Genomic DNA, 115,343 nt, shown 5'->3' with positions numbered 1-115,343 from the left:
TACCCTGCTCGTCCAGCAGGACAAGTGGGGCATAGGCTGCCGGCTTTTCACCGCCATGACCATCCTCTAGGTAGACCATACCTTCGATTTCACCAGTGGTGACCACAGGTATATCCAGGGTCTCCACCAACCCCGGTCTGGGTGTAATCGAGATTCCGGGGCGACTGGGCATCCAGTAGGGGTCCTCCAGACTTCCTATCTCTAGTTCAATATCCGTGGTGCGATAAGCGGGCAGCCCACGCAAAAAAGCAATCCCCTTGTCATTAGTAGAAGCTCTGCGGTATACCTGGGTGCCTTTTACCTTGGCACCCACCACTGGCGGCTCATCTTGATCGTAGCGGCCGTTTAGGTTCAAGTCCTGAAATACGCGCACACTGATGGCACCGTTTTGCGCCAGGCGGCGGCGGTCTATATAAAGGTCACTTTCCTGAGGATCCCAGCCCAGGCTAAGTAGGGTGTTCAGGCCCAGAAACCATTCGCCGCGATCATCGTAGGAGAGGGTAGAGCTCAGATAAAACGTATCGGCTTTCCAGTTCAACCTCATATCCGCTTTATACCTTTCGGTTTGGGGCCAGTAGTTAATGCCAAACTCGCTGTTAAGGGAGGAGCTGAGGGCGCGACTGAACTCGGTATCCAGCTGGGTTAGCTCGGCTTCGGGCGATAGGCTATAGTCAGCCCCCAGCTCCCAGGTGAATGCTGAAAAGCGCTTACGCAACAAAGCGCTGCCGCTTTGCCAGTCCTCTGCCTCACCCACCTCAGGCTCGGTTCTTTGATAAGTAAAGCTGTTGCTCAGGTAAAAGGACGGCCGGTAGAGGCTGAGACGGTTTTGTAGCGAAAAGCTCGGTTGGTCGATATCGCCATAGCGGCGGCTAAATCCCTGCTCATAGTTGAGCGCAGTCTGCCGGCCCTGGAAAAGCGAGCCTGCCAGCGTCACATTGTCATTAAACTGACCATCATCAGCATTGTGCGAGAAATTCAGTGCATGTTTGCCCAAAAAGGTTTTCCCCCCCATCCGGTAGGCACCGTTGTTGTCAACTCCGGCCTGCATCAGCAGGCGGTCAAACAGGGAAAAACTAGCGTCTAAAGAGTAAGCTGCGTTATGTCTTTCCACCTTGGAAAAGGTTGCATCTAACAACAATTTGTCGCTAAGGCTTTTGCTATACTTGCCTGCCAGATGCCAGTCAGCAGTATTGGCGGCTGGCTCGTTGAGAAACAGACTGCCGGGCTGGGTAAGGGAGAGATCGAAATAGTGCTGCTTTTCTACCGTGCGGCTGTCTACTAGCACCTGCTTGGTCTTTTCCCGGATCTGGCCTTGCGGGCCGTAAAAGATCAGTCTAAGGGTGTTGTTGCCGTAGAGCAGCTCTATATCGTTAAACACATAGCGACCATCTGGCCCGGCGGTCAGCGCATTTATCAGTACATCATTACGGTAAAGCTCTACATCCCAGCCGGGCTGAATATCTCCCTGCAAATCCAGAGTGTCTAACTCGGTATTGCCCGTCAGTGGCCTGTTGCTAAAACTCATTCCCCGTTCCTGGCCGCTGGCACCGGCTACTGGTACAACATCGCCAAAGCGGTATTGGGTAGCGTTTACGGGACCCAATAGGCCGCCCTCAAGCGAGGTTTTTCCCAACGTCAGGCGCGCATAGTCCAGTTCATTTTCCGAGCCGCCGCCAAGGTAATACTGACTGCTAAAAAAGCCCAAATCATGGCGACCCAAGGCAGAATAGCCGAAGTTGACATCTTTTCCTGAATAGGTGGCGTTGGTGCTGATATCCAACAGGGGCGCGGACAACAGTTCGTGACCGCTTTTGCGTAGTGGTAAAGCCGGCTTGGTGCTGGTTGTTTTTGTCCTGCTTTTTTGTCTCTGTTTGCGCGTCAGAGCTGCCTGGATCGGCAGGGGTTGCTCTGGCTTAAGCACCAACATCATAGCACCGAAGTCAAATGTCATTTTGATATTAAACCAGCGGTCGAGATCGTCGGCATGAATATAGAGGTCGTCCGGCAGGATCTGAAAGTGTGAGGCCGGCAGATGGTAGGTAACCCCGTTTGCCTCGGCTTTAGCCTGACTGTCGGCGGCAGTTTGCTCACCATCCTTTTCGGGCAGGTTCAGGCTAAAGCTCTGGTCCTCATTGATATACCAGCCAGCGGCCGCCGATGTTTCGTTGTCCAGCTCAATGGCGAAATCTAAAAGATCGACAAATTGGCCAAAGGCGATAAGGGCGCTATCTTTATGCTTGATGGCAAACAGATCGCCGATCACCAGATCGTCGATGCGCACCTCCAGTATCAGCTCTTCACCATCGGCGATGCCCCGACCATCATCTGTCGTTGGAGCGTCGGCAGGCATCAGTCCAAAATCTGGTTCCTGATATTTGTGGTTGATCGTTCGGATCAACTCAAACAGTTCTGACTGGGCAATAGCGGGCGTGCAGACAGGCCAAAGCAAGCCCAGCAGCAGCCACTTACACGGATGGTACAGGGACATAAAGTTAAGGTGCTAATTGGTAGTCGCTGATGGTCAGTTGTTGCTCTGCCAGAACTCGGCCTCCGAACTCGTCGTCTCCCTCATAAATCAGACGCAGCGTGCCGTCCTGCGCAATGGGATCGTGAAAGGGCAGACTAATCACGCGTTGTTTGTTTTCATGGAAAACTGCAACGTTGTTAAGGGTAGCCACATGGCGCTCTTCGACACCGTCATACGAGCGCCAGAAGGCTTTCAGGCTACCGAAGGTGCTGTGCAGACCGGAGCGGTTAAGGGCAAAGGTTAACCCATCTGGCTTGGCACTACCGGCATCCCGGTAGAGCGCCACCGTGCCAAACTCCGCAGTGGCGTCCAAGCCGCCGGCACGTATGATCACCGGAATGGAAAAGCTCAGCCGTAGGTTTAACTGAATACCCACGCCCTCGGTTTGCTTGCGTTCCTTATTGCCGGGCAGAGCGGCAAGCAGCAGGTGGGAGCGATACTCCCCGGGTGCAAGATCCTTAGGTCGGCGCACCGCGATGCGAACTTGCTGGCGCTCGCCTGGGCCGAGCGTTACCTGTCTGGGGCTAAATCTCAGCATGCTGCTGGCAATATTAAAGCTGGCTAACTCTTCCTCGCTTAGCGCCTGGTAGCGGCCGTCGGGTAATTGCTTTTGCTGCTGAAACTCCAGTCGGTAGGTCTTGGTCTCGCTGCTGGTATTCATCAAAAAGACCTTAGAACTGCGTTCTCTCTCGGCAAAGCTTAATCGGGTCGGCGAGATCAAAAGGCTGGCGCTGGCGTTGCTGGCAAGTAAAACTGGCAGCAGCAAGGTGGCGAGCAGGGACAGGGTTTTTCTGCTAATTATCAACAGCATGGAATTCCTAAACTTTATTAATGGGTGATATGTAGAGTTATATGGGGATTAGTGTATTTGGCGTCCAGGTAGTAGCCTGTACCTGAGGTGGCCAGGGTAGCGCCAACCCATACCCGCGCCTCGCCCTTAGTGTTTGTTCTGACCCAGGGCTTGACGTTTAATTGCTTAATGGTGAAGCGGCTACCAGCGTTGCCGCCGTGGCTCAGGCTTTTGGCACCCTCCGGCAGACTGGTCGTGATATGGAGGTAACTGCCTGCCTGAAAACCGGAAAGCAGAAACTCGGCCGGGTGACCTTGCTCAATAACCACGATATTGGTGTCATACTTTCGTGAGCCGTCCGGGTTAATCTGGTAGTTATAGATATTGTCGTTGTTGCGCAGTGCAATAACCCCGAAGTCAAGCGGCTTAACCTGAGTGATCTCCCCAGCCCAGGCTCCCCCGGCGAGCAGACATATTGCCAGCGCCGATAACAAGCGGTTACACATGACTTTTCCAATAAACTATTGAACTGGTTAATTTAACAGAGGCAAGCCGGTAAGCCGGCTCGCTCCTTTGCTTTAGTATTTAATGGTCAAGTCATATGTACCGCTGTATACAGCATCGTCATAAGAAGCATCTCCCGCTTTTTGGGTGTTCAAGGTTGCACCTACCAGTAATACCAGGTTGCCGTTCTCATCTGTTCTGGCTTTTCCTGCACCAGTAGCACTATCTAACTCAACCGCTTGATCATTGGCATAAGCTGTAAATTTACCTAGGGTAAACTTCAGTGATTCCGGCGCTGCGTTTTCCATTTTCAACTCGATAGTATCAGCATCTTTCGGCAACGTGATATTCAGGTTGGTATACCTAGCCGCGTTGCTCACCGTAAAGGTACCTGGCGATACATTGGTTTTGTCAATTGGGGTGATGCTGCCGGAATCAGCAGCAGCTGTTGCTGTCACCTCACCAGTGCTGGGATCTAATACCAGTGTGGCGACATTTGTATTATCGCTACCAGCTACTGCCGCGATGGTGCCGAAGTTAAGCGAAGCCGTTTCGACGATATCCAGAGTATTTCTGACCTCGACCGATGCTGTTCCCTTGCCGTTAAACTCAGGTGCTACGCCCTCAGCGTAGGCAGAGCTGGCAAATACGGCCAGTGCGGCATAAGCCAGTTTTTTGTTATTTTTCAATGTTAACTCCTTTTGTTTCCAAGATAAGCGGGCGGCTCAGTGCCACCGTTAGATTATTCAATCAAGAGAACTTACTAAACCAATAGACGTGGGCGTATCGTTTAAGCACGGCCAATAAGCGTAGGGGCAGGGTTAACCAATCAGCTATCCTTTAACCTTACTGTCAGCACATACTTACGCCGGTTGATTTACTTCATATACGCGATATTTTGTTCATCAGACAAAGGCTTGCCGGTCAGCGGCCTCACCATACAGTCCAGCCCGTCGGTCTTAAGTTGCCGACACAATGCTTGTGCTGTCACCTTGTCCTTTACAGGGCCGGCAAGTAGACGATAAAGCCTCTCCTTTTTTGGCCCGATATAAACGGGTGTTAGATAAAAGCGTTTGTCTGACAGAAGTTCAGGCGACTTCTTCACCAGTTTCCTTTTATTTGACTCGATATATTGAAGCCATCTATAGGTGCCAACTTGTAATGCATATTGTTGGGTTTTAGGCTGAGCGTCTTTCTCTTTCTTAGCTGAAGCCTTGATTGCTTTATCGCCTGCATCGGCCATTGCCATCAACTTATGATCTTTTACTTCAGGGAGGATCTTATTTGGCGCTGGCTTAGGAGTAGAGGAAGCCATTTTATCCAACTGGCCAATCAGATTTTTAAAGTCCGACTCCAACGCGGCCAACCGGTTAATGCCTGGGCGGTATTGCTCCCACTCCGTATTTTGTTGATCAAGACGATCTCTCAATTCTTCGACTTGTGCTTGAATAGCCTGGTACTCAGATGTGTTTGTGGGTTTACTGGTTGCACAGGAAGCCAGTAATAGACAACAGCCAACGATTAACAACTTTGATATCGCTGTGCTTGTATATGGACCTTGAACGGTATTCGACCGACAACCTTGCCTTGTAAGCTTATTATTGGATGCCTTAATTATTTGCACGCATTATACCTAGAAGACAACTTATTGATATTTATAATATGATGCGGAGTTTAATCAAGGGGGTAAAACTAATCAATAGCTAAGAACAAGATTACGCGATGGGGTTAAAATAACATTCAAGCAACTTATGGCTGTTTCCCTACAACGCTATCTTCTATGAGGAAAGTGTGATATTTGCTCTCCGGTGGGTAGAAAACAACAGTACATTAAATGGCTAGCTGGAATAGCACGTGCAATACCTTTTCTGGGACAGGCTAGGCATGCTCACATTAAGAAACTTGGCAATTTGGGGGCGTGAGTGTCGCTCGTTGAAATGAGCAAGGGCAGGCTAGTCGCATGAGTGAACTTGCTATTAAGCACAGTTGGGGAGGGGCATTGAATGGCCAACATAAATAGCATGATGGCTTTGCAAGAGTTGAGTCTTTATTTTTAAGCACTCGTTATCGAGAGCTTATGTATCTCGAGGCTATCCACGCCTGAGAGGCTAATGTGAAATGTTTCTATCTGGCAGATAAAGAAAAGCCGCGACCCAAAAAGGTAGCGGCTTGTTCTATAACAATTTTTAATTACGGTCTTAGTTCATGCCGTATTTTTTAAGTTTCTTGCGAAGAGTACCGCGGTTGATACCCATCATAGTTGCTGCGCGAGTTTGGTTACCGCGAGTGTATTGCATGATGGTATCTAGTAGTGGCTGTTCAACTTCAGCTAGAACTAATTCGTATAGCTCTGTTACTTCCTGGCCGTTTAGTTGAGCAAGGTAGTTTTTAAGAGATGCTTTAACAGAGTCACGTAAAGGCTTTTGAGTAATCTGGTCTTGTGACGTTACTGTAGTTACTGTTAATGCTTCTGAAGTCAGATTTTGTTCGAACATATTCGGTCTAGCTCTTCTCTTAATTATGATGCAACGTTATCAAAATAACCTTCTAACGCCTCTATTTGCAGCGGGGCTGCATCGATAGCGTTGAAGGTACGGCGAAACTCACTCGCTTGCTCATGCTCTTTTAGGTACCAACCAACGTGCTTACGCGCGATACGTGGGCCTAAGTACTCTCCATAAAATTCATGCAGAGCATTCACATGGCCAAGCATAATGGTTTTCACTTCCTCTACAGGAAGCTCATCCATCGTGGTGCCGTTTTCCAAATAGTGATGGATTTCCTGGAAAATCCAAGGACGACCTTGGGCAGGGCGTCCAATCATTAAAGCGTCCGCACCGGTGTACTCCAGTACAAATTTGGCTTTCTCCGGGCTATCGATATCACCGTTCGCGATAACCGGAATTGAAATAGCCTCTTTTACCGCTTTAATGCTGTCGTATTCGGCCTCACCTTTGTACATACATGCTTTTGTTCTACCGTGTAGTGCAAGAGCCTGTATGCCGCAGTCTTCGGCTAATTTAGCGATTTGGAGACAGTTTTTGTTTTCTGTATCCCAGCCAGTTCGGGTCTTCAACGTTACAGGAACGTCAACAGCATTCACTACCGCTTTCAAAATCTCTTCGATAATGTTTGGGTACTGAAGCAGTGCAGAGCCCGCTAGCTTCTTATTCACTTTCTTTGCTGGGCAACCCATGTTGATGTCGATGATTTGCGCACCGTTTTCAACACTAAATTGAGCTGCATCCGCCATAAGCTGTGGATCGGAACCGGCAATCTGTACAGAGCGAATGCCCGATTCGCCTTCATGCACCATGCGCTGTTTCGACTTCGACGTTTTCCATAGCTTTGGGTTGGCAGACATCATTTCACTGACGGCCATTCCCGCACCATAACGAAGACACAACTCGCGAAACGGTCTATCCGTTACACCAGCCATAGGGGCTACGATTAGATTGTTCTTAAGTTGATAGTTTCCGATTCTCAAAACGTCATCACAGTTCTGTACCAGCAAGGGCGCGCATTTTACGCATTTTTTTACTGCGTGAAAAGACTAATATTTGAGCATTTACAAATTGTTTTTGTAAATTGTATGAATTTCAAACAATTAGCCGTCAAATCCTTGTCTAGCCTTGCTTACGACCAGAGATGCGACACCACTCTTTTTGCTCAACGATAGGATCTATGTGAAGCTCATCACGGTAGTAGTTAGCCACATCTTCTGCTTGGGTATCTAAAACGCCCGACATCGCAAGGTCACCATTTGGCTTCACCAGACCTTTAATGACAGGAGCAAGTTCACGTAAAGGACCGGCTAGAATATTGGCAACGACCACATCAGCGAGCAGGCCTTCAGGTTGATTTTGTGGTAAGTAAACTTCAAGTTGATCGGCAACGCCGTTACGCTCTGCGTTGTCGCGAGAGGCTTGTAGAGCTTGAGGATCAATGTCGATCCCGATGACTTTCTCTGCGCCTAGTTTGATCGCAGCGATCGCCAGAATGCCAGAGCCACAGCCGAAGTCGATAACTGTCTTACCCGTCAGGTCCAGACCTTCTAGCCATTCCAGACAAAGTGCTGTCGTTGGGTGAGTACCTGTACCGAATGCGAGGCCAGGATCAAGCATAACGTTTACTGCGTCTGGCTCAGGAACGTCACGCCAGCTAGGACAAATCCATAGGCGCTCACCAAATTTCATTGGGTGGAAGTTTTCCATCCACTCACGTTCCCAGTCTTTGTCTTCCAGCTGTTCTACTTTATAAGCAAAATTGTCTGCAAGCATGTTACTTGCTTTGATTTGGTCGATGATGAAGTTGGTATCGGCTTCTGCATCGTACAGTGCCAGAATGTCAGTATCGCCCCATAAGCGAGTTTCGCCAGGAAGAGGTTCGAATACAGGCGTATCTTGCGCGTCTAGGAAAGTTACAGACAGCGCTCCAGTCTCTTCCATTAGCATGTCGCCGATTTGCTCAGCGTTTTCATTGGTCGCGTTGAGTTTGATTTGAATCCAAGGCATTGGTTTTTGCTCTTACAGTAAATGAAGTGGCGCAGAGTTTACCAGAACTCTGCGATTTGTTTGAGTATATACCCAAATGACTTCAAGATGCAGGATTCAGAGCGTTGTCACTGATACTAGTTCAAGGAAAATAATGCAGCGGAATAGCAAGCACTTTCCAAGTTATTTGACGCAGAAATTGTGTCAGTGACACGCTCCCGAAGGGCGAGTTGTCTTGACTCACAGCCTTTGTTAACGATTTTTGATTTAGTACCACTAGATCTTCAAATCGTTGCCGCGTCTGAGAGCCAAGTCATTCTCGCTGAACCAAGCATCTCGAGGTTATTTGGGTATAGACTTTGTACAAAACAAAAATGCCCACAGATGTGGGCATTTTTCAGGAGTTCAACTAAGGCTTATTGCAGACCTAGTTTCTTCTCTAGGTAATGAATGTTGGCACCACCGTGCTGGAAGTTCTCATCATTCATGATTGAAACTTGCAGAGGCACGTTAGTTTTGATGCCTTCGATGATCATCTCACCAAGTGCGTTCTTCATACGTGCAATCGCTACATCACGGTTCTCACCGTAAGTGATCAGTTTACCAATCATTGAATCATAATGAGGTGGTACTGAGTAACCGGTGTAGATGTGCGATTCCCAACGTACGCCCATGCCACCTGGAGAGTGGAAACGCTCAATCTTACCTGGAGATGGTAGGAAGCGCTCTGGGTCTTCTGCGTTGATACGACACTCAATCGCATGGCCGCGGATCTTAATATCATCCTGAGTGAATGACAGAGGCTGGCCAGCTGCAACACGTAGCTGCTCTTTGATTAGGTCGATACCTGTAACCATTTCTGTTACTGGGTGCTCTACCTGAATACGAGTGTTCATTTCGATGAAGTAGAACTCACCGTTTTCGTATAGGAATTCGAACGTACCTGCACCGCGGTAACCGATTTCGATACATGCACGAGTACAACGCTCACCGATGTACTTACGCATTTCTTCAGTGATACCTGGTGCTGGTGCTTCTTCCACAACTTTCTGGTGACGACGCTGCATTGAACAGTCACGCTCACCTAGGTGGATTGCGCCGCCTTGGCCGTCAGCAATAACCTGAACTTCAACGTGACGAGGGTTTTCCAGGAATTTCTCCATGTAAACCATGTCGTTGTTGAACGCTGCTTTCGCTTCTGCACGTGTCATAGCAATAGCTTGTACTAGTTCTTTTTCAGAACGTACAACACGCATACCACGACCGCCGCCGCCGCCTGACGCTTTGATGATGACTGGGTAACCAATGCGTTTAGCAAACGCTTTGTTTTTATCTTCATCATTGTCTAATGGACCGTCAGAACCTGGTACACAAGGAACGCCAGCTTTCTTCATTGCGTTGATCGCTGATACTTTGTCGCCCATCAAGCGGATAGTTTCTGCTTTTGGACCAACAAAGATGAAGCCGCTGCGCTCAACTTGCTCTGCGAAGTCTGCGTTTTCTGACAAGAAGCCGTAACCAGGGTGGATAGCTACTGCACCCGTTACTTCTGCTGCAGAAATGATACGTGGGATGTTTAGGTAGCTGTCGATACCACGAGCAGGACCGATACATACGGTTTCATCTGCAAGTAGTACGTGCTTAAGATCGCGGTCAGCTGTTGAGTGAACAGCAACGGTCTTAATACCTAACTCTTTACAAGCGCGAAGAATACGAAGTGCGATTTCACCTCGGTTCGCGATGACTACTTTGTCTAGCATAAGGCAAGCCTCGCTTATTCGATTACAACTAGAGGTTGGTCGAATTCAACTGGTTGGCCGTCTTCAACAAGGATAGCTGTAACAACGCCAGATTTGTCCGCTTCGATTTGGTTCATCATCTTCATTGCTTCAACGATACATAGAGTATCGCCAGCGCTAACTTTTTGGCCTACTTCTACGAATGCTTTCGAGTCAGGGCTTGGAGAACGGTAGAAAGTACCAACCATTGGAGAAAGAACTTGGTGACCCGCAGGTACTGCTGGAGCTTCAGCTGCTGGTGCTTCTGCTACTGGAGCCGCTGCTACTGGCGCAGGTGCTGCTACTGGAGCTGCTGCGTAGTGAACTGGTGCTGGCGCAGCTGCAGTGCCGTGACGACTGATGCGTACTGATTCTTCACCTTCTGAAATTTCTAGCTCAGCAATGCCAGACTCTTCAACTAACTCGATTAGCTTTTTGATTTTACGAATATCCATCTTTTCTTTCTCTTTTATCTTGTGATTAAGACAACCCCGTAGGATTGCAGAGTGTAAGGGTTACTTTGTCTGAAGTTTGTTAATTACAGCAGACAGAGCAAATTCATAACCTTGTGCGCCTAGACCGCAAATCACCCCTTCTGCCTTATCTGACAGGTATGAGTGATGGCGAAACGGCTCACGTGCGTGCACGTTTGATAGGTGCACTTCGATAAATGGGATGGCGACGCCAAGTAATGCATCTCGCAGTGCTACACTGGTATGAGTGAAAGCAGCTGGATTGATGATGATGAAGTCAATCTTGCCATGCGCGGCATGAATGGCTTCAATCAGTTCGTACTCACGATTTGATTGTAGGTGTTCTAATTCCACCCCTGCGTTGTGAGCTTGCTCCGTTAGCGTGTTCACAATCTGTGCTAAGGTGTTATTACCATAGTGTGTCGGTTCGCGCAGACCTAACAGGTTAAGGTTTGGTCCGTTTAGAACAAGAATCCGTGACTTTGCAGACATTATGTTGCTATCTTCCCTTATCGTGAGTGGAACGTTTATTTTCCCAAATATACGATAATTCAACACGATTTTTTTGTTAAAACCGAGCAAAATTTAAAAAATCGACCAAGATTATAGCTAATTCATAGCAATTAGCAGCAATTTACTGGTCTAATCTCCCAATAGCTCATGTTCTTTCTGCAACCAAGTTAACAAAAATAACCTAATGACCACATCAAGGGTGTGGCTAACTTGCGTCCCAAAGCAAAAAAACCGCCATCAAAGTGGCGGTTTTTTGTTATTTGTTTAAAACTGGCTAGTTAGCTTACGCCAGCTCAGCTTTTTCAGCGATAAGTTTGTCTACGACGCTAGGGTCTGCAAGCGTTGACGTGTCACCCAGGTTGCTCGTATCACCAGTTGCAATCTTACGCAGAATTCGACGCATGATCTTACCAGAGCGAGTCTTCGGTAGGGAATCCGTCCAGTGCAGTACATCTGGTGTTGCAATTGGACCGATCTCTTTACGCACCCAGTCTTTAACTTCTTTGTGCAGTTCCGCTGAAGGGAATTCACCATCGTTTAGCGTGATGTAAGCATAGATAGCCTGACCTTTGATGTCGTGCGGGATACCTACGATGGCTGCTTCTGCAATCTTGTGGTGCGCGACTAGGGCAGATTCAATCTCTGCGGTACCCATACGGTGTCCAGATACGTTCAATACGTCATCCACACGGCCTGTGATCCAGTAGTAACCATCTTCGTCACGACGAGCGCCATCACTGGTGAAGTACATGCCCTTGAAGGTTGAGAAGTAAGTTTGTTCGAAGCGTTCATGGTCACCATAGACCGTACGCATCTGACCTGGCCACGAATCAAGAATCACAAGGTTGCCTTCAGCTGCACCTTCAATAATGTTACCCATGTTATCGACAAGCGCAGGTTGTACGCCGAAGAATGGACGGGTCGCGGAACCTGGTTTTAGATCTGTAGCGCCTGGTAGTGGAGCAATCAAGATGCCGCCTGTTTCAGTTTGCCACCAAGTATCGACAATCGGTGAATTTTCGTTACCGATGGTCTTGTAGTACCACTCCCATGCTTCTGGGTTGATTGGCTCACCTACCGAACCCATGATGCGAAGGCTTGAACGAGACGTGCCTTCAACCGCTTCATTACCTTTTGCCATTAGCGCACGAATCGCAGTTGGCGCAGTGTAAAGGATGTTCACTTGATGCTTATCAACCACTTCGCTCATACGGCTTGTGCTTGGGTAATTTGGCACACCTTCAAACAAGATGGTTTTAGCGCCGTTCGCTAATGGACCGTAGATAAGGTACGTGTGACCAGTAATCCAACCCACGTCAGCAGTACACCAGAAGGTTTCGCCTGGCTGGTAGTCGAAGACGTATTTAAATGTCATTGCGGCATAAACAAGGTATCCACCAGTGGTATGCAGTACGCCTTTAGGTTTACCCGTAGAGCCTGAGGTGTAAAGGATGAAAAGTGGATCTTCGGCTTTCATCTCTTCTGGAGGGCAAACGTCAGAAACACTTGCGGTTGCTTCATGCCACCAAACATCACGGTGATCATGCCATTCAACATCGCCACCCGTACGTTTAAGAACCAACACTTTGCTGATGGTTTTCACGTCTGGGTTAGTCAGTGCTTCATCAACATTCTTTTTAAGTGGAACCGCACGTCCGCCACGAACGCCTTCGTCAGCGGTGATGACAACTTTAGCGTCTGAGTCAATGATACGGCCAGAAAGTGCTTCTGGTGAGAAACCGCCGAATACCACAGTGTGGACTGCGCCGATGCGGGTACAAGCCAGCATCGCGATTGCAGCTTCAGGTACCATTGGCATGTAGAGACAAACTACGTCGCCTTTACGTACGCCTTGATCTTTCAGTGCGTTTGAGAATTTACATACTTCTTTGTGTAGTTCATTGAACGTCAGCGTTTTATCGTCTGCAGGGTCATCGCCTTCCCAGATGATTGCTACGTCGTCGCCGTGTTCTGCTAGATGGCGGTCAATACAGTTTGCTGATACGTTAAGTGTGCCGTCTTCAAACCAGCGGATGTCGACGTGACCCGTGTCGAAAGAGGTGCTTTTTACTTGGGTGAAAGGTTTAATCCAATCAACGATTTTGCCGTGCTCGTTCCAGAAGCCCTCTGGGTCGGTTACCGACTGCTGATACATGGCTAGGTAGGTTTCATTATCCGCGTGTGTATGAGTTTTAATGTTTTCTTTTACCGGATAAACGTGGGCTTCGCTCATGGCTTCTCTCCTTGTGCCTTTATTTCTCGGCCTTACAACAATCTACATAAGACTTTGAATCTTTACTTTGTCGGGCTGTTGTATTTACCCGCTCTATCAACATTATGATTTTCTAAAACATAAAGAATAGAACGGATATTTGTTTTAAACAGTTGGTCGTCGCAAGACTGACCTTGTGCTAATAACTTTCAGTCACAGCGCGTATTTCCACAATTAGACTTTAGGATGATAGAGAGGGATCTACCGAAAAAGGGTTGAAATAAAAGTAATTATGGGAGCCAGGTCAACAGGAATTATGTGTATGGCACGCTGAGACTCGGTAAATCGCCTTTGGTTAAACGAACAAATACCAATGCTGCGGATATCGCATCTTGCAAAGCGTCGTGCTTATCTTGAATTGGCAGCTCAAGGTGCTTGCAAATCGCCTCCAGACTTAAGTCGAAATAGGCGTTCGGTAAATGTCGCTCCAGCTTGTCGTGGTAAATCTGGCTTACTTCAATAAGAGGGTTGGGCAGCGGGAAGCCCAGTTGTCTTTGGCAGGCGAGGTCTAAGATTTTTTTGTCGTAACGGATGTGGTAGCCGACGAGCGGACGATTGCCGATAAAGTCTATTAATTTCAGTAGCGCATCCTTTTCGCTGATGCCGTCGACTAAATCCTGATGGCGAATTTTGTGGATTTTTACCGAGCCGGAATCGAGAGATTGTGGCGCTCGCAAATGCACTTCGAATGGTTGGCTGGTGATAATGCGGTTATCAATGATTTTAGTGGCTGCGATGGTCACCAGCTCTGCTCTATTCGGGTCTAGGCTGGTGGTTTCGCAGTCGAGAGAAACCAGCTCGGTTTTATCTGGTGCACAAAATAACGACTGATAAGGCGAGCCTTTCAGTTTATAGTGCCAATATTTTCGTTGTAGCCAATTCATCCCAGATACCTCTTTTACAACTTACCGGGCTTAATCACGGATCTGATAGTGGAAACCTAAAAACTGCTTAAACTTTTTCACGACATGCAGGCTATGACGCAGCAAGTCGCGCTCTGTTCTGTCGAGTTGTTTGAGGTCGATATTATTCTGTGCCTCTTGTTGGTTAAGTTGCTGATTGAGCCGAAGCTTAAAGAACAATTTAAGTGCTTCGTTTAAGTTATCCGCCGTTTCTGGCTCTAAAATTCGTTTGTTTCTTAAAGCTTCTATGCGGGCAAAGGTATTTTTCTCTTCAATGGCATATTCGAGAGACAGAGTTCGGATGCCGTGCACTATCGGGAAAATACCGCCGCGTTTGATATCTAAGCCATCTTTGGCACTTTTTACGTTACCAAACAGAGTTAGAGGCACAGAAAACTGCAACGCTGGACGGGTAAAGTCGGACAGGATCAACATGCGATCTTTCATTGTGTCTCTGAGATGGTTGGCGACGGGAGTGAGTAATTCTCGATTGCCGGCAATGGCTTGCGCATCACTGAAGATGGCTAAGTCCATGATTTGTTCTGGCTGCGCTTTTGAAATCCAATTATCAAGGGTTCGAATCCACTCTGATTGAGAGTTTACCCATTTAGGATTGTTGACCATCACTTTGCCAGGGCAGAGCGGATAACCCAGTTGCTGCAGGGTGTGGGTGAATGATTGCATCACTTGTTCACTGTGCGACCACTCTAAACCGTCTTTAATGATCAGCGCGTTATCTTGGTCGGTCTTGAGGATCTGTTCCCCTCGGCCTTCCGAGCCTAAAACAATTAAGCAGCAGTGGTCGTGGAGTGCTGGTGGCACCACTAATTCAAACGCTTTCTCGATAATTTGTTCATTAACGGCAGATATCAATTCCATGATAAATCGGGTGCGAATGCCGTTTCTGACCAGACTCTCTACCAACTGGCGTTGTCGGTTGGACGCCAGAGCGAGTTCTTCGACACTGCTGGCTCTGGCGATGCTGAGCGTAAGCACGTGTGAATGAGTGGAGAATGCACTGAGGATCTGCGTCATATCCAACATGCCAATGGCTTGATTACCATCGCAGACCATCAGGCGCTTCATCCTGTGGCGCGTCATCGTAATCATGGCATTAAACAGGAAGTCGCCTTCATCAACGTGGTAAACCGGGAAGGTGGCGATCTCGCCCACAGGTGTATCGACAGCGCAGTTATCTAACATCACGGAATGGAGCATGTTCGTTCGCGTGACAATGGCGTACGGATGCGCTGAAGGCCATTTTTCGAGGCGTGGATCATCTGGGTTGAGCTCAACTAATGCGGCGTCGATGCCGTTTTCCTTCAATGTTCGTGTGACATCATTGATAGGCATGTCGGGCTTAAGAATCATCGGAGGATGGTAAATGCTCTTATCGACTTTAGTCAGAATAAACTCGGCCAGATTTTGCTGTTGCTGCGCGGCTTCGATTAATGCCTGTCGTTTAGATAGGTTGTTATCGAAGTACGCTGCGAATTGTCCATTCTCGTTATAGAGTTCAAGAAACACTTCTTTTGGCAGCAAATAGGACAGCGTATCCTCAAGCGCTACATATTGATGACGCACACTCTCTTCAAACAAAGAACGGACATCAAACATATCGTCATTGGCATAGTGAGCGAAAACTTCGCTCTGGTCTTTGGAGCGCTCTTCCACGGCACCTTTGATCAAAATATGCAAATGAGGGTTGGTTTGCCCACAAGATAAAATCACATCTCGAGTTCGATAATATGCCACGTCGAGAGACGAACGCAGTCGCGCTTGCTGCTTGCTGGTCAGGCGATCGAACGGGGGAGATTGCATATTAAACTTATCAGGCATAAGAAACCCTAAAATTGGGAGGAACACATTCTAAGTCTGACAAATTTCCTCCCATAAGCCAGACGACTTTGGTCTAAATCCAGGGCGTTAAAATCCACGCTTTCTTGATTTTTAAAAGTTTGTATCCCATCGAGGAAACGGTAAGTTGCCGATTCTTCCCTTTTTCTACTCCGTTTCGCGATCCATAATCCACGCTCATAACGTTGGTGTTCCCATTTTAGGAAAATAATAATGCTAAAACCTTCTCCGTATGGCTGGATCTCCCAGTACTTTCTCGGATTCTTTTTTGCGTATGGCGTCTATCTGCCATTTTGGTCATTGTGGTTTAAAGAGCAGGGTGTCACGCCGACTGATATTGGCTTGCTAGTAGGTTTAGGCTTGGCAACTCGCTGTGTTGCGAATCTGGTGATCACTCCTCGAGTGCATAGAGTGGAGCGTTTGATGCCAGCATTACGTTGGTTGAGTTTCGCCGGTCTTATTTTTGTAGGATTCCATTTTTTTACCGGCGGTAACTTTTGGTTAATGGCGTTGGCTACCATTCTATTTAACTTATGTTGTGGCCCCATTATCCCGCTCTCTGATGCGATGGCGAATTATTATGCGCGTTTAAAAGTGCTCGACTACGGGCGTTCACGTTTATGGGGCTCGATCGCGTTTATCGCTGGTTCTACCGTGGTTGGTTACTTAGTGGCAGGTTTTGGTGCGAATATGATTCTGTACACCGCAATGGCGGGTTTAACTATAGCCTTATTGTTTGCGATGCGTATGACTAACCCAATGCCGGTAACGCTCAGTGATCAGCACGCTGAACGTCCTAAATTGTCGGCACTGTTAACCGAGAAATCTGTCCTTAAGTTTTTAGTGCTTGTGTCGCTAATTCAGGGCAGCCATGCGGCGTATTATGGCTTTAGTGCGATCCACTGGAAATCCGCAGGTCACTCTGAAGATGTGATTGGTTACCTTTGGAGTCTGGGGGTGGCAGCAGAAGTTGCCGTATTTGCATTGAGCAAGCGCATCTTTGCTGGTCGTTCTCTGCGTTCACTGTTTGTAATTGCGGCTTGCGGTGTGATGTTGCGTTGGGGGATCACGGCAGGTACAACGTCAATTCTAGCTTTGGTTATCGTCCAGCTGCTACATGGCGTGACGTTTGCGGCTGCGCATATTGCTGCGATTCAATACATCCAAAACTCTTCAGAGAATAAAATGGTTGCGTTACAGGCGCTATATAACGCGATTGCGCTTGGGGCATTTACTGCGCTGATGACGGTGCTCAGTGGTTGGGCTTATGAACACTGGGGCGCGTTTGTGTTCTGGGGAATGGCTGTGATGGGATTGATTGCACTGTTCATTAAACTGGATCCGCAAGAGCCAGCAAGGCATGTTGTTGACCTGTCGGATAAAACACTTGAAACACAGAATTAGACTTCTGTGACAAAGGTTAAAAACTAATCTTTGTCTCTGTTGTGAAAGCAGTGTTAAATGAAACCTCTCCCTTACGGAGAGGTTTTTGTTTTTTGTAAGCAAGGTCATAAAGGATATCGGATGCAAGGATGGCTGGTGGTTCCCGTTTCTTTGGCGTACTTGGGAGCCCTATTTATAATCGCGTGGTATGGAGACAACCAGAGAAGGTGGCTAGCCAGATGGCGGCCTTGGATCTACAGCTTGTCTATTGCTGTGTATTGTACCTCCTGGACGTTCTACGGCACGGTGGGCCAAGCGAGCAGTAATCCCTGGTCTTTTCTGCCCATCTACATTGCGCCGATTCTGGTCTTTACGCTTGGTTGGCGAGTGCTTGCCAGGCTGATATTGATCGCCAAGCGTGAACACATTACCTCTATTGCTGATTTCATTGGCGCACGTTATGGAAAATCGCAGGGATTAGCGGTTGCCGTAACGCTGATTGCCGTCGCGGGGATTCTTCCTTATATCGCATTGCAGTTACGTGGCATCACCATGGGGCTGGAAATCATTGCGCCTGAGCTTGCGTCAGACTTTGGTTATCAGAACGACAGTGTCTCTTGGTTTGTGGTAATGGCACTGGCCATCTTTACCATTTTATTCGGTACGCGTCATATCGATAACACCGAGCACCACCGGGGCATGATGATGGCGATCGCCTTTGAGTCGATCATCAAGCTGATGGCATTTTTAGTGGTTGGTGTATTTATTGTCTGGCTGGCAATGAGTGCAGAAAACCTCAGTCTGATAGATGTCGCTACCGAAACCTATCAGCCGCCCAACATTCCTACCATTCTGATCCATACCGTGCTTACCATGTTGGCGATCGTTTGTTTACCTCGTCAATTTCATACCATGGTGGTGGAAAACGAGCGCGCTCAGGATCTGCATGTTGCCCGCTGGTTGTTTCCACTCTATCTGATTTTAATGGGTATTTTTGTCTTGCCGATTGCGTGGGTAGGGCAAGGACTGCTGAGTGATGCGTCGCCAGATACTTTTGTTATCAGTGTGCCGATGGCGGTTGGCGCGAGCGAGATTGCGTTACTGGCATTCCTTGGTGGCACTTCCGCAGCAAGTGGGATGGTGATCGTTTCGACTATCGCGTTAGCCATCATGGTATCGAATGATCTGGCGATGCCACTGCTTTTACGTCGTATGCGCCTGTCCCAACGTAATCATCAGCACTTTTCTCAGTTGCTGCTGCGTATTCGTCGCGCACTTATCCTGATTCTTTTGATTGGTGCATGGGGCTTTTATCAGGCACTTGATAGTATCCACTCACTCTCTGCGATAGGCTTTCTCTCGTTTGCAGCCATCACTCAATTCGCGCCGGCACTGATTGGCGGGATGTATTGGCGTCAGGGAAACAAGAAGGGCGTTTATGTCGGTCTTGCGGTTGGTTTTACTATTTGGCTTATCACCCTAATGAGCCAAACCGACATGCTTGCGGGTAACGCTAGCAGTAACTTTCTGATTTGGCTTATTACGCCACCAGAGATGCTAACTCAGTTTGATATTGCGATCTCTGACTGGGGAATGATTCTCAGTGTCGCGGCCAATACCGCCTGTTTTGTCGTCGTTTCTCTGATTACTCGTCCAAGCCTAAGTGAGCGCTTACAATCGGCTTCGTTTGTTGGTACACCGTTGCCAGAAAGCGAAAATATGAGCCTTTACCAGAGCCGCGTTACCGTGGCTGAACTGGAAATGCTCGCCTCTCGTTTTGTTGGGCGATCTCGCGTTAAAGTTGCGTTTCAGGCCTATTGGAGCCAGCAACGTGAAGAGCTGATGCCGAACCAGCAAGCACCGTCTTCATTGATACGACACACTGAACGTGTGCTCGCGGGGGTCTTCGGTGCATCTTCTGCTAAGTTAGTACTTACTTCTGCCTTGCAGGGAAGAAACATGCAGCTCGAAGAAGTCGCGACCATCGTTGATGAAGCTTCTGAACTGTACGATTTCAGCCGAGGGCTACTGCAAGGGGCGATCGAGCATATTGGCCAGGGTATCGCTGTGGTCGATAAACAATTGCGGCTGGTGGCATGGAACCAACGTTATCTTGAGTTGTTTGAATTTCCTCCGGGGTTAATTCAGGTCGGCCGTCCAATCGCAGATGTCATTCGCCACAATGCCGAGCAAGGTTTATGCGGCCCGGGTGATCCAGATGACCATGTTCGTCGCCGGGTTTACCATCTTGAGCAAGGAACGCGGCATACATCGTCTCGTGTTCGCCCTGACGGTCGAGTGATTGAAGTGCAGGGGAATCCAATGCCGGGTGGTGGTTTTGTCATGAGTTTTACTGACATCACCGTGTTCCGCGATGCCGAACAAGCACTAAAAGAAGCCAATGAGACGCTTGAGGAACGCGTGCGACTTCGTACCCGTGAACTTGAACGGCTTAACAAACAGCTGGTGGCGGCGACGCAGCGTTCAGATTTAGAATCGAAGTCAAAGTCACGATTCCTCGCGGCGGTGAGCCACGACCTGATGCAGCCTCTTAATGCTGCAAGGCTGTTTGCCTCTTCCCTTTCTGAAGTCGCCAAAGACGACGAGACGAAAAAGCTCTCTTCTCATATCGAAAGTGCACTCGGTGCCGCAGAAGATTTGATTGGCGACTTGTTGGATATTTCCCGTCTGGAGTCAGGCAAGCTTGAAGTGCATGTCTGTGGGTTCGCTGTAAATGATGTATTGGCGAATTTAAATGCGGAGTTCAGTGCGCTGGCGAAACAACAGGGTATTGAGTTTACGATGATCCCTTCCTCACTGACGGTGAATTCTGACCCCAAACTTCTGCGCCGAGTGGTGCAAAACTTTCTTACTAATGCGTTCCGCTATAGTCCAAACGGCAAAGTCGCTTTGGGTGTGCGCCGCGTCAAAGGTCGAGTGCGTATTGATGTCTGGGATAACGGTATGGGCATTGAAGAAGAGAAACAGCAGGAGATCTTTGAAGAATTTAACCGAGGCTCTCAAGTTCGCTCTGATCAGGGCTTAGGGTTGGGGCTGGCGATATCGAAAGGGATAGCGCAGGTGCTGGGACATGAAATCTCGATGCGCTCCTGGCATGGCAAAGGCAGTGTCTTCTCGATTACGCTCGACAGAGCCGAGAGCGTACAGGTCATCAGCACAGTGACGATGCCAAGCAGTACTCAGTCTGAGCTATGCCATCTGAAAATTCTGTGTGTCGACAATGAGCCAGATATTTTAGTGGGAATGGATAACCTGTTATCGCGTTGGGGCTGTGATACACGACTGGCCGCCGACTTAGTCGAAAGTCTGAAAGCGCTGGATGATGGCTGGGTGCCGGATGTGATCTTCTCGGATTACCGACTGGATAACGGACGCACTGGATTGGAAGTGCTGCAACAGTGCCGTCTTCGTCTGGGTAATCGCTTTGAAGGTGTCATCATCAGTGCGGACCGTACCGATGATATGCTCGATGGCATCAAAGCGAATGGATTTAGCTTTATCGCCAAACCCGTTAAACCGTTGAAGTTGCGTTCGGTACTAAACCGAGTAGCCTAATTTTATTTAGTTTCAGTTATTTAAAGTTAGATAAAGACCTCCAGTTGGAGGTCTTTGTGTTTGAGGCTGGACGAATTACTCAGCCACCCCGCCTTGCGTCAATTTGGTTGGATTCAGCAGTTTCTCCAGTGTCGCACGATCTAAGTCGGTTTCCTCTTCAGCGACATCAATGATCGCCCGTCCTTGTTTATAAGCCTTTTTCGCGATTTCGGCAGCTTTCAGGTAACCAATAACCGGATTAAGTGCGGTGACCAGAATAGGGTTCTTGGCTAACGCCACATCAAGATTATCTTGCCTGACTTCAAACGTTGCGACGGCTTTGTCTGCCAGTGCAGTGGCGCTGTTGGATAGTAGCTCAATGCTTTCTAATACATTATGAGCAATGACAGGCAGCATCACGTTGAGCTGAAAGTTACCAGACTGACCCGCAATGGTGATGGTGGTGTCATTACCAATAACTTGGGCGCAGGCCATGGCGACAGCTTCTGGAATAACAGGGTTTACTTTCCCCGGCATGATGGAAGAACCGGGCTGAAGTCCTTTTAACTCAATTTCTCCCAACCCTGCTAGTGGTCCGGAATTCATCCAGCGAAGATCGTTTGCGATCTTCAGGATCGCAACTGCTGACGTTTTGAGCTGTCCGGATAGGGCGACGATCGCATCCTGACTGCTGAGATTAAAAAAGAAATTTGGACTGGAACAAAACGCTACATTTGTTGATTGTGAAAGATTGTCTGCGAAAAGTGGGGCGAATCGCGGATCGGCATTGATCCCAGTACCTACTGCGGTACCACCTTGCGCCAGTGCCTTCACGGCTGGCAAAGCTTGTTCAATTGCTTGTTTGGCGTGTTCGATTTGGTACTGCCATCCTCCAAGTTCTTGGGCAAGGGTAATCGGCATGGCGTCCATCAGATGAGTTCGACCTGTTTTTACCACGTCTTTCAAGGCTTGTTGTTTAGTGCCGAGTGTCTGGCAAAGGTGCTCCAAAGCGGGAATCAGTTGCTTTTCGATCGCCAGTGCTACGCTGACCTGAATCGCCGTTGGCACGACATCGTTACTGCTTTGGCCCATATTGACGTGATCATTGGGGCTTACGCTTTCTCCAAGAGTCTGGGCAGCCAGCGTTGCGATCACCTCATTGGCATTCATATTTGAGCTGGTACCAGAGCCGGTTTGGAAAACATCAATCGGAAATTGCTCCAGATGTTGCCCGTCGATGATCGATTGCGCTGCATTCGCTATCGCATCGGCAATTTTACTGTCTAATATTCCTAATTGAGCATTAGTCAGTGCTGCGGTTTGTTTGATATGTGCTAGAGCAAGGATGAAGCCTTGTGGCATGGTGTGTCTGCTGATGGAAAAATTGTCTACGGCACGTTGAGTTTGAGCCTGATAAAGAGCATCAGAAGGGACTTTCACCTCACCCATACTGTCGGTTTCAATACGAAAGTCTCTGGTCATGACTTGCTCCTCTGTTCTCAAACCTAAGTCTCTTATCAACCATAGGTGATTTACGAGGATTTTGATGACAAAAAAGCCGATGCATGAATACAGGCATCGGCTTGGAGCAAGTGAGCTATATCCCTACAATTAAGCCCAGCTTTCTATTTTGTTCTTTATTTCAGTTATTCGGTAAACAGGGTCTCGTATTTCACGAAAGCCGTTTGAGTCTCGCCGTAGTAGAGCGTTCCTTCTGACTGAATGACCACTCTTAACCAGCTTTCTGCTGATTTTGGTTTCGGTAAGGTGATGTACCAGTTTTTACCTGCTTGATCAGCGGGCTTCATATCGACTGGCTGCGCGTTCTTTTCCTGATTTGCGACCACAGAAACTTTCACGCCTTCCAGTGGGAAAGCCGCATTGAGAGACAATTCTAGACTGTCTTTCGTTAGCTTCTCAGAGCGAAACTTCACTTTAAAATCGCCATTTTCCATATCACAAAGACCACTGGTGTAGCGACAATTGGACTTGCTGGCCAATTTATAACTTTCACCTTCTTTCGCGGCATGAGGCTTTTCACTTAACGCTAAATCCGTACCGAAGTAGGCAATTAACGATAGGATCGGAGCGATTAACAGGGCGATAATTAAGTGCTTGTTTTTGAACATCTTGGCTTCCTTGCAACGACAGACTTCGAAATAGTAACTGAAAATAGAGAATAAAAAAGCCCCGGACAGATGTTTCCAGACGGGGCTTTGTGGTTCTAATTATAATTAGTGGTCGACAGCTTGGCCCGCACCTACTGGTACACGTACGTGCTCAACCAGATCTTTCACTTCTTGTGGTGTTTCTGCTGTTACTCTCGATACTGCGAACGCCACGATGAAGTTGAATAGCGCACCAATTGCACCAAACGCGTTTGGCTCAATGCCTAGGAACCAGTTGCTGCCCCAGCTTTCCAGGTAAGTCCAATCCGCGATGAATAGGATACCTTTGTGTTGGAACACGTAGAACAGCGTGATACTGATACCAGCAATCATACCTGCGATAGCGCCTTCTTTGTTGATGCTCTTACTGAAGATACCCATCATCAATGCAGGGAAGATAGAGGACGCTGCCAGACCAAAGGCCAGTGCAACGGTACCTGCCGCGAAGCCCGGTGGGTGTAGACCTAAGTAGCCTGCTACCGCAATTGCCACTGCCATGGAAATCCGGCTGGCAAGGAGCTCTTTCTTCTCGGAGATATTCGGGTTAATGACCCCTTTGATTAAGTCGTGAGATATCGCGGACGAAATCGCCAGTAGTAGACCCGCAGCGGTTGATAGTGCTGCTGCCAGACCACCTGCCGCAACCAATGCGATTACCCAGTTTGGTAGCTTAGCAATCTCTGGGTTAGCCAGTACCATGATGTCGTTATCAACTTTTAGCTCGTTAGTAGCCGCATCAGAAGTGTACTGAATGTTGCCATCACCGTTCTTATCATCGAAACCTAGCAGGCCTGTTTTTTCCCAGTTTTTAAACCAAGCAGGACGCTCGTCGTAAGCTAGGTGTTGGCCAGGCGCCGGGTTAACTGTGTTCATTAGGTTTAGGCGCGCCATTGCTGATACTGCAGGTGCTGTTGTGTAAAGAATAGCAATGAAGATTAGTGCCCAACCTGCTGATGTACGTGCGTCACGAACCTTAGGTACCGTAAAGAAACGGATGATTACGTGTGGCAGACCAGCCGTACCGATCATCAGTGACATGGTGTAAGCAAACATGTTTAGTGTATCACCACGAACTTGAGTGGTGTATTCACTAAAGCCGAGTTCGGTCACCACCTGATCGAGCCGATCGAGTAGATAGACATCGGTTCCCGCCATGGTACTACCAAGGCCAATTTGCGGAATTGGGTTACCAGTCAATTGCAGAGAGATAAATACTGCTGGGATAGTGTAAGCAAGAATGAGTACACAATATTGAGCAATCTGCGTGTATGTGATGCCTTTCATGCCGCCTAGTACAGCGTACATAAATACGATACACATACCAATCAGTAGACCTGTTGCGTAATCTACTTCTAGGAAGCGACCGAATGCAACACCTACACCTTTCATCTGACCGATAACGTATGTTACTGACGCGATGATCAGACACACAACCGCTACGATACGCGCTGTCTTAGAGTAGAAACGCTCACCGACAAACTCTGGCACGGTAAATTTACCGAACTTACGTAGGTAAGGAGCAAGAAGCAGAGCAAGCAGAACGTAACCGCCAGTCCAGCCCATTAGGAATACAGAACCACCGTATCCCATGAAGGCAATCAGACCCGCCATCGAAATAAACGACGCCGCTGACATCCAGTCTGCTGCTGTCGCCATACCGTTCGCGATTGGGTTTACACCGCCACCCGCAACATAGAACTCTTTGGTTGAGCCTGCGCGCGCCCAAATCGCAATCCCGATGTACAGGATGAAGGTTGCGCCAACAACCAGGTAGGTAATAGTTTTCAAATCCATCTGAGTGACTCCTTACTCATCCACGCCGAATTCACGGTCTATTTTGCGCATCTTCCACGCGTAGTAGAAAATAATACCCAGGAAGGCGTAGATGGAGCCTTGTTGAGCGAACCAGAAACCAAGTTTGTATCCACCTAGTTGAAATTGATTTAGTACATCGACAAATAAAATGCCGCAGCCGAAAGACACAACGAACCAGATGACCATTAGGCCAATCATGAGTTTCACGTTCTTGTCCCAATAGGCTTTGGCTCTTTCTTCACTTTCAAACGCCATTGCCGTCTCCTTACGATTGGTATTGTTGTTAAAAAAATGTTTCACCATGTACATTAGCAAGGTGTTGGCAAGAACTCTTTTCAACTTTAGTCGGGGCGTAAAAATCAAAAAACGCCCGTAGAATGGGCGCTTAAGGCAATTGTAAGAAAGTTTTAGCATGTTAACGTGGTGTTAAATTAGCCTAAGGTCTAATGCGAAATGACATTTTTCACTAATTATTTTTGCTGGCGTTATCTTTTCTTCATTTGTTTCATGAAACCTATACTCATTGCTACAAGTTATTTGTTTACATAAAGTTTTCGTTTCAACTAAAGCATTGAGACACGATAAGGGGTTAGACTAACGGTCTTAGTACGTTGGGTATAACTTTTATATTAGGGAGAGTGGAATGGACGCAAACACCATCAATAGCTTTTTTCTCGTCGGTGCATTGCTGATTGCACTGAGCGTTCTTCTAAGCCCTGTGTCCTCTAAACTGGGTATTCCTATTCTTCTCGTGTTTCTTGCGGTTGGTATGTTGGCCGGAGAAGATGGCTTAGGCGGAATATTATTTGATAATTACTCAATTGCTTATTTAGTCAGTAACTTAGCTTTAGCGATTATTCTGCTTGATGGTGGCATGAGAACACGAGTCGCGAGCTTCCGGGTGGCGTTGTGGCCTTCGGTGTCATTAGCCACGCTGGGTGTGGCGATGACGACGCTTTTAACCGGTTTGATGGCTACCTGGCTGTTTGATCTGGACTTACTGCAAGGGATTCTTGTGGGTGCTATCGTGGGCTCTACCGATGCTGCTGCGGTGTTTTCACTACTGAAAGGGCGCAGTCTCAATGAGCGTGTCGGTTCAACGTTGGAAATCGAATCCGGTACCAACGATCCGATGGCCGTATTTCTCACCGTTACCTTAATTGCTATTTTGTCGAGCTCAGGTGCGGAGTTAAGTGTCGGCTTCTTAGCACTGAGCTTTGTGAAGCAGTTTGGCATTGGTGCATTGCTTGGTATTGCTGGTGGCTGGTTGTTATGGAAGATCATAAACCGCAATCAGCTACCGGATGGCTTGTACTCCATTCTGACCGTCAGTGGTGGTCTGCTGATTTTTGCCTTATCGAATACATTCGGTGGTAGCGGCATTCTGTCCATTTACCTAGTCGGTCTGTTATTAGGTAATCGTCCTACGCGCAGCCGCCACTCGATTCTTCATGTGCTGGATGGAATGACATGGTTGGCCCAGATAGGCATGTTCCTAGTGCTTGGTTTGCTGGTCACGCCTTCGAATCTGTTGTCGATCGCCTTGCCGGGGCTGGCACTCGCCTTTGGTATGATTCTGTTTGCTCGTCCAATTTCAGTGTGGGTAGGCTTACTGCCATTCAAAAGTTTTACGCCGCGTGAAAAGTGGTTTGTTTCCTGGGTGGGGTTGCGTGGTGCCGTGCCGATCATTTTGGCGGTGTTCCCGATGATGGCAGGCCTTCCTGATGCACAGCTTTATTTTAACCTCGCGTTCTTCGTCGTTATGGTCTCGCTGATTGTTCAGGGAGGCACATTGACCAAAGCAATGTCGCTAGCCAAAGTAGAACTGCCTCCAAAACCGGAGCCAATATCGCGAATTGGTGTCGAGGTTTATCCTACCAGTGAGTGGGAGCTATTTATCTATCGATTGAAAGCAGACAAATGGTGCATTGGGGAGCCATTACGTAGCTTGTCTATGCCGGAAGGCACGCGTATTGCGGCGGTATTTCGCCACCAGGAATTGATGCACCCATCAGGAAGTACCAAGCTGGAAGAAGATGATACTTTGTGTGTCTTTGCTCAAGAGAAAGATTTAGATGCGTTGAGCCTGTTGTTTAGTGAAGCACCAGAAAAAGCCTCAATGACTCGTTTCTTTGGTGATTTCTTTTTGGATATTGAAGTCAGACTGGCCGATGTTGCCATGATGTATGGTTTGGATCTTGGCGAGGAAGCGCTGGGTATTACACTGAGAACCTTGGTGGAAGAACAACTGGGAACAGCCCCTGTACTGGGTGACCAGTTTGAATGGCAAGGGCTGCATTGGATTATTGCTGATGTAGTCGATCAGCAAGTGACCAAAGTAGGCTTACGCTTGCCTACTGAACAAGAGGAATCGGAAGAAGAGTAATATCAATCACAGTAAGACAATGGTCAGAAATAGCGCAGGAAAAACGCTTGAGAACAAGGTAGAATTTTTCGATAAGTAGTTATTCTACAATCAAACTTCTTTTACAACGAAAAGTTAACGCAGTTATCTAGTGTTTTAACAAGCTAGGATGACCAGTTACTTACTACGATTGGTATAAACCTTAGTTGTTCATTTCCGTTAACATGATGACAGCTTGAGTGCGGTTCTTCACGCCCAGCTTGCGGAAAATTGCCGTCATGTGCGCTTTGATGGTGGCTTCTGATACATTCAGCTCATAAGCGATTTGTTTGTTTAGCAAGCCATCTGACAACATCCCCAACACTTTGTATTGCTGCGGCGTCAACGTGGCAATCTTCTCTGCCAAGTCACTACATGCAGCATTATTGGTAATCAGACCTTCAGGGAAGTACGGGTCGCCGTTAAGCACCTGATTGATAGCATTAACGAGTTCACGCATATCGCTTGATTTAGGAATGAAGCCGAAAGCGCCGTGACTTTTAACCTGAGTTACGATAGCAGGCTCTTCACTGGCTGAAACGACAACTACTGGTAAGTCAGGGTATTCAGCACGTAGGTGAATCAGGCCCGACATACCATTTGCGCCAGGCATCTTGAGATCCAACAGTACTAAGTCTGGCTCCTCTTCCCTCTCCAATAACGCAAGTAAGGCATCGAGTGAGTCAGCTTCGAGAAGATTGGCACCACTCACCGCCATGTGTACCGATTGGAACAAAGCATTACGGAAGAGAGGGTGATCATCAGCAATGATGATGGTGTAGGTCGAATCCATGACGTTAAACACTTTTGACTATTTGGTTAAATTTATTATTGTCCAGCTTTGAGATTGTGGACAATATTTATTCGCTAAAAGTCTGAACCAAATCGACTTTTATTAGAGAAAATGCATATAACCCTCATTTTATTTTTTTGTTTTGTGCAATAAAAACGCCAGTAGAAAATTACTGGCGTTTGAATTTGTCTGATTAGAACTGATTGATGTGCTCTAAGAAAGGCTCTGCCTGCATGAAACCAGTTAAACGAGCGTTTGAAACGTGCTCTCCTTTACTGTTCCAAAACTCAATCGTTGGTAGGCCAAGGACGTTCATACGCTTGAGTAATTCAATATCTTGAACCTGATTTTTGGTCACATCCGCTTGCAGTAGCACAAAATCTCGCAACTTTTCTTCGACTTTTGGCGAATGGAAGGTGTACTTCTCAAACTCCTTACATGCCACACACCAGTCGGCATAAAAGTCGAGCATGACCGGTTTACCTGCCGCTTTTGCTAGCGCCAGTTGTTCTTCTAGCTCTGCGACATTCGCAATTCGGGTGAAACTGACACTGGCTTGCTGAGCATGAGTTTCGTTGTTACCAAACCAATAATTCAACGCAGGTTGTGCGGAAGCGAATAATCCCAGAACGGCAATAATTCCAACGGCACTCTGTTTCCAGCCGCCAAACTCGAGGCTGTTTTTCACATGATATAGCCAGCCAAAAGCAGCCACACCCAACACAGACCAAAGTAACGTTGACCACATTTCAGGTAACAGGCGTTCAAGCAGGAAGATAGGGGCAGCGAGCAGAATGAACCCGAATAGCGTTTTAACCCGGCCCATCCAGTTACCCGCTTTCGGCAGCAGTTTATTGCCGAAGACCGCAACTAGAATCAGAGGAATCCCCATCCCCATAGCCAGGGCGTACAGAGCAACACCACCGGTTAGTAGATCGCCACTTTGCGCGACGTAAAGCAGCGCACCAGAGAGCGGCGCAGTGGTGCATGGTGAGCATACCAAACCGGAAATGGCACCCATCACAAATACGCCAGTACCGCTGCCACCGTGCTGTTTGTTACTTAGATTATTGAGCCAGGTTTGCACGCTGCTTGGGAGTTGCAGCGAATACAGGCCAAACATCGACATTGCCAACGCGATGAATAAGACACTCAGACCGATGAGTACATACGGGTGCTGCATTGCCGCCTGAAACTGCATACCAGCAGAAGCAACGACCAGACCAAGCAGGGTATAAGTCAGCGCCATACCTTGTACGTAAATAAACGACAAGCCAAGTGCACGTCGTTGGCTGAGTTTCCCGCTACCAAGTACAATGCTGGTCAGGATCGGGTACATAGGCAGTACACAAGGAGTAAAAGCAAGGCCGACACCTAAAGCTAAGAACAGCAGTGGCGTCCACCAGCTTTCAGCCAGGTTTGCCGCCAGACTGTCTTGCTGCGTAACAGGCGCTGTCGGCGCTGTGTTTGTTACTTTTGGCGTGGCTTGTGTAGTTTGTTTTTGGGTTGGCTGTTGTGGTGCAGTGGTAGCTGCGGAACCTGTCGGTGAAGTAAAGGCGTTGATAGGAATGACACGGGTTTCTGGTGGATAGCAGAAACCTGCTGAGGCACAGCCTTGATACTGGACGATAACACGTGCACCTTCCTGCCAATTTGAAAGCGGAACATTGACAAATAGCGGCATGGTATAGATATGCACCTCTCCAAAGAACTCATCTTTGTGTGGTGTCCCACGCTCCATGTCTAACTCACCAAGTGTGACATTCTCGCCGGATACCGACAAACGTTCTTGATACAGGTAGTAGCCGTCACGTACCTGCCAGTCGAGCATCAGCTTGTCATCTTGCTGATAAAAATTAAACGGAAACGCTTGATCAACAGGAACAAAGCTGTCGCTGCTGTTACCGAAGTTGTTGTTCTGACTATTGTTAAACTGGTCCTTGCCGAATAAGGCTAAAGAAGGCGCAGAAAAGGTAATCAACCCTAAGAGTAATACGGAAAGTAATGCACGCATAAAATGTTCAATTCGTCTTAGCTAATTGCCGTAAGTGTAACTCAATCAGACCTGCTGACTAACCGATAAGTTTCATCAAAGTGAAGATTTGTTAATCAATACGTTCAAATCCTTGCAATAAAAAAGGGAGCCGAAGCTCCCCGAGTAAGACTCTGTTTCTGCTAGATCAGCAGGCCACCGAAGATGAAGCCTAATGTAACCGCTGACGCGATGGTTGCGACACCTGGTAGGAAGAATGGGTGGTTGAACACGTACTTACCAATACGTGTTGAGCCAGTATCATCCATCTCAACCGCGGCAAGTAGCGTTGGGTAAGTTGGTAGTACGAACAGCGCACTTACCGCCGCGAATGATGCAACCGCAGTCAGTGGTGCGACACCAATCGCTAATGCTGCAGGCATCAGTGCAACAGTCGTTGCGCCTTGTGAGTAAAGCAGCATAGAAGCGAAGAAGAGCACCAATGCAAGCATCCATGGGTAGTCTGCTAGAAGTGCACCAGCTACTTCTTTAATGCCATCAACGTGCGCGTTCACGAATGTAGAGCCTAGCCATGCAACACCAAGTACACAAACACACGCTGTCATACCAGAACGGAATGTTGCCGCCGCTGGAATTTTGCTCGAGTCGATCTTACAGCTCATTACGATAGCTGCTGCTGCCGCTAGCATGACTGTCATGATCGCTTCGTTACGACCCAGTGCTGGGTTCTCGATAAGACCCACAGAGCCAGAGATTGCTGCTGCGTAGCACACTACGAAGGCGATAGCGCCAAGGAAGATAAACGTTGCTTTCTTCGCTGTTGGTAGAATCTCGCGTTTTTCTTCAGTATTGAGTTTGATGAGGCCATTTTCCAGACGATGTTGATATTCAGGATCGTCTTTTAGTTCACTGCCCATGAAGTTCGCAATGAACGCACCGACCATACAAGCGATGAATGTGGTTGGAATACACACAGCGAGTAGAGTGAGGTAATCGACGCCAAATGGAGCAAGCATGGCTGCGAAAGCGACCACTGCCGCAGAGATTGGAGATGCTGTGATGGCGATTTGCGATGCGACAACGGCGATAGACAAAGGACGAGAAGGACGAACGCCCTGACCTTTAGCCACTTCGGCAATTACTGGCAAAGTAGAGAAAGCAGTGTGACCAGTACCCGCCATTAGTGTCATTATGTATGTCACGATTGGCGCATAGAAGGTGATGCGTTCAGGGTGTTTACGCAAAAAGTTTTCGGCAACTTGCACCATCCAGTCCAGACCACCTGCAACTTGCATTGCTGCAATAGCGGTAATCACTGACATGATGATCAAAATTACATCAACAGGGATGTAAGCCTGGCTAGTAGGAACGCCTAGGATCAAAGACAATGCAATGACACCCGCACCACCGGCAAAACCGATGCCGATACCGCCGATTCTCGCTCCCAAATAGATAAAGAGCAGAACCACGAAGAGTTCGACCATGACCATTATAGATACCTCTTTAGTTTGTATAGATTCTGATTTTTTGAACACTCAGGAACAGGAGTAAATGTTCAGAGAATCAGAGCCCAAGAGCTATGGCATTAAAAAGCTTAGAAAAAGTGTGGTTAACCGTACGGAACCCTAAAAAGGGGCCTTATAGGCCCCTATGGAAGATGACTTACTCGTAGCGTTTCGCTTTGTAAGTTGGATGCATGAAGTTTTCAACAGTTAAGATTTCGTCAAGTTCTTCTTCTGTTAGCAGACCGCGCTCTAGCACGACTTCACGAACACTCTTACCGGTTTCCGCACAAATCTTACCGACGATGTCGCCTTCATGGTGACCGATGTATGGGTTCAGGTAGGTTACGATACCGATGGAGTTGTATACGTAGTTTTCACAGACTTCTTTGTTCACTGTGATGCCATCGATACATTTGTCACGCAGGTTGATACACGCATTTTGCAGTAGTGAGATGGACTCAAACATGCTTTGCGCGATCACTGGTTCCATTACGTTTAGCTGTAGCTGGCCGCCTTCTGCTGCGAAAGATACCGTGTTGTCGTTACCCAGTACTTTAAAGCACACTTGGTTTACAACTTCAGGGATAACTGGGTTCACTTTCGCTGGCATGATAGAAGAGCCGGCTTGCATTTCAGGAAGGTTAAGCTCATTCAGACCAGCACGTGGGCCAGATGAAAGCAGACGCAGGTCGTTACAAATCTTAGACAGTTTCACTGCCAGACGTTTTAGGGCACTGTGTGTCATCACGTAAGCACCACAGTCTGACGTCGCTTCGATAAGGTCTTCCGCAGGAACCACGTCCAGACCTGTTACTTCAGCCAGGTGTTTTACCGACAGAGCTTGGTAACCGGTTGGTGTGTTCAGGCCCGTACCGATAGCGGTCGCGCCCAAGTTAATTTCTAGAAGTAGTTTTGACGTGTAGTCCAGAGCACGAATTTCTTCGTTTAATGTTACCGCCCAAGCGTGGAACTCTTGACCAACCGTCATTGGTACCGCGTCTTGTAGCTGAGTACGGCCCATTTTAAGCACATCTTTGAACTCAATTGCTTTAAGTTCGAATGCGCCTTTCAGGTACTCAATCGCTTCCATCAACTTGTGTACGCTGTTGTAAACCGCAATACGGAAGCCGGTAGGGTAAGCACAGTTAGTTGACTGACTTTTGTTGACGTGATCATTCGGGTTGACGAACTCGTACTGGCCTTTCTCCTTGCCCATGATTTCAAGAGCAACGTTGGCGATTACTTCATTGGTGTTCATGTTAACAGAAGTGCCAGCGCCACCTTGGAATACGTCTGAAGGGAATTGATCCATGCACTTGCCTGTTTCCAGGATCAAATCACATGCTTCGATGATGTAGTTAGCAACATCTTTTGGAATCGCGCCAAGTTCTTTGTTTGCCAATGCTGCGGCTTTCTTGGTCATCACCATACCACGTACAAATTCAGGTACGTCAGAGATGGTTACGTTAGAGATGTTGAAGTTTTCGATGGCACGTAGAGTGTGAATACCGTAGTACGCATCTGCAGGGACATGACGTTGACCTAATAGATCTTCTTCAATACGAGTGGCTGAGTGAACTGCTTTTTGAGCATCAGATAGAGTAGCCATAACAGGATCCTTAGATGATAATTCTAATAATATGGTTGAGTATTAGCCTATTCTGCAATCTAGAATCCATTCATCAGAATTTTGGGCTGGAAAATCCGTCCTGACTTATGTGGCACATCATACTTTACCTAGCACATAAAAATAGTAACTAGATCACCTTTTTGGTTTTTAATGCGTCAATAGTTTGCAAAGTATGAACAGGTTATTGCCTTACGTTTCAGGGCAGTGTTTCTACTGTTCATATTGGCTGATGGTGGCTATCTACATCGTGCCAATTGAAAGGCATCTTTTACTTCATCAACAAGTGCTGAACACGCTTTTTTACAACGATTCGTTTGAGCTTGGTTAGCTTTTACCATTACACTGAATTAAACAAAGGAGGGCGTGTGTTTCCTATCTTATTATTGGCGTTTATTTTTGTTCCGATCATTGAAATCGGCTTGTTTATTCAGGTGGGCGGATTTTTAGGCCTCTGGCCGACCATTGCGTTGGTGATCATCACCGCGTTTGTTGGGGCGTCACTCGTGCGTAGTCAGGGTATTCAAACACTGATGTCAGTTCAGGGGCGTCTTGAGCAAGGTGAAATTCCTGCTCAGCAGATTTTTGAAGGTGTCATGCTGGCTGTAGCTGGCGTGCTGCTGTTAACTCCAGGGTTCATGACGGATGCACTTGGCATGTTGGTATTGTTACCTGCGCCTAGAGCTGCGATTGCAAAATACCTGATGAGTAAAATGGTGGTAAAAACGGTCCACGGTGGTGGCTTCCACAGCGGTTTTTCTGGGCAGCAGGGGCCATTTGACGATGATCCATTCCGTCGTGGTCCATTCGATTCTCGCTCGGATAATGGCAATACCTTCGAAGGTGAATACGAGCGTAAAGACGACGATGACGATCGTAATGACCGAAATAAGCTTAACTGATCAATTATCAGTTCCAGCAGAAGACAAAAGGGCGCATCTGGCGCCCTTTTTTGTCACTATAATTCAGCGATTATTGAGCTCCTTCAAAGCCCATCTGACGCCATGCTTCAAATGCAATAATAGCGACGGCATTCGACAAGTTCAGGCTGCGGGCATCTGGCATCATTGGAATACGAATACGTTGCTCCATAGGCAGGCTTTCAATCACTTCCGCAGGTAAACCACGGGTCTCCGGACCGAAAAGCAGTACGTCACCGGCTTGATACTGAGCATCTACATGGTGACCTGTCGTTTTGGTTGTACAGGCGAACAGGCGGTAGTTACCTTGCTTCTCTTCCTCTAAATAGTCTAAGAATGCCTGATAGTTTTTATGACGTGTTACTCGAGCCAAGTCATGATAATCCAAGCCTGCACGGCGCACTTTTTTCTCTTCCAGATCGAAACCCAGTGGCTCAATCAAATGAAGGTTTGCACCGCAGTTGGCACAAAGTCGAATGATGTTGCCGGTGTTCGGCGCGATTTCTGGTTCGTATAAAGCGATATCAAACATGGTATAGAAATAGAGTTAGTCAAAAGAGAGAGGCAGTATATACCGTAGCTACGATTGGGGTATATACCCAAGTACTGGCATAGCTACACATGCGACATCAAAGGAAAGTGAGTCGCCATTGAACCGTGTTGAGAAAAAGTAACCCTCCTGAGGCGGAGGGTTACTTGGTTATACGATAGGTGTGGGATTGAATTACTGGCTTAAAGGTAACGTAATCGTCATGCGTAACCCACCCAATGGACTGCGACTGGCGACAATGGTCCCGCTGTGCTGACGAATGGCACTTTCGGTGATCGTCAGCCCTAATCCTGTTCCGCCAGAGTGACGGTCCCGAGCGGTAGAGACTCGGTAGAATGGCCTGAAGATGGCTTCCAGCTCGGCATCTGGCACTCCTTCACCGTTATCATCAACGGTGATGTGCAGAGTGTTACCTTGCGTTTCTAGATTAATTTCAACCTGATCTTTCCCGTAGTAAATGGCGTTGCGAATGATGTTCTCCACGGCACTCATTAGCAACTTAGGGTTGCCGGAAATACTGCCTTTCGGTAGCGGTGAGTAACGCAATTGTTTACCCATTTGCTCCGCTTCAAATTGAGTGTCCTCAATGATCTCTTCCCACAAACTTTGAATCGGTTGAGTTTCGCGTGTCATGTGGCTATTCGCCTGCATTCGGGACAGCTCCAGTAGCTCACTGATCATTTGCTCAAGCCTCTGAGCCTCGGTATCAATCCTTGTTAGCTCTGGGCTTTCGCCTTGTTTGCGTGTCGCTAATGCATTGGCCATTCTCAGTCGAGTCAGAGGTGAACGCAGTTCATGAGAGATATCGGAGAGCAGACGTTGCTGACCGGATATCATCTGATTTACGGCTTCGACCATCTGGTTGAAACTGCTGCCCGCCTGACGGAACTCGGAAGTCCCTTTCTCCAGATTAGGGTCTGTGACAAACTCCCCTTTGGCTACGCGCTGTGCGGCGGCTTCGAGTCGACGTGCAGGCTGACTCAATGCCCATGCCAGCCAAAGTAGCAAAGGTGTACTCGCCAGCATGACGGCAAGTAATAACTGAACAGGGTGATCAAACAGTCTCAGCAGCAATGGCGGTGGCTCATTCCATTTAAAGCCGACGTACATCAAAAGATCAGAACCGGCTAATGTAATTGGCACTGGCCCGGCGACCATGTATCGGCCATAGAGCTTTTGTTTCGGTTGGTTATTGTCTTCGATGATGGAAACAAAGTTTTGCATCGCCCGCATTTGAAAGTTGTTGCGGTGGTCAGTGGTTAATATTTTTCCGTTATAGTCAGAAAAGAACATCCGTGGCCGAGGGTCGTTTTTATTTTGGCGACGTCCCTCAATACTAAATAGAATTCGGCCAAGGTCAGTTTCTTTACTGTATTGATTCTGAATTTCGTCACGCACTTCTAGCATGCGCTGATAAGGCGCACTTGGAATATCACGCGCTTTACGTGGATCCAGATGCGGTAGTGATAGCACAGCGATTAACACCAACAACATGGTGAACCAGAAGATGGCAAATATGCGTCCATACAAGCTGTTAATATTTGGCAGTTTGATGCGTGATATTTGGCTCATTAATCTTCCTCAAGCAACATATAGCCTCGGCCACGCAAGGTTTTGATACGTGGTTTGCCATTACTTTGGTCGGGCAGCTTTTTGCGTAAGTTGGACACGTGCATATCAATCGCGCGGTCAAAAGCGGCGAGTCGCTTGCCAAGCACATCCAAGCTCAGGGTCTCTTTCGTCAGTACTTGCCCAGGGTGTTGTACAAAGTGTGTGAGCAAAGCAAATTCTGTTGCCGTTAAATCAAGCAGCAGCTGATCGCAGTAAGCCTCCTGCTTGCCTGGATAAAGACGAAGCTCTTGATACTCAATGCAGTCACCGCTTTTACTGTCCTTTTGAGTTGCACTGGTACGGCGTAAAATGGCGCGAATGCGAGCCAGTAGCTCTCTGTCACTAAAGGGTTTTGGTAAGTAATCGTCTGCCCCTAGTTCTAAGCCAATCACTCGGTCGATTTCTTCGCCTTTGGCTGTCAGCATTAATACGGGAGTTTCCCAGTTTTCACGCAAGCGCTTTAATGTTTCCATGCCGTTGAGCTTAGGCATCATGACATCCAGCAAAATCAAATCAATTTCACTTGTCACGGCAGCTAAACCTGCTTCTCCATCATTCGCTTCACTGACTTCAAATCCTTCGAAGCTGAGCACTTCTTTTAATAGGCTAGTTAGCTCTATATCGTCATCAATCAAAAGAATGTTTGCCATTTAGGGACCTACCATCAATTACCTTTTATTTAATATTACATTGGAATGATGGGTGACGAAGAGTATAAAAATCACTCTTTACGAATCTTTACGCTCTCTATACGTCACTTTACCTAGCGCGTCCTATTCTATACTCAAGCGCTGGGAGAACAGCCCAGAAGAAGCAATCAGATGTATGAGGAATCAAATTATGAAATCTGCAAAAAAAATTGTGTTAGCTGCCGTTGTTCTACCACTTACTCTTGGTGCTGCAGGTGCCTTCGCCTACGGTGGTAAAGACCAGCAAAAAGGTCCTCGCGACGAATGTGGCCCAGGAATGGACCGAGGAATTATGCGCCAAATGGATCTGACCGACGCGCAAAAAGAGCAATTACAATCATTTCGCGACGCTAATCGTGCGGAGATGAAAGGTAAAAATGCGGCAGAACGTGATGCTCGTCGAGCGGAGCGCCAGGCTTACCACGCAAAAATGCAGGCTCTTGTGCTGGCGGATAACTTTGATGAAGCTCAAGCGAATGCGTTAGCCAAAGAAATGGTAGAAAAACAAACTGAACGCCGTGTAAAAATGCTGGAGAAAAAACACCAAATGTTGAGTGTACTGACTCCTGAGCAAAAAGCAGAGTTTGTGAAGTTGCAAAATGAACGTATGCAACAGTGTGGTGAAAGAATGCAAAAACGCATGACTAAACCAAGCAGCAACTAACCGATACAACGAAATAATTTTAAGAGGTAGCCATGGCTGCCTCTTTTTGATCTGGCTATTTCATACTCATTAAATAATTATCGAGGTATACTTTGGTTATGGTTTGAGTTAACTCTTTGATTATGAAACATCAATACGCACGCTTAGTGACGACGGCAGCCTGGACTGCAACAATCACGGCAACGCTTCTTTTACTGGTTAAGGTCATCACTTGGTGGGTGACAGGTTCGGTCAGCCTATTAGCCTCCCTTATTGACTCTATGCTGGATATTGCCGCATCGGTGGTGAATTTAGTCGTGGTTCGTTATGCCTTGCAGCCAGCAGACAGGGAACATACTTTTGGCCACGGCAAGGCGGAGTCATTAGCTGCCCTTGCGCAAGCCATGTTTATCTCCGGCTCCGCGGTATTCTTGATCCTTAATGGGGTTGAGCGTTTCTTCCGCCCTCAGGCTTTACATACTCCTGAACTCGGCGTTTATGTCTCGTTGTTTGCTATTGTCGTTACACTTGGTTTGGTGACGTTTCAGAAGCACGTAGTGCGAGTGACAGGCAGCCAAGCCATTGCAGCCGATTCTCTTCACTATCAGACTGACCTTTATATGAATGCGGCCATTATGGTCGCGCTCGGGTTAAGTTATTTTGGTGTCACGCAAGCGGATGCGGTGTTTGCGATTGGTATTGGTGTGTTCATTCTTTACAGTGCTTTCAAAATGGTGAATGAAGCGACTCAGACTTTATTGGACAGAAAACTGCCTGATACCGAATTAGAGGAAATTCACACTCAGTGCTTGAGCGTGAAAGGGGTGAGAGGTGTTCATCAGTTACGAACACGGATGTCCGGGCCGACACGTTTTATTCAGTTACATCTCGAGTTAGATGATGACTTACGTTTAATCGAAGCCCACTATATAGCTGATAAAGTGGAAGAAAACCTCTTGTCTGTCTTTCCTGAAGCGGATGTATTGATCCACCAAGATCCGATATCTGTTATTTATGGACCAGAGAAAGAACAGAAAGAGCAAGATTGGTAGAGCTCGAAAAATACAAGAGCGTCTGACGACAAATAGGCGCTTATTGTCTATCTTTCCATCAATACGCTTTAAGAATCCTGATACTGATGTGAATCAACGAAGTTGATAGTAGAAGCTGTAATACTCTTACATAAGTAGAAAAGTTACATAAAAATGTGTGTTTTCATTGGTAATCCGGTATAGGAAATGTAACATAACGCACAGTTCTGGATTATGCAGGTTGCTTGGTGACAAGGGGCCTAGAAGAAAATTAAATAAATTGATTGCCAAAGATCGAGGGTGAGCATGATTAAGAAGATCGGTGTTTTAACAAGTGGCGGTGACGCACCTGGTATGAACGCTGCAGTACGCGGCGTGGTACGCACAGCACTTTCTGAAGGATTGGAAGTGTTTGGTGTGTACGATGGCTACCTAGGTCTTTATGAAGGCCGCATCGAGAAGCTAGATCGTTCTAGTGTTTCTGATGTTATTAACAAAGGTGGTACGTTCCTGGGTTCTGCACGTTTCCCTGAGTTCAAGGAAGTGGCAGTACGCGAAAAAGCTATTGAGAACCTGAAGAAACACGGTATCGACGCACTGGTAGTGATTGGTGGTGACGGTTCTTACATGGGTGCAAAGAAACTGACTGAAATGGGTTACCCATGTATCGGTCTGCCAGGCACTATCGATAACGACATTGCGGGTACGGATTACACTATCGGTTACCTAACTGCACTAAACACAGTTATTGATGCAATCGACCGTCTACGTGACACTTCTTCATCTCACCAACGTATTTCAATTGTAGAAATCATGGGCCGTCACTGTGGTGACCTGACTCTGATGTCTGCTATCGCTGGTGGTTGTGAGTACATCATCACACCAGAAACGGGTCTTGATAAAGAGAAGCTGATCGGCAACATTCAAGACGGTATCGCAAAAGGTAAGAAACACGCAATCATTGCTCTTACTGAACTGATGATGGATGCAAACGAGCTTGCTCGTGATATTGAAACGGCAACAGGTCGCGAAACGCGTGCGACAGTACTTGGTCACATCCAACGTGGTGGTCGTCCTACTGCATTTGACCGTGTTCTTGCATCTCGCATGGGTAACTACGCTGTTCACCTTCTAATGGAAGGTCACGGTGGCCGTTGTGTTGGTATCGTGAAAGAGCAGCTTGTTCATCACGATATTATTGATGCGATCGAAAACATGAAGCGCCCTGTACGTAATGACTTGTACAAGGTTGCAGAAGAGCTGTTCTAAGTCGACCGCTCTTAGCTAAAATAAAAAACCGCGTTGATACGCGGTTTTTTTTGTCTCTGTTTTTCTAAGCGAGGGGAGGACAGGGTTCATGAAGAGGAAATGCTTTGTTCTACCAGCATTAACTTTCGTTCGCGAAGCGCAAACATATAACCAAGTAACCCACCTAATATATTACCCACCGCAATACCGATAAATAGCCCTTCAACATCGTACAGGTAGCTGCCAATCCAGGCCGCTGGCAATGTAAAGATGAACAGGCGCATAAAACTCCACTGGAAAGCGCGTAATGGCTTTTGCATCGCATTCAGCCCGCTCACTAATATCATCACAATACCCTGGAAACCGTAGCTGAATGGCACGACAAGGAGATAATGCCAAAGCAGGTTTTTAACCGCTTCTTCTTGTGAGAAAAGAGCGGCCAAAGGGATGCTCAAAGGCACCATTGTCAGGAAGATAAGCCCCTGAAACACAACTGCGAAGCGCATGCTGAGGAATAATCCGGCGAATGCCCGCTGTGGGTTATTAGCGCCGAGATTTTGTGCCATGAATGGTGTTAAAGCCGAGGTCAATGACATCAATACCAGAATGAGTATCGACTCGATGCGCTGTGCGGCGCCATAAGCGGCAACAGCTGCGGTTCCGTGGCTAGACAGCAGCATCATCAAAATTGCACCCGACAGCGGCGTCATTGCGGTAGAGAAGGCCGCAGGAGTACCGATTTTTAATGTCTGTTGCCAATCTTGTTTCAGATGTAACCACTGCGGCTTAGCCAGAAGTTTCTCCCGTTTAACCAGTAAGTATGACGAGCCGACTAAAGCGCCTAACCAACTAAAAGCACTCGCGATTGCTGCGCCTCGGATTCCAAGTTCAGGAAACGGTCCCAAGCCGAAGATCAGTAGTGGATCCAGCATTCCGTTGATCAACCCTGCCAGCATCATGATTTTAGCTGGGGTTTTCGTATCACCCGTCGCACGGATCGCACTGTTGCCAGCCATTGGGATCACCAGTAATGGAATGGTGAGATACCACACTTGCATGTACTGTTCGATGAGTGGAAGAAGATCGTCAGTCGCACCAAGAAAACCGAACAGTGGTCTGATGGTAACAAAGCCAACTGATGACGCGATCGCAACTAGCATGACAGCTAGCAGTAGACCATGAGTAGTAAAACGCGCGGCTTGTGTTGAGTGTCCCTGTCCGAGTAGCCGGCCTATATTGGTCGAAAGCCCCATGCCAATGCCCATCGTAATGCAGTTAACGGCAAAGGTGACTGGAAAGGTGTAACTAATGGCAGCTAGGGCTTGCGTGCCGAGCAGAGAAATAAAGAATGTATCGACCAGATTGAACATCAATATCGCGATCATGCCCACCGTCATCGGGACCGTCATTTTTCTCAGTGTTTCGGGAATGGGCGCGCTCAACAAACCATGTTTATCTGTTGCTTGGTGTTCCGGCTTGTTTTTTTCCAGCATGTTTAACGTCTATCTGGTGGATAAACTGCAAGGATACAAGAAAGCAGGAAGGTGAGCGAGTGCGCATTTCTCACGCAAACCGTTGCGATCTTTTAACTAAGTCACAAAAAAATCATGCTCGCCCCTTGGGATCGTTCATTGGACCCCTTATATAGTGATCACGTGTCCCAGAAGGGCAATTATCAAATAAACATGGAAATTTTCAGGAGAGACGACCAATGAACATTCGTCCATTACATGACCGAGTTATCGTTGAACGTAAAGAAGTTGAATCTAAGTCAGCTGGTGGAATCGTTCTGACTGGTTCTGCTGCGGAAAAATCAACTCGCGGTGTTGTTCTAGCTGTAGGCAAAGGCCGCATTCTAGAAAACGGCACAGTGCTACCGCTGGACGTTAAAGTTGGTGATACTGTTATCTTCGCTGAAGGTTACGGCACTAAGACTGAAAAAATCGACGGTAAAGAAGTGCTAGTTATGTCTGAAAACGACATCATGGCAATCGTTGAATAATAGCAATCATTGAGTAATTTTTTGCTCAGATTCAAAAACCAAGTCGAACTTAAAGAATTGTAGAAAGGAAATCAAAGATGGCTGCTAAAGACGTTAAATTTGGTAATGACGCACGAGTTAAGATGCTAGAAGGTGTAAACGTTCTGGCTGACGCGGTAAAAGTGACATTAGGTCCTAAAGGCCGTAACGTCGTTCTAGATAAATCTTTCGGTGCACCAACAATCACTAAAGATGGTGTATCTGTAGCGCGCGAAATCGAACTGGAAGACAAATTCCAGAACATGGGCGCTCAAATGGTTAAAGAAGTAGCATCTAAAGCAAACGATGCTGCAGGTGACGGTACAACAACAGCAACAGTACTAGCGCAATCAATCGTAAACGAAGGTCTGAAAGCAGTAGCAGCGGGTATGAACCCAATGGATCTTAAGCGCGGTATCGACAAAGCAGTAGCAGCAGCAGTTGAACAGCTAAAAGAGCTGTCTGTTGAGTGTAACGACACTAAAGCTATCGCACAGGTAGGTACTATCTCTGCGAACTCTGACGTAAGCGTAGGTAACATCATTGCTGAAGCAATGGAACGTGTTGGCCGCGACGGTGTTATCACTGTTGAAGAAGGTCAGGCGCTACAAGACGAGCTAGACGTAGTTGAAGGTATGCAGTTCGACCGCGGTTACCTATCTCCTTACTTCATCAACAACCAAGAAGCAGGTTCTGTTGATCTAGAAAACCCATTCATCCTTCTGGTTGATAAGAAGATCTCAAACATCCGTGAACTTCTACCAACTCTAGAAGCAGTTGCTAAAGCATCTCGTCCACTGCTAATCATCGCAGAAGACGTAGAAGGTGAAGCGCTAGCAACACTAGTTGTGAACAACATGCGTGGCATCGTGAAAGTTGCGGCAGTAAAAGCACCAGGTTTTGGTGACCGTCGTAAAGCAATGCTACAAGACATCGCGGTTCTGACTGGCGGTACAGTGATTTCTGAAGAAGTCGGTCTAGAGCTTGAAAAAGTAACGCTAGAAGACCTAGGTCAGGCTAAACGCGTTGCTATCACGAAAGAAAACACGACTATCATCGATGGTATCGGTGAAGAAACGATGATTCATGGCCGTGTTGCTCAAATTCGTCAGCAAATCGAAGAGTCAACTTCAGACTACGACAAAGAGAAACTACAAGAGCGCGTAGCTAAGCTAGCTGGCGGTGTTGCAGTAATCAAAGTTGGTGCAGCAACTGAAGTTGAAATGAAAGAGAAGAAAGACCGCGTAGAAGACGCACTTCACGCAACTCGCGCAGCGGTTGAAGAAGGCGTAGTAGCAGGCGGTGGTGTTGCTCTAATCCGTGCAGCATCTATGATTGCTGGCCTTGAAGGTGACAACGAAGAACAAAACGTTGGTATCCGCGTTGCACTACGTGCAATGGAAGCGCCAATCCGTCAAATCACGAAGAACGCGGGTGACGAAGAGTCAGTAGTAGCGAACAACGTGAAAGCAGGCGAAGGCAGCTACGGTTACAACGCAGCAACAGGTGAATACGGCGACATGCTAGAGATGGGTATCCTAGACCCAACTAAAGTAACTCGTAGCGCACTACAATTCGCAGCATCGGTTGCAGGTTTGATGATCACAACTGAAGCAATGGTTACTGATATGCCACAGAAAGACGGCGCAGGCATGCCTGATATGGGCGGCATGGGCGGTATGGGTGGTATGGGCGGCATGATGTAATATTCTGCTTACCTTATCGCTGTAACGTTTTATAGCGGAAAGGTAACTGACCAAACCAAGAAGAAGCCGAGGTTTTTACCTCGGCTTTTTTGTGCTTGGCGTTTTTGATTTGTTGATACGTCATCGCAATTCAATTTGTCGTTTATGCAGTGCGATGAAATACTGATTTAAACGCGATGCGTCGTACTTGTTTATCCAGATTCGTGGCTGAACATGACAGCGCCATTGTGTGGGACTGGTACAAGAAATACTTCAGAAAATATTGAAATATGGTCGTTGTAGATTTTTTCTATTATAGTCAACTTGTTAAATATGGCATGTGAGTGAAATTTTTTCATACGATTAGTAGAAAATGATTACACATACGCTATGTTGTAAGTAATGCTTAATATAACGGAGATAAGAATGAAAAAGCTTTTGACGTCTTTGGCAGTGGTAGCCGCTGTTGCATCACCTGTTGCGCTTGCTGACAGCACTCCTGTGATGTTTTCTACAATTGATCACATTAATGCGCCGTCTCGCTCTGAAGTGGGCGGTGTTCGCTTAGCTGTTCTACACGGACAGGTTAACGAAGTGAAAGGGGTCGATTTCTCTCTACTTGGTATGTCTGAAACCGATCGTACAACCGGTGTTAACTTTGGGCTGTTCTTTGGCGCAGCGAAAGTAAACCAAGAAATGAAAGGGGCTTCACTTGGCCTTGTTAACTGGAACCGTGGCCAAACAACAGGCCTAAACCTGGGCGCGGTTAACATTACTAACAATGTGAAAGGCCTTAACTGGAGTGCGGTGAACTACTCTGAGGGTTACACAATGGCGGATGTTGGTCTGGCAAGTATCTCTAAAAAGTCTAACTTCCAGCTAGGTTTCTTCAACATGACAGACCAAATCGACGGTATTCAAATTGGTCTTCTTAACTGTGCGGATAACGGCTTCTTGAAGTGTTTCCCACTGATTAACTTCGCGAAATAATCTGCAGTTATAGTAATACTTAAACAGAAAGACCCCGAACTGATGTCGGGGTCTTTTTATATCTCACGTTTGAGCTTATTTGATTAAGCGAGACGACTTTCTGCGCTGTATTCTTTGATGCACACCGCGACGCAATGACTTGATGTGTCGCTCCGCTTCATCAACGCCCAGTAACACGGTTAAAGTCAGTACTGTGATGACCACTGATTGAGACAAGTAACCAAGACCAATCATTAAGCCTAACCCGGCTAGTACCCAGATGACCGCCGCAGACGTCACACCGTGGATTTTGCCATCTAGCGTCATCATTACACCAGCGCCCAGAAACCCGACACCGGTAATGATTTGACCCAGTACACGTGCCTGATCAAGCGTGTTCGGCGATAAGGATACCGCCATCGACATGAAGAGATAGGTGCCTGAAATAATGAGTATTGCAGTGCGAATGCCAACCGGCTTACCACGGGTCTGGCGTTCTATGCCAATCATTAACCCATTGATGGCACAGCATAGAAGAGCAGACCAACTAAATGGGCCAAGATCGAAAATTTGTTCGAATGTTGTATGCATCTTGACCTCCAAAAGCGCGGAGTATGCATAGAATCACCCCTCAAAGCGAACAAAAAGAAACGCTCGTGACGACAAATTTAATTAAGTTTAAACTCAGATTAATCCGGCCTTGGTGTTTATTCTAAATGGAGATCAAGCGGTGTTTTACTTGGCCTGCCGCCGATCTCTCGCGTAAGTTTTGGCACCAGGTAACCAGACACACGAGTTATTACTCCGCGCATGATCGTTTTTGCCTCCTCATCGGAAACAAAGTAATGCGCAGCACCTTGGACTTTGTCTAGTACATGCAAGTAGTAAGGTAACACTCCCGCATCAAATAAGGCTTCACTCAAGTCGACCAGGGCATCCACAGAGTCATTGATATCTTTAAGCAGCACACTTTGGTTGAGTAGAGTCACACCAGATTGTTTGAGTTTGAACAGCTGTGAGGCGAGTTCGCTACTTAATTCGTTCGCATGGTTGATGTGAGTGACCAAGATAACCTGCAAGCGGGAGTCGCGAAGTATCTGGCATAGTTCATCGGTTATACGCGCAGGGATTACCACTGGTAAGCGGCTGTGAATTCGAAGACGTTTGATATGCGGAATTTGTGCAATCCGCTCTATCAGCCACTGAAGTTCATCATCCTTCGCCATTAATGGGTCACCGCCGGAGAAGATCACTTCGTTCAGCTCGGGCTGCTGCGCAATATATTCGAGACTTTGAGCCCAGGCTTGTTTACCACTTTTGTTATCCTGATACGGGAAATGCCGACGGAAGCAGTAGCGACAATTCACTGCACAGCCTCCTTTAACAATCATCAGTGCACGATTACGATATTTGTGCAGCAAGCCGGGAATCTCGTTGTCTTGCTCTTCAAGTGGATCGCTGGAGTAGCCCTCATGCACTTCGAACTCTTCACTTAACGGTAATACCTGACGTAAAAGAGGGTCTTTGGGATTGCCTTTTTCCATTCTATCGACAAAACTTTGCGGTACACGCTGTGCAAACAGCTTGCGCGCAGCAAACCCGTCTTGCCACGGCGAGGGATCTATTTCCAGTTTTTCGAGCAATTTTGCAGGATCAGAGATCCCATTCGCCAACTGTTTGAGCCAGTTTTGCTCAACAGAATCGACTTTTCGGGTTATTATGTGCGGCATTGAATTTAGCTCTAAGAATGTAAGAGGAAAAAATGGCTACAGTTAGCACCAATGAATTTAAAGGCGGTCTTAAGTTAATGCTTGATAATGAGCCTTGCGTAATTCTGGAAAACGAATACGTTAAACCAGGTAAAGGCCAAGCGTTCAACCGCGTAAAAATTCGTAAACTTCTTTCTGGTAAAGTGCTAGAGAAAACATTCAAGTCTGGTGACACTTGTGAAGTGGCAGACGTAATGGATATCGACCTAGATTATCTATATTCAGACGGCGAATTCTACCACTTTATGAACAATGAAACGTTCGAACAGATCGCTGCTGATGCGAAAGCGGTAGGTGAGAACGCTAAATGGTTGGTAGAAAACAACACTTGTATGATCACGCTTTGGAACGGTAACCCAATCTCAGTTACTCCACCAAACTTTGTTGAGCTGGAAGTTACTGACACAGATCCAGGTTTGAAAGGTGATACTCAAGGTACTGGTGGTAAACCAGCTACGCTATCAACTGGCGCTGTTGTACGTGTTCCACTATTCATCGCAATTGGCGAAGTGATCAAAGTAGACACTCGTACCGGTGAATACGTAGGTCGTGTGAAGTAATTCACCTAAACGTATCGAATAGAAAAGGTCGCTTCGGCGGCCTTTTTTATTGTCCGCAGTTTTGACATGTGGCTAAAACAAGAAGCGCACCGCATAGTTTTATTCTTTTTGTATTATTCGTTAAAAACGTATTTGTTTGATGAATCTTTCGATTATTCCTTAAGGTTACCATTTGATAGATTATCTCCAGAGGTCGTTGAGTTGCATAGCAATTTGATTTTTATCGATTTAACTCAATGACAACCGCAATAAGGAGAACAATATGGAAAGCACAGGCTTAGGACAAAGCTTAAAAGTTGAAGAACGACGTCGATTACTTCACCGAGGGATAAAAGCGGCAGTTTTTGGTATACCGTTGTTGGCTATAGGGTTAACCATTAACAGTTCTGTTTTGATGACCGATGCAGGTTACAGTTACGTGCACCAGAACAATATTACCGGTGAATTGGATGTGTTCACTGAACCGGGTATTCATTTTCGTATGCCCTTTCTGTCTAAAATCACCCAATATGACCAAGTCATCACTGTGTCATTTGGTAACAACAAGGGTGAGGATTTTTACCAGAGGCTTGAGCCGGTACAAGTACGCTTTGCGGATACTTATATTGGTCAGATTCCCGTCACATTCCGTTTTAAATTGAGTAATGATCCGGAAGCGGTCAAGAAAATGCACCGAGAGTTTCGTAATAACAGTAATCTGATCGATGCGTTATTAGTAAAAAATGCCCGTAACGTAACGGTGATTACCGCGACTCAGTATACTGGAGAAGAGTTTTTTCAAGGTGGTTTGAACCAGTTTAAATCTAAGTTGGGTGATCAGCTTCGAGAAGGTATTTATCTGACTGAGCGTCGTCAGGTGGAAGTTGAAGAGCTTGACCTGGCCCCTGTCGGTGCAAATCAGGCCAACGCCAATCAATTGCAGCGTACGAATCAGTTAGTCTGGAAAACGGTACCGGTCGTAGACAAAACAGGCCAACCTATCCGACAGGATAACCCGTTACAGCAATACGGCATTCAAGTTACTCAGGTAACCATTGGTGACCCGCAGCCAGAGAAGCAGCTTGATCAGTTATTAGCAGATAAAAAGCGCTTGGTCGCAGATCGCATTCGCGCAATTCAGGAGCAGGAAACTTCTAAAGCTCAGGCCGAAACTGAGCAGCTGCGTAAAGAAATTCAGCGTACTCGTGAAGTTCAGGATGCACAACGTCAGAAAGAGCTCGCTATTATTTCCCAGCAAAAAGAGGTCGAGGTTGCTCGTCAAATAGCTGAGCGTGAAATCGTTGAAGTGGAGAAAACCAAGCGACTTGCTGAAGTGGAGAAAGAAAAAGAGCTGGCAATGGCAGAAGCGAACTTAGCGATTCAGAAAGCCAACGCTCTTTCCGCTCAATATGAAGCGAAAGCGATTTTAGAGAAAGGCCGCGCAGAAGCCGAAGTCCTGAAAGCGAAGTATGCGGCATTAGGAGCAAACCGAGAAGTTTACCTAGCTGAGCTGAACCGTGAGGTTGCAAACTCGTTGTACAGTAATCTGCAAAACTTCCAAGTTCAAATGCCGCAAAACTACATTGGTGGTAATCAGGAAACAGGATTGAAAACGAACTTAGATGTGATCACTGGTTTTGGTGCTCTTGGCTTAATGGATCAAACTAAGAAGATTTCTCAGCAATAAGATCATAGGTGGTCAAAAGCTTATAAAGCAAAAAGATCATGGGTGTCCAAAAACAAAAAAAGCTGGCATAAAGCCAGCTTTTTATATTTATAACAGTATCTTAAATCATGAAGATAAAGATAACTGATAGTGCACTGATAAGGCCAGCGAACGCGTAGCATGCCACTTTGCCCACCACACCTGTGTGGAACTTAAGGTCATGCATACCGTGGTGAACACGGTGCATTGCATGCCACATTGGCAGCGCCAGTGTACCGATGATAAATAGCGCACCAATGATGCTGGTCGCGAATTCAGATACTCGCTCGTAGCTCATTGCGTCTGCATCAATCACGCCCAGAGGAACGAGGATACCAAGTACAAGTACGGTGATAGGAGTGATCATCGCAAACCAGGTACCGCCTGCGCCAAATAGACCCCACCAGATTGGCTCATCTGAACGTTTTGGTGCTGTATTTACACTATAATTTGGTTTCATTGTTCAGCTCCTTACACCACGATGAGAACGATCAGTGAGATAAACGCGACGGCTGCCCACTGAGTCAGGACGATGATATTCTTACCTACAGGTTTGCCTTTTAGGCGAATTGGCATCACCTGTGGCATCATGCTGAAGAAGGTTTGTGCGTGGAACAGGCTTCCAAGTAGCGCAACGATGTTGATCGCGACTACGATTGGGTTTGCCATGAACTCTAACCAGCCTTGCCAAGCTTCAGGCCCTTTCACTAGTGAACCCAGACCGAAAGTCAGGAAGATGGTGAATAGAATCAGTGGCAGTACCGTCGCTTCACGTAACATGTAGAAGCGGTAGAAAGGATGGTCCTTCCACCAAGTGCGTTTTACTTCACGAACGTAAGGTTTACGGTTACTCATCCTTCTGCCTCCTGAGGTTTCAGCATCGCAATTACGAAGTCCATAGAAGACTCTACTTTGCCTTGGTTTACTGCTGCTGCAGGGTCAACGCTCTTTGGACAAACCTCAGAACAGTAACCTACAAACGTACAACCCCAGGCGCCATTCTCACCGTTAATCAGCTTCATACGTTCAGCTTTACCGTTATCACGACTGTCTAAGTTGTAACGGTGCGCCAATGTCAGCGCTGCCGGGCCGATGAACTCTGGATTAAGACCGAACTGCGGACACGCTGCGTAACACAGACCACAGTTGATACAACCAGCAAATTGCTTGTATTTCGCCATTTGCTCAGGCGTTTGCAAGTTTGTGCCGTCTTCAGGCTTACGGTCGTTACCAATGATGTAAGGTTTGATCGCTTCAAGACGCTCGATAAATGGCGTCATATCAACGATCAAGTCTTTCTCAATCGGGAAATTCGCTAATGGCTCGATTTTCAGACCATTTTGGTAGTCACGTAAGAAGCTCTTACAAGCTAGCTTAGGCACACCATTAACCATGATGCCGCATGAGCCACAGATCGCCATACGACAAGACCAACGGTAAGACAGATCTTTGTCTAGGTTATCTTTGATGTAACCAATCGCGTCGAGCACAGACATTGTTTCATCGAATGGTACTTCGAAAGTTTGTAAGTGCGGTTCTGCGTCTTTTTCTGGGTCATAACGCAGAATGTCTACTTTCTGGATGCGGTTTGCTGACATTATGCTTGCTCCTCTGCGTTCTTCGCTGCTTCTTCTGCTGCGGCTTTTTCTGCAGCTTCACCGTATAGACGCGCTTTAGGCTGAGACTTAGTAATGGTTACATTGCTGTAGTCGATGCTAGGCGCTGCGTCTGGTTGATAGAAAGCAAGTGAGTGTTTCAGGAAGTTCACGTCGTCACGTTCAGTGCAGCCATCATCGAGACGTTGGTGCGCACCGCGAGATTCTTTACGCAGGATTGCAGAGTGAACCATCGCTTCTGCCACTTCCAGGCCGTAACCGACTTCGATTGCGTACAGAAGGTCAGTGTTGAACACTTTGCCTTTGTCTTTGATGCTAATGTGTTTGTAACGTTGTTTAAGTTCCGTGATCTTATCGATGGTTGCTTGCATCAGATCTTCTTGGCGGTAGATACCACAACCCGCTTCCATGGTGTGGCCCATTTCGGTACGGATGTCTGCCCAGTTTTCATCGCCTTCTTGGTTCATTAGGCTGGCAATGCGTTCTTCTACAGCCTTCACTTGAGCTGCGATAGCATCGTCGTTCCAGCCTTTGAACTCGGCTGCACGTTTCACTGCGTTTTCACCCGCAACTCGGCCAAATACCACGAACTCAGCCAGAGAGTTAGAGCCAAGACGGTTCGCACCATGCAGACCAACTGACGCACATTCACCAACTGCGAATAGACCTTTAACGCGAGTCTCACAGCCACCATCAGTTTCGATGCCACCCATGGTGTAGTGCACGGTCGGACGAATTGGAATTGGTTCTTTTGCAGGATCAACGTTCACGTAAGCTTTTGCTAGCTCACAGATGAAAGGTAAACGTTCTTGTAGGTACTCTTCACCAAGGTGGCGAAGGTCTAGGTGCACCACGTCACCCAGTGGATGTTTGATGGTGTTGCCTTTCTGTTGCTCATGCCAGAAAGCTTGAGAAACTTTGTCACGTGGACCCAGTTCCATGTATTTGTTTTTCGGTTGACCCACTGGAGTTTCAGGGCCCATGCCGTAGTCTTGTAGGTAGCGGTAGCCGTTTTTGTTGACAATAATACCACCTTCACCACGACAACCTTCTGTCATTAGGATACCTGTGCCTGGTAGGCCAGTAGGGTGGTATTGAACAAATTCCATATCACGTAGCGGAACACCGTGACGGTAAGCCATCGCCATGCCATCGCCCGTTACGATACCGCCGTTGGTGTTACAGTGGTAAACACGCCCCGCGCCACCCGTAGCAAGCACAACAGATTTCGCTTTGATGGTCACCAACTCACCTTCAGACATGTGAATGGCGATTAAGCCTTGTACTTCACCATCATCAACAAGCAGATCCAACACAAAGTACTCATCAAAACGTTTGATGTTGCTGTACTTCATTGAAGTTTGGAATAGGGTGTGAAGCATATGGAAGCCGGTTTTATCCGCTGCAAACCAAGTTCGTTCAACCTTCATACCGCCAAAGCGGCGAACGTTAACTTCCCCGTTCTCTTTACGGCTCCAAGGACAACCCCATTGTTCCATTTGGATCATTTCGCGGGTTGCGTTTTCTACAAAATATTCAACGACGTCCTGTTCACATAGCCAGTCGCCACCGCCAACCGTATCGTTGAAGTGGTTATCTAAGCTATCTTCATCCTTGATAACTGCTGCTGAGCCACCCTCCGCTGCGACCGTGTGTGAGCGCATAGGATAAACTTTAGAAATCAGAGCGACTTCTAAATCTGGGTTTGCCTCTGCCGCTGCAATAGCAGTACGAAGACCAGCGCCGCCAGCGCCGATGACTGCGATATCTGTGGTGATAATTTGCACAGTTATCCTCCAGTGAGTAATTGCGGAAATCCGCTTGTTATTGTGATTGTGAGGGGTTCTCGAAGAGAAGCTCCCCGAAAGTAGTAGAGATTAGTGTAGTGGAGCTGTATGAGATAAATATTGATGTAATTAGGTTTTTTCTTTGGTAATGCACTTAAGAGCATAAAAATTACAGGTTATGTGATTACTATCACGGCGAGAATATTTGTAACCTCTAACTGAAATTATTGAGTGTTAATGGAGTGTTGCTTGTTGTTGGCGAGGTTGATAACAGGTTTTGTGGTGAGTGTTGATTTTGCTTTGTAGTACGAAAAATCTTGGCTTCATATTGTTTTTTTTTAAAGGAATAATCGGTATTTAAAAGCGAATGAAATCGTTTCTCGCCCCAAAGTAAAAACATGTAGAATGTGGGCTTTAGCTGCTAGCCCTAAGCTTTGAGAGACTTGTTATGCAAACCAATTGGCAACCGACTGCTTCCATTGAACAACTTCGTCAACGTGCGGCGTTAATCGCCACTATTCGCCAATTTTTTGTCGAGCGACAGGTGATGGAAGTGGATACGCCTGCCATGAGCCACGCGACGGTTACGGATATTCATTTGCATACCTTTCAAACCGAGTTTGTTGGCCCTGGCTACGCTGACGGCAGTAAGCTGTTCTTTATGACCAGTCCCGAATTCCATATGAAACGTTTATTGGCGGCGGGTAGTGGCTGCATCTACCAGATCAATAAAGCGTTTCGCAACGAAGAGAATGGCCGCTACCACAATCCAGAATTCACCATGCTGGAATGGTATCGAGTTGGTTTTGACCATCATCAGTTAATGGATGAGATGGATGAGTTGCTACAGCGAGTGCTGAAGTGTGGCTCGGCTCATCGTATGACGTATCAGCAGGCGTTTCTCGATGTTCTTGGTGTGTGCCCGCTTGAAGGCTCAATGTCAGAGCTTAAAGTCGTCGCCGGAAAGCTGGGGCTGAGTGATATTGCTGATCCGGAAGATGACCGCGATACTTTACTGCAACTCCTGTTTAGTATTGGTGTCGAAAGTAAGATTGGTCAGGATGCGCCTGCGTTTGTTTATGACTTTCCTGCATCGCAAGCGGCATTAGCAAAAATAAACCCTCAAGACAGCCGTGTCGCTGATCGCTTTGAAGTGTATTTTAAAGGGATAGAGCTCGCTAATGGTTTCCATGAGTTAGACAATCCTAAAGAACAACTTACGCGTTTTGAACAAGACAATGCGAAACGCTTAGAGATGGGTTTGAAGCCTCAGCCGATTGACTATCATCTTATTGCGGCACTAGAGGCTGGGTTGCCGGACTGTGCTGGCGTAGCGTTAGGCGTTGATCGACTCATCATGTTGGCTTTAGGCTGTGATCATATTGATCAGGTAACAGCATTCCCGTTCCCTATTGCATAAGGATATCCAATGAACCGAACGGTTGGACGTTTGATTATTTGCGGTTGCGCTGTTGTGATTGCGTATTTATCGCTCAGCTCAGGAGAGCTACAAAAGTGGGGGTCTTTTACTTACCTCGATAAGCTACAACATTTAATGGCATACACGAGTTTTGCTTTTGTTGCTTGTTGCTGTGTTCGTCATTGGCGAAAACGCTGGATAGTGGCAATTAGTATCCTGTTGTTCAGCGCGGTGATTGAATGGCTACAAGGTTATGTCGGTAGAGAAACCTCTTGGTTAGACCTTGTCGCTAATGGCACGGGGATTCTGACTGGTCTGCTAAGTTATCGTATTTGGAGCCTCTATCGACCTAGGTTGGTGAAGTCGCTATACTCGATTCGTTAAAGAAAAGGGAATACGATAATAATGAAAACGCGCGACAAAATAGTCTACGCGGCACTGGAGTTGTTTAACCAACATGGTGAGCGAAATATCACCACTAATCACATTGCCGATCACATCGAAATCAGTCCAGGTAATCTTTATTACCACTTTCGCAATAAGCAAGAAATCGTCCGCGAAATCTTTGCGCTTTATTCAGCAGAACTTTTAGAAAGATTTACCCCCCTTAAAGGCTCTCAAGAGAGTCTGACTATGCTGAAGAGTTACCTAGATTCGACCTTTACGCTGATGTGGAAGTACCGTTTTTTCTACGCCAATTTACCAGAGATTTTGTCGCGTGATGAGCAACTTCACGAGCAATACATCGAGGTGCAGGACAAACTGCAAGCCAATTTGATTGCGATCATGCAGGAATTCGTTGCCCTCAAATTGCTGAACGTTGATCAGCAGCAATTAACATCTTTGGTATGCACGCTGCATCTCATCGCTTGTAGTTGGTTGTCTTACCAATCTGCGATGCTACCTAAATCCAACATTACCGAGCAAATGGTGCGACAAGGCATGCTTCAGATGATCAATGTTGTAAAACCACTCGCAACGGAGCAAGGGTTGGAGCAGCTGTTACTGTTGGAAGATGGCGTAAGTGCTATGCAGGGCTAATGGCGTATTATTTTAAGCTTAATTTCATTTTCGAATCGTAACTTGAGTTGACTTGTGGCACGCGCAGCGCACAATAGTTACAAACCTCAATTTATACCTGAGCAAAGTTATCTCGATAAAGGAATTATCTTTCAATGAATTACGACATATTTAATGGTGATGCGGACGGCATTATCGCTCTGCTGCAACTGCGCTTAGCTGATCCTCTGGAAGCCAAATTGGTAACGGGTGTAAAGCGCGATATCAAGCTGGTGGAAAGCGTGGATGCTCAAGCGGGTGACGAGCTGACGGTATTAGACGTTTCGATGGAAAAGAACATGGCAGGTCTGGAGCATGCTTTGGCTCAGGGCGCTCATGTTTTTTACGCCGATCACCATAAAGCGGGTGACATTCCACAGCATGGCAACTTAGATGCGCACATCGATCTCGATGCGAATATGTGTACGGCTTTGATTGTCGATAAACTGTTGCAGGGACGTTTTCATGCCTGGGCTATAACGGCAGCGTATGGTGATAACCTGATTGCTAAAGCTGATGACCTGGCTGACCTTGCTGGCTTTTCGGCAGAGCAGAAAGCGCAACTAAAAGAGCTGGGTACGTTGATCAATTACAACTGCTATGGTTCGAAGGTTGACGATCTACATTTTCATCCGGCGGATTTATATCAAGCATTGATTAAATATACTTCGCCATTTGATGTCATTGCAGATACGTCTTCTCCATTCTACTTGCTGCAATCGGCCTATCAGCAAGATATGGATGCCGCCCAAGCGATTCCTGCCACCCATGAAAGCAATAAACTGAAACTGTTTGAGCTACCAGACAATGCGGCTTCACGTCGTATCAGCGGAGTTTATGGTAACTGGTTGGCGAATCAAAACCCAGATTCAGCTCATGCTGTTTTAACCGAAAACGTAGATGGTACTTATACGGTATCACTGCGCGCTCCATTGAATAACAAGCAGGGTGCGGTGGCGGTTTGTGGACAGTTCCCGACAGGCGGTGGTCGAGAGGCTGCGGCGGGAATCAATGCGTTAAGCAAAGATGATGTGAGCGCATTTATTGATGCGGTTGAAACGTATTACGCGTAACGATTTAGAGTCATTCATTTGTGCAAAAAGGAGCCATCGGCTCCTTTTTCTTTTTAGGCTATTTTTACTTACAGGCGCTTTAACCAGGATTTCGGGTTTTGTGCTTCGCTGTTGCGACGAATCTCAAAGTAAAGGGATGCTCTGTCTTGGCCTCCGGTATCACCAGCAAGAGCAATAACCTCACCAGCCGTCACTCTATCGCCTTCTTTCTTCGTTAGTGCCTGATTGTATCCGTAAAGGGTCATGTCTCCTTTACCGTGGTCGAGGAGTACCACTAATCCATAACCACGTAAGTACTCAGCGAATACGACAGTGCCGGGATAAACCGCTTTGACTTGCTGGCCATAGTTGGCGGATAGCACCATGCCTTTCCAGTTAACCTGGCCAGTCTGACGAGTACCGAAGTTATGCAGAACACTACCTGTTATTGGCCAAGGCAGTTTACCGCGCTGCTTACCTAAACCATCCATTGGTACCGCATTGCGTTTAGCGGCTTTAGCGATTTCGGCTTTAAGGCGAGTCTCATTACGCTGCAACTCTGCCAGATAGCGTTTGTCGTTGGTAATGCTGCCCTGAATTTTGCTCAGCGTTTGCTTACGCTTCGACTGCGTACTTGCCAGCGCAGTACGCTTTTCGGATTGCTGTTTTAGCAGGGTTTCAATTTGCTCTTTTTCCAGCTCAAGTTGGTTCTTATTGTGTTCCAGCTTCTGAGTGGTTTGGGTAATGGCATCAATGATTTCGGAGCGCGCTTTTGCCAAGTGTTGAAAGTACTGGCTGATACGATCTTCTTCGACGCCCTGATTGAGCAAGTGTCCATTGGCTTTAGCTCGCTCAGTCACGTAATAGGTTTGCAGAAGCTGTTTCAGCTCTTCTTCCTGCGCCTGACGCTGACCCTCTTGTAAGGCGATCTTTTCTTCTAAGTTATTGATGTTTTTATCGGCTTGAGTGAGCTCTGCTTTGGTCTGTTTGATCTCTCTTTCTAGAGCTGAGATCCCCAGCTCTTGGTCTTTAAGAGATTTTTGCAGTTCATTCAGTTGCTTTTCTTGAGAGGTGAGGGCTTTCTTCTGGCGATTGATTTCGCTGGAGACCCCTTTCAACTCTTGCTGACTCACAGCGGAAGAGGTGATAGGGAACGTGGCAGATAAAGCACAAGTTAATAAAATAGCCGAGCGGAGCACAGGATGATTTTGTTTTCGCACTTGAGAGTTACCTACCACATTGTTGTTATATAAAAATTAGAGAGCGATTAAATACCATCTCCATGGATAAAGCTTTGAGATTTGCCATTGAAGCCCTGGTCCATATCGAGTGATGGCTTATCTGTTTTTGGTCGGCCCACGATTTTTGCTGGTACCCCTGCCACGGTCGTGTGAGGGGGAACCGGTTGTAGAACCACGGAGCAAGAGCCAATTTTTGCACCTTCACCTACTTCGATGTTACCGAGAATTTTTGCACCGGCACCGATCATCACGCCTTCACGGATTTTCGGGTGACGATCGCCGCACTCTTTACCCGTACCACCTAAGGTCACGTCCTGCAGGATAGATACATCATCTTCCACAACGGCGGTTTCACCAATCACGATGCCAGTCGCGTGGTCGAGCATGATCCCACAACCAATTCGCGCCGCAGGGTGAATATCCACCTGACACGCAACCGAAATTTGGTTTTGCAGATAGGTCGCTAATGCATGACGACCTTGTGACCACAACCAGTTTGCGACACGATATCCTTGCAGCGCGTGGTAGCCTTTTAAATACAGCAGGGGCATTGAGTACATAGAAACCGCAGGGTCACGATTCACTGTGGCACAAATGTCGCAGGCCGCACAGTCGGTAATGTTTGGATCGGCGATAAACGCCTCTTCAATTACCTCCCTCACTGCCATAGCAGGCATCGAGGCTGTGTCTAATTTGTTGGCCAAAATGTAACTCAGGGCAGCGCCGAGACTTTCATGCTTGATGATCGTCGCGTGGTAAAAGCTGGCCAGCATTGGCTCCTGCTCTGACATTTCGCGGGCTTCTGCAACAATTTTGTTCCAGACTTTTTGTTTTTCGCAGTGTTTCATTCTCAATATCCTGAGTAGTTCTTCTTCCGTGACCCGACAACTTATATTCTTCTCAGATGAGGCGTTAGGGTGCTATTTACCTTCAGACTTTTTGTCACGAGCAAGTAAATCTTGTGCTGCCAGGCGCGCGTCTTTTCCTTGATACAATACTTGATAAATTTGGTCAACAATTGGCATTTCAACACCCATACGTTGGGAGAGCATCCATACCTCTTTGGTGTTGCGGTAACCTTCCACAACCTGACCAATTTCTTCCTGCGCGGTATCGACGTCTTTACCTTGACCTAATGCCAAACCAAAACGACGGTTACGGGATTGGTTATCAGTACAGGTGAGAACAAGATCACCCAACCCAGCCATACCCATAAAGGTTTCTGGTTTCGCACCCAGAGCAGCACCTAAACGGCTCATTTCGGCCAAGCCTCGGGTGATCAGTGCAGTTCGTGCGTTAGCACCAAATCCGATACCATCTGACATACCAGCGCCGATCGCAATGACATTTTTCACGGCGCCACCAAGCTGCATGCCAATAAAGTCACTGTTGGCGTACACGCGGAATGTTTTGCTGCAGTGGATCTTTTCTTGCAGATCAGCAACAAATTCAGCATCTGGTGAGGCAACGGAAATTGCCGTTGGCAGCCCCATGGCCAGTTCTTTGGCGAAAGTTGGGCCAGACAATACCGCCAGCGAGTAGTTTTCCCCGATGATATCAAAGGCGACATCTTTTAAAAGACGACCGGTTTCTGGCTCTAGGCCTTTGGTTGCCCAGCAGATGCGCGTATCTTCACGTAGGAAAGGCTTACAGCTTTTCAGAACGATACCAAATACATGGCTCGGAACGACAACCAACAAGTCACGACTTGCTTGCACCGCTTTTTCCAGATCTGATTCGATAATCAGGCTTTCTGGAAAATCGATACCAGGTAAGAATTCGTGGTTAGCACGATCTGCTTCAAGGCGAGCCATGTGCTCTGGGTCATGACCCCAAAGGATCACGTTTGCACCGTTACGGGCAAGAGAAATAGCCAGTGAGGTGCCATACGAGCCTGCGCCAATCACAGTCATTGCGATGTCTTTACCGTAAGCATTGTTGGTATTTGCTTGTGTCATGCTACCGCCTAATCGTTGTTCTACTAGTAGAATCTAGTTCATTATTGCCAGATTTTACGCTGTCTAGGGGCTAGGAACTAGGGTTTGTCTTGCAACTTATTCAGAAATAAAAAATGCACATCGCATCGCTCGGTGGACGCTTTGTGCATTTTCTTAGGTATGTGACACTTTCGGCTGTCTTCAAACCGACGTGTCACTTACAAATGTGAATTACGCTTCAGCTTCGCCTTCACTTTGTTGAGCTTGCTGTTGTAGGTAGTTCATGAACAGAGCGTCAAAGTTTACTGGTGCTAGGTTCAGTTGAGGGAACGTACCTTTAACCACTAGGCTTGAGATAGTTTCGCGAGCGTATGGGAATAGGATGTTAGGGCAGAATGCACCTAGGCAATGCGCTAGTTGGCCAGCTTCCATTTTTTCAGCTGTGAAGATACCACCTTGTTGAACTTCACATAGGAACGCTGTTTCTTCTTCGTTCTTAACAGTAACTGTCAGACGTAGAACGACTTCGTAAACGCCTTCACCAAGCTCACGGCTTTGAGTGTCTAGGTCTAGTTTAACGTCTGGGTTCCACTCTTTTTGAAAGACTACTGGAGAGTTAGGCGCTTCGAAAGAAACGTCTTTTAGGAAGATGCGTTGAATTGCGAAGTTTTGTTGTGCGTCTTGTGGTGTAGCTTCTGCCATTTTTAAATCCTTAATAAACATTTGTTGGGTTTAGAACGCCTAAACCCAGAAATCTGGTTTGTCCTGAGACTAACTGAGCAAGTTTACCGTGACTAGATGAAGCGTGTATTACGTGCAAAGCGTCACAACTTAGGGCTTCAACTGCTTTTTATTTGCTCAGTTTGTTATCCACTAGGCTCTCAATCGCGATGAATGCGACCTTTGTACTACTTTTTACCGCGTACTAAAGGAAGGTTCGCTTCGTTCCATGCGATCAAACCATTCTTAAGTAGACTTACGTTTGTAAAGCCTGCTTTTGCTAGTAGGTTTGCGCTCTCCTGAGCGGTTTGGCCCGTCTTGCATACTAGGATGATTGGGTCGGATTTATGGTTTTCAAGGCTACCAAAGCTACCTGATTTGATATCAGACGGTAAAATGTGAAGTGAGTCAGTGATATGGCCTTTTTTGTATTCATCTTGTGTACGAATATCCACCACAACACCGTTTTCACGGTTAATAAGGTGAGTCAGTTGGTTTACGTTGATTTCTTTGTATGCCGCTGTTGCTGACTTAACGATATTCAGGATAAATGCGATAAGAAGACCTACCCAAACCAAAGATAGAATCATGTTTTGTTGGAAAAATTCAATGTACTCTTGCATGTCTTGAGCTCTTGCACTGTTGGCGGAAAATTAAAGCAGGAGTATAGCGAGGTTAGGCCTCTTAGGCGAGAGGGTTAAAATTTTCTAACGAATAATTGAGATCTCTACAAATTCATCACGCCAGAATTACCCTGCCACTGGCCGCGGCTTTATTCATCAAGATTTCCTATTGTAGCTATTGGTCTAAGTGACTTCTGTTTTTCAGGAAAAGGAGAACAATAAGCGATAGGTTTTGTCTTTCAAGCAACAACACAGGTCTAAAACGCGACTTGCTTAGAAAGATCTACCGCCAAAATCGGACGTAAAAATCGAATATAGACCGGGTGTACAAAGCTTGTGGGGAGTGACTATGCTTGTTGGACAGGTTTGCTGACAGAGACTCGTTGTTTCCTAAACTTGTAAGATAGCAACGATAAATCGCAAACAATATTTGATCTTACCCTACAGTTTTGGTTAAAAAGTGTAGTAAAATTACGCTAGTTTTGTTTCAGGGTTAGATGGGGCAGAGAAGCCCTACGCCAAAAAGTTACTAAATTTGATGAGGTCATCACTATGTCAGCTAAGAAGCCATTGGCTCTAGTTATCCTTGACGGTTACGGTTACCGTGAAGACACAGCAAGTAACGCAATTGCGAATGCGAAAACGCCAGTAATGGATGCACTGATTGCGAACAACCCAAATACTCTAATCTCTGCTTCAGGTATGGATGTTGGCCTTCCTGATGGTCAAATGGGTAACTCAGAAGTTGGTCACACTAACATTGGCGCAGGTCGCGTTGTATACCAAGACCTAACTCGTATTACTAAATCTATCGCAGACGGCGAATTCGCTGAAACACCAGCGTTGGTTGAAGCTATCGATGCAGCTGTAAAAGCTGAGAAAGCAGTACACATCATGGGTCTGATGTCTCCAGGTGGCGTACACTCTCACGAAGATCACATCTACGCAGCGGTTGAAATGGCTGCAGCTCGTGGCGCAGAAAAAATCTACCTACACTGCTTCCTGGACGGCCGTGATACGCCACCTCGCAGTGCAGAAAACTCGCTACAACGTTTCCAAGATCTATTCGCGAAACTAGGCAAAGGCCGCGTTGCTTCTCTAGTGGGCCGTTACTACGCAATGGACCGTGATAACAACTGGGAACGTGTTCAGGTAGCTTACGATCTTCTAACTCAAGCGAAAGCAGAATTCACAGCTGAAACTGCAGTAGCTGGCTTGGAAGCGGCTTACGCTCGTGAAGAAAACGATGAGTTCGTGAAAGCGACAGCAATCAAAGCGGAAGGCGAAGAAGATGCAATCATGCAAGATGGCGATGCGGTTATCTTCATGAACTACCGCGCAGACCGCGCACGTCAAATCACACGTGCATTCGTACCTGAATTTGATGGTTTTGAGCGCGAAGCATTCCCATCACTTCACTTCGTGATGCTGACTCAATACGCAGCGGATATCCCACTAGCAATCGCATTCCCACCTGCGTCTCTAGAGAACACGTACGGTGAGTGGTTGTCTAAGCAAGGTCAAACTCAGCTACGTATCTCTGAAACAGAGAAATACGCGCACGTGACTTTCTTCTTCAACGGCGGTGTTGAAAGCGAATTTGATGGTGAAGAGCGTCAACTTGTTGCTTCTCCAAAAGTTGCAACTTACGACCTTCAACCAGAAATGAGCTCTCCAGAGCTAACTGAGAAGCTGGTAGCGGCTATTAAATCTGGTAAGTACGACACTATCATCTGTAACTACCCGAACGCAGACATGGTTGGTCACACTGGTGTTTACGAAGCGGCTGAAAAAGCGATCGAAGCGCTAGACGAAAGCGTGGGCAAAGTGGTTGAAGCTATCAAAGAAGCGGGCGGCCAGCTACTTATCACTGCTGACCACGGTAACGCAGAAATGATGGTTGACCCAGAAACTGGCGGTACTCACACTGCACACACAAACCTACCAGTACCTCTAATCTACGTAGGTGACAAAGCGGTTGAGTTTAAAGAAGGCGGTAAACTGTCTGATCTAGCGCCAACCATGCTTTCTCTGGCTGGTCTGGAAATCCCTGCAGAAATGTCTGGTGATATTCTGGTTAAGTAATTAACCGAAATGCAGAATGATAAAAGCCCGAGTTGATCTCGGGCTTTTTTGTTTCTGATGTTCTATGGACTCTAGTGGACCAAAATCCCTGCTCCAATCACTGCGAGAGCGGCGCCCAGCCAGGCAAATCTGTTTGGTCTGCGCTTGGTATAAATCCAGAGCAGTGGTAGCAGCATGATTGGTGTGGTGGAAGACAGTAGAGCGACCATGCCTACATTCCCCTCACGAAGTGCGTAAAGAATCAGTGTCATACCAACCGCCATGGCGAGAAAACCGTTCAGTGCAGTAATACCAAAAACACGCCACGTAATATGTTGTGTTGGTCTGGCGACTTTTACTCCGATGACCAGTAACAAGCAGTGAGCAATAAAAGCGCTGATCATACGAATCGCCGATGCTGCGACGGGGTCAACGCTCGTTTGCATCACTGGCTTGGCTATGATGCCACCAAGCGCCTGACACATTGCTGCAGTGAGCCCTAATCCTATCCCTAGCCAGATATTGCCTTTGACCTCTTCTAAAACGTTATTCGTTTGCCCGCGTCGGCCAAAGAAAATGGCCATGACGACGCCACTAAATACCAGCGCTGAGCCGAGCAATTCCGTATTGGTCATGCTTTCACTAAACAGGAAATAGCCAAGGATGGTTGAGAATACGGCGTGACAGGAGAACAGCAAACCCGCTTGCCTTGGCCCCATACGGTTCATACAGGCAAACAGGGCGGTATCACCAATGAAAATACCAATTAAGCCAGATGCCATCATTGGTGTGACGTGTTCCATCGACACACTTAACCAGCCACCCGTCACCCAGGCCATGGTTGTAAGGATGACTGCCGTGCATCCCATACGCCAACGGCTATAAGCGAAAGCGCCCAAATGCTGCGCCGGAATGACGGAAATTAAGCTAGAGATCGCCCACAAAAAAGCAGCACAAAGTGCCAGCCATTCATAACCCATGATTGAGTAAAGTCCTGTTGGTTCGGGAGGGAGCATTAATATGCATTAAATTGTATCGATGTAAAAGAACAAGTTAGCGGCAAAGAAAAAGCAGCGTGATAAGCTGCTTTTTCTCCAAAACCAAGATTGGCTTTCCGATTGTATCTGATGGTCAGGTTTGAGAGCTAAAAGAGAATAAGCACGGCGCCATAAACGATAAACAAGCCGACCAGTCCAAGGATAAGACCGACTTTCGCCATGTCTTTACTTGCTATCAAGCCTGTCGAGTAAGCCAGAGAGTTTGGCGGTGTCGAGACAGGTAAAATCATACCGAGTGATGCGGAGAAGGCGACCACGACCAACAGCCCCTGAAGCCCACCGATAGAAGCCAGACTTGGCATGGACGCACCAATAGCGGCAGCAATTGGCATCAATAAGTTCGCTGTTGCGGTGTTTGACATAAAGTTTGCCATTAGCCAGCAGACAATCGAGAGAGCGATTACAACCGCAAACGGAGAGAGTGACTCGTAGTCTATTGCGTGGGCTAAGGCTTCTGCTAAGCCCGTTTTATCCAGTGCAATGCCAATCGCAATACCACCGGCTACCAGCCACAGTACGTCCCAGTTGATCAGTTTCAACTCTTCCTTACCCATGATGCCTGTTAAGGTGAAAATGGCCAGCGGGATAATAGCCACGACATAGGTATTCATACCGTGCGCCGTGGTCGTCATCCACAGTAGAATCGTCATCGCGAACGTTACGTAGACCACATACGCGCGCCAACTCCTTTTAAATGTCCCATCCAGTTTGAGTTTCATCTCCGCCTCGCTGGAAGGAAAGAGCTTCTGCAGTAAGAACCAGGCGATCGTCAGTTGTATTAATACAAACGGCAGACCCATCATCATCCAGCTCAGAAAGTCTATCGTGTTTTCACCGGTTAGATACTGCAGAGCAATCGCATTGGGAGGCGTACCAATCGGTGTTGCGATACCACCTGTGTTTGCCGCGATAGGGATACATAACACCAGTGCTTTAATGCCTAGATCGCCCTTAGGGGCAGAAGCCACAATTGGGCCTAATAGAGCCAGCATCATCACCGTTGTCGCGGTATTGGACATAAACATCGAGAATACGGCGGTGATTAGCATCAGGCCAAGCATGATGAATTTAGGCTGTGTACCAAATGGTTTAAGCAGAACACGTGCAAGGTTGTTGTCGAGATCGTATTTTGAGGCAGCAATTGCAAGGGCAAAACCACCCATGAAGAGAATGATGATCGGCGATGAGAATGCAGAAAAAATATCGGTGTAGGCGATCAGGTCACCGAGATCGTGCCCAGCTGGTGGAGCACGAAAGAGATGCAATCCTTTATCCGAGATCATGATCAGCTCAAGAGCGATGATCAGAATTGAGGTAGCGAAAACCGGAACGGGTTCTAGTACCCAAAGTAAGGCGGCAAGAAGAAAAATAGCCAGTAGACGATGTTGAATTAAAGTCAGGTCATCAATAGGAATAGCATCGATCGGCATCATTAGGACGCCAAGCGGAATCAAAAAACACACCAGCAATTTGACCAGCGTACTCGCACTCATCTTTGGCATTGGTAGCCCCTTTAAATAGTCACTCCATTGCACAGAATAATTGATTGCGCTTTTAAGTACTTAGAGGCAGGTATGAGTTTGAAAATATTAGGCTAAATTTCGAACAGAGTTTTGTTTTTTATCAATAAAAAAGCCTCCGCATTTGGAGGCTTTGAAATCAGCTTTTTTACAGGAAAACTTACTGCTTATGAGCGTAAGGCGTACCCATTACCGTTGTCTTACCATTTTCCATGCTTTCATCGAATGTGATGGCATCTTTTGCGAACAGGTTGATAACGGTTGAACCTAGCTTAAAGCGACCCATCTCTTCACCTTTTTTCAGGATAACTGCTTTGTTACCTTCTGCTGGGTAGTCCCATTTGTAAACGGTATTACCGCGAGGAGGCGTAATCGTACCAGCCCAAACTTGTTCGATGCTGCCTACGATGGTTGCGCCAACCAGAACCTGAGCCATTGGGCCAAACTCGGTATCAAAAATACAAACGACGCGCTCATTACGCGCAAATAGGTTTGGCACATTTTCCGCAGTCAGTGGGTTTACTGAGAACAGATCGCCCGGTACGTAAATCATTTGACGCAGCGTTCCGTCGCACGGCATGTGCACACGGTGGTAGTCACGAGGTGACAGGTATAGCGTTGCAAATGAGCCGTCTTGGAACTCTTCTGCCAGCTTTGCATCACCGCCAAGCAGTTCTTGTGCCGAGAAGTTGTGGCCTTTTGCCTGAATCAATTGACCGTCTTCGATCGGGCCAAATTGACTGACACAAGCGTCTGCAGGGTGAGTGATCACTGCTTCGCCTTCAGCAATCGGACGTGCGCCTTCTTTAAGTTCACGAACAAAAAACTCGTTGAACGTTTTAAAGTGCTTAGGGTCAGAGTGCTTCGCCTCGTCCATGTTCACATTGTACTGTTTGACAAACCAGCGAATAACTGCTGTGGTCAGACTGCCAGCTTTTGATGAAGCTAGTTTACCCATCAGGCGAGTTAAGCCATGTTGTGGGATCCAGTACTGCAGTCCAACTTTAATCTTGTCCATCTTTAATTCCGATACTTCTGTTAGATACGCACGTTAGGGCGCGTGATGTTACTGAAATTTAATTGGCTTGTCAGTATTCGGTGAAGAATTATTACACAGTTGCGGCGACAATTCGGTTACAGATCCGCTTTCTTACTGCGAGAATATTGACGGTTTGCCTTATTCTCGCCCATGCTTTCGAGAATACGGTGGTAGTTCTCAAATCGAACTTCACTGACTTCACCTTTCTCCACGGCTTCACGCAGAATACAACCAGGATCATCATTGTGTTTACAGTCTCGGAATTTGCAGCCACCAAGATAAGGACGGAACTCGACGAACGCTTTCGTGACTTCTTCTGCTTCTAAGTGCCACAGACCAAACTCACGAACCCCTGGGGAGTCAATCAAATCGCCACCTGTTGGGATGTGGTAAAGACGTGCGGCCGTTGTCGTATGTTGACCTAATCCTGAGTTTTCAGAAATTTCGCCTTCTTCCACTTCTTGCTCGAGTTCTGGCATCAGTGCGTTTACCAGGCTGGATTTGCCCACACCCGATTGACCGACGAAGATGTTAATACGATCGCGTAACTGAGCTTCCAGTTCCTTAATGCCTTCACCAGATTTCTTACTGACAAACAGTACTTTATAGCCAATGCGCTCATATTCTTTTAGCCATTCTTCATACGTCGCACGATCGTCATCTTCAAGCAGATCGACTTTGTTCAGAACGAGTAAAGGCGCAATGCAGAGTGTCTCTGCAGCAACTAAGTAACGGTCGATGATATTGAGCGAAAGCTCTGGCAAAACAGAAGAGACAATCACCATTTGGTTGATGTTCGCCGCGACGGGTTTGAGGCCATCGTAGTAGTCCGGTCGAGTCAGCATTGAAGTACGAGGTTCAACCGCTTCCACCACACCAGATATTCCAGCCATCGACTCGAGACCTTCGCGCCACAGTACTCGGTCTCCAGAAACCAGAGATTCAACACCGCGACGAAGGTTACAGCGTTGGACCTGACCCGTTTCTAAATCTTCAATATCGGCATGTTGGCCAAAACGGGTGATCACTAAGCCCTGTTTACTCGCGCCTAGCATGTTCTCATCCCATTGGATGGACTCTTCTTGTTTCTTCAAACGTTTCTGTTGGTTGTTACGAACGCGTCGTACCTGACCTTTGGTTAACTTTTTCTTTTTAGCCACAATTTTGTACTTAATATGAGTTAACTCAAGCTATTGAGCTCGCTCTCGGCTCAAGTTAGTGAGTATCGTGTTTCAAGTATTTTGAGGTATAGTACCTTTTTTATCGATAAACAAATAGGCGGCGTAACCATGTCCTTTAGCGATCAAAACCTGATATGGGTTGATTTAGAGATGACGGGGCTCGATCCTGAAACGCACAAAATCATAGAAATTGCTTCTATTGTCACCGATAGCGAATTAAATATTCTGGCAGAAGGGCCGGTACTTGCAGTTCATCAGCCGGAAGAAGAATTGGCTAAGATGGATGACTGGTGTACTAATACCCATACCGCAAGTGGCTTGGTTGAGCGTGTTCGCAACAGCAAAGTGACTGAACAAGATGCGGTTGCTCAAACTATTGCTTTCCTAGAGCCGTGGGTGCCTAAAGGCGCTTCTCCAATTTGCGGTAACAGCATTGGTCAGGATCGTCGCTTCTTGTACAAGCACATGCCAGAACTGGAAGAATACTTTCACTACCGTTATTTGGATGTCAGCACGCTGAAAGAGCTTACTCGTCGATGGAAACCAGAAGTGCTGGATGGTTTTTCTAAACAAGGTACACATTTGGCTTTAGATGACATTCGTGAGTCTATTGCTGAACTGAAGTACTATCGCGAGACAATCTTTAAGATTTAATTGTTAAGGCTGCGATCTAAATAGTTGTCATTCATGGTTGTTTTGCTTGCTTTTTCATCATTCAGTAAAAATTTAAAGTTTTTTTGAAGGAAGGACTTGCATCACAAAAAAATGCTCTTATAATTCGCAGCCCTGAACAACGGAAACGTTGTGAATGCGACACTAGCTCAGTTGGTAGAGCGCAACCTTGCCAAGGTTGAGGTCACGAGTTCGAACCTCGTGTGTCGCTCCAGTTTGATAAGCGCTCATCATGCTTTGAATGATGATTACGGACGCGGGGTGGAGCAGCTTGGTAGCTCGTCGGGCTCATAACCCGAAGGTCGTCGGTTCAAATCCGGCCCCCGCAACCAATTCTCTTATGAGAATATGCGACACTAGCTCAGTTGGTAGAGCGCAACCTTGCCAAGGTTGAGGTCACGAGTTCGAACCTCGTGTGTCGCTCCAATTTGATAGCTCTCATTGTGCTTAACAATGAAATACGGACGCGGGATGGAGCAGCCTGGTAGCTCGTCGGGCTCATAACCCGAAGGTCGTCGGTTCAAATCCGGCTCCCGCAACCAATTCTCTTCTGAGAATATGCGACACTAGCTCAGTTGGTAGAGCGCAACCTTGCCAAGGTTGAGGTCACGAGTTCGAACCTCGTGTGTCGCTCCAATTTGATAGCTCTCATTGTGCTTAACAGTGAAATACGGACGCGGGGTGGAGCAGCTTGGTAGCTCGTCGGGCTCATAACCCGAAGGTCGTCGGTTCAAATCCGGCCCCCGCAACCAAATTAAGATTAAACGCACTAGCGGTTAATCATGCGACACTAGCTCAGTTGGTAGAGCGCAACCTTGCCAAGGTTGAGGTCACGAGTTCGAACCTCGTGTGTCGCTCCAATTTGATAGCCCTCATTGTGCTTAACAGTGACAAAATGCGACACTAGCTCAGTTGGTAGAGCGCAACCTTGCCAAGGTTGAGGTCACGAGTTCGAACCTCGTGTGTCGCTCCAGTTTGATAGCTCTCATTGTGCTTAACAATGAAATACGGACGCGGGGTGGAGCAGCTTGGTAGCTCGTCGGGCTCATAACCCGAAGGTCGTCGGTTCAAATCCGGCCCCCGCAACCAAATTAAGATTAAGCGCACTAGCGGTTAATCATGCGACACTAGCTCAGTTGGTAGAGCGCAACCTTGCCAAGGTTGAGGTCACGAGTTCGAACCTCGTGTGTCGCTCCAAACATATAGCTCTCATTGTGCTTAACAGTGAAATACGGACGCGGGGTGGAGCAGCTTGGTAGCTCGTCGGGCTCATAACCCGAAGGTCGTCGGTTCAAATCCGGCCCCCGCAACCAAATTCAAGATAGTTTGATTGTTATTTTTCATAACCCTCAGGCCGTCGACGGATGCGCCGCTCGGATCAAATCCAGCCTCCGCAACCAATCCACATCGCTCTTTTCATCATGCTGTGAAGCATAACTCCCCTAAAATAAATTTTAATCCGCATTGTATGATGTCGGGTGTTTTCGTTTGTGTTGAAAACATTATATGAATCGGCAGACACAATAGTGCTCTGGTATGCGAGTGTTTTTGCTATCTTTCATTAACAGACTTATCCACATACAGCGTTCTGTGGATAACTTGGTTGATAAAGTGTTTTTAGCTTGACATTATTTGTTAGTAAACGAAGATCTTTTATTTTTTAAGTGTTTGAATTGTGATTGGATTTTGTTTTAACTGGCTGTTAAATAAAGAAAAAAAGCACAACTACATAGATCTTGGTTGTTAAAATACGATCATTACATTGTATTTTTTTGATCCTAGTCATTTACTGGGATTGTGTTTAACTTTTTTTTCCTACCTCTTTTTTATCTAATCTCAAATTTTTTTCCACATTACAAAATTGAGAACGAGGTCATGAATTGCGCATGAAAAAAGCATTTCAATCTTTTGCATATAGACTACGCCTTATGCATCTCTCGGTAAGCCTTTCTCTACAATCCTGATTAAACGGTTTTTCTTCGTTTCAACTGACTCAGTCTCATTGACCGGAGTTTGGTTCAGCTGCTGATTCAATGCCCAGATAATATGTTCATCGAGTAAGTCACTTTCTCCCTGACGAGAGACAAGTGCATCAATGACACGTTGACTGTATTCTGCGTTGCCAAGTGCGACAGCAATATTACGCAGCCATTGTAAGTGACCAATTCGGCGAATCGCGGAGCCTTCCATGTTCTTTAAGAAAGCGGCTTCATCCCAACCAAACATATCGACTAAATCCGGGTGTTGAAAACTATCACGGCGATGAAAGTCTTCTTGTTCGGTGATATCGGCATATCGGTTCCATGGACACACCAGTTGGCAATCATCACAGCCGTAAATTCGGTTCCCCATTGGTTTTCGAAATTCTTCTGGAATGATGCCATCGAACTCGATGGTCAAGTAGGAGATACAACGTCGTGCATCCACCACTTTGTCGTCTACAATCGCTTGCGTCGGACATGAAGTGATACACGCTTTGCATTTTCCACACTGATCGACACTTGGTTTATCAACCGGTAATGGCAAATCAATCAGTAACTCGCCCAGAAAGAACCAAGAACCACAGTCTTTATCCAAGATCAGAGAATGTTTCCCGGTCCAACCTAGCCCAGCTTTTTGAGCCAGTGGTCGCTCTAATATCGGTGCGGAATCAACAAAAGGGCGGTAGCCAAACTTACCGACTTCTTCTTCAATTAATTTACCGAGCTTATTGAGCTGCTTTCTTACGAGTTTGTGATAGTCGCGTCCTAGGGCATAACGACTGATGTAGGCGTGGTTTTTATTGGCAAGGTTTGAAGCGAATTGCGCTTCTGGCGGTAGGTAATCCATACGCGCACTGATAACACGTATGGTTCCCGGCAGTAATTCATGTGGTCGCGCGCGCATCATGCCGTGTCGAGCCATCCAGTCCATAGAACCGTGATACCCGGCATCCAGCCACTGTTGCAGTGCGGCCTCATGCTTACTTAGGTCAACGTCGCAGATCCCCACTTTTTGAAAGCCGAGTTCTTTTCCCCAAATTTTGATTTGCTGTGCGAGTTGTTCGTAGTTCATGGTTACCACCGAGATAAATGGGGGGCGGATCTTAACGGATCTCTTGTATTGGTTCTAGCGTAAAGTCGCACTTATAAAAGTATGCTATTTAATGATATTTATAATGGAACCTTTTGCGATCTCCTGCATTCTTATATTGGAGAGCTAAACTCATATGGCTTGAAGTAGAGAGCTGACAAATAAGATACCGTTTTGTGGCTACTTTTTTCGCATATATGACATTTGAAAGCTTGTCTCTCAAAACCAACACGGTTTACTATTCCTGTTCTTTTGATTTTTATATAGTCAACGATCATTAGTTAGAGAAGCATCAATGAGCACGAAACAATTTAATTTAAAAGATGAGCATGAAACGGTAGCACTGGGCACCGCTCTGGCTCAGCTTTGTTCTCAACAAACGACAATTTATCTGCATGGTGATTTGGGCGCAGGTAAAACAACCTTCAGTCGTGGGTTTGTCCGTGCTCTTGGGCATCAAGGAAATGTAAAAAGTCCAACTTATACCTTGGTTGAACCATACCAATTGGATAAGTGGCAAGTTTACCATTTTGACCTATATCGTCTTGCGGATCCTGAAGAGTTAGAATTCATGGGGATTCGAGATTATTTCACTGATGATGCGATTTGTTTGGTTGAGTGGCCAGAAAAAGGGCAAGGCTTACTGCCTGAGCCAGATCTTGATGTGAACATCCGTTATCAAGGTGAAGGCCGTATCGCCGAACTCATCGCGAATAATGATTATGGTGTGCAGTTACTCAGTCGATTGGAGCTATGTTGAGTTTTTCAAATTTTAGAGTAGTGGCGACGTTTGTCGCCACTTTTCTCCTTATCATCCCCAGTTTAGCATTTGCTAACGTCGTTAAAAGCTTTCGAGTTTGGCCTTCTCCAGATGAGACTCGCGTTGTCATCGATTTAGGCTCGGAAGCGGACTACTCCTATTTCTCATTATCCGAACCGGATAGACTGGTTGTGGATTTGAAAGACGCCACCATGCAAGCCAAATTGCCGGTGACTGTCTCTGATAGCCCTGTTTTAACGCGAGTGCGAAAAAGCTCACCTCCGGAAACGGGCACTTATCGTCTCGTTTTTGAGCTGAAAAAAAGCGTTCAAGCTGAGCTATTCAAACTGAGCCCGACACCAGGTGGGCAATATGGTCACCGTTTGGTCATTGATCTTCCGCATGGTACAAAAACGGCAACAACCGCAACGAAGTCAGAAGAAAAAACCACAACCAGCAAAGACATGAGCTCAGTTCAGCGTGCTCAGGAAGTGTTGATTGTTATCGACCCTGGTCATGGTGGTGAAGATCCGGGATCAATTGGACCTTCTCGTCGTAAGTATGAAAAAGACGCGGTATTGAGTATTTCTCGTAAGATTGCTGCTCAGTTGAATGCGACACCGGGCATCAAAACTCGACTGACCCGCAGTGGGGACTATTTTGTTAACCTGAATCGACGTGTCGCGATTGCTCGCGAGAATGATGCTCATCTGCTGATATCAATTCACGCGGATGCGTTTACCTCTCCACGACCTCGTGGTGGTTCGGTATTCGTACTGAACACGCGTCGTGCGAATACGGAAATTTCCCGTTGGGTAGAAAATCATGAGAGGCAGTCTGAGCTTTTAGGTGGCTCGGGTAACGCATTTGTCAGCAATACCAAAGATCGTAACGTCAACCAAACGTTGCTGGATCTGCAGTTCAGTCATTCGCAGAAGGAAGGCTATAAGCTAGCGACCGAAATCCTTGGTGAAATGGGACGTGTTGCTCACTTGCACAACACGAAACCTATCAACACTAGCTTGGCGGTATTACGCTCTCCGCAGATCCCATCGGTATTGGTCGAAACGGGCTTTATCTCAAACCCGACCGAAGAGAAATTATTGTTCCAGCGTGCACACCAAGACAAACTGGCACAGTCGATATCGAAGGCGGTAGTCAAGTATCTAAAGGATAACCCGCCAGAAGGCACCGTATTCTCACCTTCATCGAAACAGATGGTGCATATTGTGAAGCGCGGCGAATCTTTATCGGTGATTGCGAATAAATACGGGACAAGCTCGAAAGCGATAATGGCTGAAAATAACTTGAAATCGAGCGGGTTAGGAATTGGCCAGAAACTGAGAATTCCGTCGGCTGGTAACATCAACGTGCCAAGCAAGCCGATCACGGTGGAGACAGAAACCATCACTCACACCGTTAAGTCTGGTGAATTTTTAGGTAAGATTGCCAGCCATTACAAAGTGAAGGTTTCTGATATTCGCCGCGAAAACAATCTCAAATCAGATACGCTGTGGGTAGGTCAGAAACTGAAGGTGACGGTTGCGGTGAAGGACAAGCCGATCCGTAAACATAAAGTCTCACGAGGTGAGTACCTTGGTAAGATCGCATCGAAGTACGACGTGAGCGTGCAAAGTATTCGTGAAGCGAATAACTTACGTTCAGATGAACTTGCGGTAGGACAAGTGCTGATCATCCCAAATAAATAAGTGATCTTTAACGCGTTATGACGATTAAAATACTGCCAGCCAGGCTCGCCAACCAGATAGCAGCAGGGGAGGTGGTCGAAAGACCTGCCTCTGTCATCAAAGAGTTGGTTGAGAACAGCCTCGACTCCGGCGCTACCCGCATCGATATCGATATCGAGAAAGGGGGAGCTAAGCTCATCCGTGTTCGTGATAACGGTAAAGGGATTGCGAAAGATGAGTTAGGCTTGGCATTAAGTCGTCATGCCACATCCAAAATTCATAGTTTGGATGACTTAGAAGCGATCATGAGTTTGGGCTTTCGTGGTGAGGCCCTCGCGAGTATCAGTTCAGTCTCACGCTTGACCTTAACCTCGCGTCCCGCAGCGCAAGAAGAGGCGTGGAGTGCGTATTCCGAAGGGCGCGAAATGCAGGTCAAACTGCAACCTGCCGCACACCCTATTGGTACTACGGTAGAAGTGTTGGACCTTTTCTTCAATACCCCTGCACGTCGTAAATTTCTTCGTACCGAGAAAACGGAATTTTCCCATATTGATGAGCTGCTAAAGCGTATCGCACTGAGCCGATTTGACGTGTCGATTACTGTGCGCCATAACGGAAAAATCATCCGCCAATATCGCGCGGCAAAAAATCAGCTGCAAACGGAAAAGCGCATTGCAGCCGTATGTGGTAATGCTTTTGTCCGTAACATGCTCCGTATTGAATTAGAGCATCAGGGTCTAAAGCTGCATGGTTGGATCACAACGCCAGATGGTGCTCGGCAGCAAAGTGATTTGCAGTATTGCTATGTGAATGGCCGCATGATGCGTGACAAGCTGATTAATCATGCAATCCGCCAGAGCTACGAAATGAGCTTAAAGCCGGATCAGTTTGCGGCATACGTGCTGTTCATTGAACTCGATCCGCATCAGGTGGATGTGAATGTCCACCCAGCCAAACATGAAGTGCGTTTCCATCAGGCTCGACTGGTGCATGATTTTATCTATCAGGCATTAACCGATGCACTGGTACAAAGTGCGGTCATTGAACAGCCACATGTCAATGAATCTGCCTTTCATCACGCTGAGCCGTCTCACCCGATTCAGGAAAGTGATGTTGACTCAGAACCCTCGATTTCAGAAGCCTCGATTAAAGAAGACAAGGTCTCTTCTCCTGTTCCCGAACGAGTTTATCAGGCGATAGACAAAACACCGGCTTATCCTGGACGAAGTGACTATGAGGCAAAACCACGAGATCGTTCTTCTTCAGAGTCGTCTGTGCGAGAGGCTCGTCAGTCAGATTCTTATCATCGTTCGGACTGGATTGAATCTAAGCCCGCTCCAAAGCCGACTCAGAGCAAAGAGCGTCATGCGGAACCCGCTCCGAGTAAACAAGAAGTTCGTGCTTATCATGAGCTTTTGAAAACGCCAGACTTCGAACCTAAGCCGATCGAAAATGCGGTTGTCGCTACATCGAGAGAGCAAGCACCTTTGCCTCAAGTGACGGCATTAGGTAAAGCACTCGCTGTGGTGGATGAGCAGTTTGTCCTGATGAGCAGTGACAGTGGCGTGGCCTTGGTTTCATTACCACGCGCGGAATTTTATCGAGTCAAAGGGCAGCTAACGCCAAGTGAAGGCGCATTAAAAGCACAACCTTTACTGGTACCTTTGTCGCTAAAGTTGGACGCAGAGTTAGTCAGGTTAGCAGAGGATTACCAACAAGATTTCGCCCAGCTCGGTATACAGCTTAAAGCCAGAAATGACAAAGCATTGATGGTCATGAGCGTACCAGCACCATTGCGTCAACAAAACTTACAAAATTTGGTACCAGATCTGTTATCTTACGCGCAAACGTGGGTGAAGGGTGAGAAGACTGCCACTCAAATGCTTTCTGCACTGATCGATTGGCTTGCTTTGCGAGTAACGACAGTAAAAAGCAATTATACTCTCTCCGAAGCCATTCAAATTATTGCGGAACTTGAACAGCTAAGACATGGTCAATTGCCATTAGAAGATACTCAGTTTGTATCTGCTGTTGATTTCTCTGCCACGATAGCCAAATTAACACCATGACAGAAAAACTACCGTTGGCTCTATTTTTAATGGGACCAACTGCATCAGGTAAAACAGAACTCGCGATTAGACTTCGTCAGAAGTTTCCGGTTGAGATCATCAGCGTCGATTCGGCTTTGATCTACAAAGGAATGGATGTCGGGACTGCCAAGCCTGATGAACGTGAGCTTAGCTTAGCGCCTCACCGACTGATTGATATTTTGGATCCTAGCGAGTCATACTCCGCAGCGGATTTCCGTCGCGATGCGTTACAGGCTATGGATGATATTGTTGCAGAAGGAAAAATTCCGTTACTTGTTGGCGGTACAATGCTCTATTACAAAGCATTACTTGAAGGCTTATCACCTCTTCCTGCTGCAAATCCTGAAATTCGTCAGCAAATTGAACAAGAAGCATTGACTAAAGGTTGGTCGGTGTTGCACGATGAACTGAAAGAGATTGATCCTGTCTCTGCGGAGCGAATTCATCCTAATGATCCCCAGCGTTTATCTAGGGCATTGGAAGTTTTTCGAATTTCAGGTAAAACTCTAACTGAGTTGACTCAAACGAAAGGTGAACGCCTTCCGTACCGGGTCAAGCAGTTTGCAATAGCTCCCAAGGATAGGGCAGAACTTCACCGTCGCATTGAACTGCGCTTCGAAAAAATGATGGAAGCGGGCTTCGAAGATGAAATGAAAGCATTATATGCTCGCAAAGATCTTCACCCGGATCTTCCGTCTATCCGTTGCGTCGGTTATAGACAGATGTGGGAGTATTTAGATGGGGAGTGCACTCGCGAAGAAGCCATTTTTCGCGGAGTATGTGCGACTCGTCAATTGGCCAAGCGTCAAATCACCTGGTTACGCAGCTGGGATGACTTAACTTGGTTGGATAGTGATAACATTGAACAGTCTCTCGAAACCATTTCGGAAGCAATAGCATCTGATTGAGATAGCTGTGTATAATGTGATCGTTTTTGCGTGAACGCGCTCTGAAAGGAACAGTGGTTGGCGGTTTTTAGACTATGCTGCTAATTACTTAGAGTGCATTTTGATTCGTTTAGCTCAGATGCAAAAGCAGTACTTTTTGCATTGCACCACTAGCTAAATAATTACAACTACAAATTAAATAAGGAAAATAAAAATGGCTAAGGGGCAATCTCTACAAGACCCATTCTTAAACGCGCTACGTCGTGAGCGTATCCCAGTGTCTATCTACCTTGTGAATGGTATTAAACTACAAGGTCAGATCGAATCATTCGATCAATTCGTGATTCTTTTGAAAAACACTGTTAACCAAATGGTGTACAAGCACGCGATCTCAACAGTTGTGCCGGCTCGTCCAGTGAGCCACCACAGCGGTGAACGTACCCAAGGTGATCGTCCACAAGAGAAATCTGAAGATTAATTCTTCATCGAATATTTTTAAAGTAAGGAGTTGATTGCTTGTTTGACCGTTATGAATCCGGTGAGCGAGCCGTACTTGTTCATATCAACTTCACGCAAGAAGGTGAATGGGAAGATCTGGCTGAGTTCGAAATGCTGGTTTCTTCTGCTGGGGTAGAGACGCTACAAGTGGTAACTGGTAGTCGTCAATCCCCACACCCGAAATACTATGTCGGAGAGGGTAAGGCTCAGGAAATTGCTACAGCAGTACAATTAACTGGCGCTGAAATTGTGATTTTTAATCACTCCCTCTCTCCTGCCCAAGAACGTAACCTCGAAACACTGTGCAAATGTCGAGTTCTCGATCGCACTGGTCTCATCCTCGATATCTTTGCTCAACGAGCGCGAACACATGAAGGTAAGCTACAGGTAGAGCTGGCTCAACTTCGTCATATCTCTACTCGTTTGATTCGTGGTTGGACGCACCTAGAAAGGCAGAAAGGTGGTATTGGTCTACGTGGTCCTGGTGAAACCCAGTTGGAAACCGACCGTCGTTTATTGCGTGACAGAATCAAAGCCATCCTGCGCCGCTTAGAAAAAGTGGCCAAGCAGCGTGAACAAGGGCGTCGCGCCCGAAATCGAGCTGAAATCCCAACGATTTCTCTCGTGGGCTACACCAACGCGGGTAAGTCGACACTGTTTAACCGTATTACCGAAGCGGGTGTGTATGCCGCAGACCAGCTGTTTGCTACTTTGGACCCTACATTACGTAAGATCGAGTTAGCGGACGTGGGACCTGCCATACTTGCAGATACCGTTGGTTTTATTCGACATTTGCCTCACGATTTAGTTGCAGCCTTCAAAGCAACCTTGCAAGAAACGCAAGAAGCTGACATTTTGTTACATGTTGTTGATGCCAGTGATGAGCGTTTTCGTGAGAATATTCAAGCTGTTCATGAAGTACTAGAAGAGATCGACGCACACGAAGTGCCGAGTCTGGTTGTCATGAACAAAATTGACAATCTAGAATCGCAGAATCCGCGTATAGAGCGTGATGAGGAAGGCGTACCTCGTTCGGTCTGGGTATCTGCAATGGAAGGTATGGGCATCGAGCTCCTGTTTGAAGCGCTGACAGAACGTCTGGCGTCACAAATGGTTGAGCATCAGTTGTGTATTCCTCCACAGTATCAAGGACGGTTCCGTAGTACATTCTTCCAAATGAATTGTATTCAGCGTGAAGAATACGACCAGGAAGGTAACTTGTTGATCGATATTCGAATGCAGCAAGTAGATTGGTCTAGACTTGAAAAAAGAGAAGGGGCAGTTTTGACTGGCTTTATAGTCACTTAAAGGACTGCTACAGTATAACGTCATATCAAATGATGGAGCTTTCTAATGGCGTGGAATGAGCCTGGAAATAACAACGGCAATGATGGCCGCGATAACGACCCTTGGGGTAATAATAATCGTGGTGGCCAGCGTCCTGGTGGCCGAGATCAAGGTCCGCCAGATTTAGATGAAGTGTTCAATAAACTGAGTCAGAAGCTGGGCGGCAAATTTGGTAAAAAAGGCGGCGGTGGTTCTCCACTCGGCGGTGGTGGCAGCGCAATTGGCTTTGGTGTGATTGCACTGATTGCTGTTGCTGTTTGGTTCTTCGCTGGTTTTTACACCATCGGTGAAGCAGAGCGTGGTGTAGTACTGCGTTTAGGTAAATACGATCGTATCGTAGAGCCAGGTCTGAACTGGCGTCCTCGCTTTATTGATGAGTATGAAGCGGTTAACGTACAGGCGATTCGTTCACTTCGTGCATCTGGTCTAATGCTGACTAAAGATGAAAACGTTGTGACGGTAGGCATGGACGTTCAGTATCGCGTTACTGACCCATACAAATACCTATACCGAGTAACCAATGCTGACGACAGTTTACGTCAGGCAACGGACTCTGCTCTACGTGCGGTAATTGGTGACTCGCTGATGGATAGCATTCTAACCAGTGGTCGTCAGCAAATTCGTCAAACAACTCAAGAGACACTGAACCAAATCATGGATAGCTATGATATGGGTCTTGTGCTTGTTGATGTGAACTTCCAGTCTGCACGTCCGCCAGAACAGGTTAAAGATGCGTTTGATGACGCGATTGCTGCGCGAGAAGATGAAGAGCGTTTCATCCGTGAAGCAGAAGCTTACAAAAACGAGATTCTGCCAAAAGCAACGGGTCGTGCTGAGCGTTTGAAGAAAGAAGCGCAAGGTTACAGCGAACGTGTTACCAATGAAGCTCTTGGTCAGGTTGCACAGTTTGAGCAGCTACTTCCAGAATACCAAGCAGCTCCAGGTGTAACTCGTGACCGTCTGTACATCGACGCGATGGAAGAAGTTTACACAAGTACTTCTAAAGTGCTGATTGACTCTGAATCAAGCGGTAACCTGCTTTACCTGCCGATTGATAAATTGTCCGGTCAAGAAGGTCAAACTGACACCAAACGTAAGTCGAAGTCTTCTTCAACCTACGATCAAATTCAACTAGAGTCTGAGCGTACACAAGAAGACACCTCGAACACGCAGTCTCGTTCAACTGGTTCACGTCAAGGGAGATACTAAGAATGCGTAAGTTAATGATCCCTGTATTGGTAATCGCACTGGCATTGATGCTGATGTCTCTGTTTGTGATTCCTGAAGGTGAGCGCGGTATCGTAGTTCGATTTGGTCGTGTTCTGAAAGACAACAACGACATCACTCGAATTTACGAGCCGGGTCTGCATTTCAAAATGCCATTGTTTGATCGTGTGAAGACTCTGGATGCACGTATCCAAACAATGGACGGCCGTGCTGACCGTTTTGTAACATCTGAGAAAAAAGACGTTATCATTGATACCTACGTGAAGTGGCGTATTGAAGATTTTGGACGTTACTACCTGGCAACAGGTGGCGGTAACTCGCTAACGGCAGAAGCTCTTCTTGAGCGTAAAGTGACTGACGTGCTTCGTTCTGAAATCGGTGCTCGTGAAATCAAGCAAATCGTTTCTGGCCCACGTAATAACGACGTTCTACCAGAAGATGCAAGCAGTGATGAAGTTACGACGGAAGCTGCTCGTGAAGCACTAGAAATCGATGGTGAGCGTGACTTAATCATGTCTAACGTGTTGAAAGACACACGTGAAAGCGCGATGAAAGACTTAGGTGTGCGTGTAGTTGATTTCCGAATGAAGAAAATCAACCTGCCAGATGAGATCAGTGAATCTATCTACCGTCGTATGCGCGCAGAGCGTGAGTCGGTAGCTCGTAAACACCGTTCTCAAGGCCGTGAGAAAGCGGAAGTTATCCGTGCTCAAGCTGAGCTTGAAGTTGCGACAATTCTGGCTGAAGCCGATAAAACAGCTCGTGTTACACGAGGTGGAGCGGATGCAGAAGCAGCGAAGATTTACTCTAATGCTTACAACAAGGATCCTGAGTTCTTCAGCTTCCTACGTTCACTAAGAGCCTACGAGAAGTCGTTCAGCTCTAAGAACGATATCCTTGTTCTGGATCCGAAGAGTGACTTCTTCCAGTACATGAATAATTCTAAAGGTGTAAAAGCTGAATAAAGCTTCCCTCTAGTATGCAAAAGGCTCCATCAGGAGCCTTTTTTGTATCTAGTAGTTATGTAAGGTGAGAGTCGTTAACTCATCATGATAGCAATGACAGCACCAGCAACGACCAGACAGCCGCCAATACGACGCAGCTGATTGTTGGGTTGCTCACTGAGTTGGGCGACCATATTTCGCCAGCCATTCGGCGCTACCAGCGGACCAATCCCTTCAACAATTAATACTAGCCCTACAGCCAGCCATATCGACTCAGACATAAAGCTTCCTAAACCAATTTATAAAGCTAAATATTATCAGTGATATGTTGCTTCTGAAATGCTCGATTACGTTGCAGCTCTAAGTCTGTGAACAAAAAATGACTGCAAGAAGTCCGATTCGGTGCTAGAATCCATTTTTAACTAGCAATCAGACTTGGAAAGATGGGAAATAACGTAGTCGTTCTAGGCACCCAATGGGGTGACGAAGGTAAAGGTAAAATCGTAGACCTTTTAACTGAAGATGCAAAGTACGTGGTACGCTACCAAGGCGGTCACAATGCAGGCCACACTCTCGTAATTGACGGTGAAAAAACCGTTCTTCACTTAATTCCATCAGGTATCCTTCGCGATAACGTAAAATGTGTTATCGGTAACGGTGTAGTACTATCACCTGAAGCTCTACTTAAAGAAATGAAACCTCTTGAAGAGCGTGGTATTCCAGTACGCGAACGTCTTTTCATTTCTGAAGCATGTCCTCTAATTCTTCCATACCATATTGCAATGGACCAAGCTCGCGAAATCGCTCGCGGTAAAAAAGCTATCGGTACAACAGGTCGTGGTATCGGTCCAGCATACGAAGATAAAGTTGCTCGTCGCGGTCTACGCGTTGGCGACCTATTCGATATGGAAGCATTTGCTGAGAAGCTAAAAGAAGTTATGGAATACCACAACTTCCAGCTAGTAAACTTCTACAAAGCGGAACCAGTAAGCTACGAAGCGGTACTGGAAGAAGCGAAAGGCTACGCTGAGCTACTAACTTCAATGGTTATCGACGTAACTGACGAGCTAGACTCTGCTCGTAAACGCGGCGACAAGATCATGTTTGAAGGTGCTCAAGGTACGCTACTAGATATCGACCATGGCACATACCCATACGTAACTTCTTCTAACACGACTGCTGGTGGTGTTGCTGCAGGTTCTGGTTTTGGTCCTCGTCACATTGGTTACATCCTTGGTATCGCGAAAGCTTACTGTACGCGTGTAGGTTCTGGTCCATTCCCGACTGAACTATACGACGGTCTAGACAAGCAAGATCCAATCGGTAAGCACCTAGGTACTGTAGGTCATGAGTTTGGTGCAACAACTGGTCGTCTACGTCGTACTGGTTGGTTTGATGCTGTAGCAATGCGTCGTGCTATCCAAATCAACTCTATCTCTGGTTTCTGTCTAACCAAACTAGACGTACTAGATGGCCTAGAAGAGCTAAAAATCTGTACTGGTTACAAGATGGAAGATGGCTCTGTACTAGAAGTTTCGCCAATGGCTGCTGAAGCATTTGAAAAAGCAACGCCAATCTACGAAACAATGCCAGGTTGGTCTGAAAATACATTTGGTGCTAAAGCGCTAGAAGACCTGCCAAAAGCGGCTCTAGACTACATCAAGCGTATCGAAGAGCTAACCGGCGTGCCAGTAGACATCGTCTCAACTGGTCCTGACCGTAACGAAACTATCATCAAGGTTCACCCATTCGAATCTTAATGACAACTCGTTAGAGATTTTGAAAGCCGACCTTAAGGTCGGCTTTTTTGTGTCTGATACTTTTGTGCAATGGAATGCTGCGGTTGTGGAACACGCGTCTCAATGTGGCAACTTGTTGCCGTCTCTCGGTGGTGAGGGGCAAAAATTGTCTAAAGCTCAGGGCAGGTTTGCCGATAATCTTATCAAGCAGAGCAGATCCTTTGGCGATTTTTTGTTTCTCAGACACCTTGAAGAGTACGTTTATGAAGTTACGAACAGTGGCTGCTTCACTGTTACTGATGCTGGCGACGGTTGCATCACGGGCGAGTGCCTTTGATGTCGGAGCGCCTGTTCCCATTTACACCGAAGCAGAACTGATAACGCTTATTGAGCAGAATAAGCACTTACAGCGTGTGCGCGCTGACAACTGCCAGTTGGTGGAAGACATTGTTGCTCGCGCGACTCGAATTAGCCTGCCTGCGTATGAGTTTTTGTATGGAGATATGCTGGCTTGGGGTGTCTGTGTTGAGCAAGATGTGGAACTTGGGCTCTACTATATGGAGAATGCTGCCCAGCAAGGATTACCAGCCGCGCTAGAACAAATAGGGCGCTATTACTCTCTTGGTACCCTGGTCCAGCAGGACAAAGAACGTGCGATTCCTTATCTTCGTGAAGCGGCATCCATGGGGAATCTCAATGCACGCATTCAACTTGCGGAGTTGCTCCTGCGTGATTACGGCAGCCCTCTTGACTATGAAGATGCTTACCGCTGGTTGTATAACTCGGTAACGGCCGATAAACGCCAGCACAAACGAATTACTCTTTTACGAAATGGCCTTGAGCAGCGTATGCCTGAAAATATTATCGCCCGAGCTAAGCGGCGAGATACTTTCTGGTAAAATTGCTCACGATTGAATACATACAACAAAGCCCACAGATGTGGGCTTTGCTGTTTTTAACGATATGACTTTAAATGACTTTATGTGGGCCAAAGCACTCGTAATGAAACTGTTCTTGTGGAACGCCAAGGTCGATAAGCTGGTTGGCGACATACTGCATAAACCCAACAGGACCGCAGAAGTAAATCTGAACATTGGTTTGCTTAAGCGCAGCTTCAATTTCCTTTAGGTTGACGAAACCAGTGAAGTGGTAGTCTTCACCAAGTTTATCTTCGGCTGTCGGTTGGTTATACCAGACAAGCGCATTGACGTTATCTTGTGAGCTGACAATTTGGTTCACATGCTGCTTAAAGGCATGCTGTTGACCATTTTCCGTCGCGTGTACCCAAGTTACTGGCGCCTGGTGCGCAGACAAGCTCTCCAGCATAGAAAGTGTCGGCGTTAAGCCTACGCCAGCTGAGAGCAGTACGACAGGAGTGTCCGATTCTACGTCCATAAAGAAGTCACCCGCCGGAGCGACCAGTTTTACTTTATCGCCAACGTTAAGCTCATCGTGCAGATAGTTGGATACCTTACCATCTTGTTCACGTTTAACCGAGATGCGGTACGTGTTCTCTTGTGCCGCAGAAGAGAGGCTGTATTGGCGGATCTCTTGGTTATCAAACTTATCGCTGTTGATGTAGATACCCACATATTGCCCTGGCTTATAGGCTGCGACGTTAAGATCATCTGTTGGTTTAAACACAAAACTGCAGATGTGTTCGCTTTCTGCTTGTTTTCTGACAAGTTCGAATTCACGCAATCCACGCCAGCCACCTTCCAAGGCTTCATTCGCCTGATAAATTTGCTCTTCTCTTTGAATGAACACATTGGCTAGCACGCCATAAGCTTCTGCCCATGCATCCAACACTTCCTGACCCGGATTGAATAGTTCGTCAATGGTTGCTAATAGATGTGAACCGACAATTTGATATTGGTCTGCTGTGATCAAAAAGCTGGTGTGTTTATGCGCAATTTTTTCTACCGCACCAAGCAGAGCCGGTAAATTTTCAATATTCGCCGCGTATGCACAAATAGCATTAAATAACGCTTCACGCTGATCGCCATTGCGCTGGTTGCTCATGTTGAAAATGTCTTTTAACTCAGGGTTGTGAGTAAACATACGATCATAAAAATGTGCGGTCAGTTTTGGTCCTGTTTCGGCGATAAGTGGTGCGGTTGCTTTTACGATTTCAATGGTCTGATTGCTGAGCATGAGGCTTCCTAATTTAAGTTGTATTTATAATGCATGTTTAAAGTTGTATCTCAAATGTATCTTTCAATCAAGAAAAGATTTACACTTTTCCTATTAGAGAGGATAGCAATATGCAGTTAACCAGCTTCACCGATTACGCGCTGAGAACCTTGATCTATCTGGCTTCATTGCCAAAGGATGAGTTGACAAATATCACTGAAGTGACTGATTTATTTGGTGTATCACGTAACCATATGGTTAAGGTGATCAACCGGCTTGGTCAATTGGGTTATGTACAGACTGTACGTGGCAAGAATGGCGGTATCCGTCTGATGAAGCCTGCTGCTGAGATCACGGTTGGTGGCGTTGTCCGTGATTTGGAACCGTTAGACTTGGTGAACTGCAGCGCAGATTTTTGCCACATCACGCCAGCCTGTCGACTGAAAGATAAGTTAGCGAAAGCCAAAAGCGCTTTCTTAGCGGAATTGGATTACTGCACGATTGAGGAGTTACTCAGGGACAATTCTGAGCTTTTGATCTTATTAGAGCGTCCATAAACTATCTTGTCTGTTTAGTGCCGATCTCGATCGTTCTTTTTTCAAAGCAATTCTGTAGCTTATCGAGAGACTCGGATATACTAGCTCTATACCTTCCTTGCTAGATAGGCGTGCCTATGTCAGACAATATTCCAAACGATCCATTCGCAGATCGTGAATCCCAGAATTACGAAAATCCAATTCCAAGCCGAGAGTTCATTATCGAGTTCTTAACCCAAGCAGGCGTTCCAATGAACCGCAATGACCTGTTTGAAGCGCTAAAGCTAGAAGGCGAAGAGCAATACGAAGGGTTGCGTCGTCGTTTACGTGCGATGGAACGAGATGGCCAGCTAGTGTTCACTCGTCGTCAGTGCTACGCATTACCTGAAAAGCTGGAAATGGTGAAAGGTTACGTGATCGGCCATAAAGACGGTCACGGCTGGGTGCGTCCAGAAGGCAGTGTCGGCAAGGATAATGATATTGTACTTCCACACCATCAGATGAAGAACATTATTCATGGCGATTATGTGCTGGTTCAGCCAACTGACAACAGTAAACGTGGTCGCCGTGAAGGTCGCTTAGTGCGTGTGCTTGAAGAGCGCAATGATCAAATCGTCGGACGCTTTTTCCTTGAATACGGTTACTCGTATGTTGTGCCTGATGACTCGCGCATCAGTCAGGATATTCTGATCCCGAATGAACACAAAGCGGGTGCCCGTATGGGTAACGTCGTGGTGATTGAAATCACCGACCGTGGTTCACGTTCGCGCGGCATGATGGGCAAAGTGGTCGAAGTACTGGGCGAAAACATGGCGCCGGGTATGGAGACACAAATTGCGATTCGTACCCATCAAATTCCTCATGAATGGCCTGAAGGTGTTGATCAGCAAGTCGCTAACCTAACGGAAGAAGTTCCGGAAGAAGCTAAAGAAGGTCGTGTTGATCTGCGCGAGTTGCCACTCGTCACGATTGATGGTGAAGACGCGCGTGACTTCGATGATGCGGTTTTCTGTGAGAAGAAGAAAAGCGGTGGCTGGCGTCTTTGGGTTGCCATTGCTGACGTAAGTTACTACGTGCGTCCGGATTCGGCTTTGGACAAAGAAGCGATCAATCGTGGTAACTCCGTCTACTTCCCATCTCAGGTTGTCCCAATGTTGCCGGAAGTGCTTTCTAATGGTCTATGCTCGCTGAACCCACAAGTGGATCGCTTGTGTATGGTGTGTGAGATGACCATTTCAGAAACGGGTAAGCTGTCTGGTTACAAGCATTATGAAGCGGTGATGAACTCACATGCTCGTCTGACTTACACCAAAGTGCATCACATTCTGGAAGGTGATGAAGAACTACGTGAGCGTTACAAAGAGCTGGTTCCGCATCTTGAAGAACTGCACAGCATGTACAAAGTGCTGAAAGGAGCTCGTGAGCAGCGTGGTGCGATTGAATTCGAAACCGTCGAAACCAAGTTCATCTTCAATGCTGAGCGCAAGATTGAAAGCATTGAACCTGTGGAACGTAACGATGCTCACAAACTGATCGAAGAGTGCATGATCATGGCGAACATTGCGTCGGCATCACTGGTGGAAAAAGCCAAAGAGCCTGCGCTATACCGTATCCATGAAACGCCAGGGGAAGAACGCCTGATGGGCTTCCGTGACTTCCTTGCTGAGCTTGGCTTAGAGCTTGGCGGTGGTCTGGAGCCATCACCAACCGATTACGCGCATCTGATGAGCCAGGTTGGCGATCGCCCAGATCAAGAGTTGATTCAAACCATGTTGCTGCGCTCGATGAAACAAGCGGTGTATAACGCTGACAATGCAGGTCACTTTGGTCTGGCGCTACAGCGATATGCTCACTTCACCTCGCCAATTCGTCGTTACCCGGATTTGCTGTTGCACCGAGCTATCAAGTATCTGATTGCCAAACACGAAGGCCGAAATCAAGATCGCTGGACACCAACCGGTGGCTACCATTACTCGTTTGATGACATGGACTTCTATGGTGAACAATGCTCCATGACTGAGCGTCGAGCCGATGATGCAACTCGCGACGTCGCCGACTGGCTGAAATGTGAGTACATGCAAGACCATGTTGGGGATGAGTTAGACGGTGTGATCGCTAACGTGACCAGTTTTGGTTTCTTTGTTCGTCTAACCGATCTGCATATTGATGGTTTAGTGCACATTTCGACCTTGGCAAATGACTACTACCAGTTTGATCCGATTGGTCAAAGACTTATCGGTGAAAGCTTCGGTAATATCTATCGCTTAGGTGACGCGGTAAAAGTCAAAGTGTTAGCCGTAAACTTAAATGATAAACAAATTGACTTTGAATTGGTCGAAACAAGTCGTAAGCTACGCGGCGAAGGTAAGACCGCGAAGAAACGAGCGGCAGAAGCAAAACGTAAAGCGAAAGAGAAAAAACGCGCAGCGACACGTTCCTCATCGAAAGAAGGTGGTGCAGTGCGTGCCGTTCCTGCAATTGAACCGACCAAACGCCCGGAAGAAAGTGCAGCAGGAGGCCAGCGCAATGGTCCTAAGCGCGGTACTAGGAATGGTGAAACGGAAGGCAAAAAGAAGCCTAAAGTAAGAAAAGCGAGTAAGAAAAAGCCACACAGTAAGCCAAAGAAAACCAAACGCTCGAAACAAGACGAGTCGTAGGCTGAATAGCCAGTCTGGTGGTTGCTGGACTGGCTAAGGCACTGATACCAACTTATGAGATTGATTCCGATTGGTGTCATCAGAACAACAGGTTAAATAATGAGTAACGATTTTATTTACGGTATTCATGCCGTGAAAGCGGTATTGGAACGTGAACCCGAACGATTTATCGAAGCGTACGTGCTAAAAGGGCGCCAAGATGATCGTTTAATGCCAATCCTGAACGATTTACAGGTATGTGGCGTTTCCATTCAGCAAATGACACGTAAGACCTTGGATGATAAAGCACAAGGTGCGAACCACCAAGGCATCATCGCACGCGTAAAAGCGGCAAAGCAGCTGAATGAAAATGACATTGATGCGATTCTGGCGCAACATGAATCACCGCTTTTACTTGTGCTGGATGGTGTGACGGATCCACACAATCTTGGTGCGTGTCTGCGTAATGCGGATGCTGCTGGCGTAGCAGCTATTATAGTGCCAAAAGATCGTTCAGCACCGATGAATGCGACAGTAAGTAAGGTCGCGTGTGGCGCAGCTGAAGTGGTGCCACTGATTCGTGTAACTAACCTAGCTCGCACGATGCGTACGCTGCAAGAGCAAGGCATCTGGTTTGTTGGTACTGCTGGTGAAGCGACACACGATATTTACCAAGCGAAATTGACAGGGCCTCTGGCGATTGTAATGGGCGCGGAAGGCGATGGTATGCGCCGCTTGACACGTGAAACCTGTGATGATTTGATTAAAATTCCAATGGCAGGTAGTGTATCAAGCCTGAATGTATCGGTTGCGTCTGGCATCTGTTTGTTTGAAGCGGTGCGTCAGCGACTAGCCTCAAAATAGGCGTAGAACCAATTTTAAAGGTCAGTGACAATGACCAAAACTCAGGATGGGCAACCATCCTTTGTTATTTTTAGCTCATGCGTAGGGAAGTTATGACTCAACAATCTATAAAATTCATCGCCTTTGACTTAGACGGTACATTGCTTGATAGCGTACCCGATTTGGCCATCGCGGCAGACCAGGCTGTTCAGGCTCTTGGTTACCCATCGGTATCAATAGAGCAAGTTCGTGACTATGTCGGGAATGGCGCAGATGTACTCATTGGTCGCTCTTTGAGTCAAAGTCTGACCATCAACCCTGAACTTAGTGAAGAGCTACGTGCAGAAGCGCGAGAACTGTTTGATGAGTTTTACGAGCAGAGCGGTCATAAACTGAGTCACCTTTACCCAACAGTAAAAGAGACACTGGCAGAGTTGCACCAAGCGGGTTTTACCCTTGCAGTCGTTACGAACAAACCTTCTAAGTTTGTACCGCATATCCTGGAGCAACATGGCATTGCCCATTACTTTGTCGATGTGTTGGGTGGTGATGCTTTCCCTGAGAAAAAACCAAACCCAGTGGCACTGAACTGGTTGATGGAAAAACATAAGGTTCAACCGGGCGAAATGTTAATGGTAGGGGATTCGAAAAACGACATCCTTGCCGCGAAAAACGCAGGCTGTACCTCATTTGGTTTAACTTACGGTTACAACCATGGTGAGCCAATTTCTGCATCAAATCCGGACTTTGTCGCAGACAAGATGTCGGAATTATTGGAAGTTGTCGCCGTTTCTGCATAAGCGCGACAAAAAATCTTCCAAAATACTTGTTAATGAGTACACTGAGCTAACCGTGCATCAAAAAGTGCGCGGTTTTTCATTTAATTAGATTAAGAAGTCAAAGGAATCATTCTAATGAGCAAACCCATTGTATTGAGTGGTGTTCAACCTTCAGGTGAACTAAGTATCGGTAACTACTTGGGTGCTCTACGTCAATGGCACCAGATGCAAGACGATTATGATTGCCAATATTGTGTAGTAGACCTTCATGCGATTACGGTTCGTCAGGACCCTAAAGCGCTACATGAAGCAACTCTGGATGCACTGGCGATCTGTCTGGCTGTGGGTGTTGACCCTAAGAAGAGCACGCTATTCGTTCAGTCACACGTACCAGAGCATGCTCAACTAGGTTGGCTTCTTAACTGTTACACTCAGATGGGTGAGTTGAGCCGTATGACTCAGTTTAAAGACAAATCAGCTCGCTACGCGAACGACGTGAATGTTGGTTTGTTTGATTACCCAGTGCTTATGGCAGCAGATATTCTGCTTTATGGCGCACATCAGGTGCCAGTAGGCAGCGACCAGAAGCAGCATCTTGAGCTAGCACGTGATATCGCAACGCGTTTCAACAACATCTATTCGCCAGAGAGCCCAATCTTTACGGTTCCTGAGCCATATATCCCGACGGTGAATGCCCGCGTAATGAGCCTTCAGGACGCGACTAAGAAGATGTCGAAATCAGATGACAACCGTAAGAACGTTATCACGCTGCTTGAAGAGCCTAAGTCGATCATTAAGAAGATCAACAAAGCGCAAACAGACACAGAAACACCACCAAGTATTCGTCATGATATTGAGAGCAAAGCGGGTATCGCAAACCTAATGGGCTTGTACTCAGCGGCGACAGGTATGAGCTTTGAAGAAATCGAAGCGAAGTACAAAGGTGTAGAAATGTACGGTCCGTTCAAGAAAGACGTTGGTGAAGCGGTTGTGGCTATGCTTGAGCCAATTCAGGCTGAATACCACCGTATTCGTGCCGATCGTGCTTATATGGATGAAGTGATGAAGCAAGGTGCAGAAAAAGCATCGGCTCGTGCAGCAGAGACGTTGAAGAAAGCTTACGCAGCGGTAGGTTTTGTGACTCGTCCATAGTCATAGCGTTAAGTACACAGTCTTCTAAAAAGCTCCGTAATGCGGAGCTTTTTTTGATCTGTTGACCGTGAATAGACTTCGCGTGTGAGTATATACGGGCTTTTTATTCAGTAAAAACTTGCCTTTCTGGTTTGGTGTTGCAAAATACCGCCCTCCATATATCACAAAAGTGTGGTTGAGACGGTAATGCCAAACGGATTGGGAGCAAGCGACACCTTATGTTGTTGATCATCGATAACTACGACTCTTTCACTTATAACCTTTATCAGTATTTTTGCGAACTTGGCGCAGAGGTAAAGGTAGTGCGCAATGACGAAATCGATATTCAGGGAATTGAAGCACTTAATCCGACTCACTTAGTCATCTCTCCTGGTCCTTGTACGCCAAACGAAGCGGGGATCTCGTTACAAGCGATTAAGCACTTTGCAGGTAAGCTGCCAATTCTGGGTGTCTGTTTGGGGCATCAAGCCATTGCTCAGGCCTTTGGTGGAAACGTGGTACGTGCGCGACAAGTGATGCATGGCAAAACCTCTCCAGTACGTCACAATGGCCGCAGTGTGTTTAAAAACCTCAATAATCCTCTTACTGTGACGCGCTACCACTCTCTTGTGGTTGAGAATGGAACATTACCTGATGTGTTTGAATTGACCGCCTGGACAGAACTACCAGACGGCAGTATGGATGAAATCATGGGCTACCAACATAAGACACTGCCCATTGATGCGGTGCAATTTCATCCTGAATCTATCAAAACAGAACAGGGCCATGAACTGCTGGCAAACTTTCTAGCGCGTGAACTGATCTGATCTTGATCACTTTTCTTAACAAATAATTCATCTTTTAGGCGGTATGAGTGGATTGCAAAACTATGCGTTTCACTATTCTGCCTCGCCTTATTCATTTCTTTTTTCTTCTTCTAGCTCCTGTATTACCAGCCTTTTATAAAAAAAATCTTCGCTATTTTTGTTTCTTCATGCATAAATAATCACGAGTGGTGATTATTGGCAGTTTTGAGTCAATGTAAAAAGAATAAATCACTATTGAAATGGTTAATTGAATGTAAATACAATGCCGCGATAGCTTAAATGCAAAACATTATTTGCTGGTAAAGGGAACCGATTAAGTTCGCTTATCTGCTAAGCATGCGGTATTAAGAAGGAATGTGCGATGACAACGGAAATTAAAGTAGAGCGCGGTTTATTCGATGAGGTGATGGTACCTTGTTATAACCCAATGGAAATGATCCCGGTGAAAGGTGAAGGTTCACGTATCTGGGATCAGGAAGGTAATGAATACATCGACTTTGCTGGTGGTATTGCGGTGAGCTGTCTGGGTCATTGTCACCCTGCGATGGTAGAAGCGTTAACTGAGCAAGGCAAGAAGCTTTGGCACCTAAGTAACGTAATGACTAACGAGCCTGCTCTTCGTCTGGCTAAAACGCTGACAGAATTGAGCTTTGCTGAGCGTGTTTTCTTTGCTAACTCTGGCGCAGAAGCGAACGAAGCGGCACTAAAACTGGCTCGTCGTTACGCTGCCGATGTACATGGTCCTGAAAAATCAGAAATCATCGCATTCAAACAAGGCTTCCACGGCCGTACGTTCTTTACGGTAACGGTGGGCGGTCAGGAAGCTTACTCTGATGGTTTTGGTCCTAAGCCAGGTGACGTAACACACCTACCATACAACGACATTGAAGCGCTTCAGGCGCACATTTCAGACCGTACCTGTGCAGTGATGATGGAACCACTACAAGGTGAAGGCGGTATCGTGCCACCAACACCAGAATTTGCTCAAGCAGTACGTGAGCTGTGTGACAAGCACAACGCACTATTGATTTTTGATGAAGTTCAAACAGGTAACGGCCGTACAGGTCACTTCTACGCGTACCAAGGTCTTGGCATCACACCAGATATTCTAAGCACAGCGAAATCACTAGGTGGCGGTTTCCCTATCGGCGCAATGCTAACAACGGCAAAACTGGCTGAGCACCTTAAAGTTGGTACTCACGGTTCAACATACGGTGGTAACCCACTGGCATGTGCAGTAGCCGAAGCGGTGGTAAACGAAGTCACTAAGCCTGAAACATTGGCTGGCGTTCTTGAGCGTGAAGCAATGTTCCGTGAAGGCTTGGAAGCAATCAACGCAAAATACAACATCTTCTCAGAAGTGCGTGGTAAAGGCCTATTACTAGGTGCAGCACTGAACGAAGAATGGAAAGGTCGCGCACGTGATGTATTGGTCGCTGCGGGTAAAGAAGGCCTGTTGGTACTGATTGCGGGCGCGAACGTCGTGCGTTTCACACCATCACTGGTTATTACACAAGAAGAAATTGAAGAAGGTTTGGCGAAACTGGATAAAGCGATCGCGACTTTAGTGTAAGCGATACAACAGAATAAACGTCAACGTATTTACCCCCGTTAAGGATTTCTGACGGGGGAGTTTTTCCTAAAATATAAATAACCTCAACTCGGGATAATTTAAGCCAGTCAGCACCGACTGAAGGCTTTAGTAACGAAATGAAAGTTGAAGTTGTTACGACTTTCTTATCCCTGGTTAAGGTTTATTAGGATTTTCTTGCATCTGGAGGGAGTATTGATGCTAGTAGTTCGCCCTATCGCGATGTCGGATTATGATTCGCTGCACACTTGTGCGGTTGAGTCTGGTCACGGATTTACATCTCTACCGGTTAACGAAGAACTGTTAACCAATCGAATCAAACATTCAGAGTACAGCTTTAGCAAACCGGACGTAAATGAGCCGGGTGATGAAGGCTACCTAATGGTCGGCTTTGACTCTGAAACGGGTGAAGTTGCAGGTACGACCGGAATCGAAGCATCTATTGGTTGGGATGTACCTTTCTACTCTTACCACATCAGTAAAGTCGTTCACTCATCGCCTAAGTTAGGCGTGAATAATGTAGTGAAGTTGCTGACGTTTGGTAATAACTACACGGGTAACAGCGAAATCTGTACTCTTTTCTTGCGTGAGAAATTCCGCCAGGGTCTGAATGGTCGCCTGATGTCTAAATGCCGTTTCTTAATGATGGCAGAGCACCCAGAGCGTTTCTCTGAAACCATTTTTGCTGAGATGCGTGGTGTCTCTGATGCAAATGGTAATTCTCCATTCTGGCAGTGGTTACAAGAACACTTCTTCTCGATTGACTTCACTCTTGCGGACTACCTGACAGGTATTGGTAAGAAAGGCTTTATCGCGGACTTAATGCCTAAGCTGCCAATCTACATCAACTTACTCAGCCCAGAAGCACAAGCGGTGATTGGCCAGGTGCACGACAAAACGCGTCCGGCACTCAAACTTCTGGAGCGTGAAGGATTTACTAACCGTGGCTACGTCGACATTTTCGATGCAGGTCCAACGGTAGAGTGCGATCTGCGCAATGTTGAATCTGTGCGTCATTCGTTCCGTGCTCGAGTAAAAATCGCAGCACATAACAGCACGCAAGACTTCCTGATGTGTAACGCATCATTCGAGAACTTCCGTGCCGCAGCAGCAAAAGCAGCGTATGACCCTGAAACACAGAGTGTTGTACTAGCACCAGAACTTGCCGACGCACTTTTAGTCGAGGAAGGGGACTTCGTTCGCCTTCTACCGCAGTAACAGACGACAGAATTTAAGGATAGTAACAATGACACATTGGATTGCAGGTGAATGGGTACAGGGTCAGGGTGAAGAGTTTACGTCACTGTCTCCATACAATCAGGAAGTGATTTGGCACGGCAAAGGTGCGACGGCTGAGCAAGTAAACCAAGCTGTAGCGGCGGCTCGTGCAGCTTTTGTTGACTGGAAAAATCGTCCATTTGCAGAGCGCGAAGCCATCGTGCTGGCGTTTGCAGAAAAAGTGAAAGAAAACAGCGAAAAAATTGCTGAAGTGATCGCGAAAGAAACGGGTAAACCAATTTGGGAAACCCGCACAGAAGCGGCAGCAATGGCAGGTAAGATCGCAATTTCAATCCGCGCTTACCATGAGCGCACTGGTGAAGCAACGCGTGAAGCGGCGGGTAACCAAATCGTTCTGCGTCATCGTCCTTTGGGCGTGATGGCGGTATTTGGCCCTTACAACTTCCCAGGTCACCTGCCAAACGGCCACATTGTTCCTGCTCTTTTAGCTGGTAATACAGTGGTATTCAAACCATCAGAGCAAACGCCTTGGACTGGCGAGCTGGCGATGAAACTGTGGGAAGAAGCAGGTCTGCCTAAAGGTGTGATTAACCTGGTTCAAGGCGCGAAAGAGACTGGTATTGCCCTAGCGGATGCGAAAGGCATCGACGGTGTCCTATTTACCGGTAGTGCAAACACTGGCCACATTCTGCACCGCCAATTTGCAGGTCAACCTGGCAAAATGTTAGCGCTAGAAATGGGCGGTAACAACCCAATGGTTATCTCTGATAACTACGGTGATCTAGACGCAACGGTTTACACCATCATTCAATCTGCATTCATCAGTGCTGGCCAGCGTTGTACCTGTGCACGTCGCCTGTACGTACCGTTTGGTGAAAAAGGTGATGCATTGATTACTAAATTGGTTGAAGCGACGAATAAGATTCGCGTAGACCAACCATTTGCAGAACCAGCACCGTTTATGGGACCACAAATTTCTGTTGCGGCGGCGAAGTTCATTCTTGATGCGCAAGCTAACCTACAGTCACTGGGTGGAGAGAGCCTAATCGAAGCGAAAGCGGGTGAAGCGGCGTTTGTTTCTCCGGGCATCATTGATGTGACGAATATCGCTGAGTTGCCAGATGAAGAATATTTCGGCCCACTGCTGCAAGTTGTACGTTACGAAGGCTTGGAGAAAGCAGTGGAACTGGCGAATGATACTCGCTTTGGTCTTTCAGCAGGTTTGGTTTCAACCGACGACCAAGAGTGGGAATACTTTGTTGACCACATCCGCGCAGGTATCGTAAACCGCAACCGTCAGTTGACCGGTGCAAGTGGTGACGCGCCGTTTGGTGGTCCTGGTGCATCTGGTAACCTTCGTCCAAGCGCATACTACGCGGCTGACTACTGTGCTTACCCAATGGCATCAATGGAAGGTGGCGAAACACTGCTTCCTGCGACATTGAGCCCAGGTGTAGAACTTTAAGTTTCAACAATAGAGCCACGGCGGTACTTCGTGGCTCGGATTGCCGATGCATCATTAAAGTATGGAGTCTTAATGAGGTCGGCATGAAAATAATTAAAAATGAGTGTGTGACTGACTGATACTTCATCACAGGTTAGGCTGCTCGTTCATTATTCTGGATAGCGTTAGCGCTGTGAACGAGCCGCCAACATTCTTACCCTACATCTCGTAACAAGGAGCCGTTATGACCCCTGATGTGTTATTTGAATCTTTATGGCAAGACTACATTCAGCGTCTTTGCCCCTCTGCTGCTAAAGTTCATCAACTTCTTCAAGAAGATGAGCCTTTGATTAACGACCATATTGCACTGCGCACATTCAATGTTGAGCCTCTTGGCATTGAGACGCTGGCGAAGCCATTTTTAGCGATTGGTTACAAGGCGTGTGGTGATTATCTATTTGAAAGCAAAAAGCTTGTCGCTAAGCACTACGAGCACCCAGACCCAAAACAGCCTAAAGTGTTCATCAGTGAGCTCAAAGTAGAAGAGTGTTCGCCAGAGCTACAAGCGATTGTTGCTAAACTGGCAGCACAAGTGGATGCAGATAAACTCGCAGATAGCGCATTTTTACATGGCGGCCGCTTATGGGATCTCAGTTTTGCAGATTACCAGGTTTTGGCAAAAGAGAGTGAATACGCGTCCTGGCTGGCGGCTCATGGATACGGCGCTAACCACTTCACGGTCAGTGTAAATCAACTGAATCAGCATGATGAAGTGAAGCAAGTGAACGATCACTTACGCCAAGCTGGATTTGTGATTAACGAGTCGGGTGGTGAAGTGAAAGGCTCGCCTGAAGTCCTGTTAGAACAGTCTTCAACTATGGCAGATAAAGTGCCGGTTAACTTTACAGAAGGCTCTGAGATCATTCCGGGTGGTTTTTACGAATTCGCGAAACGCTACCCAATGGAAAATGGTGAGCTTTATCCGGGTTTTGTTGCAGCCTCGGCTGATAAAATCTTTGAGAGCACTAACGGTTAAGGCCTTCTCGGCTAGCAATACGTTTTTCTGATCTAAATAAAAAGCCACCAATGTTGCCATTGGTGGCTTTATTCTTTATTTGCGTTACTCGAATCTTAGATTAACGAGTACCGTAAACTACGATAGTTTTACCGTGCGCAGAGATTAGATTCTGCTCTTCTAGCATCTTCAAGATACGACCAACTGTCTCACGAGAACAGCCAACGATTTGACCGATTTCTTGACGAGTGATCTTGATTTGCATGCCATCTGGGTGAGTCATCGCGTCTGGTTGTTTTGCAAGGTTCAGAAGCGTCTGAGCGATACGACCAGTTACGTCTAGGAACGCTAGGTCACCCACTTTTTGGCTGGTTACTTGAAGGCGACGAGCCATCTGCGCAGAAAGACGCATTAGGATGTCTGGGTTTACTTGGATAAGCTGACGGAATTTCTTGAAAGAAATCTCAGCAACTTCGCAAGGAGATTTAGCTCGAACCCAAGCTGTGCGCTCTTGGTCTTCCTCGAATAGACCAAGTTCACCAATAAAGTCTCCTTGGTTTAGGTAAGAAAGGATCATTTCCTTACCTTCTTCGTCTTTGATAAGAACCGCAACAGAACCTTTAACGATGTAGTACAAGGTTTCAGCTTTTTCACCTGCGTGAATCAGCGTGCTCTTTGAAGGGTACTTATGAATGTGACAGTGTGAAAGAAACCACTCTAATGTCGGGTCGGTTTGAGGTTTACCTAGAACCATAATATCTCACTTCCTCTGCAGGGTACGCTTGCGCTATCCATATTTTAGCTAAGCCTGAATCAGGCTTACTAGAATAAGAGCACTTTTTATATGCTGCAAGCTATCTTGTGTTTCGGTAAGAAATAGTATCCTTTTTCTAGGATGATTTCTTGATTTTAATCGTGCCATGGTTGCTATTTTGTACGCAAAACTGTGCACATGATCACGGTATGAAAAGTAAACACTCCGAAAGCGAGATTTTTAGCCAATTTTTCCTGTTTCTATCAGTTGTTGTAGGATAGGCCTCACGATCAGCTCCATTGCAAAACTCATCTTACCGCCCGGCACCACTATCGTGTTGTGACGTGACATAAACGAGCCGTCAATCATGGCCAACAGGTAAGGGAAGTCGACATTCTTGATCCCACGTAGTCGGATGACGACAAAACTTTCATCCAGACTCGGGATGCCTTTCGCGTTGAGTGGGTTCGATGTATCCACGGTTGGCACGCGCTGAAAGTTGATATGAGTACGTGAAAACTGCGGAGTAATGTAATTCAGATAGTCATCCATCGAGCGTACGATGGAGTCCATGACGGCCTCTCTTGAGTGGCCGCGGTCACGTGTATCCCGGACGAATTTTTGGATCCATTCCAAGTTCACAATCGGTACCATGCCAATCAGAAAATCGACATGTTGCGATACATTCACTTCACCATCGACCACGCCACCGTGCAGCCCTTCATAAAAGAGTACGTCGCTGTTGTCTGGTAGGTCTTGCCACGGCGTGAAAGTGCCTGGCATCTGGTTATACGGTACTGCTTCATCAAAGGTGTGCAGATAGCGACGTATGCTGCCAGTACCTTCTTCGCCATATTGGCGGAAAAACTTTTCCAAGCCAGGAAAGTCATTGGCCTGAGGACCAAAGTAGCTGATGTGTCTGCCTTGCTCGCGCGCTTTACGAATTTCTATATCCATTTCCGGGCGAGTAAAGCGATGGAAGCTGTCACCTTCAACCCAGGCTGGTTTGACGTTCATCATATTGAACATCTTACGGAAGGCTTCAGATGTAGTGGTCGTGCCGGCTCCGGATGAGCCGGTAACTGCAATAATTGGGTGTTTAGCTGACATGACAAACCTTGTCGAAAATTACTTTCCTTTAAGTGCAGCAGGCATCTACTGCACAAGTGATGGTCCACTATAGCACGTAACAACGGCTTGTCATCGGGTGGGGTACGGTAAAGTGTGAAGGGCTTGGGGAAAAGAACCTAGTACTTTGCTTTTAATTGAATATCCACCGTTTCATGCAGTTCGGAATACACGATAACCGCTTCGCCTTTCTCTAACTGTAATTTAACTTGGTCGATCTTATCTTGTAGAGATACTTCCAACGTGCCGTAATCTGTCCCTTCACGCAGAACAAATTCACGAATCAGGTTTTCCAGTGTTTCTGGCGCAATGTCTTGCCAAGGAATGATCATAAATACCTCAAAATTTTATGACGAGTGGTTAGTCTATGTTGACCTTTGCAGCAAAAAACTGAGTGCTAAAGGCCAACTTCTCCAAGTCTACTGTGTCTTACGTTTCGATACAGCAGAAAGGTGATCCGCAGCGATACTCTCGTAATAGGATGGCAGCGCTTCTTCGAGCCAAAACTTCGGCTTTAATGCAGACCCTGAGATAAAACCAACATGCCCGCCATGTTCATACAGGCGATAGTCAATATTGGCGGGCAGTACAAACTTAGGGATAACCTCATCAGTCATAAATGGGTCATCCTTAGCGTGAATGATCAGAGTCGGCAGTTTGATTTGTTGTAACTTGCTCAGCCCAGAGCATTGGGTGTAATAGTCTTGAGCATCTTTAAACCCATGCAGAGGGGCGGTGATCAAATCGTCGAACTCTTGTAAGCGCGTGACACGCTTGATTGAATTGTAAGAGAGCGCCAGCTCACCATGGAGTAACGTGTGCTTTTGTAAGGCGTTCCGTTTTAAAGATGAAAGCAAATAGCGACGGTAAACCTTGGAAAAACCCTGTTCAATGCGGTTAGCGCAAGCCGCTAAGTCGAGAGGAGCTGACACAATCGTTGCCGCTTTCAATATCGGGTCATCTTGATATTGCGCTAAGTAGTTTGCCAGCATATTCCCCCCTAAGGAAATACCAATGGCGACTTTAGGGTTGTCCGGAAATTGCTTTTCAAGATGTTCAAGGAAAAAGCGAGCGTCTGTCACTTCTCCTGAGTGATAAGCGCGGGCTTTTTTGTTTGGCTTTCCGCTACAGCCACGAAAGTGCATCATCACCGAAAGCCAGCCAGACTGAGCAAACGCGTTCATGAGTCCGTTGGCATAAGGGCTGTAGAAGCAGCCTTCCAAGCCGTGAAACAGGATAAAAATAGGTTTGTGCTGAGCGGTTTCTTTGTTTGGATCTTCACTCCAGGCGATATCAAGAAAATCGCCATCCGTGGTATCCAGCGTTTGCCAGACAGGGGCAAACAACGCTTTTTTACGAATAAAGCGTGGTAGAAGGGTCTGGAGGTGTGGGTTTTTCATCCCAGCGGCTGCTAAAAATTGTGTCATACCTAACTGCTCTTATGCGTCCTCCAACATCCATGGGAGAACTTATTAATATAATCCTTTATAAATATTATAGGTACTTTATACCTAAATGACTTCAAGATGCAGGATTCAGAGTGTTGTCACCGGAGCCAGTTCAAGGAACCAGCATTCCACGTTGTTTAATACAATCTATGGATGCTTTGGCGGGTGAATATTTGGCACTGGGATAGCAAAAGCTTGTTGTAAATGTTCACCGCCTAACTGACGGCAATATCTGAGCGTGAGAGGATCACCGTCGTTTTTTATCAGGCTGAGCGAGTTGATGCAGTCGACTAAATCGGATTGCTGCTGTTTTTCTAGCTGAAGCTCAAACTGCAGCGTTTCGCGATACAATGCATCATTGACTTGAGATTTGAGGTGGCGTCGCAGGTCGCGAAAAGAGTGTAGTAAGGTCTCACTTCGGCCTAGACAGCTTTGAACCAAATGCCAGTCTTTTTCTTGGAAGATAAGCTGCTGCTCGTCGAGCCATCGGAGCAGCAGTAACAGATTCACGTTGCCGTGATAGTTATTTTGTAATGACAAGCACGCTTCTTTTACTTCCCGGACACCATAAAACTGCAAACTGAATTGCCATAGATGCTCTAAGGTAAGGGTGTATTCTGCGTGCTTATTTGTCATTGATTAAACTCTAGCTCCATCTGCTCTAACTCTTCCTGAACAGACATCCATTCCATCTCAACTTCTTCGAGCTCTGATTTGCTCGATGATTGAAGCGCTAACACTTCATTTAGTTTAGCTTTATTTTCGGCTTCATACAGTGAGTTATCCGCCAATTGCTCTTCTGCTTTTGCTAGTGCTGCACCCAACTTATCCATTTTATTTTCTAATTGTGTCAGCGTTTTGCGAATTGGTGCCGTTTGTTTACGAAATTCGGCTTCGCGGCGCTTCTGCTCTTTTTTGGCAGAGGCACTGTTGGCGGTGTCCTTTGCGGGTTGTGATGCCTGTGCCTCTTTACGCTCAACTCTTTGTTGCTCTGTTAGCCATTTGTAGTAGTCATTTAAGTCACCATCAAATGGCGCAACTTGGCGGTCATGAACGAGATACAAGTCATCTGTCGTTGCACGTAACAGGTAGCGGTCGTGCGACACGATCACCATCGCGCCTTCGAACGTTTGCAATGCCATTGTTAATGCCTGACGCATGTCTAAGTCTAGGTGGTTGGTTGGTTCATCGAGTAGTAACAGGTTTGGTTTCTGCCAAACGATCAATGCCAAGACCAAACGTGCTTTTTCACCACCGGAAAATGGTGCAACTTTTTCCAGCGCTTTATCACCCTGGAAGCCAAAACTACCCAGATAATCACGCAATTGTTGCTCGGTTTGATCCGGCGCGATTTGCATCATGTGTTGCAGCGGCGTTTCTTCCGGGTGGAGAGTTTCAAGCTGGTGCTGAGCGAAGTAGCCAATCTTCACGCCTTGTGAGTAGGTCAGGTCGCCGCCTTGTGCTTTGAGCTCGCCAGATAGCAATTTGATCAGCGTTGATTTACCCGCGCCGTTACGACCAAGTAGACCGATGCGGCTGCCCGGGACTAGGTTAAGGCGGATTTTCTCCAGAATTAAGTTGTCATCGTAGCCTGCCGAGACATCATCCATCATCATGATTGGATTTGGCAAAGCGGCAGGTTCACGGAATTCAAAACTGAACGGGTTATCGAACTGCGCCGGTAGCACTTTCTCCATGCGTTCCAGTGCTTTAATACGGCTTTGCGCCTGACGTGCTTTGGACGCTTTGTAGCGGAATCGGTCGATGTAGCTTTGCATGTGCGACATCTGCTTCTGCTGCTTTTGGTACATAGCTTGCTGCAGAATCATTTTTTGTGCGCGCTGGTTTTCGAATGACGAGTAGTTGCCCGTGTATTCATTGAGCTGCTGGTTCTCGATGTGAATGATGCGACCAACGATAGGATCGAGAAAATCACGGTCGTGCGAGATCAGAATCAGCGTACCCGGGTAGTTTTGTAGCCAGCGTTCCAGCCACATTACCGCATCCAAATCCAAGTGGTTGGTTGGCTCATCGAGCAATAGTAAATCTGAGCGACAAAGCAGCGCTTGAGCCAGGTTAAGGCGCATACGCCAACCACCAGAAAATTGAGTCAGACTCCAGCTCATCTGTTCCTGACTGAACCCTAAGCCATCAAGCAACTCTGCTGCACGGGCGCGAATGCTGTAACCACCAATGGTTTCGATTTTTCCGTGAATTTCCGCAACCAGAGTACCGTTGTCTTGCTCTTCAGCCGCTTCGAGTTGCTGTTCAAGGCCGCGAAATTCACGATCGCCATCAATGACATACTCTAATGCACTGCGTTCCAGCGCCGGGGTTTCCTGTGCTACCCATGCCAGTTCCCAGTGCTGAGGTTGGCTGAACGAGCCGGCATCAATGGACAGTTCGTCTTTTAGCAAAGCAAACAGGGTGGACTTACCACAGCCATTTTTGCCCACTAAGCCGACTTTATCTCCGGGATGGATAGTCGCAGAAGCTTGATCTAAAAGAGGTTTACCGCCACGCAGTAACTGAATATCAGAAAAGGTAATCATAGAGTCGTCATTCACTTTGCGCAGTGCGCGTTGCTTTGTCACTAAGGTCGTTATCTAGCGGTGAATAGTAGGGGTATTGGCGCTAAAAGTCGATCTCTGCGCACGAATTGCATTATGCTGCACAAAAACGTATAACATTTTGATAACGGATAAAAATGACCACAAGGACGACCATTTGGCTGTAACAGCGTCTAGCCCCCCAAGAGTTCTGGTTATCTATGCACACCCAGAACCCTATAACTCCATTGCCAATCAAGTGATGATAAAGAGAATTCAATCACTTGATCACGTAACGGTGCACGATCTGTATGGTGCGTATCCAGACTTCTTTATTGATATTAGCCACGAACATGAGCTCCTGATGGCGCATGATGTGATCGTATTTCATCATCCTCTTTATATGTATTCCTGTCCTGCTTTGTTAAAAGAGTGGCTGGATCGTGTGCTTGGTAAAGGCTTTGCGTTCGGCGATGGTTGCGCTCTGAAAGGGAAATACTGGCGCAGCGTGATCACTACGGGCGGCAAAGAGGAAGCATTCAGTACTAAAGGCTACAACAAATATCCGTTAGAGCAGATTCTTCAGCCATTTGAGTTGACTGCGGCACTGTGTCAAATGCATTGGCTGGAACCACTGGTTCTGTATTGGTCACGAAATGTCTCCGATATTGAGCGTTATGACCATGCGGAGCAGTATCGTCGATGGTTGGGCGATCCTTTGAAAGACTGGAACGCAGCAAACGAACAGGGAGTTCAGCATGGCAGTCACCAGTGAGTTTCTTCAAAGCAGTGTGGTGTTCCTTTCCGCTGCGGTTATCGCCGTACCACTCGCCCAGCGACTTGGTCTGGGCTCGGTGCTGGGCTATCTATTAGCGGGCGTCTTGATTGGCCCATGGGGATTAGGGTTGATTAGTGATGTAGATGCAATTTTGCACTTTGCTGAGCTCGGGGTCGTATTGCTGCTGTTCTTAATTGGCCTCGAATTGAATCCCAAAAAACTGTGGCAGATGCGAGGGCCGATTTTAGGACTTGGTGGTGCGCAGGTTGTGGTGACCACATTTGTTATCGGCAGTATTGTCAGTTTGTTCGGGCTGAGCATGCAAGTGAGCCTGGTGATTGGGATGGGACTGGCGCTGTCTTCAACCGCTATTGCGTTGAGAGTGATTGAAGAGCAAGGGCTGAATGGCACGGAAACCGGGCAGTCAGGCTTTGCAGTCCTTCTGTTTCAGGATATTGCCGTCATCCCGATGTTGGCCATACTGCCTCTGTTAGCCGGGGGGCAAACCGGCGGAGATTGGTTAGATGTATTGACGGTGCTCGGCAGCGTTATTGCGTTACTGATTGGCGGCCACTTCTTGCTGCGCCCTCTGTTTCGATTTGTTGTCATGAGCGGTGTGCGTGAGCTATTTACCGTTGCAGCGTTATTGGTTGTTCTGGGCATTTCGGTTGTGATGCAAAAGCTGGGCTTATCGATGGCGCTTGGCACCTTTCTGGCGGGTGTGCTACTGGCGGAAAGTGAATATCGTCATGAGTTGGAAATAGCTATCGAGCCTTTTAAAGGTTTGTTACTCGGGTTGTTTTTCATCGCAGTTGGGATGGCGGTGAACCTTGGTTTACTGGCTCTGCAACCTTTGGAGATCCTTGCTGCAGTTGTGGTATTGGTATCGGTGAAAGGGTTGGTTCTGTATGCACTGGCGCGTGCTGCCCGTGTTCGCACAAAAGCACGTAGCCGTATGGCGGCCATTTTGAGCCAGGGCGGGGAATTTGCGTTCGTGATTTTCACAGCGGCGAGCCAGGAAGGCATCTTAACTCAACAGCAAGTCGCGTTTTTGTTGGTCGTGGTCAGTTTATCTATGGTGACCACACCGCTCATTTTGATGGGACAAAAGAAGTGGTTTGCACATACGCTTAACCAAGAAGAGGAAAGCGTCACCAGCAATGTGGTCGACCGTCGTCCACGGGTAATCATCGCGGGTTTTGGTCGTTTCGGTCAGGTGGTTGGGCGCTTGATGTATGCCAACAAAATTAAAGTGACGGTATTAGAAAGTGACGCCAGCCAAATTCATCTGCTACGTAAGTATGGCTACAAAGTGTTTTATGGTGATGCAACCCAGATCGATTTGTTGCGCGCAGCTGGCGCGGATAAAGCGGAAGCCTTGGTGATTTGTACTGATTCGCCAGATGAAGTCATGGCGATCGTTGACATCTGCCGGGCACATTTTCCCAAACTCAAATTGCTTGCTCGTGCCCGAAGCCGCGTTGAAGCCTACCAGCTGATGAGCCATGGTGTGCAAAACTACTCGCGTGAAACCTTCTTAGGGGCACTTGATCTTGGTCGTCAGACGCTGGTCGAACTCGGCATGCACCCATATCAAGCAAAGCGGGCAGAAGCACATTTTCGCAAGTTAGATAATGCTATGCTTAAAGACTTACTGCCTCAACACAGTGAAGATAAGAAACTCGCTCAAAGAGCGAAAGAAGCTCGTAAAGAGCTAGAAGAAATTTTTGGTCGTGAAATGGAAAGCGATCATCAGTCGCCCAATCATTGGAAGTAGTACTTGAACTTAGGTTCAAGATAAGGAAATAGCGTGAAAATTAAAAAACGTTTTATTGCTGGTGCAAGTTGTCCACAGTGCAGCCAGCAAGATACCCTACGCTGGTGGATAGAGAACAACATTGAGTTGGTAGAGTGCGTTGAGTGTGATTATACAGAGCAGCGTAAACCGCAATCTGTAGAGAAAAATAAACACTCAGGGCAGGAAATGATCGGGATTTTTAAGCCGGAGTAATTGAACTTCGATAATAGATCCCCATAATACACCGTATCAACTCAGTACTTAACCCCGTTCAGGTTAAGTCAATTAATCTCTCTGGAGTTAGTATGAAAATCGAAAAGAACGTTGTTGCAAGCCTTGCATACAAAGTAATGTTGGAAGACGGTGTTGTTGTTGATCAATCAACAACTGAAGCACCTCTTGATTACCTTCACGGTCACAACAACCTAATCACAGGTCTTGAAAAAGAACTTGAAGGCAAAGTGGCAGGCGACAAGTTCTCTGCAACTGTAGCTCCTGAAGATGCTTACGGCGAGCACAACGACGCGCTTGTTCAACGCGTTCCTGCAGAAGTGTTCCAGGGTGTTGACCAAATCGAAGTAGGTATGCGTTTCCTAGCGGATACTGATCAAGGTCCAATCCCTGTAGAAGTAACAGAAGTAGACGGCGAAGAAGTAGTGGTTGATGGTAACCACATGCTTGCTGGTCAAACACTGACGTTTGAAGTTGAAGTTGTAGCAACTCGCGAAGCAACTGCAGAAGAGATCGAACACGGTCATATCCACCAAGGTGGTGGTTGTTGTGGTGGTCACGATCATGACCACGATCACGACCATGATCATGAAGGCGGCTGTTGTGGCGGCGGTAGCTGCGGTTCTCACTAATTCGCAGTTAACACCTTCTAAATTCTGAATGAAAAGCGCAAGTTGATCGTCAACTTGCGCTTTTTGTTTATCTGATGTTTAGTGCTGAATAGTTAATTCAGTTGTTGGTAACGTTATGAACAAACCATTCTCCATCGCCATTCACGGCGGCGCTGGCACAATATTACGTGAACAAATGAGTGATTCACTGCAACAGGCTATTTTGACGGATCTGGAAGCTGCCGCAAAAGCGGGTCATCAGATATTGGCGAACGGCGGAGCGTCACTCGATGCGGTCGTTGCAGCAGTCAAAGTGCTGGAAGATTCCCCTCACTTCAATGCTGGTAAAGGCTCAGTATTAACTCACAATGAAATGGTTGAGATGGACGCTTCAATCATGGATGGCAGTAATTTGGCTGCTGGTGCGGTGGCGGGCGTAAGGCATATTAAAAACCCGATTGAGCTGGCGCGAGATGTGATGCAAAAGAGCAATCATGTCCTGCTGGTTGGTGAGGGAGCCGAAACATTCGCCTTTGAAAATGGTCACCAATATACAGAACAAGATTATTTCTTTACTGATCGACGTTACGAACAGCTGATCTCGATGCGAGAGAAAGGGGAGTTTGCACTTTCTGAGTCTCGTTATCCTGATGATCGTAAACACGGAACGGTCGGTGCGGTTGCTTTGGATCAGCATGGTAACTTAGCGGCGGCGACCAGCACGGGTGGAGTGACGAACAAAAAATACGGTCGGATTGGTGATTCAGCGTTGATCGGCTGTGGAACCGTGGCTGAAAACGGTGTGGTTGCGGTTTCTACCACAGGCATGGGCGAGTTCTTTATTCGTAAACGCGTCGCAGAAGATGTGGCGGCACGAATACGCTATCTCAAAGAAGATGTACATACCGCCTGTGAGACAGTGATTCAGGGCGACCTAAAAGCCATGGGTGGGGAAGGTGGTTTGATTGCTATCGATGCCGAGGGAGAACTGCATTTTGCGATGAACAGTTCTGGCATGTACCGGGCGGGTATCAACACTCAAGGCGAATTGAGTGTAAAAATCTATGCGGATGAATAGTCTTTGAAATAGAGCCCAAAAACAAAGCCCAGCTTATTGCCGGGCTTTGTTTCTTTTTTCTCGCCACACATTAGTAGTGTGGTGGTGGCGGCTCGTTGGCTGGATCTTCCATATTGGATGAATCCATATTTTTTACTTTGCCCACCACGTATTTCATCTGATCTTGCATCTTAGTGATCAGCAATTGTTGCTGAGATAAAGCTTGGTTCAGATCGTCAATCGTCTGTTCTTGGAACGCAGCCTGACACTCAAGGTCATTAATGCGCGCTTCCAGTTGCTGAATAAGTTTTTCTGTCATGATCCGTTCTCTAACTGCCAAGCCTGGGCGATACCTGCGGAAGTGGCAGTAATTACACGTTGTTTGGCATCAAAGGCTGCATCATACACGACCGCACGAGGAGGGCGAGTATCTTTTTTCGGCTCGACTTCGAATCCATCGACTCGTTTACCGCTCTGAGTATCCCACACGGACACGCGACCGGATGGGCTGCCAGTGACCAGTTGAGAGCCGTCATCAGAGAACCTTGCGGTGGAGAATATCAGTTGACGAGACCAGCTGCTCAACTCCGACACTTTTTCACCTGTCTCTAAATTCCAGATAATGGCTTGGTTGCCGCCATCCGAGCTCATCGCCAGTTTCCCATCGCGTTGCAAAGCAACCCTTACCACTCGTTGTTCATGCTCAAAGGCTCGCAGAATCTGTCCGGACTCGGTATCCCAGAGAAAGGCCTTATAGTCATTGCCACCCGTTAGCGCAAAACGGCCATTGGGAGATATCGCCACGCTGTTGACTTTTTCTTGATGGGCAAGGAACTCCAGACGACGCCCGGTGACTAAGTTGACATAAATCGCTTTACCGTTTGAAAGGCCAAGCAGCACTTGTTCGCCGTTACTGGTGATGTCTATATCGCGAATCAGAGCATCTGAAATCGACCAAAGCCCTTTGGCTTGTGTCCAGCCGAGATCCCAGACCGCGAAGTTCATCTGGCCTGCGGTCACCGCATAACGACCGTTGTCTGAGATGCGAATATGAGACACCACATTCGCATCAGCATCCAGTTCGCCCAGTTTGGCTAATTGTTCATTTTGCTCAAGGTCCCATAATATTAAGTGATCTATTTGAGAGTAGAGCAGTGCGAATCTGCCATCGCGGCTCAGTGCAAAACTGGTCGACCCTTGCGGTTCAAGGGGCCAGCGTTGCACTTCAGACTCGGTAAAAAAGCAACCATTTAACGTGGTGATGACAATTAAATATAGGAATAAATGAGAAATTCTTTGCATCACATCTAATAATCCAGTTTGTGTCTTAAGACATATAGCTAGTATATTGGTATAACGATTGTCTTCACTAGTCTCATAGAAGAATTGTGCACAACAACCAATGGCTAAGCCATTATTGGGAGAATTTAATGAAATCAGTTTTAAAAGTGTCGCTACTTGCTGCAACAGTAATGCTAGCGGTAGGCTGTCAGAAAGAAGAAACAAAAGCAGAAGAAGCTGCACCTCAAGCTGAGCAAGTTCAAGCAGAAACTGGCAAAGCAGTTCACTTTAAAACCGACGATGACAAAGCGGCGTACGCAATTGGCGTTTCATTTGCTAACTACCTAAGCACTAGCATCGAGAAACCAAGCGAAATCGGCATCGACCTAAACAAAGACCTTGTTCTTAAAGGTATTGAAGATGTATTTAAAGGCAACGCTGAGCTAAATGAAGAAGAAACTCGCGCAGCGCTAGAATCTCTGGATAAGCGCGTAGCGGATAAGATGCAAGCGCAAGCGGCTGAGAAAGCGGCAGCAGCGAAGAAAGCTGGCGATGACTTCCGCGCTGAGTTTGAGAAGCAAGAAGGCGTAGTGAAAACGGAATCTGGTCTTCTTTACCAAGTGATCACCCCAGCAGAAGGCGAGAAGCCAAAAGATACTGACACAGTACAGGTTCACTACAAAGGCACACTGACTGATGGTACTCAGTTCGATAGCTCTTACGATCGTGGCGAGCCAGCAACATTCCCTCTAAACCGTGTAATCCCAGGTTGGACGGAAGGCGTGCAGCTAATGCCTGTAGGTTCTAAATTCAAGTTCGTTATCCCGCCAGAGCTTGCTTACGGCGACCAAGACACGCCAAGCATTCCTGCTAATTCAACGCTCGTATTCGAAGTTGAACTGCTAAAAGTAGAGAATGATAAAGCTGAGTAATCAGAATAACTCAAGCTAAGTTATTGAAAAAGGTCCGTTTAACGGGCCTTTTTTGTTCTAGGTCACTAGTTGGAGAGTTTGCTAGGTTGACTTTCAAATTTTCTGATAAACTTACACCAATTTGTTGATTTTTCGCTCGAAGGCTTATGACAACTACAGAAACAATTAATGCGGAGATGTTGCTCGAAATGGAATCCGTCAACGTGATGCCATTCACTGAGCACGATAAAATCATCTTGAGGTCTTACGAGGCGGTCGTTGATGGTATTGCCAGTCTGATTGGCCCGTTCTGTGAAATCGTTCTTCACTCTCTGGAAGATCTAAATACCTCTGCGATTAAAATAGCCAATGGTGAAAATACAGGTCGTCAGGTTGGTTCACCTATCACAGACTTAGCTCTGAAAATGCTCAAAGACATCGAAGGCTCTGAGCGCAATTTCTCTCGTTCGTACTTTACGCGTGCGAAAGGCGGCGTGTTGATGAAGTCGATCACGGTCGCTATCCGTAATGGCGAGAACCGTGTTATTGGCCTGCTATGTATTAACGTCAATCTGGATGCGCCATTCTCGCAAGTGTTGCAATCTTTTATGCCAACACAAGAGGCCAAAGAGGCGGCATCATCAGTGAACTTCGCAAGTGATGTTGAAGAGCTGGTGGACCAGACGGTTGAGCGCACGATTGAAGAAATTAATGCGGACAAATCGGTATCAAACAACACTAAGAACCGTCAGATCGTTATGGAACTGTACGACAAAGGTATTTTTGACATCAAAGATGCGATTAACCGCGTCGCTGATCGTCTGAATATCTCTAAGCACACGGTCTATTTATACATTCGTCAGCGTAAAACTGAGGACGAATCAGAGTGAGTGGATTAACTTACACTTTGCTTGTAAATGGCCCAGTGTACGGTAGCCAGTCTGCCCGCAGCGCCTATCAATTTGCCAAAGCGGTGGTTGAGCAAGGGCACACGGTAGTGAGTGTGTTTTTCTACCAAGAGGGCGTGAGCAATGGTAGCGCACTGAGTGTACCAGCCAACGATGAGTTCGATTTGAATAAAGCATGGCAAGTCTTCGCTGAGGAGCACAGCGTGCGCCTTGAAACTTGCGTGGCAGCGGCATTGCGTCGCGGGATTGTGAGTGAAGAAGAAGCCAACCAGCACGGCTTAACTCAAAACAATTTAGCGCAAGGTTTTACTCAGGCAGGATTAGGCAGTTTAGCCGAAGCAATGCTAACCCAGGACCGAGTGGTGCAGTTTTGAGCCAGTTAACTTATTTATTTCGTAGCGCGCCTCACGGGCAGTCCTCTGGACGCGAGGGTGTGGATGCCCTGCTTGCCGCTTCCGCCTATTGTGAAGACATTAGCGTGATATTTATCGGCGATGGTGTTTACCAGCTTTTACTAGGGCAAGACCCATCGGCCATTTTAAGCAAAGATTACGCTCCTATGCTCAAGCTGTTCGATCTGTATGACATCGAACAAGTATTTGTTTGCTCTGATTCACTTGCGCAGCGAGGATTAGCTCAAGCCGACCTGGTCATCGATGCACAGGCATTAACGCTTGAACAAGTTAAAGAGAAACTGCAACAAGCAGGCAAACTACTGTCATTCTGAGGACGCCATGTTACATATCATCAAAACCGTCTCTGCCCTAGAAGATGCCGTGGCTCTGTGGAGTGAGCAAGACGACATTTTACTCATTGAAGATGCTGTGTACGCTGCAAACCCGCAGCATCAAGCGTTCCATCACGTCAAGAGTGCGGCTGTCTTCGCTCTCGAGAGCGATATTCAAGCCAGAGGAATGGGGAATCGCATCAGTCCTTCCGTTAGTGTAGTGACCTATACCGGCTTCGTTGAATTGACCGTAAAACAAGATAAATCCCTTACTTGGGATTGAACATGAATTACTGTCGATAAAGCTTTACGGACTAATTACCCCAATTGAACAAAAAAGATCCGTATATTTCTTGACACACCTCTCACTGCTGCATAGAATTTTGCGTCCCTAAATGCCTAAAGGTAATTAGGGCTAGATTTTTCACAAAGCTTACTTTCAAGTAAATCAGGAGCTAGTTAATGGCAACTATTAACCAGTTGGTACGTAAGCCACGTGCAAAGCAAGTTGTTAAAAGCAACGTGCCTGCACTAGAAGCGTGCCCACAAAAACGTGGTGTATGTACACGTGTTTACACTACTACACCTAAAAAACCTAACTCAGCACTTCGTAAAGTTTGTCGTGTTCGTCTGACAAACGGTTTCGAAGTTACTTCGTACATCGGCGGTGAAGGTCACAACCTTCAAGAGCACTCAGTTGTTCTAATCCGTGGTGGTCGTGTTAAAGACCTTCCAGGTGTGCGTTACCACACTGTTCGCGGCGCACTAGACTGTGCTGGCGTAAATGACCGTAAACAAGGTCGTTCTAAGTACGGTGTGAAGCGTCCTAAGTCTTAATGGATTCCGTTAAGTAAGGCCAAACACTAAATTATTTTTAATTTTTTGAAAAAACTGAAAAGTTTTGGATAAAACCTGAAGAAGACAACGGAGATAAATCCATGCCACGTCGTCGCGTCATTGGTCAGCGTAAGATCCTTCCAGATCCAAAATTCAAATCTGAATTGCTGGCAAAATTCGTTAACATCCTAATGGTTGACGGTAAAAAATCTACTGCAGAGAAAATCGTTTACACTGCACTAGATGCTATGGCTGAAAAGTCTGGTAAAGACCACTTAGCTATTTTTGAAGAAGCTCTTGAAAACGTACGCCCTGCGGTAGAAGTTAAATCTCGCCGTGTTGGTGGTTCAACTTACCAAGTACCTGTAGAAGTACGTCCGGTTCGCCGTAACGCACTTGCTATGCGTTGGTTGGTTGAAGCTGCGCGCAAGCGTGGTGAAAAATCTATGGCTCAACGCCTAGCTGCTGAAATGCTAGACGCGTCTGAGAACAAAGGTACTGCGGTTAAGAAACGTGAAGACGTTCACCGCATGGCTGACGCAAACAAAGCGTTCGCTCATTACCGCTGGTAATACCTTCTGTGCTGCGAGGTTCTCTCGCAGCACTTTTCTATACTCTAAGGTACACCTTAGTAAGAGGATACAATCGTGGCTCGTAAAACTCCTATTGAGCGCTACCGTAATATCGGTATCTGTGCTCACGTAGATGCAGGAAAAACAACCACAACTGAGCGTATTCTGTTCTACACTGGCCTTTCTCACAAAATCGGCGAAGTTCACGATGGTGCAGCAACCATGGACTGGATGGAGCAGGAGCAGGAACGTGGTATCACTATCACTTCAGCTGCGACTACGACATTCTGGCGTGGTATGGAAGCACAATTCCCAGAGCATCGCGTAAACATCATTGATACCCCTGGACACGTTGACTTTACTATCGAAGTAGAGCGTTCTCTTCGTGTACTTGATGGTGCTGTGGTTGTGTTCTGTGGCTCATCTGGTGTTGAACCTCAGTCTGAAACTGTATGGCGTCAAGCAGACAAATACCACGTTCCACGTATGGTTTTTGTTAACAAGATGGACCGTGCAGGCGCAGACTTCCTACGCGTTGTGGACCAAATTAAAAATCGTCTTGGTGCGAATCCTGTTCCAATCCAACTTAACGTTGGTGCTGAAGAGGACTTCAAAGGTGTCATCGACCTTATCAAGATGAAAATGATCAACTGGAGTGAAGCCGACCAAGGCATGTCGTTCACATACGAAGACATTCCAGCTGACATGATCGAGCTTGCCGAAGAATGGCGCAACCATATGGTTGAATCTGCTGCGGAAGCTAGCGAAGAGCTGATGGACAAGTACCTTGAAGAAGGTGAGCTGACTGAAGCTGAGATCAAACAAGCGCTACGTACTCGTACACTAAATAACGAAATCGTACTTGCCACTTGTGGTAGTGCGTTTAAGAACAAAGGTGTTCAAGCGGTACTAGATGCAGTGATCGAATTCTTGCCATCACCAGCTGATGTACCTGCAATTAAAGGTGTTGATGAAAGAGAAAATGAAGTTGAGCGTCACGCTGACGACAACGAACCTTTCTCTGCGCTAGCGTTTAAGATCGCGACTGACCCATTTGTGGGTACGCTTACTTTCATGCGTGTTTACTCTGGTGTAGTAAACTCAGGTGACGGTGTCTACAACTCTGTAAAAGAGAAGAAAGAGCGTTTTGGTCGTATCGTTCAGATGCATGCCAACAAGCGTGAAGAAGTTAAAGAAGTTCGCGCTGGTGATATCGCCGCTGCTATTGGTCTGAAAGACGTAACTACAGGTGACACTCTGTGTGACCAGAACCACAAAGTGATTCTGGAACGTATGGAATTCCCTGAGCCAGTTATTCAGATTGCTGTAGAACCTCGTTCTAAGGCAGACCAAGAAAAAATGGGTATCGCGCTAGGTAAACTGGCTGCTGAAGATCCATCATTCCGCGTGGAAACGGACGACGAAACAGGTCAGACTCTGATCTCAGGTATGGGTGAACTTCACCTAGATATCATCGTTGACCGTATGAAGCGTGAATTCAGCGTTGATTGTAACGTTGGTAAACCTCAGGTTGCTTACCGTGAAACCATTCGTGGTAAAGCGGAAGTGGAAGGTAAGTTTGTTCGTCAATCAGGTGGTCGTGGTCAATACGGTCATGTGTGGATCAAACTTGAGCCTTCAGAGCCTGGTGAAGGTTTCGTATTCGTCGACGAAATCGTGGGTGGTGTGGTTCCTAAGGAATACATCAGCTCGGTATCGAAAGGTATCGAAGAGCAAATGAATAGTGGTGTTCTAGCGGGTTACCCTGTACTAGATATTAAAGCTACACTATTTGATGGTTCTTACCACGATGTAGACTCAAGTGAGATGGCGTTTAAGATCGCTGGCTCAATGGCATTCAAGAAAGGTGCACTAGAAGCGCAACCTGTGATTCTAGAGCCAATGATGAATGTCGAAGTAACCACTCCGGAAGATTGGATGGGTGACGTTGTTGGTGACCTAAACCGTCGTCGCGGTATCATCGAAGGTATGGATGAAGGTGTGGCTGGTCTGAAGATCATCCGTGCTCAAGTTCCACTATCTGAGATGTTTGGTTACGCAACTGACCTACGTTCTGCAACTCAAGGCCGTGCGTCTTACTCTATGGAGTTTCACGAGTACGCTGAAGTGCCGAAAAACTTCGCAGATAAAATTATTGCAGAGCGTGGTTACTAATTGACGACTGAACGGCAAAAAGTTTACGACTTTTTGCCAGATCAAGCCGTCCAAATATTGCGCTAACGAGCGTTGGCGCATAAAATAACATTTTCTGGCGCGTCGTCGATCAATAATGATCACGGCGAATCATAACTAGGAAGGAACACGATTGTGTCTAAAGCAAAATTTGAACGTGTAAAACCACACGTAAACGTTGGTACTATCGGCCACGTTGACCACGGTAAAACAACTCTAACAGCAGCTATCTGTACTACTCTTGCTAAAGTGTACGGCGGTGAAGCGAAAGACTTCGCATCTATCGATAACGCTCCAGAAGAGCGTGAGCGCGGTATCACAATCTCTACTTCTCACGTAGAGTACGACACTCCAACTCGTCACTACGCACACGTAGACTGCCCAGGACACGCTGACTATGTTAAAAACATGATCACTGGTGCTGCGCAAATGGACGGTGGTATCCTAGTTGTTGCTGCAACAGATGGCCCAATGCCTCAAACTCGTGAGCACATCCTACTAGGCCGTCAGGTTGGTATCCCATACATCATCGTATTCATGAACAAATGTGACATGGTTGACGATGAAGAGCTACTAGAACTAGTAGAAATGGAAGTTCGTGAGCTTCTATCTGAGTACGATTTCCCAGGTGATGACCTACCAGTTATCCAAGGTTCTGCACTAGGCGCACTAAACGGCGAAGAGCAGTGGGAAGCGAAAATCGTTGAACTAGCAGAAGCGCTAGATTCATACATCCCAGAACCAGAGCGTGCAGTAGACCTACCGTTCCTAATGCCAATCGAAGACGTATTCTCGATCCAAGGCCGTGGTACTGTAGTAACTGGTCGTATCGAACGTGGTATCCTAAACGTAGGTGACGAAGTTGCTATCGTTGGTATCAAAGACACCATCACTACTACATGTACTGGTGTTGAAATGTTCCGTAAGCTTCTAGACGAAGGTCGTGCGGGTGAGAACGTTGGTGCACTTCTACGTGGTACTAAGCGTGACGAAGTAGAACGTGGTCAAGTACTAGCTAAGCCAGGTTCAATCACTCCACACACTAAATTCGAATCAGAAGTATACGTACTGTCTAAAGATGAAGGTGGTCGTCACACTCCATTCTTCAAAGGCTACCGTCCACAGTTCTACTTCCGTACAACTGACGTAACTGGTGACATCACGCTACCAGAAGGCGTAGAAATGGTAATGCCAGGCGACAACGTACAAATGACTGTAGAGCTAATCGCACCAATCGCAATGGACGAAGGTCTACGTTTCGCGATCCGTGAAGGTGGCCGTACAGTAGGTGCTGGTGTTGTTGCTAAGATCTTCGACTAATTCTTAACGAATTAAACGAAATCTCGCACGTTTCTTCATCTTGAAGAAAACGCAGCAGAAAAAGGGAGGCTTTGGCTTCCCTTTTTCATATCTA

104 protein-coding genes and 11 tRNA genes (1 of these 115 running past the window's edge) are annotated in these 115,343 nt (G+C 46.9%); 63 read left to right on the top strand and 52 right to left on the bottom strand.

Annotation, left to right across the window (positions count from 1 at the left end):
- The 14 genes from VEJY3_RS14915 to VEJY3_RS14850 all read right to left on the bottom strand — a co-directional run.
- Positions 1-2,488: the 5' portion of a collagen binding domain-containing protein gene (locus VEJY3_RS14915; RefSeq protein WP_237708166.1), read on the bottom strand. The gene continues 467 nt to the left of window position 1, outside the view; 2,488 of the gene's 2,955 nt are visible here — the first part of the coding sequence; the start codon lies at positions 2,486-2,488; the stop codon falls past the left edge of the window.
- Between the two features lie 4 nt (positions 2,489-2,492).
- On the bottom strand, positions 2,493-3,338 hold the full coding sequence (locus VEJY3_RS14910; RefSeq protein WP_014233267.1) for a molecular chaperone: 846 nt from the start codon (positions 3,336-3,338) through the stop codon (positions 2,493-2,495).
- A gap of 17 nt (positions 3,339-3,355) precedes the next feature.
- Positions 3,356-3,823, bottom strand: a complete 468-nt coding sequence (locus tag VEJY3_RS14905) for a DUF4402 domain-containing protein (protein WP_014233266.1) — start codon at positions 3,821-3,823, stop codon at positions 3,356-3,358.
- Between the two features lie 72 nt (positions 3,824-3,895).
- The gene (locus tag VEJY3_RS14900; protein WP_014233265.1) at positions 3,896-4,510 is read right to left on the bottom strand and encodes a DUF4402 domain-containing protein; all 615 of its coding nucleotides are present in this window, start codon (positions 4,508-4,510) and stop codon (positions 3,896-3,898) included.
- A 188-nt stretch (positions 4,511-4,698) separates the two neighbouring features.
- Positions 4,699-5,445 carry an SPOR domain-containing protein gene (locus VEJY3_RS14895; RefSeq protein WP_014233264.1) on the bottom strand — a complete coding sequence of 249 codons (747 nt, stop codon included), beginning with the start codon at positions 5,443-5,445 and terminating at the stop codon, positions 4,699-4,701.
- A 574-nt stretch (positions 5,446-6,019) separates the two neighbouring features.
- Positions 6,020-6,316: a DNA-binding transcriptional regulator Fis gene (gene fis, locus VEJY3_RS14890; RefSeq protein ID WP_000462885.1), complete on the bottom strand. Its 297-nt coding sequence runs from the start codon at positions 6,314-6,316 to the stop codon at positions 6,020-6,022.
- A gap of 23 nt (positions 6,317-6,339) precedes the next feature.
- A complete protein-coding gene (gene dusB, locus VEJY3_RS14885) occupies positions 6,340-7,308 on the bottom strand; it encodes a tRNA dihydrouridine synthase DusB (protein WP_014233263.1) in 969 nt (322 codons plus the stop codon).
- A 139-nt stretch (positions 7,309-7,447) separates the two neighbouring features.
- Positions 7,448-8,335: a 50S ribosomal protein L11 methyltransferase gene (gene prmA / locus VEJY3_RS14880; protein WP_014233262.1), complete on the bottom strand. Its 888-nt coding sequence runs from the start codon at positions 8,333-8,335 to the stop codon at positions 7,448-7,450.
- Positions 8,336-8,730: 395 nt separating this feature from the next.
- The gene (gene accC / locus VEJY3_RS14875) at positions 8,731-10,074 is read right to left on the bottom strand and encodes an acetyl-CoA carboxylase biotin carboxylase subunit (RefSeq protein ID WP_014233261.1); all 1,344 of its coding nucleotides are present in this window, start codon (positions 10,072-10,074) and stop codon (positions 8,731-8,733) included.
- A 14-nt stretch (positions 10,075-10,088) separates the two neighbouring features.
- A complete protein-coding gene (gene accB, locus VEJY3_RS14870; protein ID WP_014233260.1) occupies positions 10,089-10,547 on the bottom strand; it encodes an acetyl-CoA carboxylase biotin carboxyl carrier protein in 459 nt (152 codons plus the stop codon).
- A 60-nt stretch (positions 10,548-10,607) separates the two neighbouring features.
- Positions 10,608-11,057 carry a type II 3-dehydroquinate dehydratase gene (aroQ, locus tag VEJY3_RS14865; protein ID WP_014233259.1) on the bottom strand — a complete coding sequence of 150 codons (450 nt, stop codon included), beginning with the start codon at positions 11,055-11,057 and terminating at the stop codon, positions 10,608-10,610.
- Between the two features lie 304 nt (positions 11,058-11,361).
- On the bottom strand, positions 11,362-13,311 hold the full coding sequence (acs, locus tag VEJY3_RS14860) for an acetate--CoA ligase (protein ID WP_014233258.1): 1,950 nt from the start codon (positions 13,309-13,311) through the stop codon (positions 11,362-11,364).
- Positions 13,312-13,604: 293 nt separating this feature from the next.
- The gene (locus VEJY3_RS14855) at positions 13,605-14,234 is read right to left on the bottom strand and encodes a 3'-5' exonuclease (RefSeq protein WP_014233257.1); all 630 of its coding nucleotides are present in this window, start codon (positions 14,232-14,234) and stop codon (positions 13,605-13,607) included.
- A 30-nt stretch (positions 14,235-14,264) separates the two neighbouring features.
- The gene (locus VEJY3_RS14850) at positions 14,265-16,091 is read right to left on the bottom strand and encodes a DUF294 nucleotidyltransferase-like domain-containing protein (RefSeq protein WP_014233256.1); all 1,827 of its coding nucleotides are present in this window, start codon (positions 16,089-16,091) and stop codon (positions 14,265-14,267) included.
- A gap of 231 nt (positions 16,092-16,322) precedes the next feature.
- Between VEJY3_RS14850 and VEJY3_RS14845 the strand changes: the two genes are divergently transcribed.
- Positions 16,323-17,513, top strand: a complete 1,191-nt coding sequence (locus VEJY3_RS14845) for a 3-phenylpropionate MFS transporter (RefSeq protein ID WP_014233255.1) — start codon at positions 16,323-16,325, stop codon at positions 17,511-17,513.
- 120 nt (positions 17,514-17,633) lie between these two features.
- The gene (locus VEJY3_RS14840; RefSeq protein ID WP_014233254.1) at positions 17,634-21,068 is read left to right on the top strand and encodes a hybrid sensor histidine kinase/response regulator; all 3,435 of its coding nucleotides are present in this window, start codon (positions 17,634-17,636) and stop codon (positions 21,066-21,068) included.
- Positions 21,069-21,143: 75 nt separating this feature from the next.
- Here VEJY3_RS14840 and VEJY3_RS14835 read toward each other — a convergent pair whose 3' ends face one another.
- The 4 genes from VEJY3_RS14835 to VEJY3_RS14820 all read right to left on the bottom strand — a co-directional run bounded on the left by VEJY3_RS14835 (position 21,144) and on the right by VEJY3_RS14820 (position 25,285).
- Entirely contained in the window at positions 21,144-22,529 is a 1,386-nt protein-coding gene (locus VEJY3_RS14835; protein WP_014233253.1) for a lyase family protein, read from the bottom strand.
- Between the two features lie 164 nt (positions 22,530-22,693).
- Positions 22,694-23,176, bottom strand: coding sequence for a hypothetical protein (locus VEJY3_RS14830; protein WP_014233252.1), 483 nt, complete (start codon positions 23,174-23,176; stop codon positions 22,694-22,696).
- Positions 23,177-23,281: 105 nt separating this feature from the next.
- Positions 23,282-25,009, bottom strand: a complete 1,728-nt coding sequence (locus VEJY3_RS14825) for a sodium:solute symporter family protein (RefSeq protein WP_014233251.1) — start codon at positions 25,007-25,009, stop codon at positions 23,282-23,284.
- 12 nt (positions 25,010-25,021) lie between these two features.
- Positions 25,022-25,285 (bottom strand): DUF4212 domain-containing protein, encoded by a 264-nt coding sequence (locus VEJY3_RS14820; RefSeq protein ID WP_014233250.1) that lies wholly within the window; start codon positions 25,283-25,285, stop codon positions 25,022-25,024.
- A gap of 388 nt (positions 25,286-25,673) precedes the next feature.
- Between VEJY3_RS14820 and VEJY3_RS14815 the strand changes: the two genes are divergently transcribed.
- Positions 25,674-27,416, top strand: coding sequence for a potassium/proton antiporter (locus tag VEJY3_RS14815; protein ID WP_014233249.1), 1,743 nt, complete (start codon positions 25,674-25,676; stop codon positions 27,414-27,416).
- A gap of 181 nt (positions 27,417-27,597) precedes the next feature.
- Here the strand turns inward: VEJY3_RS14815 and VEJY3_RS14810 are convergent, their stop codons facing one another.
- From VEJY3_RS14810 to aspA, 4 genes are all read right to left on the bottom strand, one after another.
- Positions 27,598-28,227 (bottom strand): response regulator transcription factor, encoded by a 630-nt coding sequence (locus tag VEJY3_RS14810; RefSeq protein WP_014233248.1) that lies wholly within the window; start codon positions 28,225-28,227, stop codon positions 27,598-27,600.
- Positions 28,228-28,420: 193 nt separating this feature from the next.
- The gene (locus tag VEJY3_RS14805; RefSeq protein WP_014233247.1) at positions 28,421-30,241 is read right to left on the bottom strand and encodes a protein-disulfide reductase DsbD; all 1,821 of its coding nucleotides are present in this window, start codon (positions 30,239-30,241) and stop codon (positions 28,421-28,423) included.
- A 161-nt stretch (positions 30,242-30,402) separates the two neighbouring features.
- Positions 30,403-31,710: an anaerobic C4-dicarboxylate transporter gene (locus VEJY3_RS14800; protein ID WP_014233246.1), complete on the bottom strand. Its 1,308-nt coding sequence runs from the start codon at positions 31,708-31,710 to the stop codon at positions 30,403-30,405.
- 172 nt (positions 31,711-31,882) lie between these two features.
- Positions 31,883-33,334, bottom strand: coding sequence for an aspartate ammonia-lyase (aspA, locus tag VEJY3_RS14795; protein WP_014233245.1), 1,452 nt, complete (start codon positions 33,332-33,334; stop codon positions 31,883-31,885).
- A gap of 386 nt (positions 33,335-33,720) precedes the next feature.
- On the opposite strand from aspA, the gene VEJY3_RS14790 reads away from it, so the two are divergent.
- Complete coding sequence (locus VEJY3_RS14790; protein ID WP_014233244.1) at positions 33,721-34,254, top strand: FxsA family protein; 534 nt, start codon at positions 33,721-33,723, stop codon at positions 34,252-34,254.
- A 70-nt stretch (positions 34,255-34,324) separates the two neighbouring features.
- Here the strand turns inward: VEJY3_RS14790 and trmL are convergent, their stop codons facing one another.
- The 3 genes from trmL to VEJY3_RS14775 all read right to left on the bottom strand — a co-directional run bounded on the left by trmL (position 34,325) and on the right by VEJY3_RS14775 (position 37,083).
- Positions 34,325-34,804, bottom strand: coding sequence for a tRNA (uridine(34)/cytosine(34)/5-carboxymethylaminomethyluridine(34)-2'-O)-methyltransferase TrmL (trmL, locus tag VEJY3_RS14785; protein ID WP_014233243.1), 480 nt, complete (start codon positions 34,802-34,804; stop codon positions 34,325-34,327).
- A gap of 192 nt (positions 34,805-34,996) precedes the next feature.
- Complete coding sequence (cpxA, locus tag VEJY3_RS14780) at positions 34,997-36,394, bottom strand: envelope stress sensor histidine kinase CpxA (protein ID WP_014233242.1); 1,398 nt, start codon at positions 36,392-36,394, stop codon at positions 34,997-34,999.
- Entirely contained in the window at positions 36,394-37,083 is a 690-nt protein-coding gene (locus VEJY3_RS14775) for a response regulator (RefSeq protein WP_014233241.1), read from the bottom strand. The genes cpxA and VEJY3_RS14775 overlap by 1 nt, the downstream gene beginning before the upstream one ends.
- Positions 37,084-37,273: 190 nt before the next feature.
- Here VEJY3_RS14775 and VEJY3_RS14770 point away from each other — a divergent pair, with 190 nt between their 5' ends.
- The 3 genes from VEJY3_RS14770 to pfkA all read left to right on the top strand — a co-directional run bounded on the left by VEJY3_RS14770 (position 37,274) and on the right by pfkA (position 40,065).
- Positions 37,274-37,786, top strand: a complete 513-nt coding sequence (locus tag VEJY3_RS14770; protein WP_014233240.1) for a CpxP family protein — start codon at positions 37,274-37,276, stop codon at positions 37,784-37,786.
- A gap of 122 nt (positions 37,787-37,908) precedes the next feature.
- Positions 37,909-38,817, top strand: coding sequence for a CDF family cation-efflux transporter FieF (fieF, locus tag VEJY3_RS14765; protein ID WP_014233239.1), 909 nt, complete (start codon positions 37,909-37,911; stop codon positions 38,815-38,817).
- Positions 38,818-39,102: 285 nt separating this feature from the next.
- Positions 39,103-40,065, top strand: a complete 963-nt coding sequence (gene pfkA / locus VEJY3_RS14760) for a 6-phosphofructokinase (protein ID WP_014233238.1) — start codon at positions 39,103-39,105, stop codon at positions 40,063-40,065.
- Positions 40,066-40,151: 86 nt separating this feature from the next.
- Here the strand turns inward: pfkA and VEJY3_RS14755 are convergent, their stop codons facing one another.
- Positions 40,152-41,537: an MATE family efflux transporter gene (locus VEJY3_RS14755; protein WP_014233237.1), complete on the bottom strand. Its 1,386-nt coding sequence runs from the start codon at positions 41,535-41,537 to the stop codon at positions 40,152-40,154.
- Positions 41,538-41,755: 218 nt separating this feature from the next.
- Between VEJY3_RS14755 and VEJY3_RS14750 the strand changes: the two genes are divergently transcribed.
- From VEJY3_RS14750 to VEJY3_RS14740, 3 genes are all read left to right on the top strand, one after another.
- Positions 41,756-42,046, top strand: a complete 291-nt coding sequence (locus tag VEJY3_RS14750) for a co-chaperone GroES (protein WP_005381516.1) — start codon at positions 41,756-41,758, stop codon at positions 42,044-42,046.
- A 77-nt stretch (positions 42,047-42,123) separates the two neighbouring features.
- The gene (gene groL / locus VEJY3_RS14745) at positions 42,124-43,770 is read left to right on the top strand and encodes a chaperonin GroEL (RefSeq protein WP_014233236.1); all 1,647 of its coding nucleotides are present in this window, start codon (positions 42,124-42,126) and stop codon (positions 43,768-43,770) included.
- Between the two features lie 405 nt (positions 43,771-44,175).
- Complete coding sequence (locus tag VEJY3_RS14740; protein WP_014233235.1) at positions 44,176-44,739, top strand: VC2662 family protein; 564 nt, start codon at positions 44,176-44,178, stop codon at positions 44,737-44,739.
- Positions 44,740-44,814: 75 nt separating this feature from the next.
- Here the strand turns inward: VEJY3_RS14740 and VEJY3_RS14735 are convergent, their stop codons facing one another.
- Together VEJY3_RS14735 and epmB are read right to left on the bottom strand one after the other, a co-directional pair.
- The gene (locus tag VEJY3_RS14735; protein WP_014233234.1) at positions 44,815-45,309 is read right to left on the bottom strand and encodes an MgtC/SapB family protein; all 495 of its coding nucleotides are present in this window, start codon (positions 45,307-45,309) and stop codon (positions 44,815-44,817) included.
- Positions 45,310-45,425: 116 nt separating this feature from the next.
- Complete coding sequence (gene epmB, locus VEJY3_RS14730) at positions 45,426-46,448, bottom strand: EF-P beta-lysylation protein EpmB (RefSeq protein WP_014233233.1); 1,023 nt, start codon at positions 46,446-46,448, stop codon at positions 45,426-45,428.
- 32 nt (positions 46,449-46,480) lie between these two features.
- On the opposite strand from epmB, the gene efp reads away from it, so the two are divergent.
- The gene (efp, locus tag VEJY3_RS14725) at positions 46,481-47,047 is read left to right on the top strand and encodes an elongation factor P (protein ID WP_014233232.1); all 567 of its coding nucleotides are present in this window, start codon (positions 46,481-46,483) and stop codon (positions 47,045-47,047) included.
- A gap of 262 nt (positions 47,048-47,309) precedes the next feature.
- Positions 47,310-48,713 carry an SPFH domain-containing protein gene (locus VEJY3_RS14720; protein WP_014233231.1) on the top strand — a complete coding sequence of 468 codons (1,404 nt, stop codon included), beginning with the start codon at positions 47,310-47,312 and terminating at the stop codon, positions 48,711-48,713.
- Positions 48,714-48,813: 100 nt separating this feature from the next.
- On the opposite strand, the gene frdD is transcribed toward VEJY3_RS14720, so the two are convergent.
- From frdD to frdA, 4 genes are read right to left on the bottom strand one after another with little or no spacing between them, the layout of a single operon-like run.
- Positions 48,814-49,191: a fumarate reductase subunit FrdD gene (frdD, locus tag VEJY3_RS14715; RefSeq protein WP_014233230.1), complete on the bottom strand. Its 378-nt coding sequence runs from the start codon at positions 49,189-49,191 to the stop codon at positions 48,814-48,816.
- Between the two features lie 11 nt (positions 49,192-49,202).
- The gene (frdC, locus tag VEJY3_RS14710; protein WP_014233229.1) at positions 49,203-49,586 is read right to left on the bottom strand and encodes a fumarate reductase subunit FrdC; all 384 of its coding nucleotides are present in this window, start codon (positions 49,584-49,586) and stop codon (positions 49,203-49,205) included.
- Positions 49,583-50,329: a succinate dehydrogenase/fumarate reductase iron-sulfur subunit gene (locus VEJY3_RS14705; protein ID WP_014233228.1), complete on the bottom strand. Its 747-nt coding sequence runs from the start codon at positions 50,327-50,329 to the stop codon at positions 49,583-49,585. The genes frdC and VEJY3_RS14705 overlap by 4 nt, the downstream gene beginning before the upstream one ends.
- Positions 50,329-52,134 (bottom strand): fumarate reductase (quinol) flavoprotein subunit, encoded by a 1,806-nt coding sequence (gene frdA, locus VEJY3_RS14700; RefSeq protein ID WP_014233227.1) that lies wholly within the window; start codon positions 52,132-52,134, stop codon positions 50,329-50,331. Before frdA ends, VEJY3_RS14705 begins: the two co-directional genes overlap by 1 nt.
- A gap of 448 nt (positions 52,135-52,582) precedes the next feature.
- Here frdA and epmA point away from each other — a divergent pair, with 448 nt between their 5' ends.
- The 4 genes from epmA to VEJY3_RS14680 all read left to right on the top strand — a co-directional run bounded on the left by epmA (position 52,583) and on the right by VEJY3_RS14680 (position 55,686).
- Positions 52,583-53,554 (top strand): elongation factor P--(R)-beta-lysine ligase, encoded by a 972-nt coding sequence (epmA, locus tag VEJY3_RS14695; RefSeq protein WP_014233226.1) that lies wholly within the window; start codon positions 52,583-52,585, stop codon positions 53,552-53,554.
- Positions 53,555-53,563: 9 nt separating this feature from the next.
- A complete protein-coding gene (locus tag VEJY3_RS14690; RefSeq protein WP_014233225.1) occupies positions 53,564-53,938 on the top strand; it encodes a VanZ family protein in 375 nt (124 codons plus the stop codon).
- 21 nt (positions 53,939-53,959) lie between these two features.
- Positions 53,960-54,595 (top strand): TetR/AcrR family transcriptional regulator, encoded by a 636-nt coding sequence (locus VEJY3_RS14685; RefSeq protein ID WP_014233224.1) that lies wholly within the window; start codon positions 53,960-53,962, stop codon positions 54,593-54,595.
- Between the two features lie 134 nt (positions 54,596-54,729).
- Positions 54,730-55,686: an acetyltransferase gene (locus VEJY3_RS14680; protein WP_014233223.1), complete on the top strand. Its 957-nt coding sequence runs from the start codon at positions 54,730-54,732 to the stop codon at positions 55,684-55,686.
- A 68-nt stretch (positions 55,687-55,754) separates the two neighbouring features.
- Here the strand turns inward: VEJY3_RS14680 and VEJY3_RS14675 are convergent, their stop codons facing one another.
- The 5 genes from VEJY3_RS14675 to VEJY3_RS14655 all read right to left on the bottom strand — a co-directional run bounded on the left by VEJY3_RS14675 (position 55,755) and on the right by VEJY3_RS14655 (position 60,186).
- Entirely contained in the window at positions 55,755-56,903 is a 1,149-nt protein-coding gene (locus tag VEJY3_RS14675; RefSeq protein ID WP_041170278.1) for a murein hydrolase activator EnvC, read from the bottom strand.
- A gap of 29 nt (positions 56,904-56,932) precedes the next feature.
- Complete coding sequence (gene cysE / locus VEJY3_RS14670) at positions 56,933-57,754, bottom strand: serine O-acetyltransferase (protein ID WP_014233221.1); 822 nt, start codon at positions 57,752-57,754, stop codon at positions 56,933-56,935.
- A 72-nt stretch (positions 57,755-57,826) separates the two neighbouring features.
- On the bottom strand, positions 57,827-58,864 hold the full coding sequence (gene gpsA / locus VEJY3_RS14665) for an NAD(P)H-dependent glycerol-3-phosphate dehydrogenase (protein WP_014233220.1): 1,038 nt from the start codon (positions 58,862-58,864) through the stop codon (positions 57,827-57,829).
- Positions 58,865-59,074: 210 nt separating this feature from the next.
- A complete protein-coding gene (gene secB, locus VEJY3_RS14660; protein ID WP_014233219.1) occupies positions 59,075-59,545 on the bottom strand; it encodes a protein-export chaperone SecB in 471 nt (156 codons plus the stop codon).
- Between the two features lie 206 nt (positions 59,546-59,751).
- Positions 59,752-60,186: a rhodanese-like domain-containing protein gene (locus VEJY3_RS14655; RefSeq protein ID WP_014233218.1), complete on the bottom strand. Its 435-nt coding sequence runs from the start codon at positions 60,184-60,186 to the stop codon at positions 59,752-59,754.
- 552 nt (positions 60,187-60,738) lie between these two features.
- On the opposite strand from VEJY3_RS14655, the gene gpmM reads away from it, so the two are divergent.
- A complete protein-coding gene (gpmM, locus tag VEJY3_RS14650; RefSeq protein WP_014233217.1) occupies positions 60,739-62,271 on the top strand; it encodes a 2,3-bisphosphoglycerate-independent phosphoglycerate mutase in 1,533 nt (510 codons plus the stop codon).
- A 71-nt stretch (positions 62,272-62,342) separates the two neighbouring features.
- Here the strand turns inward: gpmM and VEJY3_RS14645 are convergent, their stop codons facing one another.
- The 4 genes from VEJY3_RS14645 to rsgA all read right to left on the bottom strand — a co-directional run bounded on the left by VEJY3_RS14645 (position 62,343) and on the right by rsgA (position 67,027).
- Positions 62,343-63,230, bottom strand: coding sequence for a DMT family transporter (locus VEJY3_RS14645; protein ID WP_014233216.1), 888 nt, complete (start codon positions 63,228-63,230; stop codon positions 62,343-62,345).
- A gap of 164 nt (positions 63,231-63,394) precedes the next feature.
- Positions 63,395-64,810: a DASS family sodium-coupled anion symporter gene (locus tag VEJY3_RS14640; RefSeq protein ID WP_014233215.1), complete on the bottom strand. Its 1,416-nt coding sequence runs from the start codon at positions 64,808-64,810 to the stop codon at positions 63,395-63,397.
- A 178-nt stretch (positions 64,811-64,988) separates the two neighbouring features.
- Complete coding sequence (gene asd, locus VEJY3_RS14635; RefSeq protein ID WP_014233214.1) at positions 64,989-65,846, bottom strand: archaetidylserine decarboxylase; 858 nt, start codon at positions 65,844-65,846, stop codon at positions 64,989-64,991.
- Between the two features lie 116 nt (positions 65,847-65,962).
- Entirely contained in the window at positions 65,963-67,027 is a 1,065-nt protein-coding gene (gene rsgA / locus VEJY3_RS14630; RefSeq protein WP_014233213.1) for a small ribosomal subunit biogenesis GTPase RsgA, read from the bottom strand.
- A gap of 129 nt (positions 67,028-67,156) precedes the next feature.
- On the opposite strand from rsgA, the gene orn reads away from it, so the two are divergent.
- From orn to VEJY3_RS14570, 12 genes are all read left to right on the top strand, one after another.
- Positions 67,157-67,702 carry an oligoribonuclease gene (gene orn / locus VEJY3_RS14625; RefSeq protein WP_014233212.1) on the top strand — a complete coding sequence of 182 codons (546 nt, stop codon included), beginning with the start codon at positions 67,157-67,159 and terminating at the stop codon, positions 67,700-67,702.
- A 156-nt stretch (positions 67,703-67,858) separates the two neighbouring features.
- Positions 67,859-67,934 (top strand) — tRNA-Gly (locus VEJY3_RS14620).
- 41 nt (positions 67,935-67,975) lie between these two features.
- A tRNA-Met gene (locus tag VEJY3_RS14615) sits at positions 67,976-68,052 on the top strand.
- Positions 68,053-68,070: 18 nt separating this feature from the next.
- A tRNA-Gly gene (locus VEJY3_RS14610) sits at positions 68,071-68,146 on the top strand.
- Positions 68,147-68,185: 39 nt separating this feature from the next.
- Positions 68,186-68,262 (top strand) — tRNA-Met (locus VEJY3_RS14605).
- A gap of 18 nt (positions 68,263-68,280) precedes the next feature.
- Positions 68,281-68,356, top strand: a tRNA-Gly gene (locus VEJY3_RS14600).
- A gap of 39 nt (positions 68,357-68,395) precedes the next feature.
- Positions 68,396-68,472, top strand: a tRNA-Met gene (locus tag VEJY3_RS14595).
- Positions 68,473-68,504: 32 nt separating this feature from the next.
- Positions 68,505-68,580, top strand: a tRNA-Gly gene (locus VEJY3_RS14590).
- A 37-nt stretch (positions 68,581-68,617) separates the two neighbouring features.
- Positions 68,618-68,693: transfer RNA gene (locus VEJY3_RS14585), tRNA-Gly, on the top strand.
- 39 nt (positions 68,694-68,732) lie between these two features.
- Positions 68,733-68,809: transfer RNA gene (locus VEJY3_RS14580), tRNA-Met, on the top strand.
- A gap of 32 nt (positions 68,810-68,841) precedes the next feature.
- Positions 68,842-68,917: transfer RNA gene (locus VEJY3_RS14575), tRNA-Gly, on the top strand.
- Positions 68,918-68,956: 39 nt separating this feature from the next.
- A tRNA-Met gene (locus VEJY3_RS14570) sits at positions 68,957-69,033 on the top strand.
- Between the two features lie 613 nt (positions 69,034-69,646).
- Here VEJY3_RS14570 and queG read toward each other — a convergent pair.
- On the bottom strand, positions 69,647-70,774 hold the full coding sequence (gene queG / locus VEJY3_RS14565; RefSeq protein WP_014233211.1) for a tRNA epoxyqueuosine(34) reductase QueG: 1,128 nt from the start codon (positions 70,772-70,774) through the stop codon (positions 69,647-69,649).
- Positions 70,775-71,087: 313 nt separating this feature from the next.
- On the opposite strand from queG, the gene tsaE reads away from it, so the two are divergent.
- The 8 genes from tsaE to hflC all read left to right on the top strand — a co-directional run bounded on the left by tsaE (position 71,088) and on the right by hflC (position 80,254).
- Positions 71,088-71,552, top strand: coding sequence for a tRNA (adenosine(37)-N6)-threonylcarbamoyltransferase complex ATPase subunit type 1 TsaE (gene tsaE, locus VEJY3_RS14560; protein ID WP_014233210.1), 465 nt, complete (start codon positions 71,088-71,090; stop codon positions 71,550-71,552).
- Positions 71,546-73,261 carry an N-acetylmuramoyl-L-alanine amidase gene (locus tag VEJY3_RS14555; protein ID WP_014233209.1) on the top strand — a complete coding sequence of 572 codons (1,716 nt, stop codon included), beginning with the start codon at positions 71,546-71,548 and terminating at the stop codon, positions 73,259-73,261. Before tsaE ends, VEJY3_RS14555 begins: the two co-directional genes overlap by 7 nt.
- 17 nt (positions 73,262-73,278) lie before the next feature.
- Positions 73,279-75,309, top strand: a complete 2,031-nt coding sequence (mutL, locus tag VEJY3_RS14550; protein WP_014233208.1) for a DNA mismatch repair endonuclease MutL — start codon at positions 73,279-73,281, stop codon at positions 75,307-75,309.
- Positions 75,306-76,238 carry a tRNA (adenosine(37)-N6)-dimethylallyltransferase MiaA gene (gene miaA, locus VEJY3_RS14545; protein WP_014233207.1) on the top strand — a complete coding sequence of 311 codons (933 nt, stop codon included), beginning with the start codon at positions 75,306-75,308 and terminating at the stop codon, positions 76,236-76,238. Before mutL ends, miaA begins: the two co-directional genes overlap by 4 nt.
- Before the next feature lie 193 nt (positions 76,239-76,431).
- Positions 76,432-76,695, top strand: a complete 264-nt coding sequence (gene hfq / locus VEJY3_RS14540; RefSeq protein WP_014233206.1) for an RNA chaperone Hfq — start codon at positions 76,432-76,434, stop codon at positions 76,693-76,695.
- Between the two features lie 38 nt (positions 76,696-76,733).
- The gene (gene hflX, locus VEJY3_RS14535; protein ID WP_014233205.1) at positions 76,734-78,023 is read left to right on the top strand and encodes a ribosome rescue GTPase HflX; all 1,290 of its coding nucleotides are present in this window, start codon (positions 76,734-76,736) and stop codon (positions 78,021-78,023) included.
- A gap of 45 nt (positions 78,024-78,068) precedes the next feature.
- Entirely contained in the window at positions 78,069-79,271 is a 1,203-nt protein-coding gene (hflK, locus tag VEJY3_RS14530; RefSeq protein ID WP_014233204.1) for an FtsH protease activity modulator HflK, read from the top strand.
- A 2-nt stretch (positions 79,272-79,273) separates the two neighbouring features.
- A complete protein-coding gene (gene hflC, locus VEJY3_RS14525; RefSeq protein ID WP_014233203.1) occupies positions 79,274-80,254 on the top strand; it encodes a protease modulator HflC in 981 nt (326 codons plus the stop codon).
- Positions 80,255-80,328: 74 nt separating this feature from the next.
- On the opposite strand, the gene VEJY3_RS14520 is transcribed toward hflC, so the two are convergent.
- On the bottom strand, positions 80,329-80,514 hold the full coding sequence (locus tag VEJY3_RS14520) for a DUF2065 domain-containing protein (RefSeq protein ID WP_014233202.1): 186 nt from the start codon (positions 80,512-80,514) through the stop codon (positions 80,329-80,331).
- A gap of 162 nt (positions 80,515-80,676) precedes the next feature.
- Here VEJY3_RS14520 and VEJY3_RS14515 point away from each other — a divergent pair, with 162 nt between their 5' ends.
- Both VEJY3_RS14515 and VEJY3_RS14510 read left to right on the top strand, forming a co-directional pair.
- Positions 80,677-81,993, top strand: a complete 1,317-nt coding sequence (locus VEJY3_RS14515; protein WP_014233201.1) for an adenylosuccinate synthase — start codon at positions 80,677-80,679, stop codon at positions 81,991-81,993.
- A gap of 242 nt (positions 81,994-82,235) precedes the next feature.
- Positions 82,236-82,871, top strand: a complete 636-nt coding sequence (locus VEJY3_RS14510; RefSeq protein WP_014233200.1) for a tetratricopeptide repeat protein — start codon at positions 82,236-82,238, stop codon at positions 82,869-82,871.
- A 70-nt stretch (positions 82,872-82,941) separates the two neighbouring features.
- Here VEJY3_RS14510 and hmpA read toward each other — a convergent pair whose 3' ends face one another.
- Positions 82,942-84,126 carry an NO-inducible flavohemoprotein gene (gene hmpA, locus VEJY3_RS14505; protein ID WP_014233199.1) on the bottom strand — a complete coding sequence of 395 codons (1,185 nt, stop codon included), beginning with the start codon at positions 84,124-84,126 and terminating at the stop codon, positions 82,942-82,944.
- A gap of 110 nt (positions 84,127-84,236) precedes the next feature.
- Here hmpA and nsrR point away from each other — a divergent pair, with 110 nt between their 5' ends.
- From nsrR to VEJY3_RS14455, 10 genes are all read left to right on the top strand, one after another.
- On the top strand, positions 84,237-84,662 hold the full coding sequence (gene nsrR, locus VEJY3_RS14500; RefSeq protein ID WP_014233198.1) for a nitric oxide-sensing transcriptional repressor NsrR: 426 nt from the start codon (positions 84,237-84,239) through the stop codon (positions 84,660-84,662).
- Positions 84,663-84,778: 116 nt separating this feature from the next.
- Positions 84,779-87,298 (top strand): ribonuclease R, encoded by a 2,520-nt coding sequence (rnr, locus tag VEJY3_RS14495; protein ID WP_014233197.1) that lies wholly within the window; start codon positions 84,779-84,781, stop codon positions 87,296-87,298.
- 99 nt (positions 87,299-87,397) lie between these two features.
- Positions 87,398-88,141, top strand: coding sequence for a 23S rRNA (guanosine(2251)-2'-O)-methyltransferase RlmB (gene rlmB, locus VEJY3_RS14490; protein ID WP_014233196.1), 744 nt, complete (start codon positions 87,398-87,400; stop codon positions 88,139-88,141).
- A 92-nt stretch (positions 88,142-88,233) separates the two neighbouring features.
- A complete protein-coding gene (locus tag VEJY3_RS14485; RefSeq protein ID WP_014233195.1) occupies positions 88,234-88,920 on the top strand; it encodes a phosphoglycolate phosphatase in 687 nt (228 codons plus the stop codon).
- A 114-nt stretch (positions 88,921-89,034) separates the two neighbouring features.
- Positions 89,035-90,051 carry a tryptophan--tRNA ligase gene (trpS, locus tag VEJY3_RS14480; protein ID WP_014233194.1) on the top strand — a complete coding sequence of 339 codons (1,017 nt, stop codon included), beginning with the start codon at positions 89,035-89,037 and terminating at the stop codon, positions 90,049-90,051.
- A 218-nt stretch (positions 90,052-90,269) separates the two neighbouring features.
- Entirely contained in the window at positions 90,270-90,857 is a 588-nt protein-coding gene (locus VEJY3_RS14475; protein ID WP_014233193.1) for an aminodeoxychorismate/anthranilate synthase component II, read from the top strand.
- Positions 90,858-91,218: 361 nt separating this feature from the next.
- Complete coding sequence (locus tag VEJY3_RS14470; protein ID WP_014233192.1) at positions 91,219-92,430, top strand: aspartate aminotransferase family protein; 1,212 nt, start codon at positions 91,219-91,221, stop codon at positions 92,428-92,430.
- A gap of 216 nt (positions 92,431-92,646) precedes the next feature.
- Complete coding sequence (gene astA / locus VEJY3_RS14465; protein ID WP_014233191.1) at positions 92,647-93,666, top strand: arginine N-succinyltransferase; 1,020 nt, start codon at positions 92,647-92,649, stop codon at positions 93,664-93,666.
- A gap of 28 nt (positions 93,667-93,694) precedes the next feature.
- On the top strand, positions 93,695-95,152 hold the full coding sequence (astD, locus tag VEJY3_RS14460; protein WP_014233190.1) for a succinylglutamate-semialdehyde dehydrogenase: 1,458 nt from the start codon (positions 93,695-93,697) through the stop codon (positions 95,150-95,152).
- 223 nt (positions 95,153-95,375) lie between these two features.
- Positions 95,376-96,167 carry a DUF1338 domain-containing protein gene (locus VEJY3_RS14455; protein WP_014233189.1) on the top strand — a complete coding sequence of 264 codons (792 nt, stop codon included), beginning with the start codon at positions 95,376-95,378 and terminating at the stop codon, positions 96,165-96,167.
- A gap of 100 nt (positions 96,168-96,267) precedes the next feature.
- Here the strand turns inward: VEJY3_RS14455 and crp are convergent, their stop codons facing one another.
- The 6 genes from crp to VEJY3_RS14425 form a co-directional block, all read right to left on the bottom strand.
- On the bottom strand, positions 96,268-96,900 hold the full coding sequence (gene crp, locus VEJY3_RS14450; RefSeq protein WP_005381432.1) for a cAMP-activated global transcriptional regulator CRP: 633 nt from the start codon (positions 96,898-96,900) through the stop codon (positions 96,268-96,270).
- Positions 96,901-97,140: 240 nt separating this feature from the next.
- Entirely contained in the window at positions 97,141-98,010 is an 870-nt protein-coding gene (locus VEJY3_RS14445; protein ID WP_014233188.1) for a phosphoribulokinase, read from the bottom strand.
- A 137-nt stretch (positions 98,011-98,147) separates the two neighbouring features.
- A complete protein-coding gene (locus tag VEJY3_RS14440) occupies positions 98,148-98,360 on the bottom strand; it encodes a YheU family protein (protein ID WP_014233187.1) in 213 nt (70 codons plus the stop codon).
- An 87-nt stretch (positions 98,361-98,447) separates the two neighbouring features.
- Complete coding sequence (locus VEJY3_RS14435) at positions 98,448-99,455, bottom strand: hydrolase (protein WP_014233186.1); 1,008 nt, start codon at positions 99,453-99,455, stop codon at positions 98,448-98,450.
- Positions 99,456-99,623: 168 nt separating this feature from the next.
- A complete protein-coding gene (locus VEJY3_RS14430) occupies positions 99,624-100,112 on the bottom strand; it encodes a TIGR02444 family protein (protein WP_014233185.1) in 489 nt (162 codons plus the stop codon).
- Positions 100,109-102,028 (bottom strand): ABC transporter ATP-binding protein, encoded by a 1,920-nt coding sequence (locus VEJY3_RS14425; RefSeq protein WP_014233184.1) that lies wholly within the window; start codon positions 102,026-102,028, stop codon positions 100,109-100,111. The genes VEJY3_RS14430 and VEJY3_RS14425 overlap by 4 nt, the downstream gene beginning before the upstream one ends.
- A gap of 175 nt (positions 102,029-102,203) precedes the next feature.
- Between VEJY3_RS14425 and kefG the strand changes: the two genes are divergently transcribed.
- The 5 genes from kefG (at position 102,204) to VEJY3_RS14400 (ending at position 106,521) form a co-directional block, all read left to right on the top strand.
- Positions 102,204-102,800 (top strand): glutathione-regulated potassium-efflux system ancillary protein KefG, encoded by a 597-nt coding sequence (kefG, locus tag VEJY3_RS14420; RefSeq protein WP_014233183.1) that lies wholly within the window; start codon positions 102,204-102,206, stop codon positions 102,798-102,800.
- Entirely contained in the window at positions 102,784-104,580 is a 1,797-nt protein-coding gene (gene kefB, locus VEJY3_RS14415; RefSeq protein ID WP_014233182.1) for a glutathione-regulated potassium-efflux system protein KefB, read from the top strand. The genes kefG and kefB overlap by 17 nt, the downstream gene beginning before the upstream one ends.
- Positions 104,581-104,613: 33 nt before the next feature.
- Positions 104,614-104,814, top strand: coding sequence for a YheV family putative zinc ribbon protein (locus VEJY3_RS14410; protein WP_014233181.1), 201 nt, complete (start codon positions 104,614-104,616; stop codon positions 104,812-104,814).
- A gap of 92 nt (positions 104,815-104,906) precedes the next feature.
- Positions 104,907-105,464, top strand: coding sequence for a peptidylprolyl isomerase (slyD, locus tag VEJY3_RS14405; RefSeq protein WP_014233180.1), 558 nt, complete (start codon positions 104,907-104,909; stop codon positions 105,462-105,464).
- Positions 105,465-105,579: 115 nt separating this feature from the next.
- The gene (locus VEJY3_RS14400) at positions 105,580-106,521 is read left to right on the top strand and encodes an isoaspartyl peptidase/L-asparaginase family protein (protein WP_014233179.1); all 942 of its coding nucleotides are present in this window, start codon (positions 105,580-105,582) and stop codon (positions 106,519-106,521) included.
- Positions 106,522-106,591: 70 nt separating this feature from the next.
- Here VEJY3_RS14400 and VEJY3_RS14395 read toward each other — a convergent pair whose 3' ends face one another.
- Together VEJY3_RS14395 and VEJY3_RS14390 are read right to left on the bottom strand one after the other, a co-directional pair.
- A complete protein-coding gene (locus tag VEJY3_RS14395) occupies positions 106,592-106,819 on the bottom strand; it encodes a SlyX family protein (protein WP_014233178.1) in 228 nt (75 codons plus the stop codon).
- Positions 106,816-107,802 carry a WD40 repeat domain-containing protein gene (locus VEJY3_RS14390; protein WP_014233177.1) on the bottom strand — a complete coding sequence of 329 codons (987 nt, stop codon included), beginning with the start codon at positions 107,800-107,802 and terminating at the stop codon, positions 106,816-106,818. The genes VEJY3_RS14395 and VEJY3_RS14390 overlap by 4 nt, the downstream gene beginning before the upstream one ends.
- Before the next feature lie 128 nt (positions 107,803-107,930).
- Between VEJY3_RS14390 and fkpA the strand changes: the two genes are divergently transcribed.
- The 9 genes from fkpA (at position 107,931) to tuf (ending at position 115,249) form a co-directional block, all read left to right on the top strand.
- Positions 107,931-108,713, top strand: a complete 783-nt coding sequence (gene fkpA, locus VEJY3_RS14385; protein ID WP_014233176.1) for an FKBP-type peptidyl-prolyl cis-trans isomerase — start codon at positions 107,931-107,933, stop codon at positions 108,711-108,713.
- A 146-nt stretch (positions 108,714-108,859) separates the two neighbouring features.
- Complete coding sequence (locus VEJY3_RS14380; RefSeq protein WP_014233175.1) at positions 108,860-109,582, top strand: transcriptional regulator; 723 nt, start codon at positions 108,860-108,862, stop codon at positions 109,580-109,582.
- Positions 109,579-109,974, top strand: a complete 396-nt coding sequence (gene tusD / locus VEJY3_RS14375) for a sulfurtransferase complex subunit TusD (protein WP_014233174.1) — start codon at positions 109,579-109,581, stop codon at positions 109,972-109,974. The genes VEJY3_RS14380 and tusD overlap by 4 nt, the downstream gene beginning before the upstream one ends.
- Entirely contained in the window at positions 109,971-110,327 is a 357-nt protein-coding gene (gene tusC / locus VEJY3_RS14370; RefSeq protein ID WP_014233173.1) for a sulfurtransferase complex subunit TusC, read from the top strand. Before tusD ends, tusC begins: the two co-directional genes overlap by 4 nt.
- 7 nt (positions 110,328-110,334) lie before the next feature.
- Positions 110,335-110,610, top strand: a complete 276-nt coding sequence (tusB, locus tag VEJY3_RS14365; RefSeq protein ID WP_014233172.1) for a sulfurtransferase complex subunit TusB — start codon at positions 110,335-110,337, stop codon at positions 110,608-110,610.
- 179 nt (positions 110,611-110,789) lie between these two features.
- The gene (gene rpsL / locus VEJY3_RS14360; protein ID WP_004399892.1) at positions 110,790-111,164 is read left to right on the top strand and encodes a 30S ribosomal protein S12; all 375 of its coding nucleotides are present in this window, start codon (positions 110,790-110,792) and stop codon (positions 111,162-111,164) included.
- 101 nt (positions 111,165-111,265) lie between these two features.
- Entirely contained in the window at positions 111,266-111,736 is a 471-nt protein-coding gene (gene rpsG, locus VEJY3_RS14355; RefSeq protein ID WP_005382796.1) for a 30S ribosomal protein S7, read from the top strand.
- A gap of 75 nt (positions 111,737-111,811) precedes the next feature.
- A complete protein-coding gene (gene fusA, locus VEJY3_RS14350) occupies positions 111,812-113,911 on the top strand; it encodes an elongation factor G (RefSeq protein WP_014233171.1) in 2,100 nt (699 codons plus the stop codon).
- A 153-nt stretch (positions 113,912-114,064) separates the two neighbouring features.
- Positions 114,065-115,249, top strand: a complete 1,185-nt coding sequence (gene tuf / locus VEJY3_RS14345) for an elongation factor Tu (protein ID WP_014233170.1) — start codon at positions 114,065-114,067, stop codon at positions 115,247-115,249.
- Positions 115,250-115,343: the final 94 nt, after the last annotated feature.

It is taken from the genome of Vibrio sp. EJY3, assembly GCF_000241385.1.
GTDB classification, from domain to species: Bacteria; Pseudomonadota; Gammaproteobacteria; order Enterobacterales; family Vibrionaceae; genus Vibrio; species Vibrio natriegens.
The sequence above is the reverse complement of the archived record's forward strand: the minus strand, read 5'-3'. Positions and strand labels throughout refer to the sequence as shown.

Excerpts from the sequence above, each read along its gene's own strand:
- VEJY3_RS14685 (WP_014233224.1), top strand. The coding sequence starts at position 53,960 with ATGAAAACGCGCGACAAAATAGTCTACGCGGCACTGGAGTTGTTTAAC.
- VEJY3_RS14775 (WP_014233241.1), bottom strand. The coding sequence starts at position 37,083 with ATGGCAAACATTCTTTTGATTGATGACGATATAGAGCTAACTAGCCTA.
- VEJY3_RS14750 (WP_005381516.1), top strand. The coding sequence starts at position 41,756 with ATGAACATTCGTCCATTACATGACCGAGTTATCGTTGAACGTAAAGAA.
- hflK (WP_014233204.1), top strand. The coding sequence starts at position 78,069 with ATGGCGTGGAATGAGCCTGGAAATAACAACGGCAATGATGGCCGCGAT.
- VEJY3_RS14455 (WP_014233189.1), top strand. The coding sequence starts at position 95,376 with ATGACCCCTGATGTGTTATTTGAATCTTTATGGCAAGACTACATTCAG.
- VEJY3_RS14515 (WP_014233201.1), top strand. The coding sequence starts at position 80,677 with ATGGGAAATAACGTAGTCGTTCTAGGCACCCAATGGGGTGACGAAGGT.
- cysE (WP_014233221.1), bottom strand. The coding sequence starts at position 57,754 with ATGAAACACTGCGAAAAACAAAAAGTCTGGAACAAAATTGTTGCAGAA.
- frdC (WP_014233229.1), bottom strand. The coding sequence starts at position 49,586 with ATGAGTAACCGTAAACCTTACGTTCGTGAAGTAAAACGCACTTGGTGG.
- groL (WP_014233236.1), top strand. The coding sequence starts at position 42,124 with ATGGCTGCTAAAGACGTTAAATTTGGTAATGACGCACGAGTTAAGATG.
- pfkA (WP_014233238.1), top strand. The coding sequence starts at position 39,103 with ATGATTAAGAAGATCGGTGTTTTAACAAGTGGCGGTGACGCACCTGGT.
- VEJY3_RS14555 (WP_014233209.1), top strand. The coding sequence starts at position 71,546 with ATGTTGAGTTTTTCAAATTTTAGAGTAGTGGCGACGTTTGTCGCCACT.
- kefB (WP_014233182.1), top strand. The coding sequence starts at position 102,784 with ATGGCAGTCACCAGTGAGTTTCTTCAAAGCAGTGTGGTGTTCCTTTCC.
- trmL (WP_014233243.1), bottom strand. The coding sequence starts at position 34,804 with ATGTTTGATATCGCTTTATACGAACCAGAAATCGCGCCGAACACCGGC.
- aroQ (WP_014233259.1), bottom strand. The coding sequence starts at position 11,057 with ATGTCTGCAAAGTCACGGATTCTTGTTCTAAACGGACCAAACCTTAAC.
- tusB (WP_014233172.1), top strand. The coding sequence starts at position 110,335 with ATGTTACATATCATCAAAACCGTCTCTGCCCTAGAAGATGCCGTGGCT.
- asd (WP_014233214.1), bottom strand. The coding sequence starts at position 65,846 with ATGGACAAGATTAAAGTTGGACTGCAGTACTGGATCCCACAACATGGC.
- acs (WP_014233258.1), bottom strand. The coding sequence starts at position 13,311 with ATGAGCGAAGCCCACGTTTATCCGGTAAAAGAAAACATTAAAACTCAT.
- VEJY3_RS14820 (WP_014233250.1), bottom strand. The coding sequence starts at position 25,285 with ATGGCGTTTGAAAGTGAAGAAAGAGCCAAAGCCTATTGGGACAAGAAC.
- frdD (WP_014233230.1), bottom strand. The coding sequence starts at position 49,191 with ATGAAACCAAATTATAGTGTAAATACAGCACCAAAACGTTCAGATGAG.
- VEJY3_RS14520 (WP_014233202.1), bottom strand. The coding sequence starts at position 80,514 with ATGTCTGAGTCGATATGGCTGGCTGTAGGGCTAGTATTAATTGTTGAA.
- rpsL (WP_004399892.1), top strand. The coding sequence starts at position 110,790 with ATGGCAACTATTAACCAGTTGGTACGTAAGCCACGTGCAAAGCAAGTT.
- VEJY3_RS14810 (WP_014233248.1), bottom strand. The coding sequence starts at position 28,227 with ATGGATTCGACCTACACCATCATCATTGCTGATGATCACCCTCTCTTC.
- VEJY3_RS14475 (WP_014233193.1), top strand. The coding sequence starts at position 90,270 with ATGTTGTTGATCATCGATAACTACGACTCTTTCACTTATAACCTTTAT.
- rlmB (WP_014233196.1), top strand. The coding sequence starts at position 87,398 with ATGAGTAACGATTTTATTTACGGTATTCATGCCGTGAAAGCGGTATTG.
- VEJY3_RS14705 (WP_014233228.1), bottom strand. The coding sequence starts at position 50,329 with ATGTCAGCAAACCGCATCCAGAAAGTAGACATTCTGCGTTATGACCCA.
- efp (WP_014233232.1), top strand. The coding sequence starts at position 46,481 with ATGGCTACAGTTAGCACCAATGAATTTAAAGGCGGTCTTAAGTTAATG.
- epmB (WP_014233233.1), bottom strand. The coding sequence starts at position 46,448 with ATGCCGCACATAATAACCCGAAAAGTCGATTCTGTTGAGCAAAACTGG.
- VEJY3_RS14425 (WP_014233184.1), bottom strand. The coding sequence starts at position 102,028 with ATGATTACCTTTTCTGATATTCAGTTACTGCGTGGCGGTAAACCTCTT.
- VEJY3_RS14720 (WP_014233231.1), top strand. The coding sequence starts at position 47,310 with ATGGAAAGCACAGGCTTAGGACAAAGCTTAAAAGTTGAAGAACGACGT.
- VEJY3_RS14655 (WP_014233218.1), bottom strand. The coding sequence starts at position 60,186 with ATGCAAGAGTACATTGAATTTTTCCAACAAAACATGATTCTATCTTTG.
- VEJY3_RS14855 (WP_014233257.1), bottom strand. The coding sequence starts at position 14,234 with ATGAATTGGCTACAACGAAAATATTGGCACTATAAACTGAAAGGCTCG.
- VEJY3_RS14770 (WP_014233240.1), top strand. The coding sequence starts at position 37,274 with ATGAAATCTGCAAAAAAAATTGTGTTAGCTGCCGTTGTTCTACCACTT.
- tsaE (WP_014233210.1), top strand. The coding sequence starts at position 71,088 with ATGAGCACGAAACAATTTAATTTAAAAGATGAGCATGAAACGGTAGCA.
- VEJY3_RS14645 (WP_014233216.1), bottom strand. The coding sequence starts at position 63,230 with ATGGGTTATGAATGGCTGGCACTTTGTGCTGCTTTTTTGTGGGCGATC.
- hfq (WP_014233206.1), top strand. The coding sequence starts at position 76,432 with ATGGCTAAGGGGCAATCTCTACAAGACCCATTCTTAAACGCGCTACGT.
- cpxA (WP_014233242.1), bottom strand. The coding sequence starts at position 36,394 with ATGAGCCAAATATCACGCATCAAACTGCCAAATATTAACAGCTTGTAT.
- VEJY3_RS14430 (WP_014233185.1), bottom strand. The coding sequence starts at position 100,112 with ATGACAAATAAGCACGCAGAATACACCCTTACCTTAGAGCATCTATGG.
- VEJY3_RS14735 (WP_014233234.1), bottom strand. The coding sequence starts at position 45,309 with ATGCATACAACATTCGAACAAATTTTCGATCTTGGCCCATTTAGTTGG.
- VEJY3_RS14740 (WP_014233235.1), top strand. The coding sequence starts at position 44,176 with ATGAAAAAGCTTTTGACGTCTTTGGCAGTGGTAGCCGCTGTTGCATCA.
- VEJY3_RS14510 (WP_014233200.1), top strand. The coding sequence starts at position 82,236 with ATGAAGTTACGAACAGTGGCTGCTTCACTGTTACTGATGCTGGCGACG.
- orn (WP_014233212.1), top strand. The coding sequence starts at position 67,157 with ATGTCCTTTAGCGATCAAAACCTGATATGGGTTGATTTAGAGATGACG.
- VEJY3_RS14850 (WP_014233256.1), bottom strand. The coding sequence starts at position 16,091 with ATGCCTGATAAGTTTAATATGCAATCTCCCCCGTTCGATCGCCTGACC.
- VEJY3_RS14755 (WP_014233237.1), bottom strand. The coding sequence starts at position 41,537 with ATGCTGGAAAAAAACAAGCCGGAACACCAAGCAACAGATAAACATGGT.
- fieF (WP_014233239.1), top strand. The coding sequence starts at position 37,909 with ATGAAACATCAATACGCACGCTTAGTGACGACGGCAGCCTGGACTGCA.
- VEJY3_RS14440 (WP_014233187.1), bottom strand. The coding sequence starts at position 98,360 with ATGATCATTCCTTGGCAAGACATTGCGCCAGAAACACTGGAAAACCTG.
- crp (WP_005381432.1), bottom strand. The coding sequence starts at position 96,900 with ATGGTTCTAGGTAAACCTCAAACCGACCCGACATTAGAGTGGTTTCTT.
- fkpA (WP_014233176.1), top strand. The coding sequence starts at position 107,931 with ATGAAATCAGTTTTAAAAGTGTCGCTACTTGCTGCAACAGTAATGCTA.
- VEJY3_RS14835 (WP_014233253.1), bottom strand. The coding sequence starts at position 22,529 with ATGACCAGAGACTTTCGTATTGAAACCGACAGTATGGGTGAGGTGAAA.
- secB (WP_014233219.1), bottom strand. The coding sequence starts at position 59,545 with ATGGCAGAAGCTACACCACAAGACGCACAACAAAACTTCGCAATTCAA.
- rnr (WP_014233197.1), top strand. The coding sequence starts at position 84,779 with ATGTCAGACAATATTCCAAACGATCCATTCGCAGATCGTGAATCCCAG.
- VEJY3_RS14470 (WP_014233192.1), top strand. The coding sequence starts at position 91,219 with ATGACAACGGAAATTAAAGTAGAGCGCGGTTTATTCGATGAGGTGATG.
- VEJY3_RS14435 (WP_014233186.1), bottom strand. The coding sequence starts at position 99,455 with ATGACACAATTTTTAGCAGCCGCTGGGATGAAAAACCCACACCTCCAG.
- VEJY3_RS14400 (WP_014233179.1), top strand. The coding sequence starts at position 105,580 with ATGAACAAACCATTCTCCATCGCCATTCACGGCGGCGCTGGCACAATA.
- VEJY3_RS14445 (WP_014233188.1), bottom strand. The coding sequence starts at position 98,010 with ATGTCAGCTAAACACCCAATTATTGCAGTTACCGGCTCATCCGGAGCC.
- VEJY3_RS14485 (WP_014233195.1), top strand. The coding sequence starts at position 88,234 with ATGACTCAACAATCTATAAAATTCATCGCCTTTGACTTAGACGGTACA.
- VEJY3_RS14805 (WP_014233247.1), bottom strand. The coding sequence starts at position 30,241 with ATGCGTGCATTACTTTCCGTATTACTCTTAGGGTTGATTACCTTTTCT.
- VEJY3_RS14390 (WP_014233177.1), bottom strand. The coding sequence starts at position 107,802 with ATGCAAAGAATTTCTCATTTATTCCTATATTTAATTGTCATCACCACG.
- VEJY3_RS14815 (WP_014233249.1), top strand. The coding sequence starts at position 25,674 with ATGGACGCAAACACCATCAATAGCTTTTTTCTCGTCGGTGCATTGCTG.
- aspA (WP_014233245.1), bottom strand. The coding sequence starts at position 33,334 with ATGGCTACTCTATCTGATGCTCAAAAAGCAGTTCACTCAGCCACTCGT.
- hflC (WP_014233203.1), top strand. The coding sequence starts at position 79,274 with ATGCGTAAGTTAATGATCCCTGTATTGGTAATCGCACTGGCATTGATG.
- VEJY3_RS14640 (WP_014233215.1), bottom strand. The coding sequence starts at position 64,810 with ATGCCAAAGATGAGTGCGAGTACGCTGGTCAAATTGCTGGTGTGTTTT.
- gpsA (WP_014233220.1), bottom strand. The coding sequence starts at position 58,864 with ATGACACAAGCAAATACCAACAATGCTTACGGTAAAGACATCGCAATG.
- VEJY3_RS14845 (WP_014233255.1), top strand. The coding sequence starts at position 16,323 with ATGCTAAAACCTTCTCCGTATGGCTGGATCTCCCAGTACTTTCTCGGA.
- nsrR (WP_014233198.1), top strand. The coding sequence starts at position 84,237 with ATGCAGTTAACCAGCTTCACCGATTACGCGCTGAGAACCTTGATCTAT.
- VEJY3_RS14840 (WP_014233254.1), top strand. The coding sequence starts at position 17,634 with ATGCAAGGATGGCTGGTGGTTCCCGTTTCTTTGGCGTACTTGGGAGCC.
- VEJY3_RS14680 (WP_014233223.1), top strand. The coding sequence starts at position 54,730 with ATGAATTACGACATATTTAATGGTGATGCGGACGGCATTATCGCTCTG.
- VEJY3_RS14825 (WP_014233251.1), bottom strand. The coding sequence starts at position 25,009 with ATGGATTTGAAAACTATTACCTACCTGGTTGTTGGCGCAACCTTCATC.
- rpsG (WP_005382796.1), top strand. The coding sequence starts at position 111,266 with ATGCCACGTCGTCGCGTCATTGGTCAGCGTAAGATCCTTCCAGATCCA.
- fis (WP_000462885.1), bottom strand. The coding sequence starts at position 6,316 with ATGTTCGAACAAAATCTGACTTCAGAAGCATTAACAGTAACTACAGTA.
- VEJY3_RS14395 (WP_014233178.1), bottom strand. The coding sequence starts at position 106,819 with ATGACAGAAAAACTTATTCAGCAACTGGAAGCGCGCATTAATGACCTT.
- accC (WP_014233261.1), bottom strand. The coding sequence starts at position 10,074 with ATGCTAGACAAAGTAGTCATCGCGAACCGAGGTGAAATCGCACTTCGT.
- epmA (WP_014233226.1), top strand. The coding sequence starts at position 52,583 with ATGCAAACCAATTGGCAACCGACTGCTTCCATTGAACAACTTCGTCAA.
- mutL (WP_014233208.1), top strand. The coding sequence starts at position 73,279 with ATGACGATTAAAATACTGCCAGCCAGGCTCGCCAACCAGATAGCAGCA.
- trpS (WP_014233194.1), top strand. The coding sequence starts at position 89,035 with ATGAGCAAACCCATTGTATTGAGTGGTGTTCAACCTTCAGGTGAACTA.
- VEJY3_RS14800 (WP_014233246.1), bottom strand. The coding sequence starts at position 31,710 with ATGGTCATGGTCGAACTCTTCGTGGTTCTGCTCTTTATCTATTTGGGA.
- VEJY3_RS14830 (WP_014233252.1), bottom strand. The coding sequence starts at position 23,176 with ATGTTCAAAAACAAGCACTTAATTATCGCCCTGTTAATCGCTCCGATC.
- VEJY3_RS14910 (WP_014233267.1), bottom strand. The coding sequence starts at position 3,338 with ATGCTGTTGATAATTAGCAGAAAAACCCTGTCCCTGCTCGCCACCTTG.
- miaA (WP_014233207.1), top strand. The coding sequence starts at position 75,306 with ATGACAGAAAAACTACCGTTGGCTCTATTTTTAATGGGACCAACTGCA.
- astD (WP_014233190.1), top strand. The coding sequence starts at position 93,695 with ATGACACATTGGATTGCAGGTGAATGGGTACAGGGTCAGGGTGAAGAG.
- prmA (WP_014233262.1), bottom strand. The coding sequence starts at position 8,335 with ATGCCTTGGATTCAAATCAAACTCAACGCGACCAATGAAAACGCTGAG.
- queG (WP_014233211.1), bottom strand. The coding sequence starts at position 70,774 with ATGAACTACGAACAACTCGCACAGCAAATCAAAATTTGGGGAAAAGAA.
- VEJY3_RS14380 (WP_014233175.1), top strand. The coding sequence starts at position 108,860 with ATGACAACTACAGAAACAATTAATGCGGAGATGTTGCTCGAAATGGAA.
- astA (WP_014233191.1), top strand. The coding sequence starts at position 92,647 with ATGCTAGTAGTTCGCCCTATCGCGATGTCGGATTATGATTCGCTGCAC.
- accB (WP_014233260.1), bottom strand. The coding sequence starts at position 10,547 with ATGGATATTCGTAAAATCAAAAAGCTAATCGAGTTAGTTGAAGAGTCT.
- VEJY3_RS14905 (WP_014233266.1), bottom strand. The coding sequence starts at position 3,823 with ATGTGTAACCGCTTGTTATCGGCGCTGGCAATATGTCTGCTCGCCGGG.
- slyD (WP_014233180.1), top strand. The coding sequence starts at position 104,907 with ATGAAAATCGAAAAGAACGTTGTTGCAAGCCTTGCATACAAAGTAATG.
- hmpA (WP_014233199.1), bottom strand. The coding sequence starts at position 84,126 with ATGCTCAGCAATCAGACCATTGAAATCGTAAAAGCAACCGCACCACTT.
- gpmM (WP_014233217.1), top strand. The coding sequence starts at position 60,739 with ATGTCAGCTAAGAAGCCATTGGCTCTAGTTATCCTTGACGGTTACGGT.
- VEJY3_RS14690 (WP_014233225.1), top strand. The coding sequence starts at position 53,564 with ATGAACCGAACGGTTGGACGTTTGATTATTTGCGGTTGCGCTGTTGTG.